Below are 115,343 nucleotides of genomic sequence, written 5' to 3'. Positions count from 1 at the left end.
CATGTCCCGATGATGGAAAGGTATCCTGCACAGGCAGTAAGATGTAATGTTCTCGGAACCAAGACTGTTGCTGATTTAGCTGTGAAATATGGCGTGGAGAAATTTGTTTTGGTGAGTACCGATAAAGCCGTAAATCCTACGAATGTGATGGGCGCTTCCAAGCGAATTGCTGAAATGTACATCCAAAGCCTTGACAAGAAACTTAGAGAATCGGCCAATGGTGGTACGCGTTTTATAACGACTCGATTTGGAAATGTTTTGGGTTCTAATGGATCAGTAATCCCATTGTTTAAAGAACAAATTAAAAAGGGCGGACCACTTACCGTCACCGACGCACAGGTTACCCGTTATTTCATGACCATTCCAGAAGCCTGCGACCTTGTTTTGGAAGCTGGTGTGATGGGAAATGGTGGAGAGATTTTTGTCTTCGATATGGGTGAGCCAGTGAAAATTATAGACTTGGCAAGAAAAATGATTCACCTTAGCGGCAAGAAACCTGATGTGGACATTATGATCCGGATTACAGGCTTGAGGCCAGGTGAAAAATTATATGAGGAAGTTTTAAATGACCAGGAAAAATCCTTAGAAACCCATCACCCTAAAATTCAAATTGCACAGGTAAGGCCTGGGGTTTATCAAGAAGTAAACCTTGAAGTTGCATTATTGCTGGACATGGAAGGCAATGAAGGCGAGATGACCTTGGTAGGTCAAATGAAGAAATTGGTTCCGGAATTCTTAAGTCACAAATCAAGATTCGAAGCAATAGACCAGAAGGGCATTGCTCATGAGGTAAAACCTTAAACCGAGAGTGCAAATGAAATTTTTAGAATATTGACGTACAAAATCCCCCTTTTTCCCCCTTTAAAGGGGGATTTTGGTAGGTTAGGATTAGCGTATACGGTCTACCTACTAGCTTTCTCAGCCCGATGAAATAATTACCAACCAGCAAAATATACCCATTTCCGCAACTCCCCCTTGACAAGGGGGTAGGGGGATTTCGACGGGAATGAAAAATATGATGCAAATGAAATTTTTAGAATGTTTACGTACAAAATCCCCCTTTGTCCCCCTTTAAAGGGGGATTTTGGTACGTTAGGATTAGCGTATACGGTCTACCTACTAGCTTTCTCAGCCCAATGAAATAATTCCCAACCAGCATAAAATACCCATTTCCGCAAATCCCCCTTGACAAGGGGGTAGGGGGATTTCAACGGGAATGAAAAATATGATGCAAATGAAATTTTTAGAATGTTTACGTACAAAATCCCCCTTTTTCCCCCTTTAAAGGGGGATTTTGGTACGTTAGGATTAGCGTATACGGTCTACCTACTAGCTTTCTCAGCCCGATGAAATAATTCCCAACCAGCATAAAATTCCCATTTCCGCAAATCCCCCTTGACAAGGGGGCAAGGGGGGATTTCGACGGGGACGACAATTTTTACGGAATTGATATTAATTAACTTGACCTAAAAAAAAGGTTTATAGTTTAAGGTTTAAAAACTGAAATAGATTTACAGTTTACGTAATAAATCCCCCTTTTTCCCCCTTTAAAGGGGGAATTTGGTACGTTGGAATTAACGGATACGATCTACCTACTAGCTTTATCAGCCCGATGAAATAATTACCAACCAGCATAAAATACCCATTTCTGCAAATCCCCCTTGACAAGGGGGTAGGGGGATTTCGACGGGAATGAAAAATATGATGCAAATGAAATTTTTAGAATGTTTACGTACAAAATCCCCCTTTGTCCCCCTTTAAAGGGGGATTTTGGTACGTTTGATTTAGCGTATACGGTCTACCTACTAGCTTTCTCAGCCCGATGAAATAATTCCCAACCAGCATAAAATACCCATTTCTGCAAATCCCCCTTATTTCTTTCCTTAATAAGGGGCTAGGGGGATTTTAACGAGCCAATTGAAAATTAAATTAAAATACCTTTTTAAAATGAACACCCTTTTCTATATTTGGTGATCGTTATGAAAAAAGAAAATCAAAATTGGTGGTGGCTTACTTACTTCTTTTAAAGGGGAAACAGCTAACTATTGCCAAATTTTGATCAATCAGATATACTTAGGCTTGCTGGACTCCCGGCAAGCCTTTTTTTTATTTTAAATACCCAAAAAATGAATAAAATAAGAATCAAAACCCGGTATAAAAAACTATTGGCAGACACCATCACACCGGTGAGTGTTTATCTTCAGATTCGTGACAGGTACAACAATACGATATTGTTAGAAAGTTCTGATTATCACGGGAATGAGAACAGTTATTCTTATATCTGCTGTGAGCCCATGGCTACTTTTTCATTAATTAATGATGAAATTCACCAGTCTTTCCCCGGGCAGCCCTCTTCTGTGAAGAAGTTTGACAAGAAAGACAATATCATGGATGAGATAAAGCAGTTTGGCAATACCTTTCAGGAAGAAAAGCTTGATTTCAAATTTATTACCAATGGCCTATTTGGGTACATCCAATACGATGGAGTCAGTTATTTTGAAGACATCACTATCAATAACCCACAGCCTTCGTCAACCCCTTTGATTCACTATGCTGTTTATAAAAACATGATTGTAGTGGATCACTTTAAAAACGAACTGTATATTTTTGAACACTACCTGGAAGGAGAAGAAGAAAAGCTTTCAGGGATCCCAAAAATTGAAGTGATCCTCAACAACAAAAATATACCGAGCTATTCTTTTAGTCTGGATGGAGAGGAAAGTTCCAACTATACAGATGGTGAGTTTCTTGATATCTTAGCAAAAGGAAGGGAACACTGTTTCAGAGGAGATGTTTTTCAAATTGTTTTGTCCCGTTCTTTTTCCACAGGATTCAAAGGAGATGAATTCAATGTATATCGTGCATTGCGCTCCATAAATCCCTCACCCTATTTGTTTTATTTTGATTACGGTTCCTATAAAATATTTGGAAGCAGTCCGGAGGCACAGATTGTGGTTAAGGGAAGAAAAGCCACCATTTATCCTATTGCAGGTACTTTCAAGCGAACAGGAAATGACAAGTCAGATGCTGAATTGGCGGTAAAACTGTTTGACGATCCCAAAGAAAATTCTGAACATGTCATGCTGGTAGATCTGGCCAGGAATGACCTAAGCAGGTCCTCAGAAAAGGTTAATGTGGAAGTTTTCAAAGAGATTCAGTACTATTCACATGTCATTCACCTGGTTTCAAAGGTAACTGGAGAGTTAGCAAAAGGGACAAATCCTTTACAACTAGTTGCCGATACCTTTCCAGCAGGAACTTTGTCCGGAGCACCCAAATACAGGGCGATGGAACTTATAGATGAACTGGAAAATAGCGCTAGAAAATTTTATGGTGGAGCCATTGGTTTCCTAGGGTTTAACGGAGATTTTAATCATGCCATTTTGATTCGGTCATTTGTGTCTGAAAATAACCAACTGAGATTTCAGGCAGGAGCAGGCGTGGTGGCAAAGTCCTCTATAGAAAGTGAGCTTCAGGAAGTTAGCAATAAACTGGAGGCCTTGCGGGTTGCATTAAAATCCGCAGAGACAATTTAAATTTTAGTGGAAAAGGATTTACATATGAAAATACTGGTACTAGACAATTACGATTCTTTCACCTATAATTTGGTGTATATTATCCGTGAGTTGGGATATGGGGGATCGATGGATATCATTAGAAATGATAAAATTAGCCTTGAAGAGGTGGAAGCCTACGACAAAATTTTGCTCTCACCTGGCCCAGGGCTTCCTTCAGAAGCGGGTATAATGCCGGAGTTGATCAAGAAATATGCCCCTACTAAAGATATACTAGGCATTTGTCTTGGGAATCAAGCCATAGGTGAAGCATTTGGTGGGGGGCTTATTAATCTTACTGAAGTGGTTCATGGAGTAGCCAGCAAGATTAAAGTCAAACCCGATCCATTGTTTGAGGGGCTACCCGAATATTTCACCGTAGGAAGGTACCACAGTTGGGTGATTGATGCCACCATGCTTCCAGCCGAACTTGAGGTAATCTCCAAAACCCCAGATGGACAAATTATGGCAATTAAACACAAGGAGTTTGCAGTAAGAGGATTACAATTTCATCCGGAAAGTATTCTTACAGAAAATGGCGTGCAAATCATTAAAAACTGGATCGAAGGCATAAAAACAACTAATCAATGAAAGAAATACTTAACCATCTGATAGAACACAAAACCCTAAGCAAAGAACAGGCTAAGGGGGTACTGAAAGAAATGACTTCCGGTGAGGTAAATACCAGCCAAATGGCAGCTTTCTTGACCATATTTATGATGCGTAGTGTCAGGGTGGAAGAATTGATGGGCTTTAGAGAAGCCATGTTGGAAAGATGCATTGCAGTAGATATTCCTGAATATGATGCCATTGATTTGTGCGGAACAGGAGGCGATGGTAAAGACACCTTCAACGTATCTACACTGGCCTCATTTATTGTGGCCGGAGCAGGTCAGCCCGTTGCCAAGCATGGTAATGTGGGGGTTTCATCTGTTTGTGGTTCCTCTAACCTGCTGGAATATTTTGGTTATGAGTTTACCAGTGACATTGACAAACTGAAAAGTAGCCTGGACAGGGCAGGGATTTGTTTTCTCCATGCACCATTGTTTCATCCAGCGATGAAACACATAGGCCCCGTAAGAAAAGAATTGGGAGTAAAAACCTTCTTCAATATGCTGGGACCAATGGTGAATCCAAGTTTCCCCAAAAAACAACTGGTAGGCGTATTTAGCCTTGAACTTGCCAGATTGTACGGGTATTTGTACCAAAACAATGATGTCAGGTTTAGCATTCTACATTCCTTGGATGGCTATGATGAAGTATCTTTAACTGGAGATTTGAAATGGATATCCAACGATGGCGAGAAGGTGGTAAGTCCTGAAGAATTAGGCTTTAAAACCATACTGCCTGAATCAATCAAGGGAGGAAGTTCAATCAAGGAATCCGCTGCTATTTTTATGAATATTTTAGAGGGCAAAGGAAGTCCTGAGCAGGAAGCAGTAGTAATTGCAAATGCAGCAATTGCCTTGACTACTTCCAAACCAACATGGAGCCTTGAAAAAGCGAGAGAAACAGCCCGTGACACACTTAAAAATGGCACGGCACTTAAAGTTTTCAAAGAATTGATCAGCCCAAAAATCTCCTTAAACATTAGTTGAATATGAATATACTTGAAAAAATAATTTCCCGAAAAAAAGAGGAAATAGCGGAGCGTAAAGCCCTGTATCCACAAAAATTGCTGGAAAAGAGCTTGTATTTCCAGGGTAAAGTGGTTTCGATGAAAAAATACGTCTCTGATCCCGAAAAGACAGGCATAATTGCTGAATTTAAGAGAAAATCTCCCTCAAAAGGCTTGATTAATGGTACGGCAACGGTAGAGCAAACGACCATTGGCTATATGCAGGCAGGTGCTTCGGCATTGTCCATATTGACAGACAAGGACTTTTTCGGAGGTAGTGAAGCGGATCTTGGTTTGGCTAGAAAATTCAATTTTTGCCCAATTCTTCGCAAAGATTTTATAGTGGATGAATACCAGATAATCGAGTCCAGATCTATAGGGGCGGATTGTATCTTATTAATTGCCGCAGCTTTGTCTCCAAAACGACTTACCGAGTTGGCGGTTTTTGCTAAAAGTCTGGGCCTGGAAGTGTTGCTTGAAGTGCATGACGGCGAGGAACTGGACCAAAGCCTTAATGAGCATGTAGACCTGGTAGGAGTAAATAACCGTAACCTGAAAACATTTGAAGTGGATATCCAAACCTCTTTGGATTTGGTGAAGGCCATTCCGGATACCTTTACCAAAATATCAGAAAGCGGCCTTTCCGATCCTGCCAAACTGGTCCAATTAAAGCAAGCAGGTTTTGATGGCTTTTTGATTGGGGAAAACTTTATGAAAACCATTCGCCCACATCAAGCAGCCTACAATTTTATGCAACAATACAGAAAATTACTGGCAGCTTCTAAAGAAAAACTATCCGTATGATTATAAAGGTTTGCGGAATGGCCGACCCTGAAAATATTTCAGGATTGACAGGTATAGAACAAGTAGATTGGATGGGTATGATCTTTTATCCCCCTTCAGGTCGCTATGTGCCAAAATTCGGACAGGAAGCGGCTTTTTATAAAAAAATAAATCTTCCAAAAGTTGGTGTGTTTGTCAACGAAAGTACAGCCGAGATAATAAAGAAGGTCAACGATTATGGATTATCGTTGGTGCAACTTCATGGGGATGAACTTCCGGAACAACTACAAACCATCCGAGAAAAATCCAGTGTGAAACTCATCAAGGTTTTTCGAGTGGGAGCAGATTGGAATTGGAAGACATTGGAACCTTTTGTTGGCTTGGTTGATTATTTCCTATTTGACACTGATGGCCCTTCCTATGGAGGTACGGGACATCAATTCAATTGGGAAATATTGAAGACATATCCCTATGAGGTCCCTTTCTTACTCAGTGGAGGAATAACGCCTGACGATACGGAAAACCTTCTGGATTGTTACCAGGATTTTCCTGCCTTGGTAGGGATTGATATCAACTCAAAATTTGAAATCTCAAAAGGTATTAAAGACCTGGAAAAGATAAAGAAATTCGTGGCAGTACTTAGAAATGAAACTGCAACAAAGATAAAAATGAAAAGCAATGGTAAAAATTGATGAAAACGGATTTTATGGAGATTTCGGGGGAGCCTATATCCCTGAAATGCTGTATCCTAATATAGAAGAGCTTAAAGAGAATTATGAGCAAATAATGGCTTCCGAAGCCTTTAAAACAGAATTTGACAGTCTCTTAAAAGATTATGTAGGCAGGCCAACACCCCTGTTTCACGCCCAAAGGTTGTCTGAAAAATATGGTGCTAAAATCTACCTAAAAAGAGAAGATCTCTGCCATACAGGTGCCCATAAAATCAACAATACCATCGGTCAGATTATCCTGGCGAAGAAGCTCAATAAAAAGCGAATTATAGCGGAGACTGGTGCAGGTCAGCATGGCGTGGCAACCGCCACCGTTTGTGCTTTGATGGGCATGGAATGTACGGTGTATATGGGTGCAGTTGATATGGAGCGGCAAAAACCGAATGTGGAACGCATGCGGATTCTTGGTGCCACGGTTGTGCCAGCAAACTCTGGGAGTAAAACACTTAAAGATGCGACCAATGAAGCCATGCGTCAATGGATAAATAATCCAGTGGATACGCATTATATCATTGGATCAGTGGTAGGCCCTCATCCTTACCCTGAAATGGTAGCCAGGTTTCAGTCCGTAATTTCTGCAGAGATCAAATCACAATTGTTGGAGAAGGAAGGTCGGGACAGCCCAGACATAGTGGTCGCTTGTGTGGGTGGTGGAAGCAATGCTGCTGGCGCATTTTACCATTACTATAACGATGAAAAAGTTCGCCTGGTAGCTGTAGAAGCAGCCGGCCTTGGGGTGAATTCAGGGAAATCTGCTGCGACTACCCAATTGGGAAAATCAGGGATTCTCCATGGAAGTAAAACCTTATTGATGCAAACAGAAGATGGCCAGGTGGTGGAGCCGCATAGTATTTCCGCAGGTCTGGACTATCCGGGGATAGGCCCAGTACATGCGTATTTATATGCATCGGGCAGAGGAGAGTTTTTGGCTGTGGAGGATGAAGATGCCATGAAAGCAGGGATAGAGTTAAGTCGATTGGAAGGTATCATACCCGCTATCGAGTCTGCGCATGCACTTTCTGCATTGAACCAGCTAAAATACAAAGCGTCTGACATTATTGTGGTCAACCTGTCGGGCAGAGGAGACAAGGATCTGGAAACATATATTAAATGGGGTAATTACTGATGGCTATGAATCGAATAGAAGAATTATTTAAAAATAAGGATGGCAATATCCTTTCCATTTATTTTACTGCAGGCTTTCCTAACTTGAACGACACCATGGGTATAATGGAAGCCATTGAAGAAGCAGGGGCCGATATTATAGAAATTGGAATACCTTATTCTGATCCTGTAGCGGATGGTCCCACCATTCAGGAAAGCAATACTGTCGCATTGAACAATGGCATGACATTGAAAATCTTGTTTAGCCAGTTGGCCGAATTGAGAGGAAAATTAAAAATACCAGTTATTTTAATGGGCTACCTAAATCCTATCGTTCAGTATGGTATGGAGGAATTTTGCAAAAAATGCCAAGAGGTAGGTGTAGATGGATTGATCGTCCCAGATCTTCCAATGAAGCAATACCTAGATGCCTATAAAGGATTGTTTGAAACCTACAATTTAAGGAATACCTTCCTGATTTCCCCTCAGACTTCACCTGAAAGGATTCGTGAGATTGATAGGGAGACAGATGGCTTTATCTATATGGTTTCTTCTGCAAGTATTACTGGTGCTAAAAAAGACGTGACACCTGAACAAATCGCCTATTTCGAAAGGGTAGGGGATATGGGACTTAAAAACCCTAGACTCATAGGATTTGGTATTTCTGACAAGGCCTCTTTTTCCACTGCTGCTAAGCATGCACAAGGAGCGATCATTGGTAGCGCTTTTATTAATGTTTTGCGGGAAGCAAAAGAGCTAAAGAAAGAAATCAATACATTTATTAAAGGCATAAAATCATGATCATTCAGCTTAACTCTGACATAAGTACCCAACAAAAAGAAAATTTGATCCAAAAGATCAATGGCATTGGATATAAGGTTACCGAAGTTAAAACCCAGGCGGGAAACTACCTGATTGGGATTGGGAAAGCTGCCTATGACATTAGAAAAGTTGGATCCATGGATGGGATTTTAGATATCCATGTTGTTTCTGATGAGTACAAGCTGGTGTCTAAAAAATGGAAGGCAAAGCCAACCACGATTGATCTTGGTGATGGTATCGCCATAAAGGACGGTGACATGGCCATTATTTCCGGTCCTTGTTCCATAGAATCAGAAGAGCAGATAGAACGTGTGATTGCTCACCTGAAGGAAAATCAAGTGACAATGATGCGGGGTGGGGTATTCAAACCAAGAAGTAGTCCCTATGCATTTAGAGGCTTAGGAATGGAAGGGCTAAAATTGTGGCACCAACATGCCAAGGCGGCTGGGATAAAAATAGTAACGGAAGTCATGCAGGTTTCCCAAATTGAAGAGATGCACGATTATGTCGATGTATTTCAAGTGGGGGCCCGGAACACCCAAAACTTTAACCTGCTGGATGAATTAGGTAAAATAGATAAAGCTGTTCTGCTCAAAAGGGGGATTTCAGGCACGATAGAAGAATTACTTCAATCTGCGGAATATGTTTTCTCAGGAGGCAACGAAAAGCTTATCCTTTGCGAAAGAGGTATCCGTACCTATGAAAGGGCAAGTAGGAATACATTGGACCTGAATGCCGTTCCAATTCTTAAGTCAAAATCACATTTGCCCGTGGTGGTAGACCCTTCGCATGGGATTGGCATCAGGGATTTTGTGCCGCAAATGGCTTTGGCAGGCGTGATGGCGGGAGCAGATGGAATAATCTATGAATCGCATGAGCATCCTGACCAGGCTTATTCCGACGGTCAGCAAACCTTAAACTTTACCCAAAGCAGTGAATTGATAGGCTATATTAGGAAGATCTTTGAAGTAAGAAAGACTTTCGATTTACATTAAGAGGGCTGTACCAAATGCAAAATCAGCTACGAACTCCTCAGTCTAGAAAAAACGAAATCCCCCTTTAAAAAGGGGGACAAAGGGGGATTTCAACGCAAACCTTCCAAGAATTTTAAGCTTGTGATCAGTAAGATATTCCCGAAGTAATCCCTCTTATCCACTTGAAAGGGGATTTGCTGAAATGTGGAAGGAAAGCTGAATAGGCAGGATTGAAACCGTCAGAGGTAATCCAAAATCAGCTACAAACTCGTCAGTCCTAAAAGCACAAATCCCCCTTTATAAAGGGGGACAAATGGGGATTTCAACGCAAACCTTCCAAGAATTTTAAGCTTGTGATCAGTAATATATTCCCGTAGTAATCCCTCTTATCCACTTGAAAGGGGATTTGCTGAAATGTGGAAGGAAAGCTGAATAGGCAGGATTGAAACCGTCAGAGGTAATCCAAAATCTTCTACGAACTCCTCAGTCCTAAAAGCACAAATCCCCCTTTAAAAAGGGGGACAAAGGGGGATTTCAACGCAAACCTTCCAAGAATTTTAAGCTTGTGATCAGTAATATATTCCCGTAGTAATCCCTCTTACCTACTTGAAAGGGGATTTGCTGAAATGTGGAAGGAAAGCTGAATAGGCAGGATTGAAACCGGCTGGGGGAATTTAAAATCTTCTACGAACTCGTCAGTCCTAAAAGCACAAATCCCCCTTTAAAAAGGGGGACAAAGGGGGATTTCAACGCAAACCTTCCAAGAATTTTAAGCTTGTGATCAGTAATATATTCCCGTAGTAATCCCTCTTATCCACTTGAAAGGGGATTTGCTGAAATGTGGAAGGAAAGCTGAATAGGCAGGATTGAAACCGTCAGAGGTAATCCAAAATCTTCTACGAACTCCTCAGTCCTAAAAGCATAAATCCCCCTTTAAAAAGGGGGACGAAGGGGGATTTCAACGCAAACATTCCAAGAATTTTAAGCTTGTGATCAGTAAGATATTCCCGTAGTAATCCCTCTTATCCACTTGAAAGGGGATTTGCTGAAATGTGGAAGGAAAGCTTAATTGGCAGGATTGAAACCGGCTGGGGGAATTTAAAATCTTCTACGAACTCCTCAGTCCTAAAAGCACAAATCCCCCTTTAAAAAGGGGGACAAAGGGGGATTTCAACGTAAACCTTCCAAGAATTTTAAGCTTGTGATCAGTAAGATATTCCCGTAGTAATCCCTCTTATCCACTTGAAAGGGGATTTGCTGAAATGTGGAAGGAAAGCTTAATTGGCAGGATTGAAACCGGCTGGGGGAATTTAAAATCTTCTACGAACTCCTCAGTCCTAAAAGCACAAATCCCCCTTTAAAAAGGGGGACAAAGGGGGATTTCAACGTAAACCTTCCAAGAATTTTAAGCTTGTGATCAGTAAGATATTCCCGTAGTAATCCCTCTTACCCACTTGAAAGGGGATTTGCTGAAATGTGGAAGGAAAGCTGAATAGGCAGGATTGAAACCGGCAGAGGTAATCCAAAATCAGCTACGAACTCGTCAGTCCTAAAAGCACAAATCCCCCTTTAAAAAGGGGGACAAAGGGGGATTTATTACGTAAACTATTAACCTATTGAAGTTTTAAACCATTGGCGCATCCTAATAAAACAAATTCCCCCCTTCAAAAATTTTAAATCGAACTTAAGTAATTAGAGTTAAACTCTAATCGATGAAAAATAAACCCAGCCTATAAATAAGATTTGGAGGGGAATTCGAAACCACAAATAGCTTAATCCATTTCCTTCATAGGTGGCATTTTGATAATCAATTTGTTCCATGGAAGCCTTTATGTTTGCCGGTATAATTAACAGAAAGAACAGGATCAATAGCCATGCAGTTACCAGTCTGAATTGTGGCACATGTAGGCCTATGGCTCCTAAAATTTCTATAATGCCAGTAAGATAAACGAGCTCTTTTTTAAACGGTATAAAATCAGGAATCATCATTGCCATGCCTTCTGTGAACATAAAATGGCCCAATGCAGTGAAAAGTAACATGGCGGAAAGGCCTATTCTTGCAGATAAAGTGAAATTATATACACCATGTACAAGCTTCATGTAGCTTAAGGCAAGAATTGAAACGGTGATAAGGAGAATTAATGGTTTCATTTTTTTTTTTTACAAAATTGGGCAAAGTTTTGTCTTGAGACAATGAACCCAAGTTAAGAAATTCGCTTTCTGATTCTGCTAAGCGCCTGGGGGGTTACTCCTATATAGGACGCTATGTATTTGAGAGGGATTTCCAGGATTAGCTTAGGCCGATTTATAAAAAGAGCCTTATACCGCTCTTCAGCTGTCTCGCTCAAAAAGGAAAGCTCCCTTTCGGATTTTAAGAGGAATTGACTTTCAGCAGCAAGTCTTCCAATAGTATTACCAATACTGGTATTGACATAAATGTGCTGTAGGTCCTGATGTGATATCCGCCAAAGGGTAGTTTGGGTCATGGTCTCCATCTGGTAATCACACGGTTTTTGGTTCAAGAATGAATCATAGGCGCTGACAAATTGACCTTCAAAACCAAAGCCAAAAGTCAAATCGTTTTCTTCTTTAGGAAAATAGAGTCGAACAGCGCCTTTTTCAATAAAGGATAGATACGCCTCTGTTTGCCCAACATTTAAGAGGCTGGTCTTTTTAGGGTATTCACTTTTCTTTAGTTTGGAAGAAAACTGCTGCCAATCACTATCATCAATGCCAACAAGTCGTTCAAAATAATCCCTGATTTGATTCATCTGTTTAGTTTAATATCCACCAATATTTGTCTGTATATAGAAGGTTGCGTTAAGAGCTATCAGACCAATAAAAACGCTATTTCATAATTTAGGTTAAAACCAGACTATTTTTCAATCTCTTGCTCACATTTTTCGTTTATGAATTAACCGTATTGCATAATAGGGTTTAAGTAATGTTTAAAAATAACGAGTGAATAATAATACCATGGCAAATCCATTTGAACAATTTAAAATGAGGAATAAATTTTCTAAAGGGGTTTTTCCTGATCCCAGTTTGGTGTTTTTGCAGCAGGATTTTAGGACTTATACACCCGAAGATTATAAAGTTTGGGAAATTCTTTTTGAAAAGCAGGTAAAACATTTACCTGTTGCAGCCGCTAAAGGTGTTATAGATGGCATGGAGGCCATAGGTTTTTCCTCAAAATCTATAGCCGATCTAAAAGATGCCTCTTACCGATTAAAGAGATCCACTGGCTGGTCCATACAAATAGTTCCGGGATTGATCAGTGATGCCTTGTTTTTCAGTTTGTTACAACGCAAGCGATTCCCTGTCACTTCATGGCTTAGAAAGCTTGATGAATTGGATTACATGAACGAACCCGATTTATTTCACGATGCATTTGCCCATTTGCCAATGTTAATGCATCCAACCTTTACCCGTTTTTTGGAAGGTTTAGCAACATTGGCTTTGCGATTTATAGACAATCCATTGGCCATTGAATTAATCTCGAGGATATATTGGTATACGGTTGAGTTTGGCTTGATTAGGGAAAATAACGAGATCAAAGTTTATGGTGCGAGTATCCTTAGTTCCTCCGGTGAATTGCATTATTGCCTTTCAGAAGAACCCAAACACCAAGATTTCGAGGTGGAAGCTGTTTTAAATACGCCTTATTGGAAAAATAAATTTCAGGACAGGTATTTTATTATCAATGATTTTGAGGAGCTGTGCGAGTCCATTCCTTTGATCGAAGAAAAACTGGAAGAACTTTTGCAAAAAGCGGAGTAAAAACGGGCAATTGTAAGGGAATTTTTATAATCTTAGCACATCAATTCTCATTTAAAATTTGATTACTGCTATGTCTGCTCTTTTTAAGAAACTTGTATTTTTAATATTTCTATTGCCAACCACTTTATTTCTTCAGGCCCAAGAAATCAATGATTTGGATATTTACCTTGCCATTGGACAATCTAATATGGCCGGGAGAGCAGAAATTCTTCCTGACCTGAAGGCTCCAATTGAGGATGTGTACCTTTTCACAGGGAAGGAATGGTTGCCGGCTACTAATCCACTAAACTTGTATTCAAGCGTTAGAAAAGTGGTCAGCATGCAACGTCTGGGGCCGGTGTATGGTTTTGCCAGAAAAATGCAACGGGATATTCCAGAAAGAAAAATAGGACTTATAGTCAATGCAAAGGGAGGGAGTGTGATTGCTGAGTGGATGCCAGGTACATTGTTTTTCAATGAGATCATCTCTCGAGCAAGGCTTGCAGCAAAAAGTGGTGAGATAAAAGGAATCATCTGGCATCAGGGTGAAGGAGATGTAAAGGAAGCAGACCAATATTTAGGAAAAATAAGTCACTTAATTACTGCGATGCGAGACAGTTTGAATTTACCTGACTTGCCTTTTGTCGTTGGACAATTGTCCGAAGATAAAGGTATCAGGAAACCCCTTAATGATTTTCTAGTTAACCTCCCTAAAGAGATGCCCAACACGGGCGTTGCTTTGGCTTATGGGACGACAACTTTTGACAGTACCCATTTCGACAGCCCAAGTCAGATTTTAATTGGAGAAAGATATGCTGACGAAATGAAAAGATTATTGAAAACACAAGATCATATGGATGACATTTCTTTTGGGGTATTAACCGATATTCAATATGCTGATGTGGAAACAGTTGGAAAACGCAATTACCGCGGCACCCTGGAAACACTAAAGCGTACAATACCCTACCTGAATGCCTATGATTTAGCATTCTCTTTTCATTTAGGAGATTTGATTGACAGAGATTTTGAAAGTTTTGATGCTCCTTTAGCCATTTTGGAAAGCAGTAAGGCCCCCTTTCACTACATCTGGGGTAATCACGACTTTGCCGTTTTGGACAACCTAAAGCAAGAGGTTGGGGAAAAAATAGACAATGAAAAAGGTTACTATTCCTTTGAAAAAGGAAACATGGTATTTATGGTGGTCAATGGTATGGACGTTAGCGTGGGGGGACATCCTGAAGGCACAAAGAACCATGCGCAAGCCTTAGAAATGATGGAAATGCTGGAAACCAAAGGGGCCAATAATGTAAAACCATGGAATGGAGCTGTTGGAGAAGAACAGTTGGCATGGATGGAGGGCCTGGTCCAAAAGGCTGAAAAAGAAGGAAAGCATGTAATTGGATTTTGTCATTATCCGCTACTACCCGAGAACGGACTACACTTACTCAATCACAAGGAGGTTATGGATCGAATAGGAGGATCACCAGCCATGGTGGCTTGGTTTTCGGGACATCACCATGCAGGGAACTACTTTAAGGATGCTAACGGAATGCATCATCTTACATTTTTGGGAATGGTGGAAGCCGAATCCCCTGCCCTTGGCGCAATTGTTACAGTAAAAAAAGATTATTTAATTGTTCAAGGTATAGGAGAAGAGGAAGATCGGATCCTGAATTTCAGGTAAATACCGTTTTCGAAAATTTTCTTTTCTCAAAGCTTGGTAGACTTTCCATTTTTGGTACTGGATTAATTTTTATATTTGCTGGCTAAATAAAAAATCATGTACACCCGTTTTGCTAAATTCTTTTACTTCCTGTCGATAGGGATGTTTTTATTCGTTTTCTTATATGCTTATGCCTCAATGCCCGATTTTGCCACCTATGAGCAAAACAGCAAAGGCTTGCCTGTGAAACAATTAGGGAAGGAAAGCTTCTTTTATATCACAGTAATTATATTCTTCGTATACAATGTACTATTGATTATTCCGGGAAAATTGATAGAAATGAAAAGTAATACCTCCCTACAGCGAATTTTCCCAGTAGGTGATATTTATAGAGACCGAATCCTTGCATGGATTTATTCCTTTATCGGAATACTTAATGTATGTACTTGCATCATGGTTTTTTATATTCACAGTCTTACCAACCAAAATGAGATAAGCAGTTCAGAATACAATGTCTTCTTTTATCTTGTGCCCCTATTTTTAATAGTTTGGGTCATGGCACTACTCTTTTTGCTGGTAGGGAAAATGAAACAGGTAAAAACAGGTACAGTTTAAGGTAGAAAATACATAAGATATGGCAGGAAACGTACAATACACCGAAGACAGTATTAAATCCCTTGATTGGAAGGAACATATCCGCCTTAGGCCGGGTATGTATATCGGTAAGCTGGGAGATGGAAGCGCACAGGATGATGGTATATATGTATTGGTAAAGGAAATCCTTGACAATAGCATTGATGAACACATGATGGGCAATGGGCGAACCATAGAGGTGAAGATCAGTGAGCACAAAGTTGAGATCAGAGATTACGGGCGAGGGATCCCTTTGGGGAAAGTGATAGATTGTGTTTCCAAGATCAATACCGGTGGAAAATACGACTCAGGTGCTTTCCAAAAATCTGTAGGCTTAAATGGAGTGGGTACCAAGGCTGTAAATGCATTGTCTGAATATTTTTTGGTTCAATCCTTTAGAGAAGGCCAAACCAAAGCCGCCCAATTCGACAAAGGAGAATTGATTGAAGACCATCCTATAGGAAAAACATCTGAGCGGAATGGTACCAAGATCATTTTCTCTCCGGATTCGTCTGTTTTTAAAAACTACCATTTTATTCCAGAATACCTGGAAAATCAAATTTGGAATTATGCCTTTCTGAATAGTGGGCTTACCATAAATTTTAATGGCGTCAAGTACTTTTCTCAAAATGGACTACTTGATTTATTGGACCGAAAGGTAGATGAAGACAGTAGGAGATATCCTACCATACACCTTAAGGGCAATGATATAGAAATGGCCCTTACGCATACCAATCAATATGGAGAGGAGTATTACTCTTTCGTAAACGGTCAATTTACGACCCAAGGCGGGACTCACCTGGCAGCTTTCAGGGAGTCTATCGTTAAGTCGATCAGAGAATTCTTTAAAAAGGATTTTGATGCGGCCGATATTCGTCAGGGAGTTGTTGCAGCCATAGCGGTAAGGGTGATGGAGCCGGTCTTTGAGTCGCAAACAAAAACCAAGCTGGGTTCCCATAGTGTAGGGCCTGATGGACCTACCTTGCGTACTTTTGTAAATGATTTTGTAAAGGTAGAGCTCGATAATTATCTGCACAAACATCCAGACACCGCCAATGCCATACTCAAGAGAATTCTTCAGTCAGAAAGAGAAAGAAAAGAAATTTCCGGCATAAAGAAGCTGGCCAATGAAAGGGCCAAAAAAGCCAATTTACACAATAAAAAGTTACGCGATTGTCGGGTACATTATGACGACAACAAGGCGAAAGAAGAACAGAAAAATGAAACCATGCTGTTTATAACGGAAGGGGATTCAGCATCCGGTTCTATTACCAAATCTCGTAATGTTCAAACCCAAGCCGTATTTTCCTTGAGAGGTAAGCCGCTAAATTGCTTCGGAATGACCAAAAAGGTGGTATACGAAAATGAGGAATTCAACCTACTCCAGCATGCTCTTAATATAGAGGATGGAATTGAAGGCCTACGTTTTAGGAAAATCGTCATCGCTACTGATGCGGATGTGGATGGTATGCATATTAGGCTTTTAATAATGACCTATTTCTTGCAGTTTTTTCCAGACTTGGTTAAGAATGGGCACCTTTTTATCTTGGATACACCGCTATTTAGAGTGCGGAATAAAAAGGAAACCATTTACTGCTATACCGACGAGGAACGGCAGCGTGCCATTCATAAATTAGGCAAAACATCAGAGATCACTCGATTTAAAGGGCTTGGGGAAATATCTCCAAATGAATTTGGCGCATTCATAGGGGAAAATATCCGACTGGAGCCTATTATTCTTAACAAAGAAACAAAAATTGCGGAGCTACTGGGCTTTTACATGGGTAAGAATACCCCTACAAGACAGGAATTTATAATAAGCCGATTGAAGGTGGAGAAAGACCTGGATCTTGGAGCTGCAGAACAAGGGGATGGAGAAACAGAGGATGAAAAAGAAGTAGCTTGAACCGAAGGCTAAAACAATAGGCGCGTTGCTGTGTTCTAAAAAGCCAGGATAATTTAAGCGGTAGGGAATGGTACCTTTGGAAATTAAAGGGGTAAATTTTAATCCGGATTGTGTTATAGGATTTCCTGAACTTTCTCAGCCCGTCCTGATCTTTCTTCAGGGGAAGTGATTCCATCATGAAATAGATTGTCTATTGCATGTTTCGATTTTAAGCTTTAAAATAAAAAATATCAACTTAATATTTCCGATTCGGAAATAGGATTTAAGTGTTTTTGGATTTTATCTGACTACTTAAACAAAAATGAAGTCAATTCATGAGTGAAGAAAAAGATTTACCAATAGATGGAAACGATGGGTTGCACAATGCTGTCCCTGTTTCTGGAATGTACCAGGATTGGTTTTTGGATTATGCTTCTTATGTTATTTTAGAGCGTGCTGTACCTGCAATAGAGGATGGGTTCAAACCCGTTCAGCGTAGGATAATGCATGCCATGAAAGAAATGGATGATGGCCGTTTCAATAAAGTAGCCAACATCATTGGGCAATCCATGCAATACCATCCCCACGGAGATGCTTCAATTGGAGATGCTATTGTGAATATGGGGCAAAAAGAACTGCTTATAGAAACCCAGGGAAACTGGGGAGATGTAAGAACAGGTGATGGAGCTGCAGCTGCAAGGTATATTGAGGCTCGTTTGTCCAAATTTGCCCTTGAGGTAGTATTTAATCCACAAACTACCGAATGGCAACTGTCCTATGATGGAAGAAAAAAAGAACCCGTAACCCTCCCGGTTAAATTCCCCTTGTTATTGGCCCAGGGAGTGGAAGGTATCGCTGTGGGATTGAGTACAAAAATTCTACCACATAATTTTTGCGAATTAATTGAAGGCTCTATCCAAATTCTTAAAGGAAAGAAAACCAATATATTGCCTGATTTTCATACTGGAGGTTTTGCAGACTTTACTGAGTACAATGAAGGGTTGCGTGGAGGCAAAATAAAAGTCAGAGCAAAGATTGAAGAAGACGATAACAGAACGCTATTGATCAAGGAGATTCCATTTGGAACCACCACCAACTCCTTGATAGATTCTATCATTAAGGCCAATGACAAAGGCAAGATCAAGATCAAAAAGGTTGTAGACAACACCGCAAAGGATGTGGAGGTAATGATCCAGCTTGCTCCAGGTCAGTCACCTAACATGACCATTGATGCGCTCTATGCTTTTACCGATTGTGAAGTCAGTATATCACCCAATGCCTGTGTCATCATTGCAGACAAACCGGTCTTTCTGAAGGTCAACCAAATTTTGGAAACCAATACCTTTCAGACCAAGGATCTGTTGAACAAGGAATTGGAGATTCGGAGAAATGAATTATTGGAGAAGTTGCTTTTTTCTTCCCTGGAAAAAATATTCATAGAAAATAGAATTTACCGAGACATAGAGGAGTGTGAAACCTGGGAAGCAGTTATTGACACAATAGACCTTGGATTGGAACCTTTCAAGCCGCAGTTTTATAGAGAAATCACGAGAGATGATATAATTCGCTTGACGGAAATAAAGATCAAACGTATTTCAAAGTTTGATACTTTTAAGGCCGATGAGTTGATGCGAAAGCTTAACGAGGAATTAGAGGAAGTAAACCATCACTTGGAAAACCTGACAGATTATGCCATTCAGTATTATAAAAACCTATTGGCTAAATATGGCAAAGGTAGGGAACGGAAAACAGAAGCCAGGACTTTTGATACAATAGCAGCCAATGTAGTGGCAGCAAACAATGCCAAATTATATGTCAACAGGGCAGATGGATTTGTGGGGCATGGTTTGAAGAAAGATGAGTTTGTCTGCGATTGTTCAGATCTGGATGACATCATCATATTCAGACGGGACGGAGTCTGTGTGGTCACCAAGATCCAGGACAAAGGTTTTGTAGGTAAAGACATTATCCATGTGGCAGTCTTTAGAAAAGGGGACGAAAGGATGGTCTATAATTTAATCTATCTGGATGGAGGTTCAGGAAGAACCATGATCAAACGTTTCCAGGTGCTGAGTGTCACCAGAGACAGGGAATACGTACTCACCAAAGGTACCAAAGGGTCTAAAGTACTTTATTTCACAGCAAATGCAAATGGAGAGGCAGAGATCATTACTGTATTTTTAACTGCAGGTGCCAAAGCGAGAGTCAAGGTCTTTGATTTTGATTTCAAGGATTTGGAGATCAAGGGCAGAGGAGCCAATGGAAATATACTTACCAAATATCCGGTTAGAAAAATTCAGCTTAAGATGGAAGGAGTCTCCACTTTGGGCGGATTGAATATTTATTTCGATCCCTCTGTGGGAAGACTGAACACAGATGAAAGAGGTAATCTGGTTGGTAATTTCTTAGGGGAAGACAAAGTATTGGTCTTTTACAAAGATGGAAGTTATGAATTGACAAGTTTTGAATTGACCAATAGGTTTGATGCAGAAAACCTATTGCTAATAGAAAAATACGATCCTGAGAGTGTGGTATCCTCCATTTATTATGATGGGGTGCACAAGATGTACTACGTGAAAAGGTTTGTTATCGAAACCTCTACACTGAATAAAAAATTCAATTTTATCACTGATCATAAGCAATCTAAACTAACCGTAGTATCAACTGAAAAACAACCTCAGGTCAAAGTCAAGCTTAAGCTTGACGATGAAATAGAGGAAAAAGTGTATGACATGGATATGCTAATCGATGTAAAGGGATGGAAATCCGTAGGGAATCGATTAAGTAATCATAAGGTGACTGGTATAGAATTAGTGGAGACTGTAAAACCAGAAAAGAAAGCTGAAGACCCTAACCAGGGGAAGGAAATAGAGGGATCGAAAGATGCTGCAGAAGATGATGATGACAAGGAACAATTAGGTTTGTTTTAACCCTGATCCGTTATGGAGAGACTGGACAAAGATGAACTGGCCTTTTTAAACTACCTTTCTGATTATGTTACTCCACATAAAAAGGAGTTGATAAATAAGGTGTTGGGAAAGAGGACTCGGTACATTACCCTGGTATTGGAAAACATCTATAAACCACACAATGCTTCAGCCGTTCTCAGGACGGCTGATTGCTTTGGTATTCAGGATGTTCACCTCATTGACGGTAACGACAGCTATGAAGTAAATCCTTATGTGACCAGGGGTGCGGCTCAGTGGGTAGATTTACACAAATACGACAATGCTTCGGGGAATGCCCAAGCAGAGTGTTATCGACAGCTTAGACAAAAGGGTTATAAGATATTTGCGACAAGCCCCAGGGAAGGAAGTTTACCACTTCGAGAGTTGCCCACTGACCAGCCGATAGCACTGGTTTTTGGCAATGAACATGAAGGGGTTAGCAATGAAGCCATAGCCGCCGCAGACGGGCTGATTCATATCCCTATGAAAGGCTTTACCGAAAGTTTTAATATCTCTGTAAGTGCCGCCATTTGTCTCTATGCACTCCAGGAGAAAATGGAAGGCAGATCAATCGAGAATTATTACCTCAATGAGGAAGAAAAAACCGAGCTAAAATACCAATGGTATCAGGACATTGTCAAGCATTCCGCAGCCCATAAGCGGGAATTTTTCAAGAAATAATCGATTAATATTGAGATGGTATTGCCTATTTTGGCAAATACTTTATTTCCGTTTAGATCGCATGGCTTTAACTTTTTCGATGGATTTATCCGCTATGAACCTGGCGTATTCTATCGTTTCCATGCCAAATAGGGCAACTTTCCCTTCCTCATTACTGTGAATTCCAAAACCGTATCGCTTGGTTAAAGGAGAAGCACGAAAACAGGGCTGACCTTTGGAGAAAAATTGCGTACGGGCCTCTTGGTATTCATCTTGCATCAATTCATTCTTATTGGCAAAAATCTCAAAAAATACCTCATCAGAAGTGTATTTGTAGGGGTTTTTGTTCAACATCTCAAATTGCCTGTTGGCAACAGATTTTTTATCTCCTTTTAGTGGTGGCATTTCGCTCATATCCACGGGACAATCCTCCGCCACTTCTATGAAAGTGTTTTTGTAATTTGTCGTATGTATTTTCATTAATATGCTGGGGTTTTTAGTGGAGACCTAACAATGGGAAATCTTCAATTTATTTGAAATGAGTGTCTTAAGCGTTAATAGTTTAGAACTAAATTACATGTTTTTTTTCAATATACAGATTCGTTGTTTTTATTTCTAAACCCAACTGAAAAAGAAATTCGGTTCGTAAGAAAATGGTGTGATTGCCATCAAATAAGGTAGGAGAAGACCAAGGCCCAGTGTCAAAAGCAGCTGTAATTTGCAAACAATTTTAGCTTGTTAATAACAGTTATAAATTACAGTTTGGCCTACATTTTGGGTAATGTATTATCACTCAATGGAAGCTTTAAAATAAGATTTTTGAGTGGAAGAGAATAGAATTTACTTTGGCACAGTTCCAAAGCCAAAAGATTAGGTAGTGATACCCTTTTATTTACCCTGTCGAATTTGCATATTTGCAGTCCATAAATCAGGGAAATCCCTTACTTTTGGTGGACTTTGCTAAAATCGCAGGTTGCCAGGCAATTATTAAGAAGAGGCTTTGGTAAAATGTGGTTTGATAATAGCAGCTATAAACAGCTTATATAGTGTTTATAGCCATAAAAACCTTGGTTTTGGTAAAAAGTGAGTTTAAAAGCACCTGTTTGTAAAGGTGATTTATCATAAATAAATTGAATGCATGTCAAGTATTGATAATGAGATTAAAGTAACATTTCCTGATAAATCTGTCAGGCAGTTTTATAAAGGAGTAACCAGTTTAGAGATTGCGGCCAGCATCAGTGAAGGATTGGCTAGAAATGTATTGGCAGCCAAGGTCAATGGTGAGATATGGGATGCCACGCGGCCTATTGATCAAGATGTAAGTATTGAATTGCTAACATGGAATGATGGTGGAGGAAAATCCACCTTTTGGCATTCTTCCGCCCACTTATTAGCAGAAGCCTTAGAGGCGCTTTATCCTGGCGTGAAATTAGGAATTGGACCTCCTATAGAAAATGGATTTTATTACGATGTTGATTTTGGTGATAAAACTTTAGAGGGCGCTGAGCTTGAAAAGATAGAGGCCAAAATGATAGAGTTGGCGCGTCAAAAAAATGAGTATGTCAGAAAAGACATTTCGAAGAAAGACGCAATAGCTTATTATGAAGAAAAAGGGGATGAGTACAAGCTAGACCTTTTAGAAAGGCTTGATGATGGTACCATTACTTTTTATGAGCAAGGTGGATTTACGGATTTGTGTAGAGGACCACATATACCCCATACTGGGTTTGTGAAAGCGGTGAAATTGCTTAACATAGCAGGAGCTTATTGGAGAGGGGACGAAAAGAACAAAATGCTAACCCGTATTTATGGCATAACTTTTCCAAAGGCAAAAGAGCTAAAGGAATACCTTTTTTTACTTGAAGAAGCTAAAAAGAGGGACCATAGAAAACTGGGTAGAGAGCTAGAGTTGTTTACCTTTTCAGAGAAAGTTGGAATGGGCTTGCCATTGTGGCTTCCTAAGGGTACTCTTTTGAGGGAAAGGCTAGTTGCTTTTCTTAAAAAAGAACAGGATCACTCTGGTTACCAGCAGGTAATAACCCCTCATATTGGGCACAAGGCTTTGTATGAGACCTCGGGTCATTATGAGAAATATGGCAAGGATTCCTTTCAGCCAATAACCACCCCACATGAAGGGGAGGAGTTTTTATTGAAGCCGATGAACTGCCCTCACCACTGTGAGATTTATAAATACAAGCCACGGTCTTACAAAGACCTTCCTGTAAGGTATGCCGAGTTTGGTACCGTTTATAGGTATGAGCAAAGCGGTGAACTACATGGTTTGACCAGGGTTCGTGGCTTTACGCAAGATGACGCTCACATATTTTGTAGGCAAGATCAGGTTAAAGAAGAATTTATTAAAGTTATCGACTTGGTTTTGTATGTTTTCAAAGCCCTTGGTTTTGAAAACTATACAGCGCAGATATCCCTAAGAGATCCAGACAATATGGATAAATACATAGGTGAAGAAGCGGTGTGGAACATGGCAGAACAAGCGATTATTGAGGCCGCCGAAGAGAAAGGTCTGGATACGGTGACAGAAACAGGAGAAGCTGCTTTTTATGGTCCAAAGCTGGATTTCATGGTCAAGGATGCTCTTGGCAGAAGTTGGCAATTGGGAACCATTCAGGTAGATTATCAGTTACCGGAACGGTTTGAGTTGGAATATACTGGCTCAGACAATCAAAAACATAGGCCTGTGATGATACACAGGGCACCATTTGGTTCTTTGGAGCGGTTTGTTGCCGTTTTGATTGAGCACTGTGCAGGTAATTTTCCGCTTTGGTTGGCTCCAGAGCAATTGATCATATTGCCAATATCCGAAAAGTATGCCGAATATGCAGTTAAAGTAAAAGCACTTTTGGATGACAATGGGATTACTGGAGATATTGACAATAGGGATGAGAAAATTGGCAGGAAGATTAGAGATGCAGAAGTGAAAAAGATTCCATTTATGGTAATCGTAGGGGAGAAAGAACAAGAAGAAAATAAATTATCCCTTCGAAAACATGGTGAAGGAGATATTGGAACTTTCGAATTGAGCGCATTTGTAGACTTCTTTCAAGGAATTATTAAGGATTCATTGAATAAATAACAAGAATATAATTTGTTGATTTTTAATATTTGAAAAATTATTAGATATTTGCAAATTGAAACTTTAAAAAACAACCATAACTATTTTGAGAGGAAAAAGAACGTATACTCCGAGACAAGAGGAACCATATAAAGTAAATTCAAAAATTAGGGCCAGAGAGGTCAGGGTTGTAGGAGATTTTGTAGAGGGAGGTAACGCGGTAATGGCTACTGATAAAGCAGTAATCCTAGCCGAAGAAAATGGGCTTGATCTCGTTGAAATTTCTCCTTCCGCTTCACCACCAGTTTGTAAGGTGATTGATTATGCTAAGTTTAAATACGAACAAAAGAAAAAGCAAAAAGAGATCAAATCCAATGCAGCCAAAACTGTAGTGAAAGAAATTAGATTTGGTCCCAATACAGATGATCATGATTTTGATTTTAAATTAAAGCATGCTATCAACTTTCTTAAAGATGGAGCAAAAGTTAAGGCTTATGTCCATTTTGTTGGTCGTACTATTGTTTTCAAGGAGAGAGGGGAGATGCTTTTATTGAAATTTGCACAGGCGCTTGAAGATTACGGTCAAGTAGAACAACTCCCTAAGATGGAGGGAAAAAGAATGAACATATTTGTTTCTCCAAAAGCAGGCAAAAAATAATTCAACTAATATATATACGGTAATGCCAAAAGTTAAAACAAAATCAAGTGCTAAGAAAAGGTTCAAGCTTTCTGGGTCTGGAAAGATCAGAAGGAAGCATGCTTTCAAAAGCCACATTTTGACTAAAAAGTCTACCAAAAGGAAGAGAAATCTTACCCAAATGGGAGAAGTACACGAGTCAGATGAGGGAAGAGTAAAAGCAATGCTTAGAATCTAATCAAAAAATTCATCAGGTTATTTAATTCACCAGGCCTTTGGTTTACAAGCCTTTTCAGAAACACTGAAAGCACCAAAAGTCAAAAACTAAAAAAAAATGCCAAGATCGGTCAATTCAGTAGCTTCAAGAGCTAGGAGAAAAAAAGTATTAAAAGCCACCAAAGGTTATTTCGGAAGAGGTAAAAACGTTTGGACAGTAGCAAAGAACAAGTATGAAAAAGGACTTCAATATGCTTACAGGGATAGAAAAGTAAAGAAAAGAGAATTCAGAGCACTTTGGATTCAAAGAATCAATGCAGGAGCCAGACAATATGGTGTAAACTACTCTCAGTTTATGGGAATGTTGAAAAAAGCAGAGATTGATCTTAACAGAAAAGTGCTTGCAGATCTTGCAATGAATCATCCTGTTGCTTTTAAGGCTATCATTGAAAAAGTAAAATAAGAATAGTACAAGCGATATTGAAAAACCCTCTTTGGAGGGTTTTTTTATGCCCTCATTTTTTTAAAAGAGGTTTATTTTTTGAAATTTTCCTTATATTACTTTTGGTTTAACTATCTTTTGGAAGGTGAATGGCTGGACCCAAATAATAACAAGGATTGAGAAGGGAACAGGTATTATTCATTAACCTGCAATTCCTTGGGTATGGTTTTAATTTTGAGCGATATAAGAGGGGGGAGTGCATAAAAAAAGGCCTCTTAAATTAAGAGACCTTTTTGTTGGTAGCGAGGAGGGGAGTTGAACCCCTGACCTCAGGGTTATGAATCCTGCGCTCTAACCATCTGAGCTACCTCGCCAATTGGGAATGCAAATATGTGAGTATAATCCTTGAATTGCAAATCAAGGACCTAAAAATTATTACTTTTTATAACAAGAAACACAAAGGCCATGGAGAAAATTAAATTTGTTTCAGATTATCAGATAAATAGCTCCAAAAAGATTATTTATCCATATTTAAGTTCTGCCAGTGGTTTGTCCCAATGGTTTGCCGATGATGTGGTAATAAATGAGGATAAAGTCTATAATTTCATTTATGACGGGGAGAATCATTATGCACGAGCTGTAATCATGCGGCTAAATCACCACGTCAAATTTGAATTCTTTGAGCCCGGTGAAGAAGAAGATACAGAAGTGGACCACCCTTTCATTGAATTTCGACTTGATGAAAATGAATTGACCCAAACTTTTTACTTGCGAGTGAGTGAATATGGTGATGCCTACGATGAGCAGGAACAGCAATCAATTTGGGAGGGATTAATCGGCTCACTTAAAGAGATAATTGGAGGATAAAATGCGTTATAATTATCATTTTTAACATAATATGTTCAATTTTGCTTCGTCTTTAAACTGGGTGTAACGCTGAGATTTATTGGTTGCATCGCGTTTACTTGAGAATTAGGTTGTCAAGGGTAGGTTCGAGCGAAGCATTGTTAAGCAGATTCCCAAATATCAACGAAAGACTGATTTTGAGACAATTTCTACACACTTATAAAATGGCAATTGTCTAGGTCGTGTTAATAAATGAAAAGTAAAGGCATTTGATGAAAAAATTAGATAAGCTAGTATTGGGGTCATTCCTCAGTCCTTTCCTGCTTACTTTTATCGTGGTAGATTTTATTTTGCTCACGGTAAATATGCTTAAATATTTTGATGAGATTTTTGGTAAGGACCTGCCCTTTATGGTGTATATGGAACTTATTGGCTATTTCGTTATAAGCATATCCCCAATGGCACTTCCATTGGCGGTATTGCTTTCTTCCTTAATGACTTTTGGCAATCTGGGAGAGCATTTTGAATTGACAGCCATAAAAAGCAGTGGCATCTCCCTAAATAGGACGATGCTTCCAATAGGAGTGTTTGTAGCCATGGTTACGGTGATGGCATTTTTGTCCAATAATTTCATTGTTCCCCGTGTAAATCTCAAAACCTTCAGTTTGTTGTATGATATTCGGATGAAATCTCCGGCCTTTGATATCAAAGAAGGGGTATTTTATAATGGGATTCCTGGCTATAGCATCAAAGTGAATGCTAAACTGGATGAAGTCCGCCTCAAAGAGGTGCTTATCTACGATCATACTTCAGGCCAAGGAAATCTACACGTGATTACTGCCGATTCAGGAAGGATGGAACCCTTCTTTAATGACCGGTACATAATGTTGACCTTGTACCAAGGCAATAGCTACCAGGAACAAACTGGAAGAAGAGGAGGGCGTGATGTTCCACAGGCGTTTAGCAGGAATAAATTTGAAACCAATAAAATGGTTTTTAGCCTAGATGCTTTTGACCTCAAAAGAACGCCGGAAAATTTGTGGTCCAACAGTAAATCCATTAAGAATATTGGCGAAATAAGGGTGGATCTTGATTCCATGGATAGAGAGCTTAACCATTGGTACTATTTTAATTATGCCAATACTGAAGCCTCCTATAACTATTTTGGAAGGTCCAGGAAGTTGGTTCCTCCAAAAGAAATTGTGGATAAAAAGATGGAAACCGATTCACTCAAAAATCTAAAGTACCTCGCTGAGCAGCAGAACGATGAAAATGGTCAACCTATTAATCCCGAAAGCCAGGCCAATTCGACCGCTTCAAATGCATCAATTGCCTCCGACAGTGCCAAGCAGACCTTAGCTGACACCTCTAAAACCAAAGCAGACACTTCTTTAACATCGAAAGGTCAAAAAAATGATGCTCAAAAACTTACTACGGATATCAAACCTCTTGGCCAGTCAAATGATAGTTCGGGGAATTTAGTGGTAAATGAGAAGCGTGATAATCCTGATTTGAGGGAGATTAACAAAAATAGTGCTTTGAAAACCGAAAAGCCGGCACTACAAGACCTATCCGCTGCGCAGGAAAAGCGCTTGGATTCCTTGCTCTTGACGCCACGCTACAGCACTTCCATGGCTTCAGTAGGGCTGACTACAGCCAGGAACATAAAGAATAATTTTACTACCAATAAAGCCCGAATCAATGAAGTGATGCGGAATTACCGAAATTTTAAAGTTGCCTGGTACCAGAAATACACCCAGTCTTTGGCTTGCTTTGTAATGTTTATGATAGGAGCTCCCTTGGGGGCTATTATAAAAAAAGGGGGGCTAGGGATGCCTGTATTGTTGTCAATTATCTTCTTCATCATGTATTATATGTTGACCATTACAGGCGAAAAGTGGGCAAAGGAAGGATTGTCAGACCCCTTGTTTGGCACTTTCTTCTCCAACCTTGCGTTGATTCCTTTTGGGCTGTTTTTTCTAAGGCAGGCACGGAAAGATGCACGTTTATTTGAACCAGATTTTTATCAAGGATTTTGGGAAAAGCTGGTTAAATTTTATCAACAAAAGGTTCGGAGAAAAAAGTTAAAAGAAGATGTTTTATAATTTGGAATAAAACAGCTACCTTTGGCTCTGTTTTAAAAAATTTAACAACATATTTGACTAAGCATGTATTTAGCGAAAGAAGAAAAAGTAGAACTATTCCAAAATCATGGTCGGTTGAAGTCAGAAACTGATACAGGGTCTCCTGAATCACAAATTGCCCTGTTTACTTACAGGATCAAGCACCTGACTGAACACTTGAAGACCAACAAAAAAGACCATTCAAGTAGAAAAGGTTTGTTGAAACTAGTAGGTAAAAGAAGAAGTTTGCTCAATTACCTGATCAAGATAGATATTGAGAGATACAGAAATGTAATCGCTGACCTCGGTATCCGTAAATAATAACTTGTAGGGTTCCTTGTTTTAAGGAACCTTACTTTTTTACTTCCTTCTGTTATTAAGCCTTATTTTTAAAACTATACACTTTACATACTCAAAAGTATATGTTACCAAATACAATTTCAAAAACTATCACTCTTGAAGATGGTAGGGAAATAATCATTGAGACAGGTGCATTGGCCAAACAGGCTGATGGTGCTGTCATAATTAAGATGGGCAAAGCTATTCTATTAGCTACCGTAGTAACTAAAAAAGAAGCAGGTGACGGGGTAGATTTTCTGCCGATGTCTGTTGATTATCAGGAGAAATTCGCTTCTTCAGGTAAAATACCTGGAGGATTTTTAAAAAGAGAAGGAAGATTATCTGATTACGAAATTTTGATCAGTAGAATGGTTGACAGAGCCATCAGGCCTATTTTTCCTGACGACTACCATGCTGACACCAATATTAGCATCACCTTGATGTCTTATGATGAAGATGTGTTGCCAGATTGTCTAGCGGGATTAGCTGCCTCAGCAGCATTAGCTGTCTCAGACATACCTTTCAATGGACCTATTTCAGAAGTAAGGGTAGCTAAAATTGATGGTAAACTTTTCATCAATCCTAAGCCATCTGATTTGGAGAAGGCTTCTTTGGAGTTGATCGTTGCAGGTTCTGAGGAATTCATCCTTATGGTAGAAGGTGAAGGTGATGAAGTTTCAGAAGATGAAATGGTTGAAGCCTTACAATTTGGCCATGAAGAAATCAAAAAGCATTGTAAAGTTCAAAAAGAACTGACGAAGCTGGTTGGAAAAGAAGAAAAAAGAGCTTACAGTCATGAAGTAAATGACGAAGCTTTATTTGATAAAATTAAGGCAGATGTTTATGACAGCTTGTATGAAGTGGTCAGCAGACAGATAGCCAATAAGCAGCAACGTTCGGACCTTACAAAAGCCATAAAAGATGGGTTTATAGAAAGTTTGGGTGAAGATCATGAATATGATGAAAGACTTATCAGTAAGTATTTTGGTAAAGTTTATAAAGAAGCGGCAAGAAATTTCACATTAATTGAGAAAAAGAGACTTGACGGTAGAAATCCTGACGAAATCAGACCTATTTGGTCTGTAGTTGATTACCTGCCTTCAGCGCATGGGTCTGCAATTTTTACCAGAGGTGAAACCCAATCCATTACTACTTGTACTTTAGGTACTAAGCTTGATGAGCAAATGGTAGATGGAGCAGTTTTGTCAGGTTACAACAAGTTCTTTTTACATTATAACTTCCCAGGTTTCAGTACAGGTGAGGTGAAAATGAACAGGGGACCAGGAAGAAGAGAAGTAGGACATGGTAACCTAGCCATGAGAGCACTTAAAAAAGTTTTGCCAGCTCCTGCTGACAATCCATATACTATTCGTATCGTTTCTGACATATTAGAATCAAATGGTTCCTCCTCTATGGCTACAGTCTGTGCAGGATCATTGGCCCTAATGGATGCAGGTATTGCGATCAAAAGCCCGGTAACAGGAATTGCTATGGGTATGATCTCTGATACAAAGACAGGTAATTATACCATCTTGTCTGATATCTTGGGTGATGAAGATCATTTGGGAGATATGGACTTTAAAGTGACGGGTACTGCGAATGGAATCACAGCTTGTCAGATGGACCTTAAAGTAGAAGGTCTTGACTATGAAGTGCTCAAGGAAGCGCTTTATCAAGCTAGGAAGGGTAGACTTCATATACTTGATGAAATCAACAAAACACTTCCAACAGCCAGACCAGAATTCAAACCACATACGCCAAGATCTTATAACATGATGATTCCTAAGGAATTAATCGGAGCTGTTATTGGACCCGGAGGTAAAGTGATTCAAGAGATTCAAAAAGATTCAGGTGCCACTATCATCATAGAGGAAGTGGACAATATGGGAAAAATAAATATTTTCTCCAATAACCAGGACTCCATGGATGCCGCTATTGCAAGACTTAAAGCAATCGTAGCACAGCCTGAAATAGGGGAAACCTATACTGGGAAAGTAAAAAATATTATGCCGTTTGGCGCCTTTGTGGAATTTATGCCTGGAAAGGATGGCTTGTTGCATATTTCTGAGATCAAGTGGGAAAGACTTGAGTCTATGGATGGAGTTTTAGAATCTGGCGAGGAAATTGCTGTGAAACTGATTGATGTAGATAGAAAAACAGGAAAATACAAATTGTCCAGAAAAGCATTGTTGCCTAAGCCACAAAGAAAGGACTAGTAAGCTGGAAGTATTCTGAATAATAGCTCATATTTTAAAAAATGAACTATTATTCAGGAAACATCTGTTATCAATGCGTTAAAAAATAATCAATAAAATTGAATGAGGCAGCTTAAAATCAGTAAACAGATTACCAACAGAGAAAGTCAATCTCTGGATAAATACCTTCAAGAGATAGGTAAGGTAGATTTATTGACAGCGGATGAAGAAGTGGTTTTGGCCAAAAGGATCCGTGAAGGAGACCAGTTGGCCTTGGAGAAATTAACCAAAGCCAATCTTAGATTTGTTGTCTCCGTTGCCAAGCAATATCAAAATCAAGGTTTATCACTGGGTGACTTGATCAACGAGGGTAACCTTGGTTTGATTAAAGCAGCCCAAAGATTTGATGAAACCAGGGGTTTTAAATTTATTTCTTATGCTGTATGGTGGATTCGTCAGTCCATTCTCCAAGCATTGGCAGAGCAATCCAGAATTGTAAGACTTCCGCTAAACAGAGTGGGTTCACTTAACAAGATCAGTAAAACATTCTCTGAACTTGAACAAAAGTTTGAACGGGAGCCTTCACCTGAAGAGCTCGCAGAAGTACTTGAAGTGACTGCAGGAGAAGTAGTGGATACCATGAAAATTTCTGGAAGACATGTGTCTATGGATGCTCCTTTTGTACAAGGAGAGGAAAATAGCCTGCTAGATGTTTTGGAAAATGATGGAGAAACCAAACCAGATGATGGTTTGATGAATGACTCCTTGAGAAAAGAAGTCCAAAGGGCATTGTCTACGCTTACCCAAAGGGAAGCTGATGTCATCACCCTATATTTTGGATTGAATGGAGAACATGCAATGACTTTGGAAGAAATCGGCGAGAAGTTTAATCTTACCCGTGAAAGGGTTAGACAGATTAAAGAGAAAGCGATCAGACGACTAAGACATACCAGCAGAAGTAAAACTTTGAAGCCTTATCTGGGGTAAATTATTAGAGACAAAGTAGAAAATTTAAAAAAGGGCGCTTTGCCCTTTTTTTATATCCAACAAAAAAATATTCGAGAGAGTAAACTTTTTTGTTTTTCTATGGCGTTAGTATTCGAAAGAATTTCATTTTCGAGTTATAGTGAATAATATATAAAGCAATGAACAAGGAAACAGAAAACATAAAAGTTCTCATTATTGGGTCAGGTCCAGCAGGCTATACTGCTGCTATTTATGCTTCACGAGCAGGACTTTCTCCAGTAATGTATACAGGTGTTCAGCCTGGAGGGCAGCTTACCATTACCAATGACGTGGAAAACTATCCTGGTTATCCTGACGGGGTAATGGGGCCTCAAATGATGGAAGACTTCAGAAAACAAGCAGAACGTTTCGGAACGGACGTAAGGTATGGAGTAGTGACAGCTATGGATGCTAGCGAAAGGCCCTTTAAAGTTACTGTTGACGGAAATAAAACAATTATAGCTGAAACTGTCATTATTTCCACTGGTGCTTCTGCCAAGTGGTTGGGGATAGAAAGTGAAACCAGACTTAATGGTAAAGGGGTTTCTGCTTGTGCTGTTTGTGATGGCTTCTTTTTCAGAGGAAAAGATGTTGCCATTGTAGGTGGAGGAGATACGGCCTGTGAAGAGGCCAGCTATTTGTCCAATATCTGTAAGAAAGTTTACATGATTGTTAGAAGAGATGAACTTCGTGCTTCTCAAATCATGCAAAATAGGGTTATGAAAAACCCAAAAATTGAAATTCTTTGGAACCATGAAACGGAAGAAATTCTTGGTGAAGAGGAAGTAATTGGTGCCAAAGTTAAGAACAGAATTTCGGGCGAAGAGCGTATTTTGGATGTAGAAGGCTTTTTCGTAGCAATAGGCCATCAGCCAAATACATCGGTTTTTGTCAACCAAATTGATACAGATGAAAACGGTTATATTTTAACTAAACCTGGAACTACAACTACCAATGTTGAGGGCGTTTTTGCTTGTGGAGATGCACAAGATCATGAATACCGCCAGGCAGTAACCGCTGCAGGTACTGGCTGTATGGCAGCCCTGGATGCAGAAAGGTTTTTGGCTTCCCAAGAATAGTACTGAGTCCATATGATTCTAAAAGAACGATGGTTCCTCGTGTTTCTAATTTGGACCTCCTTCACCTTTAATGTCACAGCACAGCAAAGAAAAGTAGATAAACAGAACAGTGGTCTTGTAGAACAGTCTCTTTCGGTACCTTCAGGCGCCGTCCTTTTCGACGCTGATCAATACAGAAGTGAGCTTGAGAAAGCAACCGATGCCCTGATATTCAAAGGTGAACTCGATCTAAAGAAGCGCTTATCATTGGTAAGTGAAAGCAATGATTCTTTTATCTGGGCGCCTACCCATGTGATGGTGGAAGTGGAAGAAAAAGTATTAATAGATAGTATTTGGATTACAGCATATGAATATTATGGTCTCTGGGACAGTCATAAAATCAATAGTTATGACTTTGATCCGAGAGAATTAAAGGATACCATACCTGTTAATTTGTACAATTCCTTGTATGGTTCCGGATGGAGTGCTCCTTTGGAACAAACCAAAATCAATTCTGATTTTGGTAGACGGCATTATCGCTGGCACCATGGCACTGACCTGAAATTAAACACTGGTGATTCCGTGAGGTCTGCATTTGACGGTATAGTCCGCATTACTTCTTATGAGAGGTATGGTTACGGCCACTATGTTGTGGTAAGACATAGAAATGGACTTGAAACCTTATATGGCCACCTTTCTAAAAAGGTAGTAAAGGTTGGGCAAGAGATAAGAGCTGGTGAGGTTATTGGATTAGGAGGAAGCACTGGCAGAAGTACAGGACCTCACCTTCATTTTGAAGTTCGCTATAAGGGGCTTTCAATTAACCCTATCGAAATTTTTGATTTTGATATTGGGAGGATTAGAGCACCAATCTATAACATAACTGCCAAAAGCTTTGATCATGAAATAAAGATGCGTGAGGCCGTCTACCACCGAATAAGGAGTGGAGACAATCTTTCACTGATAGCGCAACGGTATGGGGTTAGGGTGAGTCAGATTACCAGGTTAAACGGAATAAGCACCAGGACCATATTGCGAATTGGGAAACGATTACAAATTCAATGAGAACTTTAGAATTCATTTTAAATTAAGAAAAAATGAAATTGGATATTTTGGCCATAGCTGCTCATCCTGATGATATAGAGCTTGCTTGCAGTGGTACTTTAGCATCGCATAGGGACAAAGGATACAGGGTTGGTATATTAGATCTCACCAAGGGCGAAATGGGTACCAGGGGCACGCCTGAAATACGTTTGCAGGAATCTGACGTTTCGGCAAAAATTCTTGGACTTAGCGCCAGAGAAAACTTAGGTTTTAAGGACATCTATTTCAAAGATGATTCGGATCATCAGATAGCGATTGCCAGGGTGATACGTAAGTATCAACCAGAAATAGTGCTGGCCAATGCAGTTGAGGACAGGCATCCCGACCATGGTAAAGGAGGTAGTTTGGCATCACATGCTTGTTTTATTAGTGGTCTGAGGAAATTGGAAACCGAACTAGATGGTGTTTCTCAAGAACCCTGGCGACCAAAATATATTTACCATTATATTCAAAATCAATACCTTGAACCAGACCTGGTTGTGGATGTTTCTGATTATTGGGAGATCAAAAAAAACAGTATACTGGCATTTAAATCTCAATTCCATGATCCGAATTCTAGTGAACCGGAAAGTTTTATTTCCAGTCCTGAATTTCTTGATTTCATTGAAGCCAGGTCCCGTGAATTGGGACATAAGATCAATGTGAAGTTTGGAGAAGGTTTTACAGTAGAAAGGGTAGCAGGAGTTAAAGATCTTTTTGACCTTATTTGACCCCAGAATAGCAACGATTGGCCATTTAATAAAGTGATGAAATCATCACAATATCAGCCAATCGTTGCTATTTTTGCTTTTGTTTGGGAAATTTGTTTTAGTCAGTGCATTGCCTTATTATTTTTTAATTAGGTTCCTTTTCCCAAGGTATAGTGGGAAATGCAATCAGGGTGCCAAGCGCTCCATTGTCCATTCTGAATTGTTATCTTTGATGCTATAAAATACCCTGTCATGCAGTCTTGCCGGTCTACCTTGCCAAAACTCAATGGAAGTGGGTGAAAGGCGGTAACCTCCCCAGTTTTCAGGTCGAATTATTGGCTCAGATTTAAATCTTTTTTCTATTTCCTGCTGTCTTTCCTCTAAGTAAGAGCGATCCGGAATAACTTCACTTTGTGGGCTGGTCCAAGCACCTATTTGACTTTGCACAGGTCTGCTCTTGAAGTATTCGTCAGACTCTTCAGCTGAAGTTTTAGCGACGATACCTTCTATTCTCACTTGTCTTTCTAATTCAGGCCAGAAAAAGGTTAGAGAAGCGGCAGGGTTTTTGGAAAGGTGGCGACCTTTGTGGCTGGAGTAGTTGGTGAAAAAAACAAATCCCTCATCTGCACCTTTTAGCAGGACAATTCTGCCAGAAGGGTTTCCGTTATCATTTATAGTGCAAAGGTGCATTGCAGTTGGTTCATTGACTTGAGCTGTAATTGCCTCAGATAGCCATACTTTGAATTGTTCCAAAGGGTCTGAATTTATCTCATTTAAATTCAATTTCTTAGAAGAATATTCTATTCTTATGTCTGCTAATTTCATTTTATTATGATTTATTGCCGAAATTTAAGTTTGGAATGCAAATATATTGGTTTTAAATATTTTTGCTTTATATTAATGCCTCATATAAACCGATTTTGATGGATGATATGTCCAATATAGCCCCACAATCTGGGAGTTTGTTGATTTCCGATCCTTTCCTACAAGATGAGAATTTTGTGAGGTCAGTTGTGCTATTGTGTGAAAATAATGAAATGGGATCCTTTGGTTTGGTGCTAAATAAGATGTCTATTTTTAAATTAGAGGAACTTCTGGAAGATTGTGATTTAGATAAGGAGGTTTATGTTGGAGGTCCTGTAGAACAAAATACCCTCCATTTTATCTATCACGGAGAGCAGGTATTGGAAGATAGTGTTTCGCTAGGGGAGCACCTTTGGTGGGGAGGAGATTTCACGGAATTAATAGGGAAAAACAAATTAGGCTTAGTTGATATTTCAGATTTTAGATTTTTCTTAGGTTATTCAGGCTGGGAAAATGGACAATTAAAAGAAGAATTGATAGATAATACATGGATTGTTTGTGATAATAGCCATGCTAAAAACATCTTTACGGTTGCACCTGACGATTTATGGAGGGTTATTTTGAAGAATATGGGAGGTGATTTCCAAGTATTAGCAAATTATCCGATTGACCCAAGGCTTAATTAGCTCAAATTTGCTACTTTTGCTTAGTATGGTTTGAATTACGCATGAATATTTTAAATATTATGGATAAGGATAAAGAAATGTCTGAAAATGCAGACAAGGTTACTGACGAATTGGCGAATAGCCAAAAATCAGGAGAAGAAGCATCTGCCGAAAAAAAGGAAGTACCCACCAGTGATGCTATAGACGAAGATTCAACAACTGATCAGGAGAGTGAGGAGGTAGTAACCGAAACGCCTACTCTATCTAATGAGGTTCCAGATGAAAAGGAGGATAAAATGCCTTCTGAAGATAAGGATAAGCCTGTTGAAGCGGAGTCTTCAAAAAGCACAACTGAGCCTGAGGCCCCAACTGAAGTGGTTGTTGCCAATAAGGAAGAGTCGGATGAGAATGAGGAAGAGGAAGAGGAATTTGATTTCCATAATTTTACTAAAACCCAACTTATCAAAACCCTTAAAGATTTTGTAAACGAGCAACATTTTGTTCGGAGGGATGCGTTGGTTCAAGAAATAAAAAACCAATACGACGAATACTTTGCAAAGGAACGAGAACAAGCTCTGGAGCAATACCTGAAAGAAGGTGGAGAAAAAGATGGCTTTGCCTATAGGGGCACAGATCAAGACAAGGAGTTCTTTGCTTCCTATCAGCTTTTCAGAGAAAAAAAACAGCAGCAGTTTAAAGACCTGGAACGTTCTAAAGAAAAGAATGCCAGTGATAAAAACCAGATTCTTGATCAATTGAGGGCTATTGTAGATGGCGAAGAGACGACCAATAGTATAGAGACGATCAAAAAGATCCAGGATGAATGGAAAAATATAGGGCCGGTTCCCCATAGTCAAAACAAAAATCTTTGGGCTTCTTATAATGCCTTAATGGATAGGTTTTATGACAACCGTAGTATTTATTTTGAATTAAAAGAACTGGACAGGAAAAAGAATCTTGACAGTAAATTGGAACTTTGTCTTAAGGCAGAAGCACTGTCGGAGGTAGAAGATGTGAAGGATGCGATAAAAAGCCTGAATGACCTTCATGAAGAATTCAAACATATCGGCCCAGTACCTAGAGAAGAACAAGAAGCTTTGTGGCAACGGTTTAAAGGTGCTTCCGATGCAGTGTACAATAAACGGAAAGCCTATTATGACAGTCAAAGGGAAGTTTTCAAAGCCAATCAGGTATTGAAAGAAAAGCTTATCGAAAAACTGGATACTTTCAAAACTTTCAAAGCGGACAAAATTCGGGATTGGAATACCAAAACCAAAGAGATTCTTGCCTTACAAAAAGAGTGGGAAGGTATTGGACCAGTGCCTAGAGAAGCAGGAAAAGAAATTAATAAATCTTTTTGGGGTCTTTTTAAGCAGTTTTTCCACCATAAAAATCTATTCTTTAAAGAGCTTGATGAAATAAGACTACAAAACAAAGAGAAGGCAGAAAAGCTGATTCAAAGTGCTGAAGGCTTTTTGGATAGTACCGATTGGAAAAACGCTTCCAACGAACTGATCCAATTGCAAAAAGAATGGAAAGAGCTAGGTCCAATGCCTGAAAAATTCAGGGATGACCTGTATAGCCGTTTCAAAAAGGCCTGTGATACCTTCTTCGATAGTAGGAGGAATGCCAATAAAGAAACGAATAAAGCATTTGAAGATAACCTGGAAGAGAAAGAGAAGATTTGTCAGGCAATTTCGGATGCCGCTAAAGATGAAAACCAGGCAAGTTCAGAAAACTTAGAGAAACTTATCCAGCAATTCAATGAAATTGGTTTTGTTCCTAGAAAGAACATGAAGGAAGTTTCTGCGAAATTCAATGATGCAGTAAATGAGTACGTATCCAAATTAGAGTTGGAAGGAGAGAGCAAAGATGATTTCTTGTTCAGGCTGAACCTAAATAAACTCCAAACCGATCCAAATAGCGTTAAAGTGCTTAATAAGAAAGAGCATGGAATTCGCAGACAAATCACCGATTTAGAAAATAACATTACCCTGTGGAGAAATAACCTTGAGTTTTTTGCCGCTTCTAAGACAGCAGATAAATTGAAAGACCAATTTGATGAAAAGATTGAGAAGGCGGAACAAGAGGTGGAGAAATTGAAGAAGAAGCTTTCAATTATACGTGAATTTTAATTCCTTCACTATGAGTAAAATAGCTATTTTGGTTAAAATTTGTCACCAAAAACTTTGATTTCCTAAGTCTATAAAACTATATTTGCACTCGCAATCAGGGAAAAAGTCTTCCTGATGTCACTTTTAAAAGAGTGTTTGTATATAGAAGCCTCCTTAGCTCAGCTGGTAGAGCAACTGACTTGTAATCAGTAGGTCGTTGGTTCGATCCCGACAGGAGGCTCTTGATTATCAAGCCCTTACGAGAAATATCTTGTAAGGGCTTTTTTGTTTGCACGTCATTTGCATAACAACTTTTTCTTAACTGCTTTTTACGTATAAAAAAAGGCTTCTACATATTCAAGAAGTCTTAAATAAGGTACTGATTCCTAATTTTTCCATTTTTTAATGCACAGCAAATTCAATCCTAGTAAATAGGAATTGGATTTTAGGTCATTGGATGCATCATAAACCTTTGAATTTTGTCAATAAAATTCCCCCATAAAATGGACGGTTGTTAATTCGAATTTACTAACTTTAAATTCAACCTTTCACTGTGAAAATTAGCGTATTTAGCGACAATGAAACCATCATTGCTCTCAAGGAAAAGGATTGGTGAGGAAAGTAGGAGAACTATCAATGGTACTGGGTACCGACAAGAGCACATTTTACAACAGGTGTAAAAAGTAGGGAACAGCAAAAGCTCAAAAAACTTTAAGATGGCAATAATAAGCTTATACAAAAGTAGGCTGAAGCTAACCTTGTCTGATAATAAAATACTAAAAGATATATTGTCCAAAAAGTGATAAAACCTTCTGATAAGATAGTCAGGGCAAAAGGGCTCATCCAGGAATATTTATTCCTTTATTTCCCGAACCTGTGAGATTGAATGGAGCACGTCAAAGCGTTTTGCCTTGGCAAAACGATTGTCAGTGAGGTTGTCGACAATCTGACCGAACGATTATTATCTTATCTGCTCCACCACCTAGAAACAACTATAAATAAAGCAAATGTTAAGCGCGATCGCAAAATTTATATTCTTCCTTACCACCTGTATAGTCATTGGCTGTAAAGATAGAGGCATTGTTGAAAGTGAATCTTTCTCAGTAGAACTAGAAACAATCACGAAGGGAAATGAAAAGGAATTTACATGGACACATGCACGTTCAGCAGTCATACCATCTGATCCGCTTAGGGTGATTACGACAATGTCGCAGACCCTCAAAACTGGCTCAGATGTTTACCATGATTTGTATCAAGTCCAAAGCGAGGATTTGGGCAAAACCTGGTCTGAACCTGAAGCAATACCTTCTTTGTCAATAATTGAACAAGACAGTGGATATCGATCTGTAGTGGATATGTGGCCTCAGTGGCATTCCAAAACTAATAAAGTGGTAAACATAGGCACTTCTCCCTTTTATTCTAACGAAAGAACACACGACGGTTGGAAAAAGGAGGTAGTATATGCCCATTTTGATCCAGCCACAGCACAATGGAGTTCTCCAAAATTCTTGGAACTTCCTGAAAAAGATCATGAAGGAAAGCTTTTAATGGCACCTGCTGCCGGTAGTGCTCAATGGCTTGAATTGCCTGATGGAGATATTCTCTTACCGATATTTTATTTTAAGGTTACCGAGGAACAGGCTACTTTGGCTTTGACTAACCCAGAGGAGGCCTTTAGTATTAGCAATTTGATGGAAAGTGATGATTTTGGGTTTAGTACCACTGTTGTTCGATGTACTTTTGATGGTGAAAACTTGATTTATAAAGCACATGGAGATGAATTAATACTTCAGCAGGGGAGGGGAATATATGAACCCTCCATTGCCTCTTTTAAGGGAGAATATTATCTAACAATGCGTAGTGATAAGAGTGCCTATGTATCCAAAAGCAAAGATGGACTGCATTTTAGTTCTCCTAAGGAATGGACCTTCAACGATAATTCTATTTTGGGTAGTTATAACACGCAACAACATTGGGTGAGTCATAGTGACGCCTTATATCTGGTATATACCCGAAAGGGAGCTGATAACGATGAGGTTTTTCGTCATAGAGCACCACTTTTTATGGCACAGGTAGATACTGATAACCTTCAGGTAATCCGTGATACGGAGCAAGTAATAGTGCCTAACAGGGGAGTAGCTTTAGGTAATTTTGGAATAATGAAGGTCAATCAGGACGAAACCTGGGTTACTGTTGCCGAATACATGAGAGGAGAAGAAAATGTTGCCGCAGACAATAGCGTTTTTATGGCTAAAATTCTATGGAAGCACCCAAATAACAATTCAGAATAGACCTTCTTCTGGCTTTACAGTTCTGCTTAAACTATATTCATTCTGTCAATGATTGTTGAAGCTTGAACAAAACGGAAGCAAGTATTCTTTTTTTATTTGTAGCACTAAGTTTTAATTTGCCTCTCCATTTAAAAAATGGAGTTTTTCTTACATGTCTTTTATGTTGTCAGTTAAAAGTGTGTCCACTAAAGGTTAATTTTAAATTTCTATTGGGGATAAAATTGAATTAATACACTGAATTTTGATAAATTCATGTTTTTGTAAATAAAATGATCGTTGATAAAATTGCAGGCGAGCGTTATTCCCTAGAATCAATACCATAAAATGTCGAAGAATAGTAGAGTCCTTTTCGTAAGTATCTTTTTTCTAAGCACTTGTTTCATAGCCTCCCATGCCATTGCTGCGGCGGGGGAAGAAACCAACCCAAACGCATATGAAGGCACGGACACTGAACGTATTGTACAAGCAATACAAGAGGCTAGTGGAAGTTCTAACTTGGTTCGAATTCCTCGTGTTAATGCCAACGGTACCAATATTTGGATGATCGATAGTGCGCTATTATTACCGAGTAATATCACCATCATCCTGGAAAACTGTACCCTTCAATTATCAGACATTAGCAGAGACAACATGTTCCGCTCAGATAATGTAGGGGAGGGTATAGAAAATCCCGATTGGAATGAAAACATTAGCATTTATGGAATAGGGAGCCCAATCCTTAGAGGAGCAAGCAACCCTAGAGCCACTGGAGATGGGGCAAGAATGCTAACGCTGAATCCTAAAGAGGAGCAGGAGAAAGGAAATTGGAGGGTTAGCTATGGTACGGATGCTGGAATACCAGGGGTGAAGCAAAAAGGGGACTGGAGAAACATCATGGTATTGATTGGCTACGTCAAAAACTTCAATATAAAAAATGTAAGGTTTGAAAATACCCATGGTTGGACCATTAGTTTTGAACGAACTGTTGGAGCAAACCTATCCGACCTGACTATTTTCAATGAAGAATTCGTAACGATAAACGGAGAGCAATTGATGGTGTCGAATAAGGATGGGATAAACTTAAGACAAGGTTGCAAAAACTTCAGAATCAATAATATAACTGGAGTAACGGGAGATGATTTTATCGCTCTTTCCAATCTTGATACCGCTCCTGATATAAACAAAAAAAATGGAGACATAAGAGACAGTATGGTTACTGCAAGTAGGTGGTATGGGCCGGAAGACGACATAGAGCAAGTAGTGATTACCAATGTTTCTTGTGAAAACAAGTACCGTGCGGTGGCCATTAGAGCAAGTGATGAAGCGGGAATTCATCATGTTTATATCAATGGTTTAATCTTCAGGGCAATAGATGACCGTTATGAGGCCATACTTATAGGTGGTACTGGCTACGGCAAAGAATCCTCACCTGGTAAAATAAATAACATCCATGCCATGAACATCATGGGAAATGGACAATCGCTGGTCAGGATTCAGGCAAAAGTAGCAGATTGTCATTTTATGAATGGCATGTATACAGGTGGAAATGATACGGCTACCCTTTATGAAAGGGACTCATTAGAAGTTAGCAACATAACTGAAAATGGATGGATTAAAGTCAAGTAAGGAGTCTTTGTACCACTAAACGCTTTATTCCTATAATTTTATTTCAATTATTGAAAATAACCCCTTAGCTTTAGTTTTGAATTGGTTCAGTGCTTATAGTTTAAGATCAGGTTAGATGCACTGCTGTTTAATTTTGTTCTAGGTTATGGTAACGTAAACTTTTCAATTATTTGAGGATTCAAATTTATATATAATGCCAGCCCAATTTAGAAAACACGTTAAATTGGACAGGGCTAAAAAGAAAAATTTCAAACAAAAAATATAACAATGACTGTAGCTAAAATTTCGAGATGTCTAGTTTTTTTAATGAGCCTGGGCTTCTTATTCTTATCCAGTGAGGCTTTCTCACAAAATAGCCCTGCAAACCCTTCATTATTGGAAATTAATCCACCTGACGGTCCTTCCAACGATAAGGTAAGCGCAATTGTAGGTGTTCGCCTGATTGATGGGCTTGGTGGGCCTGCAATGGAGAATTCCACAGTAGTGATCAAGGGGAATAGAATCATTGAAGTAGGCCCTAAGAATCAGGTAAAAATACCTGAAGGAGCAGAAGTCACTGATGGAAAAGGAATGAGTCTTCTTCCAGGTTTAGTAGACTCTCATTTTCACAGTGCCAATAACAATAAATCGCTAAACGCGCTTCTTAAAAACGGAGTAACCACTATGAGAGACCCAGGTCATCCCATTAGGTTTTACCAAGCCCAACATTTTGCTACAGCCAAAATGCCAAGGGTATATGTGACGGGTTCGCACCTTGATGGCTATCCAGGTGTATATGTTCAGCAGGCGGCTTTGATTAGAGATGGTGATCACATCAGATCACAAATTGCCGAGTATGTAAAAAATGGATCTTCTGGGATAAAAATTTATTTCAGACTTCCTTTAAAGTACATAGAAACAGTTGTCAAAACTGCTGATTCATACAATATTCCCGTTGTTGCACATTTGGAGTTGGTTGATGCTGACGATGCAATTATGGCTGGTTTACGTGGTATAGAGCATGTTACCTCTTTTGGAACGTCTATCGCTGATCCTAAAGATGCAGAAGAGTTTAGAAAATCAGTTCAAGAAGACAGTAACAACAGAAGGGCTGGAAGGTATCTTTTATGGTCTAAAATTGATTTGTCTACTGACAGGGTGAAGGATGTACTTGAATTTGCGGCCAAAAATAATGTGGTGTTGTCACCAACACTTGCCACATTTGAAAAGCAATTTGGAGACAGCGAAGTAAAGGATTATGAGGCAAAAGGATTCAAAAACATGCATGACTTTGTTGGAATGGCCCATAAGGCAGGGGTAAAAATAGTTACAGGTTCTCACAATACTGGTAAATATGTGACACCAGGCCTAGCTTATCAAAGAGAGATGGAATTGTTGGTAGCAGCAGGTCTAAGCCCTTTAGAAGCTATCTCTAGCAGTACAATTATCAATGCAGAATATTTCCGTACTCAGGATAGATTGGGTAGTATAGAAGAAGGTAAATTGGCGGATTTGATTTTGGTAGATGGTAACCCTTCAGTAGACATTAAGGCCATGTATTCGATTAATAAGGTTATGCTTAACGGAGATTGGGTAGACAATAATGAAGTAGTGGATTAAGTCCAAATGCGGGCAAAAGAATTCGGAAGAATCATATAGAACTTAAGCCAAAAACCCCACATAGTCATCACTATGTGGGGTTTTTTTATGCTTTTGTAAATTTAAACCCGGATAGGGTTTTCGTGTTTGTTTCGATTTTATCCGAAAGCGGTAGCCTGTCTATTTAGCGTCATTGAAAGCCTTTATTTAATGGTTTACAGTACTTTTTTTTCTACGTTTTCTATCCCACCATACATAAGCGATAAACCCTAGGAGACTTATTACACCTACCCAAATTAAGCCAGTTTTCATGCCTTCATTGTTTTGGCCCAGAATTGCAATAATGATGGTCAAAGGTAAAATTCCTAGCATGGTGGAGGCAATAAATTTCCAGTACCCCATGCGAAGCATTCCTGCAATGATGCTAATGGCGTCATTGGATAAAAATGGAGATACTCTGGTAACAATTACTGCCCAGAAGCCATAATCTTCCAAAAATCCAGTTATTTTTTTCTCTGTGTTTTCACCGAGTATACGCTGAATGACAGGTGTGCCAAAATTCACCCCTACGCCATAACCGATAGTGGAGGCAGTGAATATGGCTACCAGGATAATGCCCGAACCTACCCAAGGCCCATAAGCCACAATGGTGACAACCATTAAAAGGAAAGAGGGGATTATAAACATAAACATCTGCAATACCATGGCACCAACAATTATCAATGGCCCCCAAAGATCAAACTGGCTTACCCAATCTGAAATTTTCTGCTCGTCATTGCTACCAAGCACATTCCAGGCTTCATTAAAAAACTGTTGAACTGATGCATTTAGAAAATACAGGCAAACAAGACTTCCCAGAAATAAAAATGAAAAAAGATACGGCCAAACAGTCACTTTTTTATTCGACATAGAATTGTTGCTATTTGTAAAACTGAAAATAATTGTACGGGCTTATGCACTAAAATAATGCCGAAGTGAACTTCCTAAGACCTATTTTTTTATAATTTATAACAAAGTAAATGTTTAAAAGTCAATTTGATTTGTAACAAATAATGAAAAGTATCCATTAGTATTCCACATCCAAATTGTATTTTGACAATAGGCCTGGAAGTCCGGTAACAGAGAATTTTGCTTTTTTGACCTTGTTGTTTTCTGGATCTAGGCTGTAATTGTAAGCTGTTCTGAAATCTGCTTTCTCCAAGATGGTTTTAAAGAAAGAGGCAGCCAATAAATCACAATTATCGAAAATAGCTAGCGTTAAATCTGCATTTGAAAAATCAACATCTTTTAAAGAACAATTATCAAATTTTATTTTTTTTAAGTTCTTACCATGAAAAATAGAATAGTCTAGGTTACAGCCTGTGAAGGCGGCGGCAAACAGAAAGTCATCACATTTACCAAAATCGATGCCCATGATTTTACATTGATGAAATCCTACACTTTTAAAAGCGGTATCAGAAATATTCGTAAGGGAAAAGTTACAGTTAACAAATTGGCAATCCATAAATTCTATTCGCCTTAAATCACTATTGGAAAAGTTGCAACTTGTGAATTTACAATTGTCATAGGATTCACCAGCCATTCTACTTTCAGAATAATTGATTTGATCAAAATGCTCTTTCTGAAATGATTCAGGTTCCATAAACGATAATTAATGATGGTTTTCAGGTGAGTAAGTTCACCTGATATTAATACTTTGAAATGCGAAATTAAGGTATAACTTTCATTAAAAAAATCGCTTTGAAGCACGATCTCCGCAATATTATAATTTGAATTGTAATGACCTGTTCTCAACCTATTTATGAAAGCTGGTACCTCCATAAAGAAATAGGCTATAGCCTATCTATTAAGCTGAGTTCGGGTTAGATTGAATCGTCACTGCAAATCCATTTTTGGAACTCCATTGGTTTTTTCCGGTCAAAAAACCCTCTAGATCTACCCATGTCGATTGTATCAGGAAATGGGATCAAACCTTGGGTTCAAGTTTAACTTCTTTCAAATTAAGCCCAGCAAAAAAACATCCCCAAGGCAAGGGTTGCCATTGGGGATGTTTTAAGGATTGTAACTTGAATTATGGGAAATCTGCCCTTACTGCCATCCTCCACCAAGTGCTCTGTATAGGGTTACGATACTTTGTAACTGCTGTATTTTTAATTCAATATAGTCGATTTCTGAGGCAAGTGAATTCGATTGGCTATTGATCATGTCCAGGTAATCTGCATAGCCGACTTTGAACATGGTATTGGCATTGTCCACGGATCGCCTTTGTAAAAGTACCTCGTCCGTTTTCAGGTTTAACTCATCTCCTAATGTTTGGTATTCATTGACCAAGCCTAGAACTTCTAAGTATCCACCCAATACAGTTTGTTCATAATCATACAATGCAACCTTTTGCCTGGCTTTGGCCGTTTCGTAGGCAGCCTTGATTCTGCTTCGATTGAATACAGGAGCTACCAAACCACCACCTAATTGGTATACCGTTGAGGCAGGATTGAGGAAAAGTTTACTGAATTCGGAAGCATTGTAACCTGCCATTCCATAGAGGTTAAATGTCGGGAAAAATGCTGTTCGAGCGATACCTACTTCCAGGTTATTGGCCTGTAAAGTTTGCTCAGCAGCCCGAATGTCTGGTCGCATGGTGAGGAGTGTAGAAGGCAAGCCTATTTCAAGTGCAGGTGGCAAAACATTGACCTCTGATAAAGATTGCCTTTGAATATTTTCAGGGTAGGTACCCAAAAGGTAAGAAAGGTTTAACTCTGCTTGTTTTAGGTCTCTTCGTTTCTTAACAAGGATTCCTTTTGAATTCAACATCAATGCTTCAAACTGGTCAATGGACAACTGACTTTCTTTTCCGGCATTCTTCAAGCTTTTACCAAGTTCAAAGGCTTGTTCTTGAAAAGAAATGCTTGACAACAAAGTTTCGATTTCCTCGTCTAAACCGATAATGTTATAATAGTTTTTAGCAATTTCCGCAATTAGCCAGGTTCGTGCAAGGTTGCCCATTTCCACAGATGCCATGTATTCTGAGAGGGCTTGCTTTTTACGCATGTTTAATTTACCCCAAACATCAAGCTCCCAATTGAACTCGGCCCCTACCATGAAATCTGTATAAGGGGTAGGAATTTTCTTGTCATCGGGAACAGTTGAAGAACGGTTGGTGTCATCATTACCGACCCCATCCATGGTGTAATCTCCAAACTTTCTCACACTAGACCCTGCTGTTAGGTTTAATTCAGGTAGTTGTCCAAGTTTTGCCCTGTTTAAGGCAGCTCTTGAAATCCTGATATTTGCCAAAGTCTTAGCTACGTCCTGATTGTTTTCCAGACCACGTTTGATTAACGCATTTAGGTGTTCATCATCAAAAAAGGCTTGCCAATTGGTCATTGCCAAATTAGTGCTGTCTTCTCCCAAAAGAGCATCTTGGTAAGTAGTAGGAGGTGCTTTTACGTCCTCCAGAGAGGTGTTTTGTACCTTACAAGCCGTAAGGCTACTGATCACCAAGGTGATAAAAACGATATATTGGTATGAATTTTTGTTCATGATTTTGTTCAGTTTTAGAGCCGATAGCAGGGAAGGTTTCCCGCTATCGGCTCTTCCTTAGGATGTTTTAAGATCAGCAGAATTGATCGCCTTTTCGGTGATAGGGGTTACTTCAGGCTTCTTGTTAAGGTAAACCGAAAGCGTCTCAAATGCCACGTACAAGCCAGGGATTAAAATAATCCCTACAAAAGTACCAATAAACATACCTCCAGCTGCTGCAGTACCAATGGTTCGGTTACCGATCGCACCAGCTCCACTTGCCAAGGCCAGTGGAATAAGTCCACTTATAAATGCAAATGAGGTCATCAAAATCGGGCGCAACCTTTCTACAGCAGCATGAACTCCGGATTCTAGAATACCCATTCCTTTTTCCCTGGATTGAACGGCAATTTCAATTATCAAAATCGCATTCTTACCCAATAAGCCTATAAGCATAACCAGGGAGACCTGGGCATAAATGTTGTTTTCTAAGCCTGTGAGTTTTAACAAAAGAAAGGAACCAAATATACCTGCTGGCAATGACAATATTACCGGAAGTGGAAGTAGGTAACTTTCATATTGAGCAGCAAGCAAAAGGTAAACGAATACCAAACAAATAAGGAAGATATAAATCGCTTGATTTCCGGAAGCTATTTGTTCCCTTGTAATTCCAGACCAGTCGATATTAAAACCTCTCGGAAGCGTAGCGATGGCTGTTTCTTCTACCGCCTTGATGGCATCCCCACTTGAATAACCTGGTGCGGCATCTCCATTAATCATGGCAGAAATAAACATGTTGTAACGCGTTAATTGTTCAGGGCCGTATATCCTTTCTAAGGTCACAAAGTTGGAATAAGGAACCATTTCTCCCTGATTATTTTTAGTGTACATCTTAAGCAATGACTCTGGATTTGTTCTGAATTCGGGAGAAGCCTGTAGCATAACTTTATACATCTGGCCAAACTGAATGAAATTGGAACTGTAATAACTACCGATAAAACTTTGGAGTGTTTCCATAGATTCACGGATATCTACACCCAGTTTTGCTGCTTTGTCATGGTCTACCCTGAGAATATACTGTGGAAAAGAAGGGTCAAAATTGGTGAAAACATCCTGTATCTCAGGCCTTGCCCTAACTTCATTAAGGAAATCATCCACCGTGGAGGCTGTGAAAGCCAGGTCTCCACCAGTTCTGTCCTGCATTTGCAGTTCAAATCCTGATGCATTACCGAATCCAGGAACTGGCGGCGGTGCAAAAAACTGAATGGCCGCACCAGTAATATGAGCAGTTCTTTCCTGGTATTTGACGATTAGTTCATTAACGTTCTCTTCACGGTCATCCCAGCCTACGAGGTTGATCATGCCCATGCCATAAGAGGCTCCTGCAGTTTCTGTAAGCAGACTGTAACCAGCTAGTGTTGATATCGTTTCCACTTCGTCAAAAGGAAGAATTGAAGCCTGAACATCATCCATTATTTGCTGGGTCCTGTCCATAGTGGATCCCGGAGGAGTGGTGACGTTGACATAGATCATGCCCTGATCCTCATTCGGGATAAATCCAGAGGGCAGGATAAACGTCATTCCATAGGTGAGGGCAAAAAACAGGATTAAAATACCAAAAGTTAAGGTTTTTCGTCCTGCAGTTTTACCGATAAGCCAGGCATATTTTCCTGAGAATCCTTCATATTTCTCGTTGAATTTGACGAAAAACCTGCTCAACAAATTCTTTTTGCCTTCATGATGCACTGGCTTCAAGAGAATACTGCACAATGCAGGAGACAATGTAAGGGCATTAATACCTGAAATTACAATGGCGATGGCTAGTGTAAGTGAAAATTGCCTGTAGAATATCCCTACCGGACCTGAAAGAAAACTTACAGGAACAAATACCGCTGACATGACCAAGGTAATAGCAATAATAGCTCCACCGATCTCCTTCATGGCTGCAAAAGTGGCCTCTTGGGCATTTAGCCCATCTTGATGCATTTTCACGTGCACCGCTTCTACCACCACAATGGCATTGTCCACCACAATACCTATAGCCAAGACCATTGCAAATAGGGTGAGCATATTGATCGAAAAGCCAAATAAACTCATGAAAAAGAAAGTACCAACAAGTGAAACGGGTACAGCTATGGCTGGTATAAGGGTGGATCGCCAGTCTTGTAAGAAGATGAAAACAACAAAAGAAACCAATAGAAAGGCCTCAATTAATGTCTTCACTACCTCGGATATGGAAGCATCTAAAAATCGCGATACGTCATAGGAGATATTATAAGACATGCCCGGAGGAAATGAGGACACCTGCAACTCAGCCATTTTATCCTTGATATTCTGAATTACCTCCCTCGCATTAGAACCTGGTCTTTGTTTGATCATGATAGAGGCAGAGGGTTGTCCATCCGTCATCGATACCATATTGTAATCTTCTGAGTCAAATTCGACCTCAGCCACATCTCGAATTTTTAATAAAGAACCATCGGGGAGTGCTTTAAGGGTGATGTTTTCATAATCCTCCTGTTGGTTAAATTTACCAGTGTATTTTAAGACATATTGAAGTGCTTGAGGGTGTCTGTCAGAGCTGATTCCGGATTTTCCAGGGGCGGCCTCTACGTTTTGACTTTGTATTGCAGCACTGATGTCCTGGGGAGTGAGGTTATAAGCCACCATTCTGTCAGGATTAAGCCAAATTCTCATGGCATAATCCCTGTTTCCCATAATTTCAGCTCTACCAACTCCATCAATTCTTTTTAGTTCGGAAAGGATATTGATGTCGGCAAAATTATATACAAATTTCTCATCTTGTGTGGTATCAGATGTGATGAGGTTAAGGTAAAGCAACATGGAGTTAACTTCCTTCTCCGTCATTACACCTGCACGAATAACCTCCTCAGGAAGTTCATCCACTACGGTTGCTACCCGGTTCTGCACGTTTACAGCAGCCTGGTCTGGATCTGTTCCCACATTGAAGAAAACAGTAATGACAGACACACCGTCATTGGTGTTTACAGAAGACATATAGGTCATGCCTGGTACACCGTTGATGGCTCTTTCCAGAGGAGTAGTAACCGCTTTGGTAATAACTTCTGCATTGGCTCCACGGTATTGGGAAGTTACAGTAACTGAGGGGGGCACAATTTCCGGGAATTGTGTTACGGGTAATCCAAACAGCGCTAATAGTCCGAGCAAAGTGATCAAAATAGAGATCACCGTCGAAAGGATAGGCCTTTTTATAAATAAATCAAACATGCGTAAGTATTTTTAACCTTTAAAGGCTTAGGTCCAAGGATTTGTAAATTTCATCTTCGCCAACTGGGTTTGTTTTGACGGTTACATTATCTTTCAATAATTGAATACCTTCTAAAACCACTTTGTCATTGGGTTTGAAATCCTGAGCTATATAAAATAATCCATGCCTTCCCATTGGTCGGAAACTACGGACATTTACTTTGTTTTCGCTGTCTACCAGATATACATAATTGTATTCCTGAATTTCGAATGTAGACTTTTGAGGGATAAGAAAAACATCATTTAACATGCTCTTCATTTGCACTTTACCGCTTGCTCCGTGTTTGATCAATTGATCAGGATTTGGGAACCTTACCCTTAGGGCAATGGATCCTGTTCCTTGTTCAAAATCAGCTTCCATGGTTTCTAGTTTACCTTTGTAAGGGTAAACCACCCCATCTGATAGGATAAGCGAAATATCTTCTTGTTCTTTTTGAAGTGTTTCCTTGACTTGCTGGTTCATGTGGGCATTGTCTGAACCCTTGTCTAATTCACCACGCATAAATTCCAGGTATTCGTTTTCTGTAATCCTGTAATAAGCGAAGATTTCACTGATATCTGTAATGTTTGTTAGCAAATCACCGCTTTTCACCAAACTACCGGTTTTGTAGGGAATTCTATCTACAATGCCATCAAATGGCGCTTTTACAGTGGTGTAGGATAGGCCAACTTGTGCGTTTTTCAACATTGATTCAGCTTCCAAAATGGATGACCGGGCCATGTCTTTTTTAGATTGTGCCAATTCTAATTCAGAATTGGAATAGATTTTTTTGTCTACAAGCACTTTAAGTCTTTCTACTTCCAGGTTGGCTGATTTCTCTTCAGCTTTTGCTTGCATCAGTTTGGCCTTGGCAGAATTTACCAATTCATTGTATTCAGCAGAGGACAATTGAAACAATGCTTGCCCTTTTTTTACATTTTGCCCCTCATCGACATATATTTTTTCAACAAAACCTTCCACTTTAGACCTTACCTCAACAAACTGGATGGCCTGAAGGTCACAAACATAAGTTTGAGGGACTTCTATGCTTTTTGGTGTTAAAGTAAAGACTGGAACTTCAAGTACTTCATTGTTTTTTTTGTTTTTACCACTTCCCTCACTACAAGACACAGTAGTAATAACAATCCCAGCCAAATAAAGCAACGTGATGACTGTCCGGTATCCCATTAGGGAAGACCTGAACCATTGGTTTTTGTTCAACATTTCTTCTGAATAAAGTTAAAATTTCAATAAAATGATACTATGGATTTCTAGCAATGATTCCTTTGAGATCCTCAATAGGAGATCTTACTGGATTATTAAGGGATGTTTTTCCGACAATCGCTAATACAGTTATGGGTGTTTAACTTTGGTATTTAGCGGATCATTAACTCAAGGTGCATTATTGCAAATCACCAAACTTATGATTCGCTTAAGCTGTTTTAGAGAAGCTGATGTGCAGATTCTTTTGGGGATATTTAATGAGGCTATTATCAGGCTTTTAAAATAATTGGCCTTCAAATAAAAAACAGGTAATAAGATGTTTTTTTGGGGTGAATAATTATAGGAAGCTCTGGTTAATGAAGTAGGAAATTCTAAATAATCATAATCTAGTACTCCAATTTGAAACTCAGGGGAAGGGAAATTATACATGGCTTTTTCTCCTTCTGCAACAGAAAGAAAAAGTAAAAAGATAGCCAGTAAATTGGTTAAAACAATTCTGATTAAAAACGTCCCTATATCGTATTTCCCAATTTCCACAGCACAAAAGTAGAGAAAAAATATCAGAAAGACTGACCGCTTACAAAAGCAAATACCACGTTTAAACAAAAATAGACTGGTATTTTGGCTTTTCAAGCTGAGAATTCAAAGAGGAATATAGATTAGGGTTCGATTCTAAAAATTAGAAAAGAGATGGTCAGGTTGTTTTTATAGTTAAAGGGTTTTAGCTAATTTATTTTTAGGTTAAAGACTTTAAAGGACACGTAATAAGGAGGATATAAGGGGCGTAAAACATTTTAAAAACCTGGAAATTTCCACTGTTTTTTTATTGGTATAAAATTCGAAATGAGAATAAGGTCAATAGGTATTCAATCGGATAAGGACCACCATAAAATGTACGTGTGTAGGGTTGGAGAATTAATCAGTTACAGTGAATGCATGACTTGTCTCTCGTCTTATTTTTTCGGAACGGATAGTGAGGTATCGAAAAGTAATATTACATCGCTAAACATTTTGCGAATCACTTAAATCATGGGGAGAATAATATTAGGTTATTGCCAAATGCAACTACCTTAATATTAATTGTTGAGGTAGTTACTTAGAGATGTATTATTATCATTAATAATATGTTGAAAGTGTGGCCCTATTAGACGAAGATAGATTACCCATGAAGCCATTAAAAGAAATTACTATTCTGCTTAATTTCCCTTTAACTTCCCAGCCATATATAAATCAAAATGGTAACGATACATAATGCTAGAGAAACTGGTTTGGCATATCTCCAGGGCTTCATCTCCAACACAGGAGGTTTTCTGACGAATGTATTCGGTTTTCCAGGGAAGTAATGGCTAACGGCAAACATGACAAGGAGGTTGATAATAAATTCAATTGCCCAAATATGAATAAAGTGAATTCCTGAATCAAAAATGAAGGAGGTCAATAAGTAAAATGAAAGTCCAGTAACTAAACCTACCTTGGCACCATTGGCAGTTATCTTTGATATGAAAAATCCGGCAATTAGAATGGATGCTATAGGGATAAAAAAGATACCGTTTAATTGCTGCATTAGCTGGTACAATCCTTCTGGGGCATTTCCAACAAGAGGTGCTATCAAAATGGCAAATACCGCCAGCACCAGAGAGCTAAGGCGGCCCACCCTAACTAGCTTTTTATCGCTGGAATTAGTGTCAATAAGTTTTTTGTAGATGTCTAAGCTAAATATTGTAGCTGCCGAGTTTAAAACACTATTGAACGTACTCAATATGGCTCCAAGCACTACTGCTGCAAAAAAGCCCAGCAATCCCAAAGGCATTACACGCATCAATAATACCGGATAAATAAAATCCTGGTTGTCATAATACATGTCACCATAATAATAGTATGCGATTATTCCTGGTACTACGATAATTAAAGGAATGAAAATCTTCATCACTCCCGTAAATAACAATCCTTTTTGGGCTTCAGCCATGTTTTTGGCACCGAAGGCTCTTTGTATGATGGTCTGGTTCATTCCCCAGAAATACAATTGATTGATCATCAGTCCGGTGAAAATAGTGCTAAATGGTAAAACAGAATCCGCTTTGCCTATCACATTGAATTTTTCAGGGACATAGTCATAAACTTTTGTTATTCCATCTATAATATTGCCATCACCAATGTCCCAGAGGGCAAGTGTAGGCACCATTAATCCACCTATAAGCAATCCTATGGCATTTATGGAATCTGACAGTGCAACGGCCTTTAAACCGCCAAATATGGCGTAGATGGACCCAACAACACCTATGGTTACTACTGTAATCCAAATGCCTTCAGACCTACTGACATTTAATACTTCGGAGACATTGAAGATACTTTCCAGATTAATCGCTCCGGTGTAAAGAACTATTGGAAGTAAGGTGACGACAAATGAAACCATCAATAAAAAGGCTACAATAGTTTTTGTGGTACTGTCATACCTTTGTTCCAGGTATTGTGGGATGGTTGTCAATCCCATCTTGAGGTAAATGGGTAAGAAGTAAAGGGCTGCTATAACCAAAGCGATGGCACTGGTAACCTCCCAGGCTATTATGATCATGCCATTTTTATAGGCAGATCCATTTAGTCCTATAAGGTGTTCAGTAGAAATATTGGTAAGAATCATCGACCCTGCAATAACCCCTCCTGTCAACGATCTTCCACCTAAAAAATAGCCATCTCTGGAACTGATGTCATCCTTTCTTAATTTGTACCAGGAAAAAATTGCAACAAATAATGTAAATCCTACGAAGGTTATAACCGTGAGCATAATATAAAATTAAATTGCTGCCCAGCTTATGATGGGCAGCAATCAAGGTTTGGGTTTATTGTAAATCGCAATTAAAATTTCAAGGTTGCAGGAAGATACTTGGCAACCAGGTCTTCATAATAGGGTCTCAAGGCCTTGGCATCTGGTGGAACAGGTACCTTGGAATACAAATCATAAGGATTGAATTTGTCTACCCATTTGAACATTTCTCTGTCATGATCGCTCATCAAATGGTCGTAGGCATTTTCCCTATGTTGCGAATAAAAAGAATGGTAACGGATCATGTACAATGCAGGCTCTGGGAGATAGTCTTTTGTAATTTGGTAAAGGTACTCATCATGGCCCCAAGACATTTTAACATTGTCTAAGCCAGTATTTTTCTCATAGATACCATATTTTGTATTGTATCGCTCGTCTTTGCTGTCAGGATTTGCATCAAAATATTCGGGGTAGACTATCTTGTCAGAATGTTTGCAGCCTACAGGAAAGGTATCTCCAACTACTGCCCACTGTGGTTCGTCAAACAAACACAATACCTTGCCCAAATCATGGATAAAACCAGTAAGCACAAACCAATCAGGATGTCCATCTGCTCTTATGGCTTCCGAGGTTTGTAGCAAGTGTTGGAGCTGATCGAGACTGGTGTCTGGATCAGAATCATCCACGAGCGTATTGAGGTAATCAATAGCATCCCAAAATGGCATCTCCTTTTTGTCGAATTTTAGAAACTCCTCTTGTTTTTGAGTAACAAAATCAAGGGTCTGGTATTGATGGTTTAGGCGATAAAATTCCTTGACCGTTGCTACGCGTTCAGAGTCATGGTAATTGCGGTAATCTGTTTTGCTTTTGGCCTCTTCAGACTTAGGCTTAGGATACCTTACTTTCAAATCAGCCTCCCAATCTTCAATATTGTCCAATGGGGCATTTTCTTTTTCTGTCAATTCCTGTCGCATGAATTAAAGGTTTATTATCAGTGCGTTAAAGGTAGAAAAAACAAATCAATGTTTGATCCAAAATTTTATTTTCACCTTAAATTTAATGAAAATTTAGCTACGCTTGATTTTTACGAGGTTAAATTTTGCCTTGACAATAAACCTTTGCAACCAAATCATTTTCCGTTGAGCCATTCCTCACTAATTCTCCAAGTTTGGGATCAGCAAACCTTCAAGGCTTCCTTAATCATTTTAAGGGCCTGGGTATTGACTTCACTGTCACTTTTAATCTCAAGCAGCTTTGGACTTAATGAGGTTTGGAAAAATGCTTTCAACGCCAATTGCAGTTCTTCCATGGATTGTGCCATTTGGTACTGGAATCCAAACTCACTTGCCAGACTATCTCCACTTAATTTTTGACGGGTCTCAAAATATTCGGCCATTTCAGGCAATGCTGACGGACCATCTATCATTCTAAAGATACCTCCTCCATGATTGTTAAATAGGACCAACCGTAAGTTTGGCAAGTTATACTGATGCCAGAACGCATTTCTGTCGTAAAAGAAAGCCATGTCTCCGGTGAGTAATACTACTGGCTCCTTCGTTGTGAAGGTACAACCTACTGCTGTGCTATTTGACCCGTCAATTCCGCTGGTGCCTCTATTGCATATTACTTCAAGGTCATCGCCCCTAAGCCCCAAAAAGTTTACATTCCTTATGGCCATACTGTTGGCTATGTGAATTTTCCCATAGGAGGGAAGCGCTTGCAATACCTTATCCAAGGCTTTCAACTCCCCAAAGGGTGTGTTTTCAAGCACTGCGGGTAAATTGTTTTTTATGGCTGTGTTTTTATTCAGCCATTCATTTTCATAATCAGAGTCTATTTGCTGTGATTCTTTTTGGAAGAAATCCAAGAAAGATACTGGGTTCAGCCGAATGATTTGGCTAAGATGCTGAAAAGGATCTGGAACCTGGCCTTGTGGTTGAATGTGCCAATGGGCAATTTCGTGCTCCCTTAAAAAAAGTTTTAAAGCTTTTGAAATGATAGATTTACCAAAGCTGATCATTAGATCTGGCACCATTTCACTGCTCTGATTGGCTAAAAAGAAATCATGGTGTTCAATCGTATTTTCCTGAGACATATTACTGATTACATCTGTAACGACCACCGCCTGATGGTTTTCAGCAATTGTTTTCAGCATTTTTTTAATTCTCTCATCAGGCCGTTGTTGACCCACCAGAAGCAATACTTTTTTGTACTTATTAAGCTGTGTTTTAACCTGAACGGCACTTTCCTCTTTTAGTTTGGTGGTTGTCTGGTGAAGATCAAGCGCCGGCTCTAGATCTGTAGCTTCAAAAGGATATTCTTCTTCATGGCTTGGATAAAATGGTTCCCTCAACGGAATGTTGATGTGTACGGGCCCCATGGGCATTTCACTTGATTGGGTTATGGCTTCCTTTGCTATTCTTTTAGCATGCCAAAGTTTATCTGGATGAGAAACCTCATCTGGAAAGGTAAAACTTGTTTTAATATATGTACTGTATAAGTTATCCTGGCGAATGGTTTGACCATCCCATTGTTCAATCCATTCGGGAGGTCTGTCTGCTGTTAAGACCAATAGGGGGATTTGCTGGTAATAGGCTTCTGCAATCGCTGGTCCATAATTTAATGCTGCAGAACCACTGGTGCAAATGAGCACTACAGGTTTGTTGCGTTGCTGGGCCATGCCCATGGCAATAAAAGCTGCTGACCTCTCATCAGGAATTACCCTGCAATGGATGTCAGGGTGGCGGATAAATGCCAGGGAAATAGGGGCACAACGTGAACCTGGAGAAAGGATGGCTTCAGTGATGCCGCTATTGGCACAGATAGAGGCTAGATAGGTGAGTTGGGGAAGTATCAAAATTACATTTCGGGTTGAATAAACTGGCCAATAATATTACATTTCATTTCAGTCTCTTCCCATTCTTTTTCCGGAATTGAGTCTTCAGTAATACCTGCTCCAGCAAATAGCAAGGTTTCTTTATTGTCTAATTTGGCGCATCGAAGATTAACATATAATGATGTTTCCTCATTCATGTTTACCGGACCTATGAAGCCTGAGAAATAGGCTCGGTCAAAAGGTTCCTCTGATTGTAGGAATTCCATTGCCTTTTCTTTCGGCATGCCACAAATGGCCGAAGTAGGGTGTAATAGTTCCAGCATCACACTGCCTAGCTGAGGGAAATTTGTGTTTTTCATGTCAACTAAAAACTCAGATTTTAGGTGTAAAAGACCTCCTGCCACAGTGGTTTTCGGGCCTATTTCTCGATACTCCCTAAGTCGGATTTTTTTGAAGCAATCCACAATATAGCGGCTAACCAAGGCCTGCTCTTCTATTTCTTTTTGTGTCCAGGCCGCATTTTTAAGTGGATTTTCACCTTGTGCTTTTTGAGTACCAGCCAAAGCCATGGTAAAGAATTCATCGCCTTTGGTTTTAATCAGTGTTTCGGGACTTGCTCCAATCCAAAGTCCTGTTTTTTCACTATAAAAGCAATTGATAAACGCATTTGGGTAGGCTTTGCAAAGAGATAGAAATACTGAGGCCAGGTCAAAATTATTGGGTAATTCAATGCTTTTGACCTTTGCAGGGACTACTTTAAATAATTCTCCAGAATTGATTGCGTCAATGGCTTTGTTAACGGTTTCTATAAAGTTCGGCTTCGTCGTAGTTGTAACAGAAGCTTTACTCTGCGAATTACCAATGAACTTTCTGATTTCAACCGCAAGTTCCGCTACCTTTTTCTCCCCTATATCAGGTAGTTCTCCAATGGGTGATCCATCAGTTGTTTCTTCATTGAGGTTGAAAGAAAAGTAGCTGGTGGCTTTAATGTAAAGCGGCGGATGCAATTGGGAGCTTATAAAGGGGTGAATCATAAATCCCGGAGGAAGATTATCCAAGTCCTTTAACTGACCAATGTATCCTTCATCGTCTTTGTCCGTAATGGCTTCTACCTTTGACGAACCTGGTTTTCGCCAAATGGCTATCGCCGCATTGTTTCTAAAGGCATTTACAAAAAGAGAGGAGATTACAAGCTCTTTGGAGGCATTTATTACTGTATTGGTGGCTTCCATATGTTTTACTTTTGTAAAATAGCCACAGTTAATCGGCTAATGCAGGAAAGTTTGCCTTTGTCATCCGAAATTTTAATCTCCCAGACTTGGGTTTTTCTTCCAATATGAATGGGCATCGCTTTGCCTTTTACTTTGCCTTGTTTTACAGATTGAAGGTGATTGGCATTGATTTCCAGTCCAACAGCGTATTCATTTTCATTTTTCAGTGAAAGCATGGCAGCCACAGATCCTAGTGTTTCTGCTAATACTACATTTGCTCCCCCATGTAACAAGCCCATGGGTTGTTTGGTTTTATTATTTACGGGCATTTCTGCTTCCAGGAAATCATCGCCTATATCAGTGAAATTAATTTCTAGAAAGCCGGACATATTGTCCTTTCCCAGATTATTTAAAAAATCCATGTCGGGTTTTTCCTTAAATAGCATGTTATATGGGATAAAATTTTTTTCTTTGAACCTTGAACCAAAATTAAGGAAATCTTGAGGACAAAAAAAATATATGTTGTAAGGCATGGGCAAACTGACTATAACCTCAAAGGAGTAGTACAAGGAAGTGGCATTGATGCACCTATTAATGCCACGGGGGAAAAGCAGGCAGCGGCCTTTTATGAGAATTTCAAGGATATTCCTTTTGATCACATTTATTATTCAGGACTAATCAGAACCCGACAATCGATAGCGAAATTTTTGAATCCTCAAATTCCCGAAGAGAAATTGGTGGATTTAAATGAGATCTCTTGGGGAAACTATGAAGGATTGCCTATGGATCATCAGGAAAATAAATATTATCTTGACATGTTGGAAAGATGGTCCTCTGGAGAATTAGGTCACAAAATAGATGGGGGTGAATCTCCAGTAGAAGTAGCAAAGCGTCTAAAACGTGCTTTCGATCATATTCTTGAGACAGGAGGTGAAAACATTCTCGTATGCATGCATGGCAGGGCCATCAGGATACTTATGACCGTTGTATTGGGGTATGATTTAAGGTATATGGATGCGTTTAGACATGAAAACCTATGCTGTTATGTCCTGGAAGAGAAAAGTGACGGGAAGGTCTACTTGGACACCTATCACCCCTCTCCATCGATTAGCAAGGATGCTATAGATTAAACTTTATTAGAGGGTTTTTTACTTTTGAAGTTTGTTCTAGAGAATCTGATAGCAATGATTTGAAATTTTGCTGACTTGCATCCAGATCAATAATTCTAAATGCAACCTGTTCAAGAGGCAATTCCTTACTGTTGGAGACTTTTACAATGGCTTTCCCCATTTCACAAACTGTCCAATCTGCAAATGGGACAGTAACCAATAAGGCGGTTTCGGAATTTCCTAAATAGAGTTTGGTGTCGAAAGTGTTTGAGAAATTTACCTCCATGATACTTGGATTGGCTTGATGATAGGCAAGCTCGTCCTTGTCAAAAATAATCAAAAAGGTTTTGTCAGATCTCTCTTTTGCAACAGAAAGAAATGTAAGGATACATGCAGTAAAAACCAATAATACCTTTTTCATAGAATCGTAATATATACAATAATTATATACGAATCAATAATGAAATTGGATTAAGTAAAAAAAAATCCGGAAATTTAATTTCCGGATTTTTTTAAGTTTTATGCTTTGCTGCTTCTTTTTCTCTTCGGTGTTGGTTCTTCAACGATTTCGTCTTCAACACCAGCGAGGATTCTGCCACAATGTTCACATACTATAATTTTTTTCCTTTCTCTTATCTCAGCTTGTCTCTGAGGAGGAACTATATTGAAGCAACCTCCACAGGCACCTCGCTTAACCAAAACAACTGCCAAACCATTTTTAGCATTGGTTCTGATTTTGTCGTAAGATTTGATCAACCTGGCATCTACCTTTTTAGCAGCTTTTTCCATGTCATTTTTAAGCTTCTTCTCTTCGTTTTCACTTTCAGAGACGATGGTATCAAGTTCACCTTTCTTTTGGTCCAGATCTTTTTGTCTGTCCTTTAAGATTTCATTAAGAGCTTCGATATCCTTTTGCTTGCTTTCAATTCTTACCTGAGTTTCGGTAATTTTCTTTTTAGAAACCTGAATTTCAAGATCCTGCAATTCCAATTCCTTGGTGATTGCGTCATACTCCCTGTTGTTCCTAACATTCATTTGCTGATCCTGGTATTTTTTGATCAGCTTTTCGGAATCTTTTATGGCATCTTTGTACTTTTTGATTTCATCCTCCATGGAGGATATATCAGCATTAAATTTGCTTAGTCGGGTTTCGTATCCTATTATCTCATCTTCCAAATCCTGGACTTCCTCAGGAAGTGCTCCCCTCACCTTAAATATTGCGTCAAGACGAGAATCGATATTTTGTAAGTTGAGAATTGCTTCTAATTTTTGTGCGACTGGACTTTCCATGTACTATAGGTAACTTATAGGATTTGTAATTACATTTGTCAAATAGGTTGCAATATTACTAAATTTTCGTGACAATATGTCTTTTAATAGTTCTTTTGTGTAAATTTCACTCTCATAGTGCCCTATGTCGGTCAATAGGATATCCTTTTCAGCATCAAAGAACTCGTGATACTTGATGTCAGCGGTTACAAAAACATCCGCTCCAGCATTTTTGGCATGACTCAGAAGAAAAATACCCGCCCCTCCGCAGATTGCAATTTTGCTTACTTTTTTATCCGAAATGGCCGTATGTTTTATTACTTTTAGCCCCATCGATGATTTCAGATGGAGTAGGAAATCATTTCCCGACAGTGGTTCAGGCAATGTACCTACCATGCCTGAGCCTACCTCTTGATTTTTGTTTTCTAATATTTGCAAGTAATAGGCGACTTCCTCGTAAGGGTGTGCCGTTTTTAAAGTATTGATGATTTTATTTTCCAGGTGACTAGGGAATATTAACTCCACACGTGTTTCTTCTATGGAGGACAGCTCTCCCTTTTTCCCAAGTGTTGGCGTAGCTTCTTCCTTCGGTAAAAAGCTTCCTATTCCCTGAGACTTAAAACTGCAATTGGAATAATTGCCTATGTTTCCAGCTCCCGCAGCATACAATTCCTCCAATACCTCCTCTACGTTTCCTTTGGGAATGAAGGTGGTAAGCTTAGAAATAATACCCTTTTTTGGCGCAAGAATTTGAGGATTTAATAAGCCTATTTTTTCGGCGATCTTATGGTTGACACCTTGGCTAACAGCATCCAGGTTAGTGTGTATGGCATAGATGGCAATATCGTTTTTGATAGCGGCTATTACCGTACGTTCTACATAGTCTTTGCCTGTTAAACGTTTGAGGCCTCTGAAAACAATGGGATGGTGCGCAACAATAAGGTTGCATTTTTTTTCTATGGCTTCTTGTACAACTTCTTCCGTTACATCTAGCGAACAAATGATCCCATTTACTTCAGCCAAGGGGTTGCCTACAATTAATCCTGCATTGTCATAACTTTCCTGATAGGCCGTTGGCGCTATGTTTTCCAGATAAGATATGATATCCTTAATCAAATAAACCATATATTTGCTTTCGTTTTACTCCCAAAACTACAAAAAAAACACCAATGCGTTTTGTTGATTTTTTACTGTTTCCATTTGCCCTTATCTACGACGGGATCACTTCATTGAGAAACAGGATGTTTGATGCAGGACTTAAAAGAAGTCAACCTTTTGAGGTGCCAACGATTGTTGTGGGAAATTTAGCGATAGGAGGGACTGGGAAAACTCCTTTTGTAGAGTTTTTGATCAACCACCTTTCATCAACATTCCGTTTGGCTGTATTAAGTAGGGGCTATGGAAGAAAGACCAACGGCTACAGATTGGCTCAGGGAGAAAGTTCTCCTGGTGAAATCGGTGATGAACCTTTCCAGATCTATTCAAAGTTTAAAGCTAAAGTGACTGTGGCAGTTGGGGAGGAAAGGATTCTTGCCATACCCATGATATTGGCAGAACAACCAGGAGTGGAGGCCATTATACTTGACGATGCCTTCCAGCACAGGTATCTTTTGGCCGACCTTAATGTTTTATTGACAACCTACAAAAGTCCATTCTTTAATGATTATCTTCTTCCGGTGGGTAGGTTGAGGGAAGGAAGAAAAAATGTGAACAGGGCAGATATGATAGTGGTTACCAAATGTCCGGATGATTTGGAGCAGGAAAAAAAAGACAAGTTCAAAGCGCAGATTTCAGCCTACCTCCATACAGAGAAACCAATCTATTTTGCGGGGCTTAAATATGGACTTCCTTACCCGTTAAATCCGAAATTTCCCAACCCTGGTGATAAATTTATTTTGGTTACTGGTATAGTAGATCCAGAACCAATACGTTTAAGATTAGAAGGCATGCACAAAGTAGTGCTGGAAACCATCGCTTTTCCTGACCATCACTATTACACCTCAAAAGATATGGGGAGAATTAGCGATATTTACAAAAAGTATTCGGCTAAAAATGTGTGCATTTTGACGACAGAGAAAGATGCTGTAAAATTGAAGGATAATAAATTGTTGGAATTGATGAAAAATATTCCGGTTTTTGTGTTGCCTGTGGAGATAGATATGGAGCAAAAAGAAGAAGAACAGCTTTTAAAAAGTATTAAAAGCATGATTATTAACAAAAATGCGGATAGTGAGATTTAATCTGAGAATTTTCTTCGTGCTGTTAGCAATAACGATTGCATTTATTGCCCCGTCTTTGGCGCAGCAGCAAAGGCCTAACGCCCCTCCTTCGGATGAGGAGAAAGGAAATAATGCCATGCAAAAAGGCTTGTTAGACGATTCTACCAAGATGGTTTATGGGCCTAGAACCTCGCTTTATTACTACGAAAACTTCATAAGGAACAATAGGTTCAAACAATTGGAATTGGACACTTCTCTTACAGGTTTCCATAATTATGAGGCAGTGGCCAATACCTGGTACAAATACCAGGATCTTGGTAATCTAGGAACCGCAGCGAGGCCTGTTTTTTATGAAGTCCCCGTTCAAATTGGGAGAACTTCGGGTTTTCATTCCTATGACATTTACCACAATACCCCGGACAGTATCCAGTATTACAATACAAAGTCTCCTTACACGAAAATTGAGGCGTTTTTTGGTGGAGGAAATCGGAATAAATTGGATATTGGCTTTGCCAGAAACATCACTCCAAATTGGAATGTAGGAATAGGCTACCATACCATTAGGGCCACAAAAACCCTCAATCCAACGACAAGAGATGACCATAATGTGGTGAATGATTCTTATGAGATACATTCCAATTACAAGTCTGAAAATGGCAAGTATTTTTTGCTGGGAACCATTACCAGAATGAAGCACAATGTGAATGAACAAGGAGGGATTATACCCCCAGATGTGGACACCACTTCCTTGTATTTCACTTATGAAGACGCAAAGGTATGGTTGAGTAACTCCAAAGCCGTTGATTTAAGACAGAATTATCACCTTTATCAGGAGTATGAAATATTAAAGGGATGGCAAGCTTATCATGTCTTTGATAAAAAGAAACAGGCTGTCACCTTCTTTTCTGACTTGGGTACTTCGGATGCTGATTTCTTCAATGAAAACCGATTTAATTCTGACAATGAAGAAAGTAATTACAGTAAAGAGGATACAACCAATAATCACAATCATTTTTCAGAATGGAAGAATGAAGTAGGGTTTAAAGGGGATTTTGGGCCTGTTTATTACAATGCATTTGTAAAATTAAGGACTGGAAGAATGGCTAGCCGTTTTTTCACGTCCAACAATTCCTTTACTGAGTTATCTCTCGGTGGTGCCCTTCGTGGAGAAATTAATGAAAATTGGATTTTCGAAGCGGAAGGGGAATACCTTATCCCAGATGGTTATCGAATAAAAGGGTTGTTTATTTCCCCATTTTTGGATGTAAGTTATACCAAAGCGCTTTACAAGCCGAACATGATGCAGCAACAATATAGTGGCAATCATTATAAGTGGAGCAATGATTTTTCAAGTATAGGAGTGGACCAAATTAAAGGTACGATCAAAGGTGATTTTAAGAATTATAAAATTAGGCCTAATTTGACGATCAACAGAATTAACAATTACATCTTCTACAATGAAGAAATGATGCCGGAACAGATTTCATCTGAAGCTTTTATGGTAATTCCAGGCCTAGAATCTCATTTGGTTTTTGCAGGCAAATTTCACTGGCAATCTGAGGCCTATTATACTCTGATAACTGGAGGGGCTGCTGATAAATTTCGTATCCCTGAAATTTTTGTAAACACGAGGTTTTTCTTTGATGGGCCTTTGTTTGACGATCATGTGTATGTGCAAATTGGTATAGAAGGAAGGTATCGAAGCGACAATTATGCGCCAGCATACATGCCCGCTACCCAGCAATTTTACCTGCAAAATGATTTCAATGTTTATGCTTATCCCGTTGCTGATGCATTTCTTAATTTCCGGATCAATAGGACAAGGGTATTGTTTAGGTACAACCATCTGAATTCTGGACAGATGGCCAATGACGGCTATTTTATTACGCCAGATTATACCGGTTTAAAAGGCATGTTGGATGTTGGAATTAGTTGGTACTTTTTTGATTAAAGAGTAAAATGAGCTGGCAGGAATCGACAAAAAATAAAATGTTGCGGTTGGAATTACCTACCGACCCAAGGTGGGTGGACATCGCCAGTATAAGTTTGGAAGCTATATTAGTGGATCATGCTTATTGCGAACAGAAGGCAGCTTCCTCATGCATTTCCCTAATTATTAAATACCCAGAATTTGACGATATGGTAGCTGTGCTTACCCCGGTGGTAGCAGAAGAATGGCAGCATTTCGATGCCGTGATGCAACAAATCAGAAAGCGTGGGTATAAGTTTGGCTTTCCCAGAAAGGACAATTATGTCATCCAACTTCAGTCTTTTGTGAAAAAAGGAGGAAGCCGGAAGGACCAGCTTTCAGAGTTATTATTAATGAATGCCCTCATTGAGGCCAGGTCTTGTGAACGGTTCAAATTGTTGTGGAAAAACCTTAAAGACAAAGAATTGTGCAATTTTTACCATGAACTCATGATTTCTGAAGCGGGTCATTATGTGAATTTTATTCAATTGGCTAAAAAATACCAGGATCCTGAAAAGGTGGAATTGCGCTGGCAAGAATGGTTGACGCATGAGAGGGAGGTATTGAAAGACTTGGAGATCAGAGGAGATAGAATGCATTAAAATCAAATACATAAAGGTACTGGCCATTTTTATGGAATTCTGAAAGTACTTTATCGGCAATCATGATTGGGTATGGAATTTAGCGATCAAGCAATACCTCAGTCACTTTTGTTTAGGGTTTTATTGACTTGCTTCAGTTCCTGAAGATTCCCCTTGTGTTAAAAACAATTAAAAACCTTTGATTCCTTTTTATGAAGGGTAATTTTCATTAATATTAACGGTAAAGACAGGAATAAAATTAATTATTGGCCACTTACGGACAATCTATGAATCTGCTCGAAAATATAAGAGAAGCCTTTAGGTCAGTGAAATCAAACCTTCTCAGAACCATTCTTACCGGTTTGATTATTGCAATTGGCATAACTTCCCTTGTAGGAATGCTAACCGCCATTGATGCCATGAAGGCTCAAATTGAAGAAAGCCTTTCAGGCTTTGGTGCCAATAACTTTGATGTTAGGAGTAAAGGTTTTTCCGGAGGAAGGGCTACTTCTTCTGGAATCGCACCCAAAAACTACCCAAACATTACCTTTAGAGAAGCCTCCGAATTTAAGGAAAAATACAATCAGAGAGGAGTGTCCACAATTACTACATTCGTCTCAGGTTCTGCAGAGATTAAAAAAGCCTCCAAAAAAACCAATCCCAATAGCCGTATTATCGGAGGAGATGAGAATTATTTTTTAATAAAGGGAGTATCAATAGAGAAAGGAAGAAGCTTTAGTAATGTAGAGATTGAATATGGAAACAATGTATGTGTTATAGGTACTGAAATCCAAAAGACTCTTTTTGAGGATAGGGAAGATCCCTTGAACCAGTACATTTCATTCTATGGAAAGCGGTACACCATCGTTGGTATTATGGAGAAACAAGGTGGAGTAGGAGGTGATTCTGGTGCTGACCGGGCCATCATCATTCCGATCTTGAATGCGCGAAACCTTGATAATCGAGGTAGTTTTAGGTATACCATTACCATCGCCGGACAAGACCCTTTACAGTTACAATACGAAATGGGTCAGGCAACAGGCATTATGCGTGCTGTTCGTGAAGATGATGTACGCATGGAGGATTCTTTTGAGGTAGTAAAATCCCAGACACTGGGAGAAAGCCTTGAAGAAATTGCCGGGTATCTGAGGATTGGGGGTTTTGGGATAGGTTTTATTACCCTTTTAGGAGCCTCTATCGGGTTAATGAATATTATGTTGGTGTCCGTAACAGAAAGAACCAGAGAAATTGGTATCAGAAAAGCAATGGGCGCTACCCCACTTCGTATTCGACAACAATTCCTAATAGAAGCCATTGTGATTTGCGTTATGGGAGGAATTCTAGGCGTAATTATGGGGATTGGTATAGGTAATATTGTAGGCAATACAGTGGGGCCGGGAGGATTTTTGATTCCATGGGTTTGGATTATTTTTTCGTTTGTAGTCTGTATTTTAGTGGGGCTATTTTCTGGCCTTTTGCCCGCTTACAAAGCCAGTAAGCTCGATCCTATAGAGTCACTTCGGTACGAATAAATGCTATTAAAATGAGTAACAATACATTTGATGCCATTGTTATTGGCTCAGGGATTAGTGGAGGATGGGCCGCTAAGGAATTGTGCGAGAAAGGTCTAAAAACTCTCGTGCTGGAAAGAGGCAGAAATGTAACGCACAAGAAGGATTACCCTACCATGCATACGCCCCCCTGGGAATTCCCCTTACGTGGGCAAATGTCTCTTGAGGTAAAGAAAGAAAACCCTATTGTTTCGAAGTGTTATGCATTTAAAGATGATGCAGATCATTTTTTTGTAAAGGACAAGGAGCATCCTTATGTTCAGGACAAGCCTTTTGATTGGATTAGAGGCTATCAGGTTGGTGGCAAATCCTTGCTTTGGGCCAGGCAGGTGCAGCGATGGAGTAAATATGATTTTGAGGGCCCTGTCAGAGATGGGTTTGCAGTAGATTGGCCCATACGCTATGAAGACATTGCGCCCTGGTACAGTTATGTAGAACGATTCATTGGCGTCAGTGGAAACAAAGATGGTTTGGAAACCTTGCCTGACGGGGAGTTTTTACCTGCCTGGGAAATGAACAAAGTGGAAAAATCCATTCAGCAGAAAGTAAATGCAGCCTATCGGGATAGAAATTTTGTGATTGGCAGATGTGCCCACCTTACCCAGCCTGCAGCGCATCACATGGCGCAGGGAAGAGGGAAGTGTATGGCAAGAAGCATGTGTCAGAGAGGTTGTCCGTTTGGTGCTTACTTTAGTTCAAATTCGGCAACTTTACCCGCCGCCGAAGCAACGGGAAACCTTACCATCCGACCGCATTCAGTGGTTCATTCACTTATTTACGATGATGCGAAAGGCAAGGTTACAGGTGTACAAGTGGTGGATGCAGAAACCATGGAGACCACTGAATTTTATGCCAAGGTGATATTTGTTAATGCTTCCACCTTAAACTCAAACCTCATTTTACTTAACTCAAAATCCAAACGATTCCCTGATGGTTTGGGCAATGACAATGGATTGCTGGGAACCCATATTGCATTTCACAATTACAGAGGTTCATTGTCTGCTAAAATGGATGGCTTTCTTGAGGATTACTATTATGGACGGCGGCCAACTGCCATCATGATGCCTAATTTTAGAAATGTGAAAAAGCAGGAAATGGATTTTCTAAGGGGGTACATGACTTTTTATTCTGCGGGTAGAGGAGGCTGGGGCAATTCTAGAAATGTTGATTTTGGTCCAGAATTTAAGGAAGCCAATTCGGAAGTAGGGGATTGGGGAGTCTATATGATGATGCAGGGAGAAACCATTCCCAAACTCGAAAACAAGGTTTACCTCGATGATGAATTAACAGATAAATGGGGAATGCCGCAATTAAGAGTGGATGTAGGCTATGACGAAAACGATGAAAAGTCCCTTAGGGATTTTTTGGACCAAGGGGCAGAAATGCTAGAAAAGGCAGGTTGTAAGGACATCAAACAAAAAGATAGTGGACAAGCCCCAGGCTTGGATATTCATGAAATGGGAGGAGTAAGAATGGGCAAAGACCCGAAAACCTCTCTTTTAGGTAGATACCACCAAATGCATGCTTGCCCAAATGTGTATGTCACGGACGGATCCTCTATGACCTCAACAGGCACTCAAAATCCCAGTCTTACCTATATGGCCTTTACAGCGAGAGCGGTAGATCATGCTGTAAAGGCATTGAAAAGGAAGGAAATTTAGATTGGTTGGTTTTTAGATCCTACAATCAATTCGAATGCTGTTTATTTTTAATAGTTTGTAGGGAAATAGATAAGCGAAAATTTAAATTAAAATATTTAACTTACGACTTAATTTTCTTTATAAACTGCCTGATCTATAAAAAAATATGAAAAGACTACTGCTAATAAGCCTGTACATAGCCTTTGGCGCGGGTATCATAAGTTGCAAACCGGAAGAAGCAAAAGAAAAAACCCGGCCGAATATCATCTTTATTATGAGTGATGACCATGCTTATCAAGCCATAAGCGCTTATGGTCATGGGCTTAACGAGACTCCTAACATTGATCGAATCGCCAATGAAGGCGCAATATTTCAACGGGCCACGGTGACCAATTCTATTTGTGCCCCAAGTCGGGCTGTAATGCTAACTGGTAAACACAGCTTTATCAATGGCAAGGTGGATAATTATCAACCTTTCGATTGGGATCAGGATAACTTCCCTAAATTGCTTCAAGCCAATGGTTATCAGACAGCTATGATTGGTAAAATTCATCTGGATGGATTGCCGCAAGGCTTTGACTTTTCTATGGTGCTACCAGGTCAGGGACATTATTACAACCCTGATTTCCTAATCAATGGAGAAAAGAAGCAGATTGAAGGATATTGTACAGATATTATCACAGATGCGGCATTGAACTGGTTGAAGAATGACAGAAAGGAAGACGAGCCTTTTCTTTTACTTTATCACCAAAAAGCCCCGCATAGAAACTGGAAGCCTGCGCAGGAGTATTTGACTTTATATGATGACGTAACGTTTGACCCTCCAGCTAACTTCTTCGATGATTATGAAGGCAGAGGAACTGCTGCGAAGACGCAAGAAATGGAAATTGAAGGCCATGCCCGTTGGGGACATGATTTTAAATTTCAAATAGACCCTACCAATGGAGATACCACTTGGTTGGTAAATCAGTTGAAGCGAATGAACCCTGAACAATTGGAGGATTGGCTGGCTGCTTATGAACCTAAAAATAAGGCCATGCTGGACGCCAATCTAAGTGGTAAGGAATTGGCATTATGGAAATACAATCGCTATATCAAAGACTACCTGAGAACGATCAAATCTGTAGATGATGGTGTAGGGGAGTTGTTGGATTACCTTAAAGAGACTGGGCTAGATGAAAATACCATTGTCGTATATACCTCTGATCAAGGATTTTATTTGGGTGAACACGGTTGGTTTGACAAACGCTTTATGTATGAGGAATCCTTCAGAACGCCGTTATTGATGAAGTATCCAAAAGAAATTAAAGCAGGAAGCAGTTTTGACCAATTGGTTCAGAACCTTGATTTCGCACCAACCTTTTTGGATTATGCAGGAATAGCCATTCCTGAGGAAATGCAAGGTGAATCGTTTAAGGATTTGGTAGCAGGCAAGACGGATGAGTGGAGAGATGCTGTGTACTATACCTATTATGAGTATCCGGCTGAGCATCAAGTTAAGCGGCATTATGGAGTGTCCACCAAACGTTATAAACTCATTCATTTTTACTATGATATAGATGAGTGGGAATTGTATGACTTGGAAAAAGATCCTTCGGAAATGAAAAGTGTCTATGATGATCCAGCCTATGCTGAGGTCCAAAAAATGATGCATGAAAAGTTGGAAGAGACAAGGAAAAAATATGGTGACAGTGATGAACTGAACCAACATTACCTTGATGCCTATTTGGAACATAGGGCAAATAGATAATTGAATTCAAATTTAAAAAAGGCATGAGGATATATTCTTCATGCCTTTTTTTGTGTCAAAAAATGTCAAAAAATAATATTAAAGATTAGAAATACTTGTCACCTAATTTGGGATTGTATCCCAACCTAGCATAAAGCAGCATACTGTCTTTTTTTTAGGAATTGGTAATTGAAAATAACCCTGCCCTATTTCCATAAATAAAGTTCTGAATTATAACACCGAACGAAAGGCCTATTTTACTTTCTCATATTTGAAGCATTAATTGTTAATGCATCAAATATGAGAAAGTTTAAAATTATTCTTGTCGGCATTTTTATAGCCATTCTTTTCCTCCCAGATCTGCTGATTTCCCAGTCTAATTTCGAGGTTGGAAAGGAAAGCCATGCTTCAGGTGTATTTAACCCGAAATATGCAATAGACAATCTATTACGTGCTGAAATCGCTTCAAAATCAGCCACTTCGTTGCTGTTTTCAATTCTACCTGACGGTAGACAGGTTCACCATAGCGGTGCTATGCTAAAATCTCCAAACAGCCTGATTTTCTTGCGATTGCAACACTTCCCGTAAACACGGGACAGGCTATCACGAATTCTATTACATAATCCGGGTTTAATGTCAAAAATGGTACACCTGTTTTTTTCCATAAGACAAGTTTCTCCAAACTCCTACACTAGTCGACTGACTTGGCTTTGAATGGTTTTGCTACCATCTATTCATTTCTTTATCAACCTGAGGAATAGCTTATATAAGCCTTGAAATGAAGTTTTTAGTGGTATATTTTTTTGATTGACCATTCATTAGTATTTTTTTTTTATAAAAATTTAATTTGCATATTTAGCTTTGAAAAAAACATTTTTTGTAAAATGATCTTTTTGTTAAGCTAGGGAGCTATGGGTGAAATTCCTGAAAGGGTTATCATAGAAGACAAATCTATTGTGGTCTTGCCATTTGTTAACATGAGCAATGATCTAGAGAATGAGTACTTTAGTGATGGCATAACTGAAGAAATAATCAATGCACTAACAAAGGTAGCTGGGCTCAAAGTGATAGCCAGAACCTCATCTTTTGCCTTCAAAGGCAAGAGTTTGGATGTAAGAGAAATAGGCCAACAACTTGGGGTAGCAAATATACTGGAGGGAAGTGTCAGGAAGGTTGCAAATCGTGTTCGCATTACCGCACAGTTAATCAATGCCAAAAATGGAGTGCATTATTGGTCCAAGAATTTTGACCGACAAATTCAGGATATTTTTGCTTTGCAGGATGAAATCAGCTTGCTAATTGCTGACCAAATACGAGAGAATTTTGGACATTTGGAGATAAAGAATCATTTGATTCAAGCTTCAACACGTAGTGTTTCTGCTTATGAACATTTTTTAAAGGGGCGTTATTACCAACTTCAATGGACCGCAGCCTCTTTAAAACAAGCCATAGTTCAATATGACGCAGCCATTGCAAAAGACCCTGAATTTGCCAGAGCCTATTATGGGAATTTACAGTGTTATGGTTTATTGGTCATTTGGGGCTTTATACCTGCCGAAGAAGGAATGGGCAAAGCGATAGACAATTTTATACTTGCCAAGGAACTTGATACTGAACTGCCCGAATACCCCATGTCTTTTGTAGGGCGTAGCTTGTGGAAGGAATGGGATTTTAAGCAGGGTTATGAATTCATTCAGCAAACCTTGGCCATGAACCCTAAACATACGGATGCATTGGAGGCCATGGCTGAGTTGTTTATTGCCTTGGGCTATTTTGATCAAGCGGAGGTATTTGTGAAGAAAGCTTTGGAAGTGGATCCCTTGTCCCCCAATCACCACTTTACAATGGCCAATATCTTTTATTTAAGGCTAGCTTTTGATATTGCTTTGCACCATATCGATAAAGCATTGCAGATCAATCCTCTATTTGACCATGCCTTGAGACTAAAGGTGAATGTTCTCATACTGCTGGGAAAAGAGGAGGAAGTTGAAGTATTGGCTGAAAAATTTGAGGAAAAAGCATTGATAAAACTGCTCTACGCAATTGTCAATAAGAAAATTGCGCAGGTCCCTAAAGCATACTTGGATGAATGGGAGGGGTTAGAAGGAGAAGCAGGGGAAATAATGCCCTATAAATTGTTTATCCTAGCCAATGGAAATTGCTCAAAACAAGCCTTTAAGTTGTTGCAAAGTGGGATCGAAATGCGTAGAGGGCAATTAATCAATTATAGATATGAACCCTTTTTACAAGGCTTGAAAGAAATTGAAGGATTTGAAAGCTTACACAAGGCCAACTTTAGCTTGACTGGAAATGAAGAGTGGTTTGCCCAAGTGAAGCCATCCCAAATTTTGGATGAAAGTGAATCGGATGTGTTAAAGGAAAAGTTAATTAGGTATTTTGACAAGGAAAAACCGTTCCTAGACCCCCAAATGAACTTAAACGCTTTGGGTAGTAGACTGGAACTTCATCCCAACAAACTGTCCTATTTAATTAATGAAAAACTCAAAGTCAATTTCAATGAATTTGTGAACAATTACCGATTAAATTATTTTAAAAAGATGGCGATCAATCCACGTTTTAATCACCTAACCTTGTTGGCACTGGCTTATGACAGTGGTTTTAATTCCAAAACAGTTTTCAATTCTTTCTTCAAGGCAAAAGAAGGAGTTACACCAAGTGTTTGGTTAAAAAAGGCAAAAATGGAAAAATAGCCAGCTAGGAAGCAAAAGGTATCACATTATAATTCAGAACGCATCAGTAGATGTAAAGGCTCATTTTTGTTCAGAATAATTTATCAAACTATTGTATCATGAGAACGAATCCAATGCCAGGACCAGATAAAAATGAATCCTTTCCTTTATTGAATCATAACAAATTGTGTTTCTTAAAGAATATCATCACCAATCCCAATATAGAAGTGGGGGATTATACCTATTATGATGATTTAGAAGATGTTTACAATTTTGAAAAAAATGTCAAGTATCATTTTGATTTTATAGGCGACAAATTAATAATAGGTAAATTTTGTATGATTGCCTCGGGTGTTTCATTTATAATGAACGGGGGGAATCACCTTAGTACTTCTATTTCAGCCTATCCTTTTGCTATTTTTGGTCATGGCTGGGAAAAAGCAATGAAAGGAAAAAGCTACCCTTATAAAGGAGATACCATTGTTGGCAATGATGTATGGTTAGGTCATAAAGTAACGATTATGCCGGGGGTGAAAGTCGGTGATGGGGCCATTATTGCCAGCCATTCAGTTGTAACTGCTGATGTTCCATCCTATGCTATAGTTGGTGGAAATCCTGCCAAATTAATTCGAAAAAGATTTTCTGATAGCACCATTAGTCGGTTGCTTGAATTAAAATGGTGGAACTGGCCCATTCAAAAAATTACCGACAATGCACACCTTTTAACAGGTGACGATATAGAAAGATTCTTAAAAGAGCTTTAATTCAATGATTTTTTAAGGTGATGAATAGGTAAAAGCAAGGTTTTTTAATTCCTTAAAGCTGATAATTTAGCCAATGGCATATTTCTATAAGTAAAATTAATAAAACGAAAAAAGGCAAAACAATTGTCACTTTAGGCTTCGGGTAAACACCCAAAGCTTTTTTTGTGCGATATGCAAGCATTATCAAAAAACAGAGCCGGAATAGATGAATTCCAATCTATTATACCCGAAACATGCAATAGACAATCTATTACGTGCTGAAATCGCTTCAAAATACCCAATCGTTGCTGTTTTCAATTCTACCTGACGGTAGACAGTTTCACCATAGTGGTGCTATGCTAAAATCTCCAAACTGTTTGATTTTCTTGCGTAAACACGGGACAGGCTTTACTCCTGACTATTGTCAGGGTGGAGAAATCCTATTATATAATCCGGGTTGAAGTAAATTTTATTTCCTACCAAAGAAGTTCAGAATTATAAATTGGAACGATCTATAGGTCCCTGCCTGCTACTTTTGAACCATCAATTTTATTTAAAAGTAGTATTCATATCAACTTTAACTTATTTAAAATGAAATCATTAGTATTAGGAGGACTATTCTTCCTTTCCATGCTCCCCGGATTTGCTCAAAGCAATTCCTTTACCATTAGCGGTTATCTCACAGATGAGGTCAATGGGGAAGTGCTCATAGGTTCTACGGTTAGGGTAGATCAAATCAAAAGCGGAACGGTGTCCAATGTGTATGGGTTTTATTCCATTACTTTAGAAGAAGGAAATTACGACCTTCATTTTAGTTTTGTGGGTTATACAGGGGTTCATAAACAAGTAAAGCTGGACAAGGACCTAAGATTGGATATTTCTTTGGCCTTGTCTGATACCGAGTTAGAGGCTGTGGTCATTCAAAGCGATAGGATGGATGAAAATGTATCATTCGTAGAAATGAGCACAGCGAAAATGGACATTAAAACCATCGAGAAGATGCCGGCCTTTGTTGGAGAGGTGGATGTACTAAAAAGTATACAGCTGCTTCCAGGTGTGAGTTCGGTAGGGGAGGGCACTTCCGGTTTCAACGTAAGAGGAGGTACAGTGGGGCAAAATCTTGTTTTATTGGACGAAGCCCCTGTTTACCAGTCCTCTCATTTGTTTGGTTTTTTCTCTGTCTTCAACCCTGATGCGGTCAAGGATGTCAAACTTTATAAAGGTGGGATCCCAACCCGCTTTGGAGGCAGGTTATCCTCTGTTCTTGACATAAGGATGAAAGAGGGAAATAATCAAAACTACGATGTAGCCGGTGGAATAGGAACTGTTTTTAGCAGACTGTCCTTAGAGGGACCTATCAAAAAAGGAAAATCTTCATTTATACTTGCCGGTCGTCGTTCTTATGCAGATGTATTGGCACGACCATTTACAGATGCTTTGGACAATGGGGCGGGTATGTACTTTTACGATCTTACCGCAAAGACCAATTTTGAGCTAAATGATAAGAACAAGCTTTTCGTATCCGGTTATTTGGGAAGAGACGTTTTTAAATTTGATGCATCTCAAGGCTTTAATTGGGGGAATAAAACTGCCACGATACGATGGAATCATCTTTATGGAAGCAAATTGTTTTCAAACTTCTCAGCATTTTACAGTGATTACAATTATGGTTTTAGCTTTGGGACCAATGAAAATGATCAGTTTGACTGGCAGGCAGCTATTTCTACCTGGAATTTCAAACCTGAATTTACCTGGTTTGCCAACCCTTCTCATGAACTTACCTTCGGAGGAGAGTTAATTGCTTATAGATTCCGACCGGCAGATGCTAAAATTGTCAATAATGGAGCGCTTTCCAATATCAGTTTGGACCATAGAAAAGCTGTTGAGGGAGCTTTGTATGTCAGTAGTGAACAAAAATTTGGGGAAAAGTTTGTGGCACAATATGGCCTTCGGTTCAGTTATTTCAATCATTTTGGAGATAAGACTTATACGTATGGAGATACCTTGCCGGGCATAGAACGGCCTTTGATAGGGGTAACAGAAAATGGAGCCTGGAATTCGGTGGCCCAATACAATAATCTGGAACCTAGGCTGTCAATAAAGTATTCACTGAATGAATCCAGTTCCTTGAAGGGCAGTTATAACCGGATGAGTCAGTACCTGCACCAAATTTCAAATACAACTGCCTCATTGCCCATTGATATCTGGCAACCATCCGACAACAATATATTGCCTCAAACCGGGAATCAGGGAGCCTTAGGTTTTTTCAAAAACTTTTTTGGCAATCGGTTTGAAACAAGCGCGGAGATCTATTATAAATGGAACCAAAACCAAATAGATTACATCGATGGGGCCGAATTATTTATCAATGAATTTATGGCTTCTCAATTACTTTCAGGTAAAGGAAGGGCGTATGGATTAGAATTATATGCCAAGAAAAACCAAGGGAGGTTTACGGGTTGGATAAGTTATACTTTGGGTAAAACTGAATTGAAAGTAGATGGGATAAATTATGGTGACAATGAATTGACAAGGGAGGGGAATTGGTATCCTACAAGGTATGACCAACGCCATAACCTGAAGCTGGCAGGGTTTTATGAACTAAACAAGAGGGTGACGCTGTCAGCAAATTTCAGTTATTTGTCCGGTACGCCCACCACCTTTCCAACAGATCGGATCATAGTGCAAGGTAAGGTGATCCCATATATCGATGGAAGTGATAGAAATAACTATCGGATTCCTAATTTTCACCGATTGGACATTGCTTTGACAATAGACAATGTATGGAGAGGAAAGAAACAGCGGAAAGGTACGGATAACCTTGTTGTCTCGGTTTACAATCTTTACGGAAGGAAAAATCCCTTCAGCATTTATTTTTCTCAAGGTGCATCCTCGAGACCACAGGTGGGTGAGCCCTTATCTACTTCAGCTCATCAAATGTCTCTCATTGGTTCTTTAATACCTTCTGTAACCTATAATTTTAAATTTTAATTTTAGACAAATTAATACCTATACCATGAAAAAATTAATCGTTTTCTTTTTGGCCTGTCTTAATTTCGCGTGTGATACTGAAATCAATCCTACTCTTAATCCTGCGGCAGAGGTGATCGTTGTGGATGCTTGGTTAAATGATAAAAATGAAACCCAGAAAATTTTTCTGACAATATCGCAACCTTATTTTGATCAATCCCTGCCTGAGATGGTAGAAGATGCAAGTGTAAGTGTCATAGATCTTGCTTCAGGAGAAACAATTACATTTGTTGAAACAGATGCCTATTATGCTTGGGAACCGGGTGATGAAGGGTTTTTGGAAGTTGGTCACCAATATCAGCTACTCATTGAAGTAGAAGGTGTAACTTATACTGCCAATGCGGGTTTGGGGCCTGTACCTGAGGTTGATTCTGTGGAGTTTACTTATAATCCGAAAGACATTAATTTCAAGGAACCTTATTTTACTGCAGAGTTTTTGGCCAATGATATCCCCGGGCAGGGAGATGCCTACTGGATCAAGGCTTGGAAAAATGGTGTTTACTTAAGCAAGCCTTCTGAAATCAATATAGCCTATGATGCAGGTTTTTCTTCCAATCAAACTATGGATGGAGTGCTTTTTAATCAGATTATTCGTAAAGATTTCGTGAACCCATGGGATAAAAATCCGGATAATGAAAACGTTTTATTGCCCCCATATGTGGTTGGAGACTCCTTGTATTTGGAGATTCATTCCATTGACCCTATGGCATTTGAATTTTTGTCCGGAGTAATATTACAAACCAATAGGCCCGGCGGTTTTTCTGAATTATTTGCGACTCCATTGGCAAATGTTATCAGTAATATTCAAACAGTATCCGGAGAGTCTACTACTAAGGTTCAGGGGTTCTTTAATGTTTCGGCTGTCACAAGTGGAGGCGGAAAATTAACCGGCGCTATTGCAGAAGCTGCAATGAACTTGGAAGAAAACTAATGTCCATCAATGGACAAAATTAATTCAGGGTAACAACTTTATTTAATAAGAAAATAGTTGTTGCCCTGAAATTAATTTAATGGAATTTATAAAACTGGAAATAAACTTTTAATACAGGTTAATTCTTATAACCCAACCTGGCATAAAGCAATTTTTTACTGTCGCCATTCTTAGGGATAGGCAGCTGAAAGAAATTTTCCATAGTGTTTCCCATACTATTCGGAAGTTTGGGAATCAGAATGTGATTGTTTTTTATCTTGTGTACCATGTTCAAATTAAACACATGCTTGCGATTAAGCCGGTAGAAGTCCTTCAGCATAAAGAGGTTGTTTTGGTAAAAATTCTTTAAGCCTGGAGAAGTGAAATCTATACTTTGTTTGTTATTGGTAGTAATGGCTCTAATGATTTTATCATCGGCTTCTAATAAAATGAGGTCTCGCACAGGTATTGCTGTGATTTCATTAAAACCTGTGGTAACCATTAATTTATTGTGAACCCCTGGATTTGAACTTAAGTTTGTTTGTCCCAGGTTTTTTCTTTGGGACTGATAAATGATGGCCAATTCAATTTTTTCAGCCAGGATATCTGGATCAAATGGTTTATGTATAAAATCAAAGGGGCATAAAAATTTAGCTTGATCAAATCCAATTTGCTTTGGCAAGCCAGATAGAATAATAATAAAAGATAAAATTGTCCTTTATTATTATTTTGCTTATTTTTGTTCCATAACAAATCAACGAAGTACCTATTTAAATTTATAGTTATGGAAAAGGGGATTGAACAAACAGTGGGTGAAGTGGTGGCCGCTAACTTTAAAACTGCCAAAATATTTACCAGCCATGGAATAGATTTTTGTTGTGGGGGAAATATAGGAATTGCCGAGGCTTGCCAGAAAAAAGGAGTTAACCTGGATAAACTATTGCAAGAACTTAATAAGGCCAATAAAGGGAATATCAGTGATCAATTTGCTAATTTGACCGCTGGTGAATTGATCATGCATATTGTAAATGTGCATCATGCCTATGTAGAGGAAAGCATACCTCTCCTTAAATTGTACCTGGCAAAATTGGAGAAAGTACATTCTCAAAGCCATCCAGAACTTGAGGAAGTCCATCGACTTTTTACGGAGGGGGCGGCCGCATTGACCGTTCATATGAAAAAAGAGGAGTTGGTATTATTTCCCTATATCCAATCCATGGTGAAGGCTAAGAAGGAAGGTATTCCTTTGCCCAAGGCCCACTTTGGTGCGATAGAGAATCCGATTCAGATGATGGAAGATGACCATGAAGCTGAAGGTGCTCGTTTTGCCAGAATTTCAAATTTAACCCAAGCCTACGCAATTCCAGATGATGCTTGCACGACTTACCGAGTTGCTTACCAAATGTTGGAAGAATTTGAAAATGATCTTCATACCCATATCCATTTAGAAAATAATATACTTTTCCCCAAGGCCCAGTCCATGTTTTCGAATTTGACTGCATGATTCTTTTAATGGCACCATCTGTTTTTTTAATGGAAGGTGCCTTTTTGCCGAATAGGGTGGTCATTATTAAAACCAACTTAATCGTCACTGCGAACCCTATGTGGGGGCCTTTGAGGAGGGAAAGGGAGCGGCAGTCTCGTTTTCCAGGGAATTAATACGGTTTTCTCTACTCAAAATGCGCTCTAAGCCTTGGAAGAACGATTTTTCCGTGTTAAATAAAATTGGACTCAGGTAATGCATTTATTTTAGTTTTTATGCCCAAACAACTTTTTGAATCGAGACAGCTGAGTAGCTAAGTAATTTCATTTTTTTTCTAAAATGGAATGTTTTAAAGTGAATTTCCTCCGTTTAGCTATTTTCCTATGCGTTTTTAATTTTTTGTTTTTAGATTTAGGACAGAACAGTAGAAAAAACATGGATAAGGGTCAAAAAATCCTAGTGGTAGGTAGCGCAAATACAGACATGGTAATAAGAGTGGACGAGTTTCCTTCACCGGGTCAGACATTACTGGGACATAGTTTTCTTTTGAATCCTGGCGGCAAGGGTGCCAATCAGGCAGTTGCCGCAGCCAGACTTGGAGGTAAGGTAGCCATGATAGCAAGGCTTGGAAATGATCTCTTTGGCAATCAAACCATTGAGAATTTCAGGAAAGAAGGGCTCAATGTAGAAGGTGTAGTTCTTGATAATAAATTGCCTTCTGGTGTTGCTCAGATTATAGTGGAAAAATCAGGTGAAAACATTATAGTAGTGGCTGGAGGTGCCAATCTAGCCTTGAACACAAGGCAGATCAATAAATACTACGGCTTGCTACAGGAATCTGAAGTGATTCTCTTACAGTTAGAGATTCCATTAGATACTGTTTTATATGTGGCGAAAAAGGGGACTAGTTTGGGAAAAAAAGTAATTTTAAACCCGGCACCAGCTAGTAAATTGCCCAACGAACTGTATTCGAATATATATGCCATTACACCCAATGAAACTGAAACCAAACTTCTGACGGGAATAAAAATCACAGGAGAAGAGAGCGCACTACATGCTGCGAATTTTTTCCATGACAAAGGCGTAAAAGTAGTGGTCATCACTTTAGGTGCCGCTGGGGCATTCCTCTCTACACCAGATTATGCTGGAACGCTCCCTACATTAGAAGTAGAGGCTGTGGACACAACCGCTGCTGGAGATACTTTCAATGGCGCTTTGGCCGCAGCTTTGTCCAAAGGTATGGATTGGCAAGAAGCAGTAAGCTTTGCAAATAAAGCCGGTGCTTTATCTGTGACCAAACATGGGGCTCAGGCTTCTGTTCCATTTTTAAAGGATATCCAGGAATAATCCCTTATACTTATCATTGCATATAATCATAAACTTCACATGAAAAACCTTTTTATCGCCATAATTTTAGGTATGGGCATACCCCTTCTTTTGACCAGTTGCCAAAAATCAACGAATTCAATAAAGCACCGGGTTCTTTTGGATTCTGATGCCAATAACGAATTGGATGACCAACATGCCATGGCTTACTTGTTCTTTAATGGTGATGTTTTTGATGTTGTTGGGATAACAGTAAATACCACCAGAAGTGGGGGCAATATCGAAGGTCACTATAAGGAAGCCAGAAGGGTAATGGATCTTTGCAATGTGTATGAGAGTATGCCGCTATTTAGAGGCGCGAATGCTTCTTTTGAGGACATTAGGCCAAACCTGGATAAAGCCAAATTTGATGGTTCCAAAGCAGTGGATTTTATCATTGAAGAAGCGCATAAAAAAGCAGATGAGAAATTGATCCTTTTGCCTGTGGGCAAATTAACCAATATCGCCTTGGCTTTGGAGAAAGATCCATCCATAGCCAGCAAAGTGAGGATTGTATGGTTGGGTTCTAATTATCCATATGCTGGCGAATACAATCAAGACAATGATGAAGCTTCATTGAATTATATTTTGAATGTGGATGTGCCTTTTGAGATTGTCTTGGTAAGAGGAGGTAAACTTACAGGAACCGCTGCAGTCTCTTCCAACAGAGCTGAAATCAATAGTATAATGCCAGGTAAGGGACCTTTGGCGAACAAAAAAGTAATCGGTAGACATGGAGATTCCTTCGATCGTTTTGGTGATTATTCAGTAAGCCTGTACAATAATATCCAAACCTATGACGAGGCAGGAACCAGGCCTTTGTATGATATGGCTGCCATCGCAATTATAAAAGACCCTACCTGGGCTGAAAAAAAAGAAATTCCAGCACCTTTATTAGTAGATGGGGAATGGGAAGAAAGGCCAGATAACCCAAGGAAAATAATTATCTGGGAAAATTTCAACAAGGAAGCTATCATGGGTGACTTTTTTGATAGAATGGAAAACTATGTGCTTGTAACTCCTTAATTATTAATAATTAGTGTCAAAATACCTTTGTCATTGCACTTTCAATTGTTATGTTATACAAAGCTACTAGCAATGAATTTGAATTGATTTGATCCAAAAATAAAAAATAAACCCAACCACCAAGCTAATGTTTATAATCAACGATTACCCTCTGGCCGTCTTCTTTTGTTTTATCACCATGTTGTGTTGGGGCTCATGGGCCAATACACAGAAATTAGCCGAAGGCAATTGGAGATTTGAATTGTTTTATTGGGATTATGTGTTGGGCATAGTTTTGCTCTCATTGGCGTTTGGATTGACACTTGGAAGTATTGGAGAAGGAGGAAGGCCATTTCTCGAAGACTTAAGCCAGGCCGAACTTTCAAGCTATTGGAATGCATTGGCTGGTGGTGTGGTTTTTAACCTGGCCAATATCTTGATTGTCGCAGCAATATCCGTTTCAGGCATGGCAGTGGCCTTTCCTGTTGGCATTGGTCTGGCCCTGGTTTTGGGGGTTTTGATCAATTATATTTCCGAGCAAAAGGGTGATCCCATCCTGTTGTTTTTGGGTGTAGCATTGGTGACAATAGCCATTATACTGGATGCAATGGCGTACAAGAAAAACAGTAAAGACAAAGCCAAAGATGTTTCCAAAGGGCTTAAGTTGGCTTTAATAGGAGGGGTTTTAATGTCTTTTTTCTATTTTCTTGTCCAGCAATCCATGTCGCTGAACTTTCTGTCTCCAGAAGTAGGGAAGTTTACCCCTTATAGCGCAGTTTTTGTATTTGCTTTAGGGATATTGTTAAGCAATTTCCTTTTCAATACTATTCTAATGAAAAAGCCTGTTGACGGCGATCCCGTTTCTTATAAGGATTATTTTGCAGGAAACTTTAAGGTTCACCTGGTAGGGGTTCTTGGAGGGGCGATTTGGTGCGTTGGAATGGCCTTTAGTATTATTGCCTCAGAACAAGCTGGGCCTGCAATTTCTTATGGTCTCGGTCAGGGGGCTACCATGGTAGCGGCTTTCTGGGGTGTATTTGTTTGGAAAGAATTTAAAGGTGCATCAATAAGTACTAAAACCATGCTTAAAAGTATGTTTGCCTGCTTTATAGTGGGTATCATTATTATTATTTACGCCGGAATATAGGTCTTGGTATATAGGTTAGAAAGATAATTCCTGACAAAAGTTAAAACCTATAGATCAGTTAATACTTGAAATCCACAGCCTATTTCTTTAATCAGTTGAGTCTTATAGAGATGAAATCTTCCAGGTTTCACTCCCCTAATTTTACCATCAGGCTTATTATCAACAAAACCTGGAAGGTTTGCGGATTGAACGTAATACCCTAATCAAGAAAATATAATTTGGTTAGGGTATTATTATTTCTGGTATAACAGAACTCAGCCTGTTAAAATATTTTGGCAAGCTTCTTTGCAAGCAATACAGGCTGCTGCACATACTTTGCAATGTTCATGTTCATGCTGGCTGCATTCTTCCGCACACCTTGAACAAACACTAACGCAAAACCTTAATAATTCATCTATTGGACCATAGGACATGGACAGGATTTTGGCTGTTGAAGAACAAATTTCTGCGCAAACCCTATCTGTCCTGATACATGGCACCATATGACTAATGTTTTCTTCATCAAGACAAGCATCTGCACATTGATTACATGCATCAGCACAGGCATTCATGGTTTTAATTAGGGTTTCATTTTTCATGATTATACAGTTTGGGTTATTCTTATTTTACTTACTGTCTGTTCCAAAAACTGTGCCTCAATAGTCATAGTCATTGGGCGTACTCCAGGAAAGCTAGCCTTGCAATTTCTGCAATGATGTTATCTGCTTCAGGTAAGTTTGAGAAATTCTCCACCAGTACTGTCAATACTATAGGTTGATTACCAAATAAAATTCCAGCATCTCCACGTACATATTCCAGTGTCCCTGTCTTATGCGCAATGACTACTCCCTCAGGCAATAAATGAGGCAAGGCACTGGTATCCTCACAACCTTTCAGCCATTCAATAACCTGAAAAGTGGAGGTTTTATTAAGTAACTTTTCATTCAAAAGTTCGAGGAGAAGTCTGTTCATTTCCTCCGAACTCGTGTAGTTCTGCTGACCCATAGCAATTGCCTCAAAATCCATCATGAACCTATTGAGCTGAGTGGCTTTATATCCGTTGGTAAGTAGCCATTCCTGAAAGGGTTTTAGGCCTACCGTTCTGATTAGAATATTGGTGGCGGTATTGTCACTTATCCGGATCATTTCCGAAGCCAGGTATTTATAAGTTATCTGAAATCCTGCAGGTTTGAATTGCAATTCCCCTGAACCGCCAACCTTATCTGAATTTTTAAGTTTGTAGGTTTCATTGAGCGAAAATTTCCCTTCTTCAACCTCTTCCATTAGGTATACCAGTAAGGGGATTTTAATGATACTGGCAGATGGGATTTTTCTCGCAGGATTCTTTTTAGCAAGGATTTCCCCCTTCGTATCCTGGATGATAAAAGACAATGCTACCGTGGAGTCTAAGGCTGCTATATATTCTTGTAATAATTGTTGTCCCGATACAACGGGGCTAAATATTCCCCCCCATATATTTGACAGCAGTAGGAAAAGAAAAAAGCGGAAGGTTCGGCCCATAGGTTTTTAAATTTAATTGTCAATATTTTTACCTTTAACTCAGGTTATTTAAAGGAACGCTTAAGGTAATTGTAGCTTTCTTTTTTTGTGGGTTTATGGAACCATAGGTAAATCGTTCCTTGACCATTCACTCCAGGAACCCACATAAAGTTTCGGAATATCCAATCCAGCAATGGCAATGGCCAGAAGGGTATGGCATGCCGTCACTCCAGACCCACAGTGGACAATGATTTCGTTAGAGGGGGTATCAATAAACGCTTTCTGGTATTTTTCCTTTAATGCTTCTTGGGATAAAAAGAAGCCGTTTTCATCTAAATTTTCCGTAAAAGGGAGGTTAATCGCACCTGGGATATGGCCAGCGATTTTGTCTATCGGTTCTCTTAAACCCTGATACCTTTCGGATTCTCTTACATCTATAATCATTTGCTTGGTTTTACCTGAAGCCGATTTCACTTCTGTGAGATCAGTTAAGGGCAACTTCCAATCCGTTGTTGGGTAAGGGGATAAAGAATGGGGAGTAGGGATTTCATCGTTAAGAGGGAATCCCTGTTTCTCGGCGGCTTGAATGCCTCCATCTAAAACCTGGACTTTCTCATGGCCAAGCGCCTTTAACATCCACCAGAAACGGGCCGCGGACATAGAGGCATTTTTGTCATCATAAACGATCACATGGCTTTTTGGCGTTATGCCTAATTTCCCAAGCAGGCTACCAAAGGCTGCGGGAGAAGGCAAGGGATGCCGCCCTCCATGTGCAGGATTCTCTTCTATTTGGGACAAATCCTTGTTCAAATCGACATGCAAAGCTCCATCAAGATGCCCTTTTTCATAATTTGAATAAACAAAACGTGCATCGACCAGGGTCAAGTTTTGGGTTTGAGCGAGTTGGCTTAATTCTTTTGCTTTGATTAAAGGATTGATCATGGGGTTCATTTTAATGATAATATTTTTTAATAAGCAATGAAATCACATCGCTTTTAGAAACTGAAAGGGTCGAGAGAAATTAAAGTCATACTGAGGCATGGACTTTCTCTATTTTTTCTTCATCAGGTTTTCTTTCACCCTGAACCGTACAATTTCAGCAATCAGATCAAGTGGTAATGGTTTGTCCATCGGAAATTGAATGGCTCCTTTCGAATAGGGATAATTTATTAACTGCGCATTAAATGCCTCAATTGCCGATGGGGAAGGGTAGAAGCCAATATGATTTTGGTAGGCTGCATAATGAACGAGATTACCATGCAACTTAAATGTTGGCATTTTATAATTGATACATTCTTCAGCCTCGATAGGAATGTTTTCTTTTATTGCGGCACGTATTTGCTCCAGTTTTTGCTGAACACCTGGCGGAAATTCCGCAATATAATCATCCGTATTTTTTGACGATTCCATTTGCAAAGACTTCATTGTATAAGTTGCGCTATTTTCTCCTTTTTAAACAGACCTTTTTCCTTCCCTTTTTCTGTTTTCAAAAATAACAGGTATTAGCATTTTTCTTTTGATTGCAACAGTTCTCCTGAAAAAGGTCAGGAAAATCGATTTCATAATCCAAGTTTTATAATTCTAATTAAATATAAAAAATATCACCAGAATACGAAACTGAACTGCCAAGCCAATAAACAAAAAGGCCCAAAGCTTTCACTTTGGGCCACAAATAACTTTATATTATCTTGGTTGCTGGGTTTAACCCGGATGATGCAATAGGATTCTAGATACCATCACGTAACAGAAGGCCTATTTCATGTTTAGGGTTTAAGTGTTCATGGCACCATTAACCTCAAGTGTTTGGCCTGAGATATAAGTACTCATGTCGGAACCTAGAAATACACAGGCATCTGCCACTTCTTCGGGTTTTCCTCCTCTTTTCATAGGAATAGCATCTCTCCATCCTTGAACAGTTTTTTCATCCAGCACTGCTGTCATTTCAGTTTCGATAAATCCTGGAGCAATGGCATTGCTTCGGATATTTCTTGATCCAAGTTCTAATGCTACGGATTTGGTGAAACCAATAATTCCTGCTTTTGAAGCGGCATAATTGGATTGTCCGGCATTTCCTCTAACACCCACTACGGAAGTAATGTTGATGATGGAGCCAGCTTTGGCCTTCATCATGGTTCGGGTTACTGCCTTTACGGTATTGAAACAAGATTTGAGGTTGATATTAATCACTTCATCCCAGTGTTCTTCAGACATTCTCATTAAGAGGTTGTCTCGGGTGATTCCGGCATTATTTACAAGAATATCTATTCCACCTAAAAATGTTACCACATCACCTATTAATTTGTCTGCAGCTGCAAAATCTGATGCATCAGAACGAAAACCTTTTGCCTTTATGCCGAAAGCTGCCAATTCTTTTTCAAGTGCCTCTCCTTTTTCTACACTTGACAAATAAGTAAAGGCCACATCAGCACCTTCCTGAGCAAAACGTATAGCAATGGATCTGCCTATCCCTTTGGAAGCCCCTGTTACCAAGGCTTTTTTACCTGTAAGTAATCCCATAGTCAATATTTTTAATGTTTGATTTAACTCAAAAATAGCTATTAATTATAAAAAATAGGCAACCCAATAATTTATTCCTACTTCAGACATTTTGAGGAACGTTGATCAGACTGATGAAAAATTGGAATTATATTAACTTTTATATGTAAAACCAAATTTTTTTCTGAACTTAATTATTATAAATTTGCATAGCAAAATAGTAATCAAAAGTTAAAAATATGTCTTCAACTAAATTCGATGTCATTGTTCTGGGCAGTGGTCCAGGTGGTTATGTAGCAGCAATTAGAGCTTCTCAATTAGGATTAAAGACTGCGGTAGTAGAAGCAGCAGATCTGGGTGGGATTTGTCTAAATTGGGGTTGTATTCCTACCAAAGCTTTGATAAAAAGCGCTCAAGTATTTGAATACATTAATCACGCAGAGGATTATGGTATTTCCGTAGAAAATGCGAGCGTGAATTTTGATGATATGATCAAGCGTAGCCGGAACGTAGCAGATGGCATGAGCAAAGGCATTCAATTTTTGTTCAAGAAAAATAAAATTGAAAAGCTTTTAGGTTGGGGTAAAATAAAACCCGGCAAAAAAGTAGAGGTAGAAGATAAGGATGGTAAGAAAACAGAATACAGTGCTGACCATATCATTATCGCTACTGGTGGAAGATCCAAAGAGCTGCCAGCTTTAAAGATAGACGACAAAAAAATAGTGGGATACCGCAAGGCGATGACTTTGGATAAATTGCCTAAGAAAATGGTAGTTGTGGGGTCTGGAGCCATAGGCGTAGAATTTGCCTATGTGTACAGTTCCATTGGTGTGGAAGTAACCATCGTTGAATTCCTTGACCGTATCGTTCCAAACGAAGATGAAGAAGTGTCTAAGACACTAGAGAAAATATATAAAAAGAAAGGCATCAAAGTGATGACCAGTGCTGAGGTGACCAATGTGGATACCAAAGGTGATGGTTGTAAAGTTACTGTCAAGACCAAAGACGGTGAAGAAAAAATTGATTGTGACATCGTACTTTCAGCAGTCGGCGTGGTGTCCAATGTAGAGAATTGTGGTCTTGAAGATGTTGGGATATTAGTGGACAGAGGTAAGATCAAAGTAGATGAGCTATACAAAACCAATATGCCAGGTTACTATGCCATTGGGGATGTTGTTCCCGGCCCTGCTTTAGCACACGTAGCCTCCGCAGAAGGAATTATCTGTGTAGAAAATATTGCCGGTCAAAATCCTGAACCTCTCGACTATAACAACATCCCTGGTTGTACTTATTGTTTGCCTGAAATCTCTTCTGTTGGTTTCACTGAAGCCAAAGCCAAAGAAGCAGGATATGACATTAAAGTCGGTAAATTTCCTTTCTCTGCCTCTGGAAAAGCTTCCGCAGCTGGAGCCAAAGATGGTTTTGTGAAACTTATTTTTGATGCTAAATATGGTGAACTCCTTGGAGCACACATGATCGGTTATAATGTGACAGAATTGATAGCTGAAATTGTAGCTATCAGGAAACTTGAAACTACCGGACACGAGATCATCAAGACAGTACACCCACACCCTACAATGTCTGAGGCAGTGATGGAAGCTGCAGCAGCAGCCTATGGTGAGGTGATACACTTATAAAAATTCAGCAAAGGTAAATCAAAATTTGTTTAGTCTATTATTGACCATTCGCCTTTTTGGAAGAACAAGCGTTAGTACAAGGGCTTAGAGCCAGAGACAAAAAAGTTCAGGAGTATTTGTATGAAAAATACTCCAAGGCTTTATTTGGTGTGATTTCCCGGATCATTTTTGATCGGGACATAGCCGAAGAGGTCTTTCATGATGCTTTCATAAAAATTGTCAATAAAATTGATAATTATGATGAAACCAAAGGACGACTCTATACCTGGATGGCCAATATTTGTAGGAACTCGGCCATAGATAAAACCCGATCAAAGGAGTTTTCAAAAAAGAGTAAGACCAATACGATAGATGCCTACGTATATGGTATGGACAACGATGCCGGCACAGCCGCAGCTGTAGACAGAATCGGTGTCAAAGAATTGATGGATGACCTGAATGACGAACAAAGATTCGTGATGGAATGTATCTACTTTAAGGGCTATACCCATACTGAGGTAGCGGAAGAGTATTCCTTGCCTTTGGGTACTGTTAAATCCAGGATAAGGTCTGCCATCAAAGTATTGAAAAAGAAAGCTGATAAAATCTAGTGGATATCCAAGCCTACATATCGTCCGGTAAATTGGAACTCTTCGTATTGGGAGATCTTAATGAGACAGAGCAACAAGAGGTTCTTGCAATGGCAAAGAAGTACCCTGAAATTGAACAGGAGATAACTGCTATTGAAGAAGCCATGTTTGCTATCGATGAGGTTTCAGGAATCAGTCCATCCAGTGGCATTAAAAATAAAATTTTTGAAACCCTGGAAGCTGAAAATAAAAAGCACACTTCAACTGATATTCCTGAAAAACCTTTAGAAAAAGAGGTGAGGTTAGAAAAAGAAGTGCCTTTGGCCAATCCATGGAAAACATTCGCTGTTGCTGCCTCTGTAGTTGCCCTTGTCTCCTTAACCGCAGCCATATATTTCGCCAATCAGTATTTTGATGTTGAAGAAAGGTTTGCAATTTCATTACAGCGAAATGCTATTTTGGCTGAAGAAGTGCAGGCCAATCAGGTGAAATTGAAATCGTTGGATACTGGGATGGAGAAATTTATCACAGGGAATTTCGATAAGATTCCTATGAAAGGGGAAGGTTTACCTATGCAGGAAGATGCCTTGGTGGATGTGTTCTGGGATAAAGAAAGCAAAGAAGTGTTTGTTTCTGTCAATCAATTGGCTACACTTGATGAAGAGAACGATTACCAGCTGTGGGCAATTGGTAAAGACGGGCCAATTGGTATTGGATTGGTGGATCCAGGAAAAAGACTTGATTTGCAAACCATGAACACTGCTTCAGGTACACAAGCTTTTGCCATCACCATTGAGCCTAAGGGAGGAAGTGAAAGTCCTACACTCGAAAAACTGGTTGTTTTAGGAGAAGTTTCCTAAAATTTAACCTGAAAATATATACTGGACCCCGTCATTGATTTGACGGGGTTTTTATTTTAGTTTAAATTGTGGATTGTCTCATAACCTGAGTCCGAGGTTAGATTGTTTTAAAAACAGCTAAACCGTCACTGCGAACCTTTTTGGAAGGGCAGGCGGGAGGTAAGGGTGCGGCAGTCCTATCTTGTTTGGGATTCCAGATTTCTTCACTCAAAATCCTCTCTAAACCTCGTGACAATGTTTATGTTGTGAAATTAAATCGGGCATTGGTACACATTGGAATTTCGGCTTAAGAAGTTGTGTTAAGTGTGAGACCAAACATTACCTGGGTGAATCCAAAGATGATTTCACGACTTTGGTCTGGTTTTGGTACAATAAAGAACAGTTATTGCTAAACTTTTAAATGATTTAAATTATGGAGCTGACACTTTCTACACCGGCCTTGCTTTTTTCCGCCATCACATTGCTCATGTTGGCCTATACCAATCGGTTTTTAGCAATGGCAAACCTAATAAGGGGCTTGCACAAAGAATACAAGGAAGACAGCATGGGAGAGGAAGTCATTATTGGTCAAATTAAAAACCTTAAGAAAAGGCTGACAATGATAAAAAACATGCAGACGTATGGAGTCATAAGCTTTTTTTTATGTGTGATCTGTATGTTTTTATTGTACCAGGATTTCGATACCGCAGCCAATTGGGTGTTTATGGCCAGTATGCTTTCCTTGTTAGTATCGTTAGGGATCTCTTTGGCAGAAATACAAATTTCAAACAATGCGTTGAATATAGAACTTTCGGATATTGAAGGTTTGCTGGACATAAAGACCCGCACCAAATTTGGGCAGAATTATAAAAAAAATAACGATGGATAATAAATTGAGGATAGATCTTCGGTCTGATACCTTGACCTTGCCAACCCAAGCGATGAAGGAGACCATGCTGAATGCTGGCTTGGGTGACGATGTGTTTGGAGAGGATCCTACCGTAAATATATTAGAAGAGAAGCTGGCTGGAATGTTCGGTATGGAAGCAGGATTATTTTGCCCATCTGGAACAATGACCAATCAGATAGCCATCAAGTTACATACGAGGCCTCAAACAGAAATCATTTGCCATAAATCTTCCCATATCTATTTGTATGAAGGTGGTGGAATTATGTCAAATAGCCTTGCTTCGGTAAAGCTTCTGGATGGAGACTTCGGGAAAATCGATGCTGAAGCCATTCGTCATGTCATTAATCCTGATGATGATCACCTGCCAGAAACTACTTTGGTATCTTTGGAAAATACCATGAACAAAGGAGGAGGAAGTGTATATACTCTTGACGAGGTAAGACCCATCAGGCAGTTGTGTAAGGAGACGGGGCTAAAACTCCATTTGGATGGTGCCAGAATATTTAATGCCCTTGTATCAACTGGTGAGCGACCATTTGAATGGGGTAAAATGTTTGACACCATTTCTGTTTGCTTGAGTAAAGGATTGGGCTGTCCCGTTGGTTCTGTGTTATTGGGAAGTCAGGCAGACATGAAGAGGGCTAGAAAGATCAGAAAAGCTCTGGGTGGAGGCATGAGACAGGCGGGCATGCTTGCAGCTGCAGGAATATATGCTTTGGACCATAATGTTTTCAGGCTGGAGGATGACCATGAAAGAGCGGTTTCCCTTGCCTCCATTTTGCAAAAGACTCCCTTTGTCAAAGAAATTTTGCCCGTTTCCACCAATATTGTAATTGCGCAATTGGAACAAATAAGTCCGGAGTCCTTTTTAGAGGAACTGACAGAAAGAAATATCTGGGCGGTAAAATTCGGTAACGACCAGATCAGGATGGTTACCCATATGGATTTCACAGACCAATACCTGGAGGCCTTCGAAAGCAGATTAAAGCTTTGGAAAAAATGAATTTGTGTATAAATACTACACTTAATATTTAGAAAATAAACATTATGGAACAGACCCCTTTGGCAGAAAGGATGCGCCCCACAACATTGGATCAATTGATCGGGCAGGAACATTTGTCTGGACCCAATACTTTCCTTCACAAGGCCATCAAATCGGGTTCTATTCCCTCATTGATCTTGTGGGGACCTCCCGGTGTGGGCAAAACGACCATAGCCAATATCATCGCCAATGAGGTAAAGGCCCCTTTTTATACCCTTAGTGCGGTCAGTTCGGGGGTAAAGGACATAAGGGAAGTGATCCAAAAAGCCAAATACCAGCTTGGGGTAGTGCTATTTATTGATGAAATCCATCGGTTCAATAAATCGCAACAGGATGCTTTGTTGGGAGCGGTGGAAAAAGGAGTGATCAGACTTATTGGCGCTACCACAGAAAACCCTTCCTTTGAGGTCAACGCTGCTTTGCTCTCCAGGTGTCAGATTTTCACACTCAACCCCTTGGGCAGAGAGGAACTTGAAGCCATGATGCTTCAGGCATTGGAAAAAGACATTGTACTAAAGAAAAAAAAGGTTGTTCTCAAAGAGACTGACGCCTTGCTTCGCATATCAGGAGGGGATGGTAGAAAGTTGCTTAACCTACTTGAAATTGTCATAGACAGTTTTAAGGAGGACGAAATCGTGATTGAAAATGACATGGTCATGCAGGTAGCCCAACAGAAAGTGGCCCTATATGACAAATCAGGAGAGCAACATTATGACATCATTTCGGCATTTATAAAATCTATCAGAGGGTCTGATCCCAATGCGGCTGTTTATTGGTTGGCCAGAATGATAGAAGGGGGAGAGGATGTAAAGTTCATCGCAAGGCGGCTTCTTATCTTAGCTTCTGAGGACATTGGCAATGCCAATCCAAATGCACTTTTGCTCGCTACCAATTGCTTTCAGGCGGTAAATGTAATCGGCTATCCCGAATCCCGAATTATCTTGTCTCAATGTGTTACTTATTTGGCTTCCTCCGCTAAAAGCAATGCAAGTTATATGGCCATCAATACGGCCCAGGCAATCGTGAAACAGGAAGGAGACCTTCCTGTCCCACTTCACCTGCGCAATGCCCCTACCAAGCTGATGAAAGACTTGAACTACGGGAAAGCGTATAAGTATTCACACGATTATGAGAATAATTTTGCGCTTCAGGAATTCCTTCCGGACAAAATCAAAGGCACCAAGCTATATGATCCTGGTGCCAATGCCAGAGAGAATGATTTGAGGAAAAACCTTCAAAAACTTTGGGGAAAGAAATACGGGTATTAATCCCTAAATATGAAATAGATCTTCTGTTAACCGACGGTATCAATTTGAAGTCAGTAACTTCATTGCTATTTCTTTAGCCCTAAAGGGGCGTAATATTATAGCCACGGGTGTGAGCCCGTGGATTAGTAATTGAACGTTTAATGATTTTGGCGGTATTGTTGCTTTTTACCTGCAACAATGCTGACAAAATCTCCACCTTCGTAACGTTTCATTACATTTTTCCCAAGTCTTAAAATTAGCACAGTACCTTTCAGTATTCCTTGCTCAAGGTATAGCGCAATCCTATCAATGCCCTGAAAGTGACTTCAGAAGAATCATACATGGGTGTTCCCTCCAGTAATAAGGAAAACTGACGGTGATTGGCTATAGGCTTAAAACTTAAGCCCAATGGTATTCCAGCCTGCACATCTGTGATCTCTGTGTATCCCAACATGACTCCACCATGCAGGTTATACCAATCGGTTTGGCGAAAGTTATAATGTCCCAAAGCCTCTACTCCTAGGAATGGGTTTATAACTCCACCTGCAAGCACACGGGCTTCACCGAATATTTTCTTTTCTGGATCTGTACCTACGCCTATATGGCTGAGAATTCCTTCGTGATAGAGGCCAACATGCACTTGCGCATTTCCTTTGAATGCACTAAACATAAATAAAATGGCAAAAAAAGCGGTAATCGATAACTTTGTTTTCATTGGGTTCGTTTTAGAACAAAGGTAAGCAAGTCCTAATTGTTTCGGTAATTTTAAAGGTGAGAATTGTCACCAATTACTAAAAAAACAGGTTTTACCTTTACATAAAATTGATACCTATGAATTGGAGAAAAGAAATAAAAAGTTGGGGGATAATGTTGGGGATATTTGGCGTCTTATATTTTACTGGCCTCATTACGCCAATAGTGGGCGGGCTTCAATCTATGGTATTGTATACAGGCTTGATAAAGCCTAAGGTTTTATTGGAGAACAAAGAAAAGAAAGACTTTGATTATGCCGGGCAGTTTGTTGACATGAATGGTGACAGGGTAGGGTTATCCCAATACAAGGGCAAAACTATCTTTATTAACCTTTGGGCCACTTGGTGTCCTCCATGTAGGGCAGAGATGCCACATATCTCTGATTTGTATGACAAGGTCAATAGTGAGGAAGATTTGGTATTCCTGATGATAGCCTTGGACGATGATTTTAATAAAAGCAAAAAACTGGTGGAAGACAAGGAGTATTCTTTTCCTATTGTCCATGCTGCTTATGGATTAAATCAATCCCTTCAAAGTCAAGCGATACCCACCACCTTGGTGGTAAGTCCAGAAGGTAAAATTGTTTTTTATCAGGAAGGAATGAGCAATTTCAACACCCAGGAATTTCAGGACTTCCTTTTGGATTTATGAGGACTTTAGGGTAAAAAATTGTTTGTAATACCATCTAACTTTTTAAAGAATTAGCGTAAACATTGTAGAACAGGGGTCATTGTCTCAATTTTTCAGTCTAGAAGGGGTGTATTATCAAAGCCATGGGTATAGCCAGTGGCTCAGTGAATGCACATTAAATAATTTTGGCGGTATAGTTACCTGTTTTCTGCAACAATATCGCCAAAATCTCGACCTAGGTTAGGAGCAAGGTGTTACACTTTCCCATGTCTTCGAACTAGGGTTAAAACATAATTGAAAGCATCGTATTTAATCTTTAATGATATTAAACGCTCCTTTTATCAAAAACTGAGCGTCTTCAGAGAATTCCTTATGATTTAAAATCTCGATCTTGCCCTCATTTAACAATCCGGGTTTCACTTCTCTTTTCATAAAAATGTATTCGTTTTCAGTAAAATGCTTGAGGACCAATGCAAAATATTTCCCTTCAATATCAACCAAAGCACCTTGAGGTAAGGATAACCTGTCTGCAGTAGTTGCGTAAATTTCAGCTTCAACATACATTCCGGGGTTAAATCTTTCAGCAAGTTTTTCATCTGATAAATGTCCATGTATCCCAATGGTTCGATTTTCAGGATCTACTATTTTGTTTACCAAATAGACGAAAGCTTCATACTCCTTGTCATCCTCCTGTATTTTGAACACAATGGGCTGCCCTTTGTGAATCTTTGCCAGGTCCTTCTCGAAAACATTCAATTCAAGGTGCATGTGATCTGTATCTACGATCGAAATGGCCGTTTCTGAAGGGCTTAAAAATTTACCTCTCATGGCATCCACCTGAGTCACATACCCTTCAATAGGTGAGTTTATTTGTATGGTGGTGCGAATATTTTCCAAACTTAAGGTTTTTGGATCTATATTCATCAGCTGTAATTTCTTGGCAAGTGATTCTGCCTTGACTTTTGTCACTATATAGTCTGACTCTGCCTTCAGATAGTTTTTCTGAGAGGTCACATTGTCCTGTGCAAGGTTTTTCTGTCTTTCATAGTCTGATTTCAGATAAGTAAGTTGCCCTTTTGCTTCTAAATAATCCTGCTGCATTTGCACAAATTCAGGATTTTCCAAAGTGAAAAGATTTTGCCCCTTTTTAACTTTTTCACCTGGTAATAAACGAATATCCTTTACAGTTCCGGCGAAATAGGAACTCACTGCAGCATTGTTTTCCGGAGGCACATCAAATCTCCCAATCGCTTTCACAATTTGATGAAATGATGCCATCTCAAATTCCCCCAGTTCCATAGCTGAGGATTTGAATTGACTGGCAGTCAGTAGGTAAGTGCCCTCATTTAAAGTTTCTGCACCAGTTTCTTTCTCTTCAGACGCATCTTTCTGGGAGGAGCAAGATGCAAAGAGAAGGAGAGAAGCAATCGTTATATAAACTAGCGCATGATTTTTCATGGTATGATTATTTTTCATTGTAAATTCATTATGTAGCTCGCTTCCAAAACTGTGTTATTGTATTGGAAAAGAGAATGGAGATAATTGGATTCAATGGTTTTGGAATTCTCTAAAAATTGGGTGTATTGAAGAAAATTTATTTCCCCATTCTGATACGCCCTATTAGCATGAAACAAGGTCTCTTCTGATAATTTCTTACCTGTTTCTTCATAATAATTTAATTCCTCCTCAAATTGCCTAAGGTCGGAGAGCAAAACCTCATACCTCGACATCAACTGTATCTTGTAATTATTACGCTCTGATTCTATTATTCTTGATGCTGTTTTTGCAGCAGCTATTTTTGACTTTTGGTACCCAAACCATAGAGGTAGAGCAACTCCCACATGAAACCCTGAATAGGTCTGTCTTCCCGGCCCATTGTTCATGCCCTGAAAGAGGGACAGATTTAAATCAGGAAGTAATTTTTGCTTTTCTAAGTTATACCTATAACTGGAAAGGTGCATGGCATCAGCATAGAAATTGATAGCAGGGTGTTCTTCCATGTCAATAGGGCTTAATGTAATCCTTTCAAGACGCTCATTTTGAACCATGAAGCTAGTGTCAGATTGAAGCCATTGATTTAAATCTATAGATGATTTTTTTATGCTTTCCCTTATTTGATTTAACATCAGCGAAATTTCTTTCTTTTTGGTATCAGCGGTTAGTTTTTCCAAATAGTTTGACTCGCCTTGATCAAATTTTCTGGTGGCAGCATGCTGAAATTGGGTGTACAAACTGTCCAAATAAATGTAATTTTTCAGCATTTCCTGCCAATAGACAATTTCATAATAGGTTTTTGATACCTCTTTGGTCACCAGGTATAAGTCCATCTCGTATTGGTCCCGCACCAATTGTGATTCCCCTTGCATTACTTTTCTTTGTGCTCCATACACTGTTGGAAATTGAAGGGACTGTTGGATACCCCAGACATTGAGCGCTAGGTCATTTGGCGCTAAATTGTTCTGGTCTTTGCTGTAATATAATTCTGTTTTGCTGATGTCTATGGCACTTCCTATCAATTGGTCACTTTGATCAATTCTTTGGGTAGATGCCTTTAAACCAAGATTGTTTTGTACAGCAATCTCCACTGCCTGGGTCACATTGATCTCGCGATCCTGCGCATGACTCACAAAAGGGATTGAAAGCAATAATAGGAAGGTGACGGCTGTTTTAGGCATATTAACTTTTGGAAAAGGTCCTTTCCTATCGAAAATAGCATAGAGAATTGGTAATACAATTAGCGTGAGAATGGTAGAAGTAACGAGGCCACCTACCACTACAGTTGCCAGAGGCCTTTGCACCTCGGCACCAGCAGCAGTCGAAATTGCCATAGGTAAAAATCCCAGGGCATCAGTGGCTGCTGTTAGCAAAACGGGTCTTAATCTATTTTTTGTCCCTAAAAGTATCCGCCGGTTGATATCATTTACCCCATTTGCTTTGAGTTCTTTAAACTCTTCTATCAGTATAATGCCATTTAAAACGGCAATACCGAAAAGTGCAATAAATCCCACCCCAGCAGAAATGCTAAAGGGCATATCTCGAATAAAAAGAAGGGCAACACCTCCCACAGTAGCCATAGGAATGGCGCTGTAAATAAGCAAGGCTTCTTTTACTGAATTAAAAGCAAAATAAAGTAAAACAAATATGAGTATCAATGCAATAGGCACGGCAATCATTAGTCGGTTCTTAGCTGTTCTAAGGTTTTCAAATTGGCCTCCATAATCAATGGTGTATCCTATAGGGAGGTCGATTTCGCTTTTTATTATATTTTGTACGTCTTCCACTACCGATTCAAGATCTCTGTTTCTTACATTCACGCCAACTACAATTCTCCTCTTGGTATTGTCTCTGGATATTTGTGCTGGCCCTTTCGTGTAGGTGATTTCGGCAAATTCCCGTAGGGGCAACTGATTGCCATTTGGCAACTGAATAGAAGCTGATTCAATATTATCAATGTCTTTGCGGTGGTTTTCATCATAGCGGATCACCAAATCAAATCTCTTTTCTCCTTCAAAAATGGTTCCGGCGGATTTACCTGCGAATCCCATGGTGAGGATATTGTTGAGATCTTCTACATTCAGTCCATACTTTGCAATCTTAAGTCGATCATATTTCACAGACATTTGTGGAAGTCCTGCTACCTTTTCCACTGTAATGTCCACTGCACCCTCAACATTTTGAATGGCTTTTCCTACTTCCAGCCCTTTTTCATAGAGGATGTCCAAATCTTCACCGAAAATCTTAATCGCCAAATCGGCTCGAACGCCCGTTATGAGTTCATTAAAACGCATCTCAATAGGTTGGGTAAATTCGTACTCCACTCCAGCTATCTCGGATAAGGCTTCCTTGAATTTGTTGGCCAGATCATCTTTGTTGTCTGCGGTCACCCATTCATCCCTTGGTATTAATTTGATAATAACATCACTTTCCTCCATGGACATTGGGTCAGTAGGGACTTCCGCTGCTCCAATTCTACTAACTACCTGATCTACCTCCGGAAATTCCTGAAGAATTTTTTCCATTCTTGTAATGATCTCAATGGTATTGGTTAATGAAGTACCTGTTTTGAGAACAGGTTGAATAACAAAATCACCTTCGTCCAGAGTGGGTATAAACTCACCACCCATTTGAGAGAAAAGGACAATCGCCGAAACCAATAATGCAACAGCCACTCCCATTACTATTCTTTTTTGTCTCAAGGCCCAGACTATGGCAGGTCTGTACCGGTTTTCTAAAAAGGTAATCAATCCGGAAGAGATGTTTTTTTTGTTAGGGTCTGTAGGTTTTATGAAAAGGGATGCCATCACGGGCACGTAGGTGAAACAGAGGATGATGGCTCCAAGCAATGCAAAGCAGAATACCAATGCCATAGGCCGAAACATTTTGCCTTCCACACCTACTAGTGAAAGTATAGGGATAAATACAATGATAATTATTAGCTGTCCAAATATTGCGGAGTGCATCATTTTGGAAGCACCCATATGCGTGATTTTATCAATTCTATTTTGTCTTTCCGCTTTAGGTAAATGCAATAGATTTGATCTTTCTGAAGTGATCTTAAAGGCGATGAACTCTACTATGATTACAGCTCCATCTATGATGATTCCAAAGTCTATGGCTCCAAGACTCATTAAATTGGCATCCACCCCAAAAATATACATGAGTGATAGCGCAAAGAGCAAACACATTGGTATAACAGAGGCAACCACCAGTCCAGACCTCAGGTTGCCTAATAAAAGAACTACTACAAAAATCACAATCAGGCAGCCCAGAATAAGGTTTTCTGCTATGGTATAAGTGGTTTTATTTATCAGTTCACTTCTTTCCAGAAATGGATTAATGCTGATACCTGGTGGGAGTGCGGGTGATATTTCTTCAACCCTTTTTTTTACGGCATTGATGACTTCTTTAGAATTGGCTCCTTTTAGCATCATTACCTGACCCAAGACTTTCTCCCCTTCACCATTCCCAGTAATTGCGCCAAATCTGGTAGCTTTCCCAAAGCCTACCTCAGCTACATCTCTGATGAAAATTGGTACGCCATTTCGGTTTTCAATTACTATGTTTTCAATGTCTTCTATAGAACTTGCCAGACCTTCTCCTCTAATAAAATAGGCTTGATTCGTTTTTTCTATATAGCCACCTCCTGCAATGCTGTTATTTTTTTCTAAAACAGCAAATGTTTGTGCCACTGTAATGTTAAGGCTTCTGAGTTTTTCGGGGTTGATGGCTACTTCATATTGTTTCAAATGTCCTCCCCATGTATTTACTTCTATTACACCGGGAATTCCTGAAAGCTGGCGTTTGATGATCCAGTCTTGGATGGTTCTTACCTCTGTTAGAGAGTATTGGTCTTTGTAGGCCGAATCAACTTCTACAACATATTGGTAAATTTCTCCCAGACCTGTGGTGATAGGGCCCATAAATGGCTGACCAAAGCCAGGGGGGATTGTCTCTTCTGCAGCATTGATTTTTTCAGCGATAAGTTGTCTTGGAAGATAAGTCCCGATTTTATCGTCAAAAACCACTGTCACTACTGACAAGCCAAATTTTGACACCGATCGAATTTCATCGACATTGGGTAAATTGGCCATCTCCAGCTCTATTGGATAGGTCAAAAATTTCTCCACATCTTCTGTAGCAAGATTTCTGGAAGTAGTAATAATTTGTACCTGATTGTTGGTAATATCAGGTACAGCACCAATTGGGATTTCAGTAAGGGAATAACCGCCAAAGGCAATGACAGCTGCTGAAAACAAAAGGACGATCAATTTATGCTGAATGCTGTATTTAATGATTCGCTCTAACATTGGGACGGTGGATTTTAATTATTGCCTAAAGTTAAAAAGTCAATGTCATGTCTTTTCTCAAGCTTTTCTTAAGATTCGCTTAAAATGTGATTGTTTCGCTTATTCCGTTTCCAAAATAATAAAGTTATTGATTTCCTAATACGCGCTGAAATCGTTTCAAAAACACAATTAATGCCGTTTTCTCTCTTATATTGTTGGTGCTGAGTTTAGGTTATCAAATGATCCGATCTACTTAGAATTACTATTCATTCCAGTTAAAATTGAGACAAACATTACTATTTTTAGGGCGAATTTTAGATTGCTAACTGGGATAAAGTCCGCTATCCTTATTAAGAATGTAGAATTGCAGGAGGAAAAAGAAGCACGACAGTGGTTCCCTTCCCTTTTTCGCTTAGTATAGAAATATTTATCTTATATAAATCACAAAGTTTTTTTACAATGGAAAGCCCTAAACCTGCTCCATTGACACGGCCTAACTCATGGCTACCTCCTCGAAAAAAGGGCTGGTAAATTTTTGTAAGATCAGTATCAGAAATCCCTATACCCTGATCTACAATATGTAAATGGATTCCATCTGTTCCTTGCTCAAGAATCAATTTAATCGGTTTCTCAATAGGAGAGTATTTTATCGCATTTTGAACCAGGTTCTCAATGATGATGGCAGTAGATTTCTCATTGGTATTAATGTACAGCTTTTTATTGATCTTATTTTCAAGTAGGATAGACCGGTTTGGGTTTTGTTCACAAATAGAAGCTAAAATATCTTTCACTAAAAAAATCAAATCCACTTCTTCATCCTGAGAAGCGTTTTTTTGAAGTCTTGCAAGGGTTAATAATTGATCGAGGATGGCATTTAATTTGTCTATGATTACAATGCCATCTTTTATTTTTTCCACGTACTCTTCTTGTGGTCTTGGCTTTCGGATCAATACCTCAAAATTTCCTTTTAAAATCGCCAATGGGGTCCTCAACTCATGTGAAGCGTCAGAAGTGAATTGTTTTTCCCTCAAGACTCCTTTTTCTACCCGCTCTAAAAGGTGGTTGATAGATACGGAGAGACTGTTGATTTCATCCTTATACCGGAGAGAAGGAAGTCTTTCATTCAGGTTGTCTTTTGTGATTATTTCGGCCTTTTGTGTGATGTCGATGATGGGCTGTATGCTTTTTGAAGCAAGCCACCTTAACGTAAGGAAAAGGAACAACAAAACTATAGGGTAAAGCAGGAAAAGAACGATTTTAAGGTTGTTAAGCAAAAGCTTTGAATCTTCAAAGGACGTTGCGAGTAAAAGATACCCTGACAATTCTTTGTTGGTGAATAATTCCACCTGCATCTGCCTTATTTCTTTTCCATTCAAGCTTAGGTTAAAACCTTTGTTTTCGGAAGTGATTCCGGGCTTGAAATTAAGGTTGTTGGTACCCAGATTGGGTGATTTGTCCATGGACTTTCCGTCCTTATCCACTATTTCAATGAATATGGGATTGAAATTAATTTCATTGTGCTCTTCCTCCTCCCATTCTCCTTTGTGTGCAAATTTTATTTGGCCGTTTTCAATTTTTATCTGGTTGCCATGTTTAATCGTTTCATTTTCAAGGTTGTTGTCAACATTACCTAAAACGGTAGATTTTACCACCATATAGATAAGGATAAATGAAACCAGGATCATCAGGGCAGAGGCCATGGTTAATTTGAACGATATCCTGTTTTTGTAAGTCCTGTTCATTCCTCCTTTGCCATATAGCCCACACCACGAATGGTCTGGATGTAATTGTTGTCTTTACTTAATCCGAGTTTTTTTCGCAGTGAATTGATAAATACATCAATCACTCCAGTGTCATAGTCAAAATGGATGTCCCATACACTTTCTATGATTCTGCTTCTTCTACAAACTTTGTTTTTATGGCGTAGAAGGTATTCCAAGAGGGCAAATTCTTTTTGAGTTAAAACCACTTCTTTCCCATTGGATTCTACCCGGTGATTTTCAGTATATAAGCTAATAGGGCCTAAAGTAAAACAAAGTTGATCCCCAGATTGAGGTCTCAATTGTACCCTGATACGGGCCAGTAATTCTTCAAAATTAAATGGTTTTCGGATATAATCATTCGCTCCGGCCTGCAAGGCAAATATGGCCTCATCCGAAGTGTCTTTGGCAGTTATGAATAAAATGGGGGTAGTGGGATATTCTTTTCTGAACTGCCTGGTAACCTCTATGCCACTCAGTCCCGGTACCATCCAATCCACCAAAAGAATATCATAATACCCCTCCAGCGCCATTTCCAATCCAGTTTTTCCATTATCTGCCACATCCACAGCATAGGCTTCTTCTTCCAGGCCTTGCTTTAAAAAGCCTGAGATTCCAGGTTCATCCTCAATTATTAAAATCCTCATGCATAATGAAGTTTATAAATCACGGCAAATCATTTATTCGCATTTTAAAAGTTTACCAGCCAGGAGTGGATGGTGCAAATACAAAGCAAATAAACAATATCTTTCTTAAGATTGCCTTAAAAAACCATTAAGGTAGTATAAAAATTTACCCTATGAACAACCATTCTGGTTGAGAATATCTTTCACTGGTCTTCAAATAGTGCTTCAATTCTCCTTTTGACTGGTAATTTTATTTTGATCAGCAAGATTTTTGTTCGATTTGATGCTTGTAATAACACTCCCGATCTTTTATCTTCCAATATTTTGAAGTTATCACAATAGATTGATTTAGTTTTTATTAGTATTGTGATTTTGAAACGATAAATTGTTATTATAAATAATTTATCTAAAATAATGAATCATTTATGGTTTTCGGTAGCTATAAAGAGTTGTCAATTTTTCTTGGTTCGGATGTTGAATGAACTAAAAAATATTTTATGTACTGGTGTGGTTTTACAGCTTCCTATTGATGATAAGCTCTTAATTGATATTTCTTATTTAAAATTATGGGCCACAAAGGACTTGGTCATACCCAAGAACTTCTCCTCCCACAAACTGCTTCCCGGAAATAAATTTTGCATGTCCTTTTTTGACAGTAGTAATATCTCATCCAAGTACTGTTTTGCAGCCTCCTTTGTCCATCTTTGAAGCCTGCTTAACTTGGTTTTGGTTAATATTAAGTACCTGGTTTTTTTGGGCAGAAATTGAAAAAATGGCAACAAATAATGAGGCTCTATTATGAAATATTTATTTGGGGTTTGAACGTAAAAATATTTACCAACACGCATTGCTTCCTGCGCCATTTTACGCTGTTGGTTCCCGTTGTACAGGTGTTCTATGACTGAGTTAGAAAAGGCAATATCAAAAGTATTGTCACCATACTTAGATAAATTGGTGGCGTCACCATCCACTGAAGTGAAATTTCGAATGTGAGTTTCTCGTGCATCTAGATTTAGTATGGTGATATGAATCCCTTGAACATCATCTAAACCTGCATTTATCCAGAATTCCTCATACCCTCCAACATCCAGTATTTTTATAGGTTTGGGCAATTTCTCCAACTGATTCTTGAAAAACATCATCCGTTTTTGTCGGAATTGGTTCCCTAAAGAATTTCTATTAGAAGATACATCAAAGGCCCAATTAAATAATTTCCTCATGTTTATGGTTCGTAATTTAAAAATTGATTATCTCTTTATTGCATGTTGGTTTATTTTCAATAATGATAACCTTGGTTTTAATTACGTATAAACTTAGATAAAATTAATTTATATACATCAGTACAAGTGTTTAACTATGTGATTTTAAATGTTGTTTATAATATTCGTGTAGTTTTTCTCTCTATACAATAAGTGACAAAATTGAGTCATAATCGAAAAATACGTTTATTAACCTATACAAGAAGCTTTCAATTAATTAAAGAACAATGGCTTCTTTAATAGGCTGGAAACCCAAAATGATAAAAAGGTTTATTATTAAAAATTTTTCGAAGTGGTATCCCTTAATTGAAAGTTGAATGGAAAAAAGGTAGAGTAATTGGTGAAAAAACCCAATTTCTTCGAAATTAACTGTTTGATGCGTTCAAAAGGAGATTTTTTTAATAAAAAAATAGGATTGAAGGATAAAGCAATGGTGAAAAGGAAAGGCTATTGCCTGCAAAAAAAATAGCTGACTTTCATCTCCTTTTCACCTATGGGCTTCCTCTTTTTTAAACCCTTGTTTGCCCTTTGCCTCTAATTACCCATTTATAGGAAGTCATTTCTTCCAATCCCATTGGGCCTCTGGCATGTAGTTTCTGCGTACTAATGCCAATTTCGGCACCCAATCCAAACTGAGCGCCATCTGTAAATGCTGTGGAAGCATTGGCATATACGGCTGCAGCGTCCACTGCCCTCAGAAAATGGTCAATGGTTTTCTCCTCTTCAGCAATGATGGCTTCACTGTGTTTACTACTGTATTTTGATATATGTTCCAGTGCTTCTTCTATATCGGCTACAACTTTTAGCGCGAGTGTCATGGAAAGAAATTCCGTACCAAAATGTTCCTCCTTCGCATGATTTAGTAAGTTTTCAGGATATTTTCCTTCCAATTCTTTGTATGCTTTTTCATCTGCAAAGATGGTTACCTCTTTTTTTGCCAGTGGCAAAGTCATTGCTTCCAGGTCTGCTATTCTGCTCTGGTGCACCAATAAACAATCGAGGGCATTACAGACACTTACTCTTCTTGTCTTGGCATTTAATATGATTTCAGTGCCTTTTTTAAGGTCCGCAGATTTGTCAAAATATGTATGCACGATACCTGCTCCGGTTTCTATAACAGGGACTTTGGAGTTCTCTCTAACATAATCGATAAGCCCCTGGCTTCCCCGGGGAATGATCATGTCTACAAAACCTACCGCATGAAGCAAGGCTTTGGTCGCCTCCCTGCCAGCAGGAAGAAGACTTACGATATCCGTAGAGACATTGTTTTTTTTCAGCACCTTATGAATCACATCAACAATGCAGGAATTGGAAGCATAAGCATCTGATCCCCCTTTAAGCACCAAAGCATTTCCTGTTTTCAGGCAAAGACTAAAGACGTCGAAAGTAACATTTGGCCTGGATTCATAAATAATACCTATCACACCAATTGGAACCCGTATTTTTTTTAACTCCAGTCCATTGGCAAGGATCTTGTCAGAAATGATTTCCCCTAGTGGGGTGTCCAGTTTGGCCACATTGATAAGGTCGCTGGCAATCCCTTCCAACCTTTCCTCAGTCAATTTAAGACGGTCGTATTTTGGGTCATTGGGATTCATTCGGTCCAGGTCTTCCTGATTGGCATCGAGGATTTCCGGAGTGTATTTTATGGCAGCCATCGCCAAATCATCTAAAATTTTATTGATTTTATCTTCCGGTAGAAGGGAGAGGCCTCTGCTTGCTTCCAGTGTTTTTGAAAAGATGTTTTCCTGGTTGTCCATAACTACTATTGTTTATACCGGCAGGTATCAGTTTAATTCAGAAATATAAAGGTAATCATAATGTACCAATGGTTTTTGACCAGTAAGGCCAATTTTCTCATTGGCAGTTTTTGCATTGTATTCGGCTTTTCCAAGACCAAGCCTGTTTCCTACAGGATCTACTATCCGGATAATATCCCCTTTTAGAAACTCCCCCTTAATGGATAAAATTCCGACTGGCAATAAACTGGTTATTTTATCCGATACCAAGGCTTTTTGAGCCCCTTCATTTATGGTAACTTCTCCTTTAGAGTAATTTTCACTATGAGCGATCCATTTTTTGTGGTTGTCTTTAGATTTTCCTGGTTCAAAGTATGTGCAATTAAGTTCCTTGTTGTAATAGGCAATAAGCACATTGTCTTTTTTCCCATTGGCAATCAATACTTCAATACCAAGATTGGCAGATTTTTTTGCCATGGTCATTTTTGTAAGCATTCCTCCGCGTCCGAAGGAGGATTTATGGGTGGAGATATATTGGCTCAAATCAGGCATTTTCTGCCCTACAAATGTTATCAGCTCAGAGGTAGGGTCTGAAGGATGACCTTTGTAAATCCCATCCACATTGGTAAGCAGAAGCAAACTATCCGCATCTATCATGGCTGCTACCAATCCTGCAAGTTCGTCATTATCTGTAAACATCAATTCCGTTACGGCTACGGCATCATTTTCGTTAATTACAGGGACCACATTGTTTTTCAACAAACCATCGAGGCAATTTTTCATGTTGAGATAATGCGTCCGGTCTCTAAAATCCTCCTTTGTAACCATTAACTGTGCAATAGGATGTCCATACTTGGAAAACAATTCCTTATAGCGTCGAATTAGTTCTATTTGCCCGATGGCCGCCCACACCTGCTTTTTGGATATTGCATCGGTTTTTGGGGTTAGGGGCAACGATTTTCTTCCAAATGCAACAGCACCTGATGTGACCAATACCACTTTCACCCCTTTCTCCAAAAGGAAGACCATTTGGTCTACCAGGCTTGCCATTCTGTTTAGGTCAGGACTACCATCTTCCATGGTTAGCACATTGGAACCTATCTTGATGACGATGGTATTGGTTTTATCCTTCATTGTATTTGGGAATTGTGGAATAAATGCAAAATTAGTAAGATTCATTAAATAGACTAATGATCAAAATTCATTTATCGAAGCTGACCAAAGGTATTTGGTATGGATTTAGTAAAAAGATTAGTCAAAACTTCTCGGGACCAGTTGCAATTACAAGACAATCAGGTCGTTTGAAGGTTTTAAGTTTGTAAAGCTTTCGTGAAATCGAAAACACCAAAGATTGATTGATTTTAAAGTGATTTGAGCAGGTCGTAGAATGTCTACTGCATATTTCGGGATTAAGTATTTATTGATTACTTTGTACACTTTAAGGCATTTGTATAAAGAAAAACCATATCACTTTTGGGAGAGGGAATTATAGCATTTAGTAATTGGATTTGGGGTACCCCATTGTTGCTTCTTTTGATGGGTGGCGGATTTTTTATGTTGGTTTATTCCGGTTTTATTCCTTTTAGAGGATTAAAACATGCAATGAAAGTGGTAGGAGGAAAATACGATGATCCGAATGCCTCGGGAGACATTACCTCTTTGCAAGCTTTGTCTTCAGCCATTGCCGCCACAGTGGGTTTGGGAAATATTAGTGGGGTAGCATTGGCAATCGGTACAGGAGGTCCGGGTGCAATATTTTGGATGTGGATTTCTGCCTTTGTGGGCATGGCTACAAAATTCTTCACTTGTACACTAGCGATCATGTATAGGGGCAAGGATTCTTCCGGACACATTCAGGGAGGGCCTATGTATGTTATCGAAGAAGGAATGGGTAAAAAGTGGCGTTTTCTCTCTGTTATTTTTTGTGTAGCAGGCATTATGGGCTTGTTGGCAATCTTTCAGGCAAATCAATTGACAGAGGTATTACGCGTTGTAATGTTGCGCCCCATGGGGTTAGATCATGGACAATCTACCCGTTGGATTATTGGCATTACCATGATGCTCTTGGTAGCGATAGTTATACTTGGTGGGATTCAAAGAATTGCAAAAGTGGCCTCAAGGCTTGTTCCATTTATGGTCATCATGTATTTCCTGGGTGTTTTTGTTATTTTATTTAAAAACTTGGGAGAAGTACCTGAAATGTTGTGGTATATTATTGAAGATGCTTTCACAGGCAAAGCAGTTTTAGGGGGCGCAGTTGGACAGGTGATCATCACTGGCGCCAGAAGGGCAGCATTCTCTAATGAAGCAGGTATAGGCACTGCTCCGATGGTTCATGGGGCTTCTAAAACAAGTGAACCTGTAAGGGAAGGGCTGATAGCCATGTTGGGGCCTTTTATTGATACAATTGTGGTTTGTACGCTTACTGCTTTGGTAATTATGGTTACAGGTGTCTGGAAAACCGGAGAGCAAGATGGCGTTTTACTTACTCTGTCGGCATTTGAAAAAGGACTACCAGGTATAGGTAAGTATATTTTGGTGATAGCCGTCCTCGTATTCGCACTATCTACCATGTTCACGTATTCCTATTATGGTCACAAATGCTTCAATTATCTTTTTGGAGCAGAGAAGGCCAATTATTACAATTATTTTTACCTGATCACCATTGTTGGCGGTGCGGTCACTTCCTTAAGTGTAGTTATGAGTTTTGTGGATGGCATGTATGCAATCATGGCCTTCCCAACGATGATTTCAGCCATCTACCTTTCACCAAAAGTTGTAGCGGCGACCAAGGATTATTTTAGGAGAATGAAAAATATGGACGAAAAATGAATTGGTTAATAGCACCGAATGCTTTTAAAGGAAGCATGGAGGCGGATGAAGCAGCAGCCATCATCCAAAACTTAATTCAGGTCAGAAGGAAAGACGATACAGTACATACCGCCCCAATAGCTGATGGCGGTGATGGCACTTGTTATTTACTTAATCAACAGTTAGGCCTAGAGAAGTTTTATGCCCGCGTTAATGATCCAATCGGAAGAGCAGTGGATGGATTCTTTGGTTATGACCCAGCTACTGAGACCGCCTATATGGATGTTTCCACAGTTTCAGGAATCAAATGGCTGACACCTGGCGAGCTTAATCCCTGGTTGAGTAGTACGTATGGTACCGGGGAGTTGATATTGGAAGCGATTGCCAAAGGAGCCAAAAACATTGTATTGGGATTAGGAGGCAGTGCTACAATCGATATGGGAACAGGGATTTTGGCCGCCTTGGGAATTGTCTTTCTGGATGATGAGGGTAAAGAACTGTCACCGTTTAGCCCTAAATTCTTACAGAAAATTAAAAGTATTCAACTTAAAGAGAATCTCCCCTCGGTTTCTTTCACTTGTCTTTGTGATGTGAGCAATCCTTTTTTTGGAGAAAAAGGGGCAATCCCTGTTTTTGGGCCTCAAAAGGGATTAAAGCGGGATGATCATTCATTGTTCGTAGCGTCAGCACAAAATGTTCATCAACTTTTTGAAAATATTAGTACAAACACCATTCACGATCAGGCAAGTTTTGGAGCTGCCGGAGGCATCGCCTTAGGTTTAAGCGCTTTCTTTCCCACTAAAATGGCACAAGGTGCTCAATTTTTCTTTGAGAAAATTGGGATAGAAAAAATGATTGGAAACACGGATGTGATTGTCACAGGTGAGGGGAGGTATGACAATCAGTCCGAAAATGGTAAGGGAAGTTTTGAATTGCTTCAATTGGTCCGAAGGCATGGTAAAAAAATATGGCTGATTACATCAGGTAATGAAGCTGATGAAGCAGGTTTTGATGAGGTAATTAAGTTACCAGACTTGGATTTCAACCTGCCTAATATAAAAGAAGCTGCAACAGAAAATTTAAAAGTAGCAATTATAGAAAAACTTAAGGAAAAGGGGTTTTAGATTTTTTTTTTTAGGTATAAAATTATTTAAAAAGGTTTATCTATTGTTTAAACTCCATATTTCACTTTACTAAATGAGGGATTTATTTTTATAAGATTTCCTATATAAAAAAAAATAAAAACAACCACTTTTTAATTAGTAAATTTGTTGAACTCACTAACCAGAGTTAGTGCTTAAGAGGCTTTATTTCTAACTAAATAATCATTGCCATAGAGGGATGCAGAGAAAGAAAAGGGTGGGTAACTTACGCTTAACCAAGGTTTTAATTGATTTTTTTCGCTCAAAGTCCTTTTTATGTTTTTTATGGCTATTTTTTTATGAAATTTTAGTCAAATTGATATTATAAGGTATTAAGACAAGTTTGATATTAGTTTACATTTATATATCCAGTTGTTTTTGATTAATAGGTTTCTCTTTTCGGAAGTTTTGAAGTATTATTAGTGAGATGGAGTGGCCAATAAATTATAATCTTCTATACGTAAATATTTCGGAGTAAAAAGATCGTTGAAATGTATAAAAATTAACTTTAAAAGTTTATATTTCAATATTGTTATTTTGTATTTTTACTATGCTATCATCTTTGAATTTTAATCTAGTGCTGTTTTTATTGGTGGTGGTGGCCGTAACACCTGTTTTTTTAATTTTTTTTATTAAGAAGGATGAGCATGGCAAGGTGTCGTCGTATTTCTCTGCCTTAATGATTGCTTGCTTTGTCTATTCTATTTCAAATGCATTAGAGTTGATAATGACAACTGTCTCCACCAAGCTATTGGTGTTTAAAGGAATGTATGTAGGGGCAGTTTTATTTGCTCCTTTGGTCCTTTTATTTACTCTGGTATATACAGAGAGAGAAAAGTACATCAGTAAAGCAAGAATAGTTTTATTGTTTTTAATACCTGCCATAAACCTCCTATTGGTATGGACCAACGATTATCATACTTTTTTTTATAGCTCATTTGAGTTATTGAAAAAGGATGAAATTCTATATATGGTGACGGGAAAAGCGTTGGGCTATTGGCTTCATCAATCCTATACCCTTATTTTATTATTTGCCAGTTTGTTCCTCCTAATCAAAAGGACAAGAGAAGTCCCTCCTTTTGATTCAAAGCAAGTGTATATGGTGATCATGGGGTTATGTTTTCCTTTGTTGGTTTACATGTTGTATTTGACAAGTAAGGGCCCAATACTAATTGACTATATACCATTCAGCTTCTTAGGTACAGGCTTGTTTTTTTATTTAGGATTGACCAGGTACAATCTTTTCAAAATACCACCAATTGCCTACAGGACTTTGTTTGACAATATGCAGGAGGGGGTTTTGGTTACAGATACTTCTGGAACTTTGATCACTATGAATCTCGCTGCAGCCAATATGTTCGAGTTGAAAACGATCAACCCAAAAGTTGCATTAAAAGTAATAGAAAAGGATTGGCCGGATATTCATGAGTTGCTTGTTAGTTCTGAGGACTACAGAATGATTGAATTTTCTTTTAAGGTAGAAGATTACTTAAACTGGTACCTTGTTTCCAAATCTTCCATTAAAGGTCATAATAGGAAGTCGGTAGGTAGTATAATCTTGTTGAGAGACATTACCCAAGAAAAGCTTTTCCAATTTGAAATCCAGCGATCAAGGGAAGAGGCTGAAGAAGCCAATCGTGCTAAAAGTGAATTTTTAGCCAATATGAGTCATGAAATCCGGACACCCTTAAATGGTGTGATTGGTTTTACAGAACTTTTGTCCAATACACAATTAAATGACCAACAAAGTAAATATGCCAATACTGCCTTAAATTCAGCCAATGCATTGTTGGATTTAATTAATGATATTCTTGATCTTGCAAAAATTGAATCGGGAAAAGCAGAAACCAACATTAAACAATTGCACCTCTATGAGTTGCTTGAAACTATTCTAGATGTTTTAAGCTTTCAGGCCCACAAAAAAGGATTGGAATTAATACTTGATTTGGACCCAAGGATTGGGGATATCATAGAAACGGATGAATTGAAACTCAAGCAAGTTCTAATAAACTTACTTAACAATGCGCTGAAATTCACGGAGAAAGGTCAAGTATTATTGAAATTGACCCTATTGAATTCGAAAAGGGAAGAAAATCTTGAACAATTGGATATCAGATTTGCTGTTTCAGACAGTGGAATCGGGATCCCAAAAGGCAAGCAACAATTAATCTTTGATGCTTTCTCCCAAGCAGACTCTTCAACCACAAAGAAATTTGGCGGAACGGGGTTGGGACTAACCATTTCAAATAAACTGCTTAAGTTATTGGACAGTTCCATTCAATTGAAGAGTGAAATAGGAGTGGGAAGCGAATTTTATTTCGATCTTGAAGTCAAAGCTCCGATTTTTGAAATTCATAATGAAAATCTCTCAGAACTTAACGAAGTTTTGGTGATAGATGGGAATGAAGTTTCCGGGAAAGTCATCAAAACGTATTGTGAGAATTTTAAGATGAAGGTCGTTCATGTAATTACAATCACAGATGCTTTCTTTGCCTTGGAAAGCAATCCGAATTTAGGCTTGGTGATTTTAAATAACAGTCTACTCGGTAAGAACAGTGTTTGGACCATGCAAAAGATGATGGTTATTGTTGAGGACAGACCCAAACAAGTGAACTTTGTGGCTGCAGTAGGGAGTATTGAGCAGGAAACAATTATGAAATCTTATCGGTCCATTGGCTGTAATGCTTTTTTATACAAGCCTGCAACACCCACTAAATTGGAACTGTTGTTTAAAAGTCTTTTGAAAACCAGTACTGTGAGGCAGGACTTTCCTAAGGAACAAAATGGTTATTCCATTCCTTCAAAAGTGAAAGATCCTTTTAAATTATTAATAGCAGAGGACAATGCGGTAAACCGTATGTTGGTTAAAATATACATGGAAAAGTTGGATCCCCATGCTATAATTATGGAGGCTGAAAATGGTGAGGAGGCTTTGGAACTACTTAAATCTTCCAGTAAACCTGACTTGGTGATTACAGACATTAATATGCCTAAATTAGATGGCTATGAATTGCTTAAAGCAATTAGATCCAAGCCCAGTACCATTCAGATCCCAGTCATAGGCTTTACTGCCAATGCCTTTCAAACTGAGGCTGAGGAAATGAAAAATGCAGGTTTCGACGGGTTTCTAACAAAACCAGTCGTACAAGAGAAGTTTAGAAAAATAGTGACGAAATGGCTAAGAAAAAGCGATTAGATTCTATTAAGGAATTAATCAAAAAAGGGGAGTTGATTAAATCACTCCCCTTTTTTGATTAATTGTCCTCTCCTCTAAGTTTTACTACTGCACCTTCGAGTTCCTCACTGATTCTTATCTGGCATGCAAGTCTGCTTGTAGGATAATACTCAGGAAGTGCTTCCAATTGATCCAATTCCACATCAGACGCATCGCCTAACCCTTCTTTGCCTTCCAGGACCTCAATATGGCAGGTAGCACATAGTGCCATTCCACCACATGTAGCCAAAACTGGATATTCGGATGCTTTTAATATTTCCATTAAACTCAAGCCCATATCATCAGGGGCTTCTATACTCTGGCGATTGCCAGCGTGATCTTCTACAGTGAATGTAACCATTTTGCAAAAATACGATTAAAATGAATTTACACCATTAACAGTGGTATATTTAAAGCTTAATTTTTGATCAGGGTACACAAATTTAAATGCAGAATGCATCATAATGGCTGCTTCATGGAATCCACAAAGGATTAGTTTTAATTTGCCTGGGTAAGTATTGATGTCACCAATAGCGAAAATTCTATCTACTCCAGTTGAATAATCTCTGGTATCAACCTCTATTGCATTCCTGTCTATGGTCAAACCCCAATCAGCTATTGGGCCTAATTTGGGACTCAAGCCAAATAATGGAATAAGGTAATCTGTTTCAATTGAAAATTGAGATTTGCTTTTGTCTTCTAAATAAACAGTATCCAAGTGACCATTTCCTCCCAATTTCTTAAGATTGGCAGACAAAATAAGGTCTATTTTGCCTTCATTGGCCATATTAAATACCTTTGAGGCAGAATCAGGAGCTCCTCTAAAGGTTTCGTTTCTGTGCACCAATGTTACTTTCTCGGCAATATCAGAAAGGTAAATGGCCCAATCCAAAGCAGAATCTCCACCGCCGGCCAAGATCACCTTTTTGTCCCTGAATTGTTCTGGATTTTTCACCATATAGGTAACCCCTTTGCCTTCAAATTCAGCCAAATTCTCCAATACTGGCTTGCGGGGTTCAAAACAACCCAAGCCACCAGCTATGATCACGACCTGAGCATGTACCTGAGTCTTGTCGCTTGTAGTGAGGATATATGAACCGTCGGTTTGCTTGCTAAGATGATCAACACGCTCTCCTAAAGAAAAGGTGGGTTTAAATGGCTTGATTTGCTCCATTAGATTGTCTACCAATTCCTGGGCTTTTACTTCAGGGTAACCTGGTATATCATAAATAGGCTTCTGTGGATAGATCTCCGAAAGTTGTCCTCCTACTTGTGGCAAGGCGTCTATCAAATGGCAGCGCATTTTTAATAAACCTGCTTCAAAGACAGCAAATAAGCCAACTGGGCCCGCTCCAATAATGCAAATGTCAGTAGTAATCATCTTTTAGTCGATTTTTATGTGTTAACCTCTTTAAAAGTCAATAGTTTGTACAAATATAATTAGTATAACAACTAATATTAAGTAACTGTTAGATTTATTCTGCAAGATTACCATATATCGTGTTCAGAATTCGTTTGAATTCACCGAAATCTTTTTCATCTAAGTTCTCCCAAGCCTTCTGCCTGATGGATGCTATTTGGGGTTTTAGGTCCTTAACCTTGTCTTTTCCCTCCTGAGTCAGGTGTAACTGATAGCTCCTTCTGTCTTCAGGATGTTGAATCCTTTCCAAATAACCCTTTTTGCAAAGAATGTCGACAATCCTTGTCAAGGTAGGGTGATCTTTGAAAACCAAATGGGCCAATTCTGTCTGGCTCAGTCTTTCATTCTCATCTAAGTTTTTTAAGACCAGCCATTGATCCACCGTGATGTCAAATTCCTTTAACTTGAACTTTTGCTGTGCGTATTGCTTGACCTTCCTCGCCGTCCGGTCCAACAAAAATGAATATTTACTAAATTGCTCGTATGTCATGCCAATTATTAGTACGACAAATATAATTAATAATTTAAATACAATCCCAACAAACCCTACAAAAAAGATAGGATTTGTTGAATTAAGAATAAATTACCCGAAATGAAGGTGATTTGGCCATTCATTTTTTTAATTTTAAATTCAATATTGAAATCAAAAACCAATTGTCATTATTATGAAAATCGACTTAAAAGGATACCAGGCAGTAGTAGGTGGAGCGACCAGAGGACTAGGACTTGCCACAGCCCAGCAATTGGCAGCATGTGGCGCATCCGTCACACTTCTTGCCAGAAATAA

Annotated in this window: 93 protein-coding genes and 2 tRNA genes (2 of these 95 cut by a window edge); 60 read left to right on the top strand and 35 right to left on the bottom strand. The window is 39.1% G+C overall.

Annotated features, from left to right (window positions below):
* From AC0L7T_RS20685 to aroF, 9 genes are all read left to right on the top strand, one after another.
* On the top strand, nt 1-801 hold the end of the coding sequence (locus AC0L7T_RS20685; protein ID WP_473338073.1) for a polysaccharide biosynthesis protein. It extends 1,137 nt beyond the left edge of the window; only the last 801 of its 1,938 coding nucleotides appear in the window; its start codon lies beyond the left edge, outside the window; the stop codon is at nt 799-801.
* A gap of 1,325 nt (nt 802-2,126) precedes the next feature.
* On the top strand, nt 2,127-3,536 hold the full coding sequence (locus AC0L7T_RS20680; protein ID WP_473338072.1) for an anthranilate synthase component I family protein: 1,410 nt from the start codon (nt 2,127-2,129) through the stop codon (nt 3,534-3,536).
* Nucleotides 3,537-3,560: 24 nt separating this feature from the next.
* The gene (locus AC0L7T_RS20675) at nt 3,561-4,145 is read left to right on the top strand and encodes an anthranilate synthase component II (RefSeq protein ID WP_473338071.1); all 585 of its coding nucleotides are present in this window, start codon (nt 3,561-3,563) and stop codon (nt 4,143-4,145) included.
* Nucleotides 4,142-5,152 carry an anthranilate phosphoribosyltransferase gene (trpD, locus tag AC0L7T_RS20670; protein ID WP_473338070.1) on the top strand — a complete coding sequence of 337 codons (1,011 nt, stop codon included), beginning with the start codon at nt 4,142-4,144 and terminating at the stop codon, nt 5,150-5,152. The genes AC0L7T_RS20675 and trpD overlap by 4 nt, the downstream gene beginning before the upstream one ends.
* 2 nt (nt 5,153-5,154) lie before the next feature.
* A complete protein-coding gene (gene trpC, locus AC0L7T_RS20665; RefSeq protein WP_473338069.1) occupies nt 5,155-5,976 on the top strand; it encodes an indole-3-glycerol phosphate synthase TrpC in 822 nt (273 codons plus the stop codon).
* Entirely contained in the window at nt 5,973-6,647 is a 675-nt protein-coding gene (locus AC0L7T_RS20660; RefSeq protein WP_473338067.1) for a phosphoribosylanthranilate isomerase, read from the top strand. Before trpC ends, AC0L7T_RS20660 begins: the two co-directional genes overlap by 4 nt.
* The gene (trpB, locus tag AC0L7T_RS20655) at nt 6,634-7,812 is read left to right on the top strand and encodes a tryptophan synthase subunit beta (protein ID WP_473338066.1); all 1,179 of its coding nucleotides are present in this window, start codon (nt 6,634-6,636) and stop codon (nt 7,810-7,812) included. The genes AC0L7T_RS20660 and trpB overlap by 14 nt, the downstream gene beginning before the upstream one ends.
* Nucleotides 7,813-7,817: 5 nt before the next feature.
* The gene (gene trpA, locus AC0L7T_RS20650) at nt 7,818-8,591 is read left to right on the top strand and encodes a tryptophan synthase subunit alpha (RefSeq protein WP_473338065.1); all 774 of its coding nucleotides are present in this window, start codon (nt 7,818-7,820) and stop codon (nt 8,589-8,591) included.
* Nucleotides 8,588-9,607, top strand: a complete 1,020-nt coding sequence (gene aroF / locus AC0L7T_RS20645; RefSeq protein ID WP_473338064.1) for a 3-deoxy-7-phosphoheptulonate synthase — start codon at nt 8,588-8,590, stop codon at nt 9,605-9,607. The genes trpA and aroF overlap by 4 nt, the downstream gene beginning before the upstream one ends.
* 1,677 nt (nt 9,608-11,284) lie before the next feature.
* On the opposite strand, the gene AC0L7T_RS20640 is transcribed toward aroF, so the two are convergent.
* Nucleotides 11,285-11,737 carry a DoxX family protein gene (locus AC0L7T_RS20640; protein ID WP_473338063.1) on the bottom strand — a complete coding sequence of 151 codons (453 nt, stop codon included), beginning with the start codon at nt 11,735-11,737 and terminating at the stop codon, nt 11,285-11,287.
* A 53-nt stretch (nt 11,738-11,790) separates the two neighbouring features.
* On the bottom strand, nt 11,791-12,357 hold the full coding sequence (locus AC0L7T_RS20635) for a Crp/Fnr family transcriptional regulator (RefSeq protein ID WP_473338061.1): 567 nt from the start codon (nt 12,355-12,357) through the stop codon (nt 11,791-11,793).
* A 232-nt stretch (nt 12,358-12,589) separates the two neighbouring features.
* On the opposite strand from AC0L7T_RS20635, the gene AC0L7T_RS20630 reads away from it, so the two are divergent.
* The 6 genes from AC0L7T_RS20630 (at nt 12,590) to AC0L7T_RS20605 (ending at nt 21,155) form a co-directional block, all read left to right on the top strand.
* Complete coding sequence (locus tag AC0L7T_RS20630; protein WP_473338058.1) at nt 12,590-13,366, top strand: phenylalanine 4-monooxygenase; 777 nt, start codon at nt 12,590-12,592, stop codon at nt 13,364-13,366.
* A 70-nt stretch (nt 13,367-13,436) separates the two neighbouring features.
* Complete coding sequence (locus AC0L7T_RS20625; protein ID WP_473338056.1) at nt 13,437-15,029, top strand: sialate O-acetylesterase; 1,593 nt, start codon at nt 13,437-13,439, stop codon at nt 15,027-15,029.
* Nucleotides 15,030-15,125: 96 nt separating this feature from the next.
* The gene (locus AC0L7T_RS20620) at nt 15,126-15,623 is read left to right on the top strand and encodes a DNA topoisomerase IV (protein WP_473338055.1); all 498 of its coding nucleotides are present in this window, start codon (nt 15,126-15,128) and stop codon (nt 15,621-15,623) included.
* 19 nt (nt 15,624-15,642) lie between these two features.
* Complete coding sequence (locus AC0L7T_RS20615) at nt 15,643-17,547, top strand: DNA topoisomerase IV subunit B (protein WP_473338053.1); 1,905 nt, start codon at nt 15,643-15,645, stop codon at nt 17,545-17,547.
* A 314-nt stretch (nt 17,548-17,861) separates the two neighbouring features.
* The gene (locus AC0L7T_RS20610; protein ID WP_473338050.1) at nt 17,862-20,456 is read left to right on the top strand and encodes a DNA gyrase/topoisomerase IV subunit A; all 2,595 of its coding nucleotides are present in this window, start codon (nt 17,862-17,864) and stop codon (nt 20,454-20,456) included.
* Nucleotides 20,457-20,468: 12 nt separating this feature from the next.
* Nucleotides 20,469-21,155: a TrmH family RNA methyltransferase gene (locus AC0L7T_RS20605; protein ID WP_473338048.1), complete on the top strand. Its 687-nt coding sequence runs from the start codon at nt 20,469-20,471 to the stop codon at nt 21,153-21,155.
* Between the two features lie 42 nt (nt 21,156-21,197).
* On the opposite strand, the gene AC0L7T_RS20600 is transcribed toward AC0L7T_RS20605, so the two are convergent.
* A complete protein-coding gene (locus AC0L7T_RS20600; RefSeq protein ID WP_473338046.1) occupies nt 21,198-21,614 on the bottom strand; it encodes a DUF6157 family protein in 417 nt (138 codons plus the stop codon).
* Between the two features lie 658 nt (nt 21,615-22,272).
* Here AC0L7T_RS20600 and thrS point away from each other — a divergent pair.
* The 4 genes from thrS (at nt 22,273) to rplT (ending at nt 25,523) form a co-directional block, all read left to right on the top strand.
* The gene (thrS, locus tag AC0L7T_RS20595; protein ID WP_473338044.1) at nt 22,273-24,228 is read left to right on the top strand and encodes a threonine--tRNA ligase; all 1,956 of its coding nucleotides are present in this window, start codon (nt 22,273-22,275) and stop codon (nt 24,226-24,228) included.
* 85 nt (nt 24,229-24,313) lie between these two features.
* On the top strand, nt 24,314-24,865 hold the full coding sequence (gene infC / locus AC0L7T_RS20590; protein WP_473338043.1) for a translation initiation factor IF-3: 552 nt from the start codon (nt 24,314-24,316) through the stop codon (nt 24,863-24,865).
* A gap of 22 nt (nt 24,866-24,887) precedes the next feature.
* Nucleotides 24,888-25,082, top strand: coding sequence for a 50S ribosomal protein L35 (rpmI, locus tag AC0L7T_RS20585; RefSeq protein WP_473338041.1), 195 nt, complete (start codon nt 24,888-24,890; stop codon nt 25,080-25,082).
* Between the two features lie 96 nt (nt 25,083-25,178).
* Complete coding sequence (gene rplT, locus AC0L7T_RS20580; RefSeq protein WP_473338040.1) at nt 25,179-25,523, top strand: 50S ribosomal protein L20; 345 nt, start codon at nt 25,179-25,181, stop codon at nt 25,521-25,523.
* A gap of 276 nt (nt 25,524-25,799) precedes the next feature.
* Here the strand turns inward: rplT and AC0L7T_RS20575 are convergent.
* Nucleotides 25,800-25,876, bottom strand: a tRNA-Met gene (locus tag AC0L7T_RS20575).
* A 91-nt stretch (nt 25,877-25,967) separates the two neighbouring features.
* Between AC0L7T_RS20575 and AC0L7T_RS20570 the strand changes: the two genes are divergently transcribed.
* The 8 genes from AC0L7T_RS20570 to bshB1 all read left to right on the top strand — a co-directional run bounded on the left by AC0L7T_RS20570 (nt 25,968) and on the right by bshB1 (nt 34,882).
* The gene (locus AC0L7T_RS20570; RefSeq protein ID WP_473338038.1) at nt 25,968-26,369 is read left to right on the top strand and encodes an START-like domain-containing protein; all 402 of its coding nucleotides are present in this window, start codon (nt 25,968-25,970) and stop codon (nt 26,367-26,369) included.
* A 251-nt stretch (nt 26,370-26,620) separates the two neighbouring features.
* Nucleotides 26,621-28,453 (top strand): LptF/LptG family permease, encoded by a 1,833-nt coding sequence (locus tag AC0L7T_RS20565; RefSeq protein WP_473338036.1) that lies wholly within the window; start codon nt 26,621-26,623, stop codon nt 28,451-28,453.
* 63 nt (nt 28,454-28,516) lie between these two features.
* Complete coding sequence (rpsO, locus tag AC0L7T_RS20560; protein WP_020893017.1) at nt 28,517-28,792, top strand: 30S ribosomal protein S15; 276 nt, start codon at nt 28,517-28,519, stop codon at nt 28,790-28,792.
* 101 nt (nt 28,793-28,893) lie between these two features.
* Nucleotides 28,894-31,026: a polyribonucleotide nucleotidyltransferase gene (pnp, locus tag AC0L7T_RS20555; RefSeq protein WP_473338034.1), complete on the top strand. Its 2,133-nt coding sequence runs from the start codon at nt 28,894-28,896 to the stop codon at nt 31,024-31,026.
* A 102-nt stretch (nt 31,027-31,128) separates the two neighbouring features.
* Nucleotides 31,129-31,992: a sigma-70 family RNA polymerase sigma factor gene (locus AC0L7T_RS20550; RefSeq protein ID WP_010853621.1), complete on the top strand. Its 864-nt coding sequence runs from the start codon at nt 31,129-31,131 to the stop codon at nt 31,990-31,992.
* A gap of 158 nt (nt 31,993-32,150) precedes the next feature.
* Entirely contained in the window at nt 32,151-33,089 is a 939-nt protein-coding gene (gene trxB / locus AC0L7T_RS20545; RefSeq protein WP_473338031.1) for a thioredoxin-disulfide reductase, read from the top strand.
* Nucleotides 33,090-33,101: 12 nt separating this feature from the next.
* Nucleotides 33,102-34,133 carry a peptidoglycan DD-metalloendopeptidase family protein gene (locus AC0L7T_RS20540; RefSeq protein WP_473338029.1) on the top strand — a complete coding sequence of 344 codons (1,032 nt, stop codon included), beginning with the start codon at nt 33,102-33,104 and terminating at the stop codon, nt 34,131-34,133.
* Between the two features lie 32 nt (nt 34,134-34,165).
* Nucleotides 34,166-34,882 carry a bacillithiol biosynthesis deacetylase BshB1 gene (bshB1, locus tag AC0L7T_RS20535; protein WP_473338028.1) on the top strand — a complete coding sequence of 239 codons (717 nt, stop codon included), beginning with the start codon at nt 34,166-34,168 and terminating at the stop codon, nt 34,880-34,882.
* Between the two features lie 165 nt (nt 34,883-35,047).
* Here bshB1 and pdxH read toward each other — a convergent pair whose 3' ends face one another.
* Nucleotides 35,048-35,686, bottom strand: a complete 639-nt coding sequence (pdxH, locus tag AC0L7T_RS20530; protein ID WP_473338027.1) for a pyridoxamine 5'-phosphate oxidase — start codon at nt 35,684-35,686, stop codon at nt 35,048-35,050.
* A 98-nt stretch (nt 35,687-35,784) separates the two neighbouring features.
* Here pdxH and AC0L7T_RS20525 point away from each other — a divergent pair, with 98 nt between their 5' ends.
* The 6 genes from AC0L7T_RS20525 to AC0L7T_RS20500 all read left to right on the top strand — a co-directional run bounded on the left by AC0L7T_RS20525 (nt 35,785) and on the right by AC0L7T_RS20500 (nt 43,939).
* Nucleotides 35,785-36,351: a YqgE/AlgH family protein gene (locus tag AC0L7T_RS20525; protein ID WP_473338025.1), complete on the top strand. Its 567-nt coding sequence runs from the start codon at nt 35,785-35,787 to the stop codon at nt 36,349-36,351.
* 59 nt (nt 36,352-36,410) lie between these two features.
* Nucleotides 36,411-38,465 (top strand): DUF349 domain-containing protein, encoded by a 2,055-nt coding sequence (locus AC0L7T_RS20520; RefSeq protein ID WP_473338023.1) that lies wholly within the window; start codon nt 36,411-36,413, stop codon nt 38,463-38,465.
* 147 nt (nt 38,466-38,612) lie between these two features.
* Nucleotides 38,613-38,685, top strand: a tRNA-Thr gene (locus AC0L7T_RS20515).
* A gap of 766 nt (nt 38,686-39,451) precedes the next feature.
* The gene (locus tag AC0L7T_RS20510) at nt 39,452-40,735 is read left to right on the top strand and encodes a sialidase family protein (protein ID WP_473338021.1); all 1,284 of its coding nucleotides are present in this window, start codon (nt 39,452-39,454) and stop codon (nt 40,733-40,735) included.
* A 324-nt stretch (nt 40,736-41,059) separates the two neighbouring features.
* Nucleotides 41,060-42,340: a glycoside hydrolase family protein gene (locus tag AC0L7T_RS20505; RefSeq protein ID WP_473338020.1), complete on the top strand. Its 1,281-nt coding sequence runs from the start codon at nt 41,060-41,062 to the stop codon at nt 42,338-42,340.
* A gap of 267 nt (nt 42,341-42,607) precedes the next feature.
* Nucleotides 42,608-43,939, top strand: a complete 1,332-nt coding sequence (locus AC0L7T_RS20500; RefSeq protein WP_473338019.1) for an amidohydrolase family protein — start codon at nt 42,608-42,610, stop codon at nt 43,937-43,939.
* Between the two features lie 186 nt (nt 43,940-44,125).
* On the opposite strand, the gene AC0L7T_RS20495 is transcribed toward AC0L7T_RS20500, so the two are convergent.
* The 10 genes from AC0L7T_RS20495 to AC0L7T_RS20450 all read right to left on the bottom strand — a co-directional run bounded on the left by AC0L7T_RS20495 (nt 44,126) and on the right by AC0L7T_RS20450 (nt 59,183).
* On the bottom strand, nt 44,126-44,827 hold the full coding sequence (locus AC0L7T_RS20495) for a TVP38/TMEM64 family protein (protein WP_473338017.1): 702 nt from the start codon (nt 44,825-44,827) through the stop codon (nt 44,126-44,128).
* A gap of 157 nt (nt 44,828-44,984) precedes the next feature.
* Nucleotides 44,985-45,560 (bottom strand): pentapeptide repeat-containing protein, encoded by a 576-nt coding sequence (locus AC0L7T_RS20490; RefSeq protein WP_473338015.1) that lies wholly within the window; start codon nt 45,558-45,560, stop codon nt 44,985-44,987.
* Between the two features lie 446 nt (nt 45,561-46,006).
* Nucleotides 46,007-47,458, bottom strand: a complete 1,452-nt coding sequence (locus tag AC0L7T_RS20485; protein ID WP_473338014.1) for a TolC family protein — start codon at nt 47,456-47,458, stop codon at nt 46,007-46,009.
* Nucleotides 47,459-47,515: 57 nt separating this feature from the next.
* Nucleotides 47,516-50,686 carry an efflux RND transporter permease subunit gene (locus tag AC0L7T_RS20480; protein ID WP_473338013.1) on the bottom strand — a complete coding sequence of 1,057 codons (3,171 nt, stop codon included), beginning with the start codon at nt 50,684-50,686 and terminating at the stop codon, nt 47,516-47,518.
* Between the two features lie 19 nt (nt 50,687-50,705).
* Nucleotides 50,706-51,929, bottom strand: coding sequence for an efflux RND transporter periplasmic adaptor subunit (locus AC0L7T_RS20475; protein ID WP_473338012.1), 1,224 nt, complete (start codon nt 51,927-51,929; stop codon nt 50,706-50,708).
* A gap of 1,207 nt (nt 51,930-53,136) precedes the next feature.
* On the bottom strand, nt 53,137-54,711 hold the full coding sequence (locus tag AC0L7T_RS20470) for a solute:sodium symporter family transporter (protein WP_473338010.1): 1,575 nt from the start codon (nt 54,709-54,711) through the stop codon (nt 53,137-53,139).
* A gap of 71 nt (nt 54,712-54,782) precedes the next feature.
* Nucleotides 54,783-55,664 (bottom strand): inositol oxygenase family protein, encoded by an 882-nt coding sequence (locus AC0L7T_RS20465; RefSeq protein ID WP_473338009.1) that lies wholly within the window; start codon nt 55,662-55,664, stop codon nt 54,783-54,785.
* 200 nt (nt 55,665-55,864) lie between these two features.
* Nucleotides 55,865-57,547: a 2-succinyl-5-enolpyruvyl-6-hydroxy-3-cyclohexene-1-carboxylic-acid synthase gene (gene menD, locus AC0L7T_RS20460; RefSeq protein WP_473338007.1), complete on the bottom strand. Its 1,683-nt coding sequence runs from the start codon at nt 57,545-57,547 to the stop codon at nt 55,865-55,867.
* A gap of 2 nt (nt 57,548-57,549) precedes the next feature.
* The gene (locus AC0L7T_RS20455) at nt 57,550-58,758 is read right to left on the bottom strand and encodes a chorismate-binding protein (protein ID WP_473338005.1); all 1,209 of its coding nucleotides are present in this window, start codon (nt 58,756-58,758) and stop codon (nt 57,550-57,552) included.
* A gap of 5 nt (nt 58,759-58,763) precedes the next feature.
* Nucleotides 58,764-59,183, bottom strand: coding sequence for a hotdog fold thioesterase (locus AC0L7T_RS20450; RefSeq protein ID WP_473338003.1), 420 nt, complete (start codon nt 59,181-59,183; stop codon nt 58,764-58,766).
* Nucleotides 59,184-59,237: 54 nt separating this feature from the next.
* Between AC0L7T_RS20450 and AC0L7T_RS20445 the strand changes: the two genes are divergently transcribed.
* Nucleotides 59,238-59,867 (top strand): histidine phosphatase family protein, encoded by a 630-nt coding sequence (locus tag AC0L7T_RS20445; protein ID WP_473338001.1) that lies wholly within the window; start codon nt 59,238-59,240, stop codon nt 59,865-59,867.
* Here AC0L7T_RS20445 and AC0L7T_RS20440 read toward each other — a convergent pair.
* From AC0L7T_RS20440 to AC0L7T_RS20430, 3 genes are all read right to left on the bottom strand, one after another.
* Complete coding sequence (locus tag AC0L7T_RS20440; RefSeq protein ID WP_473338000.1) at nt 59,857-60,267, bottom strand: hypothetical protein; 411 nt, start codon at nt 60,265-60,267, stop codon at nt 59,857-59,859. The genes AC0L7T_RS20445 and AC0L7T_RS20440 overlap by 11 nt on opposite strands.
* Nucleotides 60,268-60,365: 98 nt before the next feature.
* Nucleotides 60,366-61,136, bottom strand: a complete 771-nt coding sequence (locus AC0L7T_RS20435; protein WP_473337998.1) for a zinc ribbon domain-containing protein — start codon at nt 61,134-61,136, stop codon at nt 60,366-60,368.
* Nucleotides 61,137-61,139: 3 nt separating this feature from the next.
* On the bottom strand, nt 61,140-62,240 hold the full coding sequence (locus AC0L7T_RS20430; protein WP_473337996.1) for a Nif3-like dinuclear metal center hexameric protein: 1,101 nt from the start codon (nt 62,238-62,240) through the stop codon (nt 61,140-61,142).
* A gap of 44 nt (nt 62,241-62,284) precedes the next feature.
* Between AC0L7T_RS20430 and lpxK the strand changes: the two genes are divergently transcribed.
* The 11 genes from lpxK (at nt 62,285) to AC0L7T_RS20375 (ending at nt 78,218) form a co-directional block, all read left to right on the top strand.
* Nucleotides 62,285-63,355: a tetraacyldisaccharide 4'-kinase gene (gene lpxK / locus AC0L7T_RS20425; RefSeq protein ID WP_473337994.1), complete on the top strand. Its 1,071-nt coding sequence runs from the start codon at nt 62,285-62,287 to the stop codon at nt 63,353-63,355.
* On the top strand, nt 63,336-65,285 hold the full coding sequence (locus tag AC0L7T_RS20420) for a putative porin (RefSeq protein WP_473337992.1): 1,950 nt from the start codon (nt 63,336-63,338) through the stop codon (nt 65,283-65,285). The genes lpxK and AC0L7T_RS20420 overlap by 20 nt, the downstream gene beginning before the upstream one ends.
* Nucleotides 65,286-65,293: 8 nt before the next feature.
* Entirely contained in the window at nt 65,294-65,905 is a 612-nt protein-coding gene (locus tag AC0L7T_RS20415; protein WP_473337990.1) for a MiaE family protein, read from the top strand.
* 266 nt (nt 65,906-66,171) lie between these two features.
* Complete coding sequence (locus AC0L7T_RS20410) at nt 66,172-67,416, top strand: ABC transporter permease (protein WP_473337989.1); 1,245 nt, start codon at nt 66,172-66,174, stop codon at nt 67,414-67,416.
* Between the two features lie 11 nt (nt 67,417-67,427).
* Nucleotides 67,428-69,116: a GMC oxidoreductase gene (locus tag AC0L7T_RS20405; RefSeq protein ID WP_473337987.1), complete on the top strand. Its 1,689-nt coding sequence runs from the start codon at nt 67,428-67,430 to the stop codon at nt 69,114-69,116.
* Nucleotides 69,117-69,261: 145 nt separating this feature from the next.
* Nucleotides 69,262-70,845 carry a sulfatase family protein gene (locus AC0L7T_RS20400; RefSeq protein WP_473337986.1) on the top strand — a complete coding sequence of 528 codons (1,584 nt, stop codon included), beginning with the start codon at nt 69,262-69,264 and terminating at the stop codon, nt 70,843-70,845.
* 279 nt (nt 70,846-71,124) lie between these two features.
* The gene (locus AC0L7T_RS20395) at nt 71,125-71,412 is read left to right on the top strand and encodes a hypothetical protein (protein ID WP_473337984.1); all 288 of its coding nucleotides are present in this window, start codon (nt 71,125-71,127) and stop codon (nt 71,410-71,412) included.
* 323 nt (nt 71,413-71,735) lie between these two features.
* A complete protein-coding gene (locus tag AC0L7T_RS20390; protein ID WP_473337982.1) occupies nt 71,736-73,535 on the top strand; it encodes a helix-turn-helix domain-containing protein in 1,800 nt (599 codons plus the stop codon).
* Nucleotides 73,536-73,633: 98 nt separating this feature from the next.
* Entirely contained in the window at nt 73,634-74,278 is a 645-nt protein-coding gene (locus AC0L7T_RS20385) for a CatB-related O-acetyltransferase (RefSeq protein ID WP_473337980.1), read from the top strand.
* Nucleotides 74,279-74,848: 570 nt separating this feature from the next.
* Complete coding sequence (locus AC0L7T_RS20380; protein ID WP_473337978.1) at nt 74,849-77,248, top strand: TonB-dependent receptor; 2,400 nt, start codon at nt 74,849-74,851, stop codon at nt 77,246-77,248.
* Between the two features lie 25 nt (nt 77,249-77,273).
* Entirely contained in the window at nt 77,274-78,218 is a 945-nt protein-coding gene (locus AC0L7T_RS20375; RefSeq protein ID WP_473337976.1) for a DUF4249 family protein, read from the top strand.
* Between the two features lie 118 nt (nt 78,219-78,336).
* Here the strand turns inward: AC0L7T_RS20375 and AC0L7T_RS20370 are convergent, their stop codons facing one another.
* On the bottom strand, nt 78,337-78,879 hold the full coding sequence (locus AC0L7T_RS20370; protein ID WP_473337974.1) for a hypothetical protein: 543 nt from the start codon (nt 78,877-78,879) through the stop codon (nt 78,337-78,339).
* A gap of 102 nt (nt 78,880-78,981) precedes the next feature.
* Here AC0L7T_RS20370 and ric point away from each other — a divergent pair, with 102 nt between their 5' ends.
* The 4 genes from ric to AC0L7T_RS20350 all read left to right on the top strand — a co-directional run bounded on the left by ric (nt 78,982) and on the right by AC0L7T_RS20350 (nt 83,197).
* Nucleotides 78,982-79,701 carry an iron-sulfur cluster repair di-iron protein gene (gene ric / locus AC0L7T_RS20365; RefSeq protein ID WP_473337972.1) on the top strand — a complete coding sequence of 240 codons (720 nt, stop codon included), beginning with the start codon at nt 78,982-78,984 and terminating at the stop codon, nt 79,699-79,701.
* A gap of 414 nt (nt 79,702-80,115) precedes the next feature.
* Complete coding sequence (gene rbsK / locus AC0L7T_RS20360; protein ID WP_473337970.1) at nt 80,116-81,027, top strand: ribokinase; 912 nt, start codon at nt 80,116-80,118, stop codon at nt 81,025-81,027.
* A 39-nt stretch (nt 81,028-81,066) separates the two neighbouring features.
* The gene (locus AC0L7T_RS20355; RefSeq protein WP_473337968.1) at nt 81,067-82,071 is read left to right on the top strand and encodes a nucleoside hydrolase; all 1,005 of its coding nucleotides are present in this window, start codon (nt 81,067-81,069) and stop codon (nt 82,069-82,071) included.
* Nucleotides 82,072-82,198: 127 nt separating this feature from the next.
* On the top strand, nt 82,199-83,197 hold the full coding sequence (locus AC0L7T_RS20350) for a GRP family sugar transporter (protein ID WP_473337966.1): 999 nt from the start codon (nt 82,199-82,201) through the stop codon (nt 83,195-83,197).
* Between the two features lie 254 nt (nt 83,198-83,451).
* Here AC0L7T_RS20350 and AC0L7T_RS20345 read toward each other — a convergent pair whose 3' ends face one another.
* The 5 genes from AC0L7T_RS20345 to fabG form a co-directional block, all read right to left on the bottom strand.
* Nucleotides 83,452-83,775, bottom strand: coding sequence for a four-helix bundle copper-binding protein (locus AC0L7T_RS20345; RefSeq protein ID WP_473337964.1), 324 nt, complete (start codon nt 83,773-83,775; stop codon nt 83,452-83,454).
* 70 nt (nt 83,776-83,845) lie between these two features.
* On the bottom strand, nt 83,846-84,697 hold the full coding sequence (locus AC0L7T_RS20340; protein ID WP_473337962.1) for a serine hydrolase: 852 nt from the start codon (nt 84,695-84,697) through the stop codon (nt 83,846-83,848).
* A gap of 93 nt (nt 84,698-84,790) precedes the next feature.
* Nucleotides 84,791-85,618 carry a sulfurtransferase gene (locus AC0L7T_RS20335; protein WP_473337960.1) on the bottom strand — a complete coding sequence of 276 codons (828 nt, stop codon included), beginning with the start codon at nt 85,616-85,618 and terminating at the stop codon, nt 84,791-84,793.
* A 108-nt stretch (nt 85,619-85,726) separates the two neighbouring features.
* Nucleotides 85,727-86,086 (bottom strand): iron chaperone, encoded by a 360-nt coding sequence (locus AC0L7T_RS20330; RefSeq protein ID WP_473337958.1) that lies wholly within the window; start codon nt 86,084-86,086, stop codon nt 85,727-85,729.
* 360 nt (nt 86,087-86,446) lie between these two features.
* On the bottom strand, nt 86,447-87,193 hold the full coding sequence (gene fabG / locus AC0L7T_RS20325) for a 3-oxoacyl-[acyl-carrier-protein] reductase (protein ID WP_473337956.1): 747 nt from the start codon (nt 87,191-87,193) through the stop codon (nt 86,447-86,449).
* Nucleotides 87,194-87,411: 218 nt separating this feature from the next.
* Here fabG and lpdA point away from each other — a divergent pair, with 218 nt between their 5' ends.
* The 6 genes from lpdA (at nt 87,412) to AC0L7T_RS20295 (ending at nt 93,437) form a co-directional block, all read left to right on the top strand.
* Nucleotides 87,412-88,809 carry a dihydrolipoyl dehydrogenase gene (lpdA, locus tag AC0L7T_RS20320; protein ID WP_473337954.1) on the top strand — a complete coding sequence of 466 codons (1,398 nt, stop codon included), beginning with the start codon at nt 87,412-87,414 and terminating at the stop codon, nt 88,807-88,809.
* A gap of 56 nt (nt 88,810-88,865) precedes the next feature.
* Nucleotides 88,866-89,399, top strand: a complete 534-nt coding sequence (locus tag AC0L7T_RS20315) for an RNA polymerase sigma factor (RefSeq protein WP_473337953.1) — start codon at nt 88,866-88,868, stop codon at nt 89,397-89,399.
* Nucleotides 89,399-90,238 (top strand): anti-sigma factor, encoded by an 840-nt coding sequence (locus tag AC0L7T_RS20310; RefSeq protein ID WP_473337952.1) that lies wholly within the window; start codon nt 89,399-89,401, stop codon nt 90,236-90,238. The genes AC0L7T_RS20315 and AC0L7T_RS20310 overlap by 1 nt, the downstream gene beginning before the upstream one ends.
* Nucleotides 90,239-90,650: 412 nt before the next feature.
* Nucleotides 90,651-91,106: a DUF2721 domain-containing protein gene (locus AC0L7T_RS20305; RefSeq protein WP_473337950.1), complete on the top strand. Its 456-nt coding sequence runs from the start codon at nt 90,651-90,653 to the stop codon at nt 91,104-91,106.
* On the top strand, nt 91,099-92,130 hold the full coding sequence (locus AC0L7T_RS20300; protein WP_473337949.1) for a threonine aldolase family protein: 1,032 nt from the start codon (nt 91,099-91,101) through the stop codon (nt 92,128-92,130). The genes AC0L7T_RS20305 and AC0L7T_RS20300 overlap by 8 nt, the downstream gene beginning before the upstream one ends.
* A 44-nt stretch (nt 92,131-92,174) precedes the next feature.
* Nucleotides 92,175-93,437 carry a replication-associated recombination protein A gene (locus AC0L7T_RS20295; RefSeq protein WP_473337948.1) on the top strand — a complete coding sequence of 421 codons (1,263 nt, stop codon included), beginning with the start codon at nt 92,175-92,177 and terminating at the stop codon, nt 93,435-93,437.
* Between the two features lie 250 nt (nt 93,438-93,687).
* Here the strand turns inward: AC0L7T_RS20295 and AC0L7T_RS20290 are convergent, their stop codons facing one another.
* The gene (locus AC0L7T_RS20290; protein WP_473337946.1) at nt 93,688-94,131 is read right to left on the bottom strand and encodes a hypothetical protein; all 444 of its coding nucleotides are present in this window, start codon (nt 94,129-94,131) and stop codon (nt 93,688-93,690) included.
* Nucleotides 94,132-94,247: 116 nt separating this feature from the next.
* Here AC0L7T_RS20290 and AC0L7T_RS20285 point away from each other — a divergent pair, with 116 nt between their 5' ends.
* Nucleotides 94,248-94,820, top strand: a complete 573-nt coding sequence (locus AC0L7T_RS20285) for a TlpA family protein disulfide reductase (protein WP_473337945.1) — start codon at nt 94,248-94,250, stop codon at nt 94,818-94,820.
* Between the two features lie 288 nt (nt 94,821-95,108).
* On the opposite strand, the gene AC0L7T_RS20280 is transcribed toward AC0L7T_RS20285, so the two are convergent.
* The 7 genes from AC0L7T_RS20280 to proB form a co-directional block, all read right to left on the bottom strand.
* The gene (locus AC0L7T_RS20280) at nt 95,109-96,275 is read right to left on the bottom strand and encodes an efflux RND transporter periplasmic adaptor subunit (RefSeq protein WP_473337944.1); all 1,167 of its coding nucleotides are present in this window, start codon (nt 96,273-96,275) and stop codon (nt 95,109-95,111) included.
* Entirely contained in the window at nt 96,272-100,606 is a 4,335-nt protein-coding gene (locus tag AC0L7T_RS20275; RefSeq protein WP_473337942.1) for a CusA/CzcA family heavy metal efflux RND transporter, read from the bottom strand. The genes AC0L7T_RS20280 and AC0L7T_RS20275 overlap by 4 nt, the downstream gene beginning before the upstream one ends.
* 329 nt (nt 100,607-100,935) lie before the next feature.
* Entirely contained in the window at nt 100,936-102,327 is a 1,392-nt protein-coding gene (locus AC0L7T_RS20270; RefSeq protein WP_473337941.1) for a sensor histidine kinase, read from the bottom strand.
* The gene (locus AC0L7T_RS20265; protein ID WP_473337939.1) at nt 102,324-102,992 is read right to left on the bottom strand and encodes a response regulator transcription factor; all 669 of its coding nucleotides are present in this window, start codon (nt 102,990-102,992) and stop codon (nt 102,324-102,326) included. The genes AC0L7T_RS20270 and AC0L7T_RS20265 overlap by 4 nt, the downstream gene beginning before the upstream one ends.
* A 533-nt stretch (nt 102,993-103,525) precedes the next feature.
* Nucleotides 103,526-104,191, bottom strand: coding sequence for a methyltransferase domain-containing protein (locus AC0L7T_RS20260; protein ID WP_473337937.1), 666 nt, complete (start codon nt 104,189-104,191; stop codon nt 103,526-103,528).
* 548 nt (nt 104,192-104,739) lie between these two features.
* The gene (locus AC0L7T_RS20255; protein WP_473337936.1) at nt 104,740-105,990 is read right to left on the bottom strand and encodes a glutamate-5-semialdehyde dehydrogenase; all 1,251 of its coding nucleotides are present in this window, start codon (nt 105,988-105,990) and stop codon (nt 104,740-104,742) included.
* Between the two features lie 27 nt (nt 105,991-106,017).
* Entirely contained in the window at nt 106,018-107,103 is a 1,086-nt protein-coding gene (gene proB, locus AC0L7T_RS20250) for a glutamate 5-kinase (protein WP_473337935.1), read from the bottom strand.
* A 339-nt stretch (nt 107,104-107,442) separates the two neighbouring features.
* On the opposite strand from proB, the gene AC0L7T_RS20245 reads away from it, so the two are divergent.
* The 3 genes from AC0L7T_RS20245 (at nt 107,443) to AC0L7T_RS20235 (ending at nt 113,118) form a co-directional block, all read left to right on the top strand.
* A complete protein-coding gene (locus tag AC0L7T_RS20245) occupies nt 107,443-108,801 on the top strand; it encodes an alanine/glycine:cation symporter family protein (RefSeq protein ID WP_473337933.1) in 1,359 nt (452 codons plus the stop codon).
* Nucleotides 108,798-109,904 (top strand): glycerate kinase, encoded by a 1,107-nt coding sequence (locus AC0L7T_RS20240; protein WP_473337932.1) that lies wholly within the window; start codon nt 108,798-108,800, stop codon nt 109,902-109,904. The genes AC0L7T_RS20245 and AC0L7T_RS20240 overlap by 4 nt, the downstream gene beginning before the upstream one ends.
* A 580-nt stretch (nt 109,905-110,484) precedes the next feature.
* The gene (locus tag AC0L7T_RS20235; RefSeq protein WP_473337930.1) at nt 110,485-113,118 is read left to right on the top strand and encodes a histidine kinase N-terminal 7TM domain-containing protein; all 2,634 of its coding nucleotides are present in this window, start codon (nt 110,485-110,487) and stop codon (nt 113,116-113,118) included.
* 58 nt (nt 113,119-113,176) lie between these two features.
* Here the strand turns inward: AC0L7T_RS20235 and AC0L7T_RS20230 are convergent, their stop codons facing one another.
* The 3 genes from AC0L7T_RS20230 to AC0L7T_RS20220 all read right to left on the bottom strand — a co-directional run bounded on the left by AC0L7T_RS20230 (nt 113,177) and on the right by AC0L7T_RS20220 (nt 115,046).
* Nucleotides 113,177-113,497, bottom strand: coding sequence for a 2Fe-2S iron-sulfur cluster-binding protein (locus AC0L7T_RS20230; RefSeq protein ID WP_040418201.1), 321 nt, complete (start codon nt 113,495-113,497; stop codon nt 113,177-113,179).
* Nucleotides 113,498-113,512: 15 nt separating this feature from the next.
* Entirely contained in the window at nt 113,513-114,517 is a 1,005-nt protein-coding gene (locus AC0L7T_RS20225; RefSeq protein ID WP_473337929.1) for an NAD(P)/FAD-dependent oxidoreductase, read from the bottom strand.
* Nucleotides 114,518-114,611: 94 nt separating this feature from the next.
* Nucleotides 114,612-115,046: a MarR family winged helix-turn-helix transcriptional regulator gene (locus AC0L7T_RS20220; RefSeq protein WP_473337927.1), complete on the bottom strand. Its 435-nt coding sequence runs from the start codon at nt 115,044-115,046 to the stop codon at nt 114,612-114,614.
* A gap of 175 nt (nt 115,047-115,221) precedes the next feature.
* On the opposite strand from AC0L7T_RS20220, the gene AC0L7T_RS20215 reads away from it, so the two are divergent.
* Nucleotides 115,222-115,343, top strand: the 5' portion of a protein-coding gene (locus tag AC0L7T_RS20215; protein ID WP_473337926.1) for an SDR family oxidoreductase. It continues 664 nt past the right edge of the window; the window shows 122 of its 786 coding nt (coding positions 1-122); the start codon lies at nt 115,222-115,224; its stop codon lies off the right edge, out of view.

This window comes from Cyclobacterium sp. 10D3-21 (assembly GCF_055809755.1).
The sequence above is the reverse complement of the archived record's forward strand: the minus strand, read 5'-3'. Positions and strand labels throughout refer to the sequence as shown.

Coding starts and splice junctions, on each gene's coding strand:
- AC0L7T_RS20680 (WP_473338072.1), top strand. CDS start 2,127: ATGAATAAAATAAGAATCAAAACCCGGTATAAAAAACTATTGGCAGAC.
- AC0L7T_RS20675 (WP_473338071.1), top strand. CDS start 3,561: ATGAAAATACTGGTACTAGACAATTACGATTCTTTCACCTATAATTTG.
- trpD (WP_473338070.1), top strand. CDS start 4,142: ATGAAAGAAATACTTAACCATCTGATAGAACACAAAACCCTAAGCAAA.
- trpC (WP_473338069.1), top strand. CDS start 5,155: ATGAATATACTTGAAAAAATAATTTCCCGAAAAAAAGAGGAAATAGCG.
- AC0L7T_RS20660 (WP_473338067.1), top strand. CDS start 5,973: ATGATTATAAAGGTTTGCGGAATGGCCGACCCTGAAAATATTTCAGGA.
- trpB (WP_473338066.1), top strand. CDS start 6,634: ATGGTAAAAATTGATGAAAACGGATTTTATGGAGATTTCGGGGGAGCC.
- trpA (WP_473338065.1), top strand. CDS start 7,818: ATGAATCGAATAGAAGAATTATTTAAAAATAAGGATGGCAATATCCTT.
- aroF (WP_473338064.1), top strand. CDS start 8,588: ATGATCATTCAGCTTAACTCTGACATAAGTACCCAACAAAAAGAAAAT.
- AC0L7T_RS20640 (WP_473338063.1), bottom strand. CDS start 11,737: ATGAAACCATTAATTCTCCTTATCACCGTTTCAATTCTTGCCTTAAGC.
- AC0L7T_RS20635 (WP_473338061.1), bottom strand. CDS start 12,357: ATGAATCAAATCAGGGATTATTTTGAACGACTTGTTGGCATTGATGAT.
- AC0L7T_RS20630 (WP_473338058.1), top strand. CDS start 12,590: ATGAGGAATAAATTTTCTAAAGGGGTTTTTCCTGATCCCAGTTTGGTG.
- AC0L7T_RS20625 (WP_473338056.1), top strand. CDS start 13,437: ATGTCTGCTCTTTTTAAGAAACTTGTATTTTTAATATTTCTATTGCCA.
- AC0L7T_RS20620 (WP_473338055.1), top strand. CDS start 15,126: ATGTACACCCGTTTTGCTAAATTCTTTTACTTCCTGTCGATAGGGATG.
- AC0L7T_RS20615 (WP_473338053.1), top strand. CDS start 15,643: ATGGCAGGAAACGTACAATACACCGAAGACAGTATTAAATCCCTTGAT.
- AC0L7T_RS20610 (WP_473338050.1), top strand. CDS start 17,862: ATGAGTGAAGAAAAAGATTTACCAATAGATGGAAACGATGGGTTGCAC.
- AC0L7T_RS20605 (WP_473338048.1), top strand. CDS start 20,469: ATGGAGAGACTGGACAAAGATGAACTGGCCTTTTTAAACTACCTTTCT.
- AC0L7T_RS20600 (WP_473338046.1), bottom strand. CDS start 21,614: ATGAAAATACATACGACAAATTACAAAAACACTTTCATAGAAGTGGCG.
- thrS (WP_473338044.1), top strand. CDS start 22,273: ATGTCAAGTATTGATAATGAGATTAAAGTAACATTTCCTGATAAATCT.
- rpmI (WP_473338041.1), top strand. CDS start 24,888: ATGCCAAAAGTTAAAACAAAATCAAGTGCTAAGAAAAGGTTCAAGCTT.
- rplT (WP_473338040.1), top strand. CDS start 25,179: ATGCCAAGATCGGTCAATTCAGTAGCTTCAAGAGCTAGGAGAAAAAAA.
- AC0L7T_RS20570 (WP_473338038.1), top strand. CDS start 25,968: ATGGAGAAAATTAAATTTGTTTCAGATTATCAGATAAATAGCTCCAAA.
- AC0L7T_RS20565 (WP_473338036.1), top strand. CDS start 26,621: ATGAAAAAATTAGATAAGCTAGTATTGGGGTCATTCCTCAGTCCTTTC.
- rpsO (WP_020893017.1), top strand. CDS start 28,517: ATGTATTTAGCGAAAGAAGAAAAAGTAGAACTATTCCAAAATCATGGT.
- pnp (WP_473338034.1), top strand. CDS start 28,894: ATGTTACCAAATACAATTTCAAAAACTATCACTCTTGAAGATGGTAGG.
- AC0L7T_RS20550 (WP_010853621.1), top strand. CDS start 31,129: ATGAGGCAGCTTAAAATCAGTAAACAGATTACCAACAGAGAAAGTCAA.
- trxB (WP_473338031.1), top strand. CDS start 32,151: ATGAACAAGGAAACAGAAAACATAAAAGTTCTCATTATTGGGTCAGGT.
- AC0L7T_RS20540 (WP_473338029.1), top strand. CDS start 33,102: ATGATTCTAAAAGAACGATGGTTCCTCGTGTTTCTAATTTGGACCTCC.
- bshB1 (WP_473338028.1), top strand. CDS start 34,166: ATGAAATTGGATATTTTGGCCATAGCTGCTCATCCTGATGATATAGAG.
- pdxH (WP_473338027.1), bottom strand. CDS start 35,686: ATGAAATTAGCAGACATAAGAATAGAATATTCTTCTAAGAAATTGAAT.
- AC0L7T_RS20525 (WP_473338025.1), top strand. CDS start 35,785: ATGGATGATATGTCCAATATAGCCCCACAATCTGGGAGTTTGTTGATT.
- AC0L7T_RS20520 (WP_473338023.1), top strand. CDS start 36,411: ATGGATAAGGATAAAGAAATGTCTGAAAATGCAGACAAGGTTACTGAC.
- AC0L7T_RS20510 (WP_473338021.1), top strand. CDS start 39,452: ATGTTAAGCGCGATCGCAAAATTTATATTCTTCCTTACCACCTGTATA.
- AC0L7T_RS20505 (WP_473338020.1), top strand. CDS start 41,060: ATGTCGAAGAATAGTAGAGTCCTTTTCGTAAGTATCTTTTTTCTAAGC.
- AC0L7T_RS20500 (WP_473338019.1), top strand. CDS start 42,608: ATGACTGTAGCTAAAATTTCGAGATGTCTAGTTTTTTTAATGAGCCTG.
- AC0L7T_RS20495 (WP_473338017.1), bottom strand. CDS start 44,827: ATGTCGAATAAAAAAGTGACTGTTTGGCCGTATCTTTTTTCATTTTTA.
- AC0L7T_RS20490 (WP_473338015.1), bottom strand. CDS start 45,560: ATGGAACCTGAATCATTTCAGAAAGAGCATTTTGATCAAATCAATTAT.
- AC0L7T_RS20485 (WP_473338014.1), bottom strand. CDS start 47,458: ATGAACAAAAATTCATACCAATATATCGTTTTTATCACCTTGGTGATC.
- AC0L7T_RS20480 (WP_473338013.1), bottom strand. CDS start 50,686: ATGTTTGATTTATTTATAAAAAGGCCTATCCTTTCGACGGTGATCTCT.
- AC0L7T_RS20475 (WP_473338012.1), bottom strand. CDS start 51,929: ATGTTGAACAAAAACCAATGGTTCAGGTCTTCCCTAATGGGATACCGG.
- AC0L7T_RS20470 (WP_473338010.1), bottom strand. CDS start 54,711: ATGCTCACGGTTATAACCTTCGTAGGATTTACATTATTTGTTGCAATT.
- AC0L7T_RS20465 (WP_473338009.1), bottom strand. CDS start 55,664: ATGCGACAGGAATTGACAGAAAAAGAAAATGCCCCATTGGACAATATT.
- AC0L7T_RS20455 (WP_473338005.1), bottom strand. CDS start 58,758: ATGGAAGCCACCAATACAGTAATAAATGCCTCCAAAGAGCTTGTAATC.
- AC0L7T_RS20450 (WP_473338003.1), bottom strand. CDS start 59,183: ATGCTATTTAAGGAAAAACCCGACATGGATTTTTTAAATAATCTGGGA.
- AC0L7T_RS20440 (WP_473338000.1), bottom strand. CDS start 60,267: ATGAAAAAGGTATTATTGGTTTTTACTGCATGTATCCTTACATTTCTT.
- AC0L7T_RS20435 (WP_473337998.1), bottom strand. CDS start 61,136: ATGGAAAGTCCAGTCGCACAAAAATTAGAAGCAATTCTCAACTTACAA.
- AC0L7T_RS20430 (WP_473337996.1), bottom strand. CDS start 62,240: ATGGTTTATTTGATTAAGGATATCATATCTTATCTGGAAAACATAGCG.
- lpxK (WP_473337994.1), top strand. CDS start 62,285: ATGCGTTTTGTTGATTTTTTACTGTTTCCATTTGCCCTTATCTACGAC.
- AC0L7T_RS20420 (WP_473337992.1), top strand. CDS start 63,336: ATGCGGATAGTGAGATTTAATCTGAGAATTTTCTTCGTGCTGTTAGCA.
- AC0L7T_RS20415 (WP_473337990.1), top strand. CDS start 65,294: ATGAGCTGGCAGGAATCGACAAAAAATAAAATGTTGCGGTTGGAATTA.
- AC0L7T_RS20410 (WP_473337989.1), top strand. CDS start 66,172: ATGAATCTGCTCGAAAATATAAGAGAAGCCTTTAGGTCAGTGAAATCA.
- AC0L7T_RS20405 (WP_473337987.1), top strand. CDS start 67,428: ATGAGTAACAATACATTTGATGCCATTGTTATTGGCTCAGGGATTAGT.
- AC0L7T_RS20400 (WP_473337986.1), top strand. CDS start 69,262: ATGAAAAGACTACTGCTAATAAGCCTGTACATAGCCTTTGGCGCGGGT.
- AC0L7T_RS20395 (WP_473337984.1), top strand. CDS start 71,125: ATGAGAAAGTTTAAAATTATTCTTGTCGGCATTTTTATAGCCATTCTT.
- AC0L7T_RS20390 (WP_473337982.1), top strand. CDS start 71,736: ATGGGTGAAATTCCTGAAAGGGTTATCATAGAAGACAAATCTATTGTG.
- AC0L7T_RS20385 (WP_473337980.1), top strand. CDS start 73,634: ATGAGAACGAATCCAATGCCAGGACCAGATAAAAATGAATCCTTTCCT.
- AC0L7T_RS20380 (WP_473337978.1), top strand. CDS start 74,849: ATGAAATCATTAGTATTAGGAGGACTATTCTTCCTTTCCATGCTCCCC.
- AC0L7T_RS20375 (WP_473337976.1), top strand. CDS start 77,274: ATGAAAAAATTAATCGTTTTCTTTTTGGCCTGTCTTAATTTCGCGTGT.
- ric (WP_473337972.1), top strand. CDS start 78,982: ATGGAAAAGGGGATTGAACAAACAGTGGGTGAAGTGGTGGCCGCTAAC.
- rbsK (WP_473337970.1), top strand. CDS start 80,116: ATGGATAAGGGTCAAAAAATCCTAGTGGTAGGTAGCGCAAATACAGAC.
- AC0L7T_RS20355 (WP_473337968.1), top strand. CDS start 81,067: ATGAAAAACCTTTTTATCGCCATAATTTTAGGTATGGGCATACCCCTT.
- AC0L7T_RS20350 (WP_473337966.1), top strand. CDS start 82,199: ATGTTTATAATCAACGATTACCCTCTGGCCGTCTTCTTTTGTTTTATC.
- AC0L7T_RS20345 (WP_473337964.1), bottom strand. CDS start 83,775: ATGAAAAATGAAACCCTAATTAAAACCATGAATGCCTGTGCTGATGCA.
- AC0L7T_RS20340 (WP_473337962.1), bottom strand. CDS start 84,697: ATGGGCCGAACCTTCCGCTTTTTTCTTTTCCTACTGCTGTCAAATATA.
- AC0L7T_RS20335 (WP_473337960.1), bottom strand. CDS start 85,618: ATGATCAATCCTTTAATCAAAGCAAAAGAATTAAGCCAACTCGCTCAA.
- AC0L7T_RS20330 (WP_473337958.1), bottom strand. CDS start 86,086: ATGGAATCGTCAAAAAATACGGATGATTATATTGCGGAATTTCCGCCA.
- fabG (WP_473337956.1), bottom strand. CDS start 87,193: ATGGGATTACTTACAGGTAAAAAAGCCTTGGTAACAGGGGCTTCCAAA.
- lpdA (WP_473337954.1), top strand. CDS start 87,412: ATGTCTTCAACTAAATTCGATGTCATTGTTCTGGGCAGTGGTCCAGGT.
- AC0L7T_RS20305 (WP_473337950.1), top strand. CDS start 90,651: ATGGAGCTGACACTTTCTACACCGGCCTTGCTTTTTTCCGCCATCACA.
- AC0L7T_RS20300 (WP_473337949.1), top strand. CDS start 91,099: ATGGATAATAAATTGAGGATAGATCTTCGGTCTGATACCTTGACCTTG.
- AC0L7T_RS20295 (WP_473337948.1), top strand. CDS start 92,175: ATGGAACAGACCCCTTTGGCAGAAAGGATGCGCCCCACAACATTGGAT.
- AC0L7T_RS20290 (WP_473337946.1), bottom strand. CDS start 94,131: ATGAAAACAAAGTTATCGATTACCGCTTTTTTTGCCATTTTATTTATG.
- AC0L7T_RS20285 (WP_473337945.1), top strand. CDS start 94,248: ATGAATTGGAGAAAAGAAATAAAAAGTTGGGGGATAATGTTGGGGATA.
- AC0L7T_RS20280 (WP_473337944.1), bottom strand. CDS start 96,275: ATGAAAAATAATCATACCATGAAAAATCATGCGCTAGTTTATATAACG.
- AC0L7T_RS20275 (WP_473337942.1), bottom strand. CDS start 100,606: ATGTTAGAGCGAATCATTAAATACAGCATTCAGCATAAATTGATCGTC.
- AC0L7T_RS20270 (WP_473337941.1), bottom strand. CDS start 102,327: ATGAACAGGACTTACAAAAACAGGATATCGTTCAAATTAACCATGGCC.
- AC0L7T_RS20265 (WP_473337939.1), bottom strand. CDS start 102,992: ATGAGGATTTTAATAATTGAGGATGAACCTGGAATCTCAGGCTTTTTA.
- AC0L7T_RS20260 (WP_473337937.1), bottom strand. CDS start 104,191: ATGAGGAAATTATTTAATTGGGCCTTTGATGTATCTTCTAATAGAAAT.
- AC0L7T_RS20255 (WP_473337936.1), bottom strand. CDS start 105,990: ATGGACAACCAGGAAAACATCTTTTCAAAAACACTGGAAGCAAGCAGA.
- proB (WP_473337935.1), bottom strand. CDS start 107,103: ATGAAGGATAAAACCAATACCATCGTCATCAAGATAGGTTCCAATGTG.
- AC0L7T_RS20240 (WP_473337932.1), top strand. CDS start 108,798: ATGAATTGGTTAATAGCACCGAATGCTTTTAAAGGAAGCATGGAGGCG.
- AC0L7T_RS20230 (WP_040418201.1), bottom strand. CDS start 113,497: ATGGTTACATTCACTGTAGAAGATCACGCTGGCAATCGCCAGAGTATA.
- AC0L7T_RS20225 (WP_473337929.1), bottom strand. CDS start 114,517: ATGATTACTACTGACATTTGCATTATTGGAGCGGGCCCAGTTGGCTTA.
- AC0L7T_RS20220 (WP_473337927.1), bottom strand. CDS start 115,046: ATGACATACGAGCAATTTAGTAAATATTCATTTTTGTTGGACCGGACG.